Annotated in this window: 76 protein-coding genes (2 of these 76 cut by a window edge); 25 read left to right on the forward strand and 51 right to left on the reverse strand. The window is 40.4% G+C overall.

All coding sequences use genetic code 11. The annotated features are described in order from the left end of the window. From R2S08_RS22770 to R2S08_RS22785, 4 genes are all read left to right on the forward strand, one after another. Window positions 1–1,894: the 3' portion of a SusC/RagA family TonB-linked outer membrane protein gene (locus R2S08_RS22770; protein ID WP_316837305.1), read on the forward strand. It extends 1,376 nt beyond the left edge of the window; the window shows 1,894 of its 3,270 coding nt (coding positions 1,377–3,270); the start codon falls outside the window, past its left edge; it ends in the stop codon at window positions 1,892–1,894. 46 nt (window positions 1,895–1,940) lie between these two features. After that, window positions 1,941–3,842, forward strand: a complete 1,902-nt coding sequence (locus tag R2S08_RS22775) for a RagB/SusD family nutrient uptake outer membrane protein (protein WP_316837306.1) — start codon at window positions 1,941–1,943, stop codon at window positions 3,840–3,842. 26 nt (window positions 3,843–3,868) lie between these two features. Beyond that, window positions 3,869–4,306 carry a DUF5018-related domain-containing protein gene (locus tag R2S08_RS22780; protein WP_316837307.1) on the forward strand — a complete coding sequence of 146 codons (438 nt, stop codon included), beginning with the start codon at window positions 3,869–3,871 and terminating at the stop codon, window positions 4,304–4,306. A gap of 111 nt (window positions 4,307–4,417) precedes the next feature. Next, window positions 4,418–5,896 (forward strand): glycosyl hydrolase family 18 protein, encoded by a 1,479-nt coding sequence (locus R2S08_RS22785; protein ID WP_316837308.1) that lies wholly within the window; start codon window positions 4,418–4,420, stop codon window positions 5,894–5,896. 145 nt (window positions 5,897–6,041) lie between these two features. Here the strand turns inward: R2S08_RS22785 and R2S08_RS22790 are convergent, their stop codons facing one another. Continuing rightward, complete coding sequence (locus tag R2S08_RS22790) at window positions 6,042–8,321, reverse strand: FAD-dependent oxidoreductase (RefSeq protein WP_316837309.1); 2,280 nt, start codon at window positions 8,319–8,321, stop codon at window positions 6,042–6,044. Window positions 8,322–8,345: 24 nt separating this feature from the next. Continuing rightward, window positions 8,346–10,307: a hypothetical protein gene (locus R2S08_RS22795; RefSeq protein WP_316837310.1), complete on the reverse strand. Its 1,962-nt coding sequence runs from the start codon at window positions 10,305–10,307 to the stop codon at window positions 8,346–8,348. Between the two features lie 251 nt (window positions 10,308–10,558). Between R2S08_RS22795 and R2S08_RS22800 the strand changes: the two genes are divergently transcribed. Together R2S08_RS22800 and R2S08_RS22805 are read left to right on the forward strand one after the other, a co-directional pair. After that, window positions 10,559–11,659: a glycoside hydrolase family protein gene (locus R2S08_RS22800; RefSeq protein WP_316837311.1), complete on the forward strand. Its 1,101-nt coding sequence runs from the start codon at window positions 10,559–10,561 to the stop codon at window positions 11,657–11,659. Window positions 11,660–11,713: 54 nt separating this feature from the next. Then, complete coding sequence (locus R2S08_RS22805; protein WP_316837312.1) at window positions 11,714–12,727, forward strand: LacI family DNA-binding transcriptional regulator; 1,014 nt, start codon at window positions 11,714–11,716, stop codon at window positions 12,725–12,727. A gap of 46 nt (window positions 12,728–12,773) precedes the next feature. Here R2S08_RS22805 and R2S08_RS22810 read toward each other — a convergent pair whose 3' ends face one another. The 5 genes from R2S08_RS22810 to R2S08_RS22830 are packed head-to-tail and all read right to left on the reverse strand — an operon-like array spanning window position 12,774 to window position 18,304. After that, window positions 12,774–13,790, reverse strand: coding sequence for a zinc-binding alcohol dehydrogenase family protein (locus tag R2S08_RS22810; RefSeq protein WP_316837313.1), 1,017 nt, complete (start codon window positions 13,788–13,790; stop codon window positions 12,774–12,776). A gap of 18 nt (window positions 13,791–13,808) precedes the next feature. Then, entirely contained in the window at window positions 13,809–14,570 is a 762-nt protein-coding gene (locus tag R2S08_RS22815) for an SDR family NAD(P)-dependent oxidoreductase (RefSeq protein ID WP_316837314.1), read from the reverse strand. Window positions 14,571–14,586: 16 nt separating this feature from the next. Continuing rightward, window positions 14,587–15,675 (reverse strand): mandelate racemase/muconate lactonizing enzyme family protein, encoded by a 1,089-nt coding sequence (locus R2S08_RS22820; protein WP_316837315.1) that lies wholly within the window; start codon window positions 15,673–15,675, stop codon window positions 14,587–14,589. A 25-nt stretch (window positions 15,676–15,700) separates the two neighbouring features. Beyond that, window positions 15,701–17,149 carry an alpha-L-fucosidase gene (locus R2S08_RS22825; protein ID WP_316837316.1) on the reverse strand — a complete coding sequence of 483 codons (1,449 nt, stop codon included), beginning with the start codon at window positions 17,147–17,149 and terminating at the stop codon, window positions 15,701–15,703. A 9-nt stretch (window positions 17,150–17,158) separates the two neighbouring features. Then, window positions 17,159–18,304, reverse strand: coding sequence for a glycoside hydrolase family protein (locus R2S08_RS22830; protein ID WP_316837317.1), 1,146 nt, complete (start codon window positions 18,302–18,304; stop codon window positions 17,159–17,161). Between the two features lie 372 nt (window positions 18,305–18,676). On the opposite strand from R2S08_RS22830, the gene R2S08_RS22835 reads away from it, so the two are divergent. Beyond that, a complete protein-coding gene (locus tag R2S08_RS22835; RefSeq protein ID WP_316837318.1) occupies window positions 18,677–19,324 on the forward strand; it encodes a GIN domain-containing protein in 648 nt (215 codons plus the stop codon). A gap of 76 nt (window positions 19,325–19,400) precedes the next feature. Here R2S08_RS22835 and R2S08_RS22840 read toward each other — a convergent pair whose 3' ends face one another. From R2S08_RS22840 to R2S08_RS22870, 7 genes are all read right to left on the reverse strand, one after another. After that, on the reverse strand, window positions 19,401–19,826 hold the full coding sequence (locus R2S08_RS22840) for a DUF2846 domain-containing protein (RefSeq protein WP_316837319.1): 426 nt from the start codon (window positions 19,824–19,826) through the stop codon (window positions 19,401–19,403). Window positions 19,827–19,905: 79 nt separating this feature from the next. Then, a complete protein-coding gene (locus R2S08_RS22845) occupies window positions 19,906–21,729 on the reverse strand; it encodes a right-handed parallel beta-helix repeat-containing protein (protein WP_316837320.1) in 1,824 nt (607 codons plus the stop codon). A 1-nt stretch (window position 21,730) separates the two neighbouring features. Next, complete coding sequence (locus R2S08_RS22850) at window positions 21,731–23,872, reverse strand: beta-galactosidase (RefSeq protein ID WP_316837321.1); 2,142 nt, start codon at window positions 23,870–23,872, stop codon at window positions 21,731–21,733. Between the two features lie 226 nt (window positions 23,873–24,098). Continuing rightward, window positions 24,099–24,575, reverse strand: coding sequence for a DUF5018-related domain-containing protein (locus tag R2S08_RS22855; protein ID WP_316837322.1), 477 nt, complete (start codon window positions 24,573–24,575; stop codon window positions 24,099–24,101). Window positions 24,576–24,592: 17 nt separating this feature from the next. After that, window positions 24,593–26,491 (reverse strand): RagB/SusD family nutrient uptake outer membrane protein, encoded by a 1,899-nt coding sequence (locus R2S08_RS22860; protein ID WP_316837323.1) that lies wholly within the window; start codon window positions 26,489–26,491, stop codon window positions 24,593–24,595. Between the two features lie 20 nt (window positions 26,492–26,511). Continuing rightward, window positions 26,512–29,787 carry a TonB-dependent receptor gene (locus R2S08_RS22865; protein ID WP_316837324.1) on the reverse strand — a complete coding sequence of 1,092 codons (3,276 nt, stop codon included), beginning with the start codon at window positions 29,785–29,787 and terminating at the stop codon, window positions 26,512–26,514. Window positions 29,788–29,961: 174 nt separating this feature from the next. Then, entirely contained in the window at window positions 29,962–30,975 is a 1,014-nt protein-coding gene (locus R2S08_RS22870) for a FecR family protein (protein WP_316837325.1), read from the reverse strand. A 137-nt stretch (window positions 30,976–31,112) separates the two neighbouring features. On the opposite strand from R2S08_RS22870, the gene R2S08_RS22875 reads away from it, so the two are divergent. The 9 genes from R2S08_RS22875 to R2S08_RS22915 all read left to right on the forward strand — a co-directional run bounded on the left by R2S08_RS22875 (window position 31,113) and on the right by R2S08_RS22915 (window position 42,610). Next, window positions 31,113–31,694: an RNA polymerase sigma-70 factor gene (locus tag R2S08_RS22875; RefSeq protein WP_316837326.1), complete on the forward strand. Its 582-nt coding sequence runs from the start codon at window positions 31,113–31,115 to the stop codon at window positions 31,692–31,694. A gap of 138 nt (window positions 31,695–31,832) precedes the next feature. Next, on the forward strand, window positions 31,833–32,516 hold the full coding sequence (locus R2S08_RS22880) for a phosphonatase-like hydrolase (RefSeq protein WP_316837327.1): 684 nt from the start codon (window positions 31,833–31,835) through the stop codon (window positions 32,514–32,516). 31 nt (window positions 32,517–32,547) lie between these two features. Further along, on the forward strand, window positions 32,548–33,636 hold the full coding sequence (locus R2S08_RS22885; RefSeq protein ID WP_316837328.1) for a zinc-binding dehydrogenase: 1,089 nt from the start codon (window positions 32,548–32,550) through the stop codon (window positions 33,634–33,636). Further along, window positions 33,629–34,864 carry an MFS transporter gene (locus R2S08_RS22890; protein WP_316837329.1) on the forward strand — a complete coding sequence of 412 codons (1,236 nt, stop codon included), beginning with the start codon at window positions 33,629–33,631 and terminating at the stop codon, window positions 34,862–34,864. The genes R2S08_RS22885 and R2S08_RS22890 overlap by 8 nt, the downstream gene beginning before the upstream one ends. A gap of 42 nt (window positions 34,865–34,906) precedes the next feature. Continuing rightward, window positions 34,907–35,470 (forward strand): sigma-70 family RNA polymerase sigma factor, encoded by a 564-nt coding sequence (locus tag R2S08_RS22895; protein ID WP_316837330.1) that lies wholly within the window; start codon window positions 34,907–34,909, stop codon window positions 35,468–35,470. A 43-nt stretch (window positions 35,471–35,513) separates the two neighbouring features. Next, window positions 35,514–36,533, forward strand: coding sequence for a FecR family protein (locus tag R2S08_RS22900; protein ID WP_316837331.1), 1,020 nt, complete (start codon window positions 35,514–35,516; stop codon window positions 36,531–36,533). A 23-nt stretch (window positions 36,534–36,556) separates the two neighbouring features. Continuing rightward, window positions 36,557–40,090, forward strand: a complete 3,534-nt coding sequence (locus R2S08_RS22905; RefSeq protein ID WP_316837332.1) for a SusC/RagA family TonB-linked outer membrane protein — start codon at window positions 36,557–36,559, stop codon at window positions 40,088–40,090. 25 nt (window positions 40,091–40,115) lie between these two features. Next, a complete protein-coding gene (locus tag R2S08_RS22910) occupies window positions 40,116–41,501 on the forward strand; it encodes a RagB/SusD family nutrient uptake outer membrane protein (protein WP_316837333.1) in 1,386 nt (461 codons plus the stop codon). Next, a complete protein-coding gene (locus tag R2S08_RS22915; RefSeq protein ID WP_316837334.1) occupies window positions 41,501–42,610 on the forward strand; it encodes a TlpA disulfide reductase family protein in 1,110 nt (369 codons plus the stop codon). Before R2S08_RS22910 ends, R2S08_RS22915 begins: the two co-directional genes overlap by 1 nt. A 98-nt stretch (window positions 42,611–42,708) precedes the next feature. Here R2S08_RS22915 and R2S08_RS22920 read toward each other — a convergent pair whose 3' ends face one another. Beyond that, window positions 42,709–45,030, reverse strand: a complete 2,322-nt coding sequence (locus tag R2S08_RS22920; protein ID WP_316837335.1) for a beta-galactosidase — start codon at window positions 45,028–45,030, stop codon at window positions 42,709–42,711. 254 nt (window positions 45,031–45,284) lie between these two features. On the opposite strand from R2S08_RS22920, the gene R2S08_RS22925 reads away from it, so the two are divergent. Beyond that, window positions 45,285–48,155: a sugar-binding domain-containing protein gene (locus R2S08_RS22925; protein WP_316837336.1), complete on the forward strand. Its 2,871-nt coding sequence runs from the start codon at window positions 45,285–45,287 to the stop codon at window positions 48,153–48,155. Between the two features lie 44 nt (window positions 48,156–48,199). Here R2S08_RS22925 and R2S08_RS22930 read toward each other — a convergent pair whose 3' ends face one another. From R2S08_RS22930 to R2S08_RS23085, 32 genes are all read right to left on the reverse strand, one after another. Then, window positions 48,200–48,991: a carbonic anhydrase family protein gene (locus R2S08_RS22930; RefSeq protein ID WP_316837337.1), complete on the reverse strand. Its 792-nt coding sequence runs from the start codon at window positions 48,989–48,991 to the stop codon at window positions 48,200–48,202. An 18-nt stretch (window positions 48,992–49,009) separates the two neighbouring features. Further along, on the reverse strand, window positions 49,010–49,852 hold the full coding sequence (locus R2S08_RS22935; protein ID WP_316837338.1) for a hypothetical protein: 843 nt from the start codon (window positions 49,850–49,852) through the stop codon (window positions 49,010–49,012). A gap of 87 nt (window positions 49,853–49,939) precedes the next feature. Next, window positions 49,940–50,905, reverse strand: coding sequence for a prolyl oligopeptidase family serine peptidase (locus R2S08_RS22940; protein WP_316837339.1), 966 nt, complete (start codon window positions 50,903–50,905; stop codon window positions 49,940–49,942). Window positions 50,906–50,947: 42 nt separating this feature from the next. Continuing rightward, a complete protein-coding gene (locus R2S08_RS22945) occupies window positions 50,948–52,516 on the reverse strand; it encodes an arylsulfatase (protein WP_316837340.1) in 1,569 nt (522 codons plus the stop codon). Window positions 52,517–52,549: 33 nt separating this feature from the next. Then, a complete protein-coding gene (locus tag R2S08_RS22950; RefSeq protein ID WP_316837341.1) occupies window positions 52,550–54,412 on the reverse strand; it encodes a PAS domain S-box protein in 1,863 nt (620 codons plus the stop codon). Window positions 54,413–54,540: 128 nt separating this feature from the next. After that, window positions 54,541–56,379, reverse strand: a complete 1,839-nt coding sequence (locus R2S08_RS22955) for a RagB/SusD family nutrient uptake outer membrane protein (RefSeq protein ID WP_316837342.1) — start codon at window positions 56,377–56,379, stop codon at window positions 54,541–54,543. Window positions 56,380–56,399: 20 nt separating this feature from the next. Further along, window positions 56,400–59,657 (reverse strand): TonB-dependent receptor, encoded by a 3,258-nt coding sequence (locus R2S08_RS22960; protein WP_316837343.1) that lies wholly within the window; start codon window positions 59,655–59,657, stop codon window positions 56,400–56,402. 1,177 nt (window positions 59,658–60,834) lie between these two features. Next, entirely contained in the window at window positions 60,835–61,371 is a 537-nt protein-coding gene (locus R2S08_RS22965) for an SRPBCC family protein (protein WP_316837344.1), read from the reverse strand. A gap of 58 nt (window positions 61,372–61,429) precedes the next feature. Then, window positions 61,430–62,587 carry a TlpA disulfide reductase family protein gene (locus tag R2S08_RS22970; RefSeq protein ID WP_316837345.1) on the reverse strand — a complete coding sequence of 386 codons (1,158 nt, stop codon included), beginning with the start codon at window positions 62,585–62,587 and terminating at the stop codon, window positions 61,430–61,432. A gap of 24 nt (window positions 62,588–62,611) precedes the next feature. Then, complete coding sequence (locus R2S08_RS22975; RefSeq protein ID WP_316837346.1) at window positions 62,612–63,811, reverse strand: thioredoxin family protein; 1,200 nt, start codon at window positions 63,809–63,811, stop codon at window positions 62,612–62,614. A gap of 4 nt (window positions 63,812–63,815) precedes the next feature. Further along, window positions 63,816–65,342: a RagB/SusD family nutrient uptake outer membrane protein gene (locus tag R2S08_RS22980; protein ID WP_316837347.1), complete on the reverse strand. Its 1,527-nt coding sequence runs from the start codon at window positions 65,340–65,342 to the stop codon at window positions 63,816–63,818. Window positions 65,343–65,353: 11 nt separating this feature from the next. Next, on the reverse strand, window positions 65,354–68,731 hold the full coding sequence (locus tag R2S08_RS22985; RefSeq protein ID WP_316837348.1) for a SusC/RagA family TonB-linked outer membrane protein: 3,378 nt from the start codon (window positions 68,729–68,731) through the stop codon (window positions 65,354–65,356). A gap of 176 nt (window positions 68,732–68,907) precedes the next feature. After that, complete coding sequence (locus tag R2S08_RS22990) at window positions 68,908–70,113, reverse strand: FecR family protein (RefSeq protein WP_316837349.1); 1,206 nt, start codon at window positions 70,111–70,113, stop codon at window positions 68,908–68,910. 78 nt (window positions 70,114–70,191) lie between these two features. After that, window positions 70,192–70,806 carry an RNA polymerase sigma-70 factor gene (locus R2S08_RS22995; RefSeq protein ID WP_316837350.1) on the reverse strand — a complete coding sequence of 205 codons (615 nt, stop codon included), beginning with the start codon at window positions 70,804–70,806 and terminating at the stop codon, window positions 70,192–70,194. Window positions 70,807–70,915: 109 nt separating this feature from the next. Continuing rightward, complete coding sequence (locus R2S08_RS23000; RefSeq protein ID WP_316837351.1) at window positions 70,916–72,322, reverse strand: sialate O-acetylesterase; 1,407 nt, start codon at window positions 72,320–72,322, stop codon at window positions 70,916–70,918. Window positions 72,323–72,328: 6 nt separating this feature from the next. After that, a complete protein-coding gene (locus R2S08_RS23005; protein WP_316837352.1) occupies window positions 72,329–74,515 on the reverse strand; it encodes an alpha-L-fucosidase in 2,187 nt (728 codons plus the stop codon). A gap of 151 nt (window positions 74,516–74,666) precedes the next feature. After that, window positions 74,667–76,121, reverse strand: coding sequence for a glycoside hydrolase family 18 protein (locus R2S08_RS23010; protein WP_316837353.1), 1,455 nt, complete (start codon window positions 76,119–76,121; stop codon window positions 74,667–74,669). A 79-nt stretch (window positions 76,122–76,200) separates the two neighbouring features. Continuing rightward, a complete protein-coding gene (locus R2S08_RS23015; protein WP_316837354.1) occupies window positions 76,201–77,823 on the reverse strand; it encodes a RagB/SusD family nutrient uptake outer membrane protein in 1,623 nt (540 codons plus the stop codon). Window positions 77,824–77,846: 23 nt separating this feature from the next. After that, the gene (locus R2S08_RS23020) at window positions 77,847–81,014 is read right to left on the reverse strand and encodes a TonB-dependent receptor (protein WP_316837355.1); all 3,168 of its coding nucleotides are present in this window, start codon (window positions 81,012–81,014) and stop codon (window positions 77,847–77,849) included. Between the two features lie 286 nt (window positions 81,015–81,300). Then, window positions 81,301–82,401 carry a FecR family protein gene (locus R2S08_RS23025; protein WP_316837356.1) on the reverse strand — a complete coding sequence of 367 codons (1,101 nt, stop codon included), beginning with the start codon at window positions 82,399–82,401 and terminating at the stop codon, window positions 81,301–81,303. 108 nt (window positions 82,402–82,509) lie between these two features. After that, entirely contained in the window at window positions 82,510–83,085 is a 576-nt protein-coding gene (locus R2S08_RS23030; protein WP_316837357.1) for an RNA polymerase sigma-70 factor, read from the reverse strand. A gap of 13 nt (window positions 83,086–83,098) precedes the next feature. After that, window positions 83,099–84,685: an alpha-L-fucosidase gene (locus tag R2S08_RS23035; protein ID WP_316837358.1), complete on the reverse strand. Its 1,587-nt coding sequence runs from the start codon at window positions 84,683–84,685 to the stop codon at window positions 83,099–83,101. An 11-nt stretch (window positions 84,686–84,696) separates the two neighbouring features. Further along, complete coding sequence (locus R2S08_RS23040; RefSeq protein WP_316837359.1) at window positions 84,697–85,809, reverse strand: SGNH/GDSL hydrolase family protein; 1,113 nt, start codon at window positions 85,807–85,809, stop codon at window positions 84,697–84,699. Continuing rightward, complete coding sequence (locus R2S08_RS23045; protein ID WP_316837360.1) at window positions 85,806–87,929, reverse strand: GDSL-type esterase/lipase family protein; 2,124 nt, start codon at window positions 87,927–87,929, stop codon at window positions 85,806–85,808. The genes R2S08_RS23040 and R2S08_RS23045 overlap by 4 nt, the downstream gene beginning before the upstream one ends. Before the next feature lie 24 nt (window positions 87,930–87,953). Further along, window positions 87,954–90,782: a sulfatase-like hydrolase/transferase gene (locus R2S08_RS23050; RefSeq protein WP_316837361.1), complete on the reverse strand. Its 2,829-nt coding sequence runs from the start codon at window positions 90,780–90,782 to the stop codon at window positions 87,954–87,956. Window positions 90,783–90,794: 12 nt separating this feature from the next. Further along, complete coding sequence (locus R2S08_RS23055) at window positions 90,795–92,831, reverse strand: glycoside hydrolase family 2 protein (RefSeq protein WP_316837362.1); 2,037 nt, start codon at window positions 92,829–92,831, stop codon at window positions 90,795–90,797. A gap of 14 nt (window positions 92,832–92,845) precedes the next feature. Then, entirely contained in the window at window positions 92,846–94,327 is a 1,482-nt protein-coding gene (locus tag R2S08_RS23060) for an RICIN domain-containing protein (RefSeq protein ID WP_316837363.1), read from the reverse strand. Between the two features lie 172 nt (window positions 94,328–94,499). Next, a complete protein-coding gene (locus R2S08_RS23065; protein WP_316837364.1) occupies window positions 94,500–94,913 on the reverse strand; it encodes a hypothetical protein in 414 nt (137 codons plus the stop codon). Between the two features lie 35 nt (window positions 94,914–94,948). Beyond that, window positions 94,949–96,535 carry a SusD/RagB family nutrient-binding outer membrane lipoprotein gene (locus tag R2S08_RS23070; protein WP_316837365.1) on the reverse strand — a complete coding sequence of 529 codons (1,587 nt, stop codon included), beginning with the start codon at window positions 96,533–96,535 and terminating at the stop codon, window positions 94,949–94,951. 10 nt (window positions 96,536–96,545) lie between these two features. Further along, entirely contained in the window at window positions 96,546–99,884 is a 3,339-nt protein-coding gene (locus R2S08_RS23075) for a SusC/RagA family TonB-linked outer membrane protein (protein ID WP_316837366.1), read from the reverse strand. A 205-nt stretch (window positions 99,885–100,089) separates the two neighbouring features. Then, on the reverse strand, window positions 100,090–101,238 hold the full coding sequence (locus tag R2S08_RS23080; RefSeq protein ID WP_316837367.1) for a FecR family protein: 1,149 nt from the start codon (window positions 101,236–101,238) through the stop codon (window positions 100,090–100,092). A gap of 182 nt (window positions 101,239–101,420) precedes the next feature. Continuing rightward, window positions 101,421–101,993 carry an RNA polymerase sigma-70 factor gene (locus R2S08_RS23085; protein WP_316837368.1) on the reverse strand — a complete coding sequence of 191 codons (573 nt, stop codon included), beginning with the start codon at window positions 101,991–101,993 and terminating at the stop codon, window positions 101,421–101,423. Window positions 101,994–102,340: 347 nt separating this feature from the next. On the opposite strand from R2S08_RS23085, the gene R2S08_RS23090 reads away from it, so the two are divergent. The 3 genes from R2S08_RS23090 (at window position 102,341) to R2S08_RS23100 (ending at window position 106,323) form a co-directional block, all read left to right on the forward strand. Beyond that, window positions 102,341–103,213 carry an AraC family transcriptional regulator gene (locus R2S08_RS23090; RefSeq protein WP_316837369.1) on the forward strand — a complete coding sequence of 291 codons (873 nt, stop codon included), beginning with the start codon at window positions 102,341–102,343 and terminating at the stop codon, window positions 103,211–103,213. A gap of 85 nt (window positions 103,214–103,298) precedes the next feature. Then, window positions 103,299–105,338 (forward strand): ATP-binding protein, encoded by a 2,040-nt coding sequence (locus tag R2S08_RS23095; protein WP_316837370.1) that lies wholly within the window; start codon window positions 103,299–103,301, stop codon window positions 105,336–105,338. Window positions 105,339–105,438: 100 nt separating this feature from the next. Continuing rightward, window positions 105,439–106,323 carry a hypothetical protein gene (locus R2S08_RS23100; protein ID WP_316837371.1) on the forward strand — a complete coding sequence of 295 codons (885 nt, stop codon included), beginning with the start codon at window positions 105,439–105,441 and terminating at the stop codon, window positions 106,321–106,323. On the opposite strand, the gene R2S08_RS23105 is transcribed toward R2S08_RS23100, so the two are convergent. The 4 genes from R2S08_RS23105 to R2S08_RS23120 all read right to left on the reverse strand — a co-directional run bounded on the left by R2S08_RS23105 (window position 106,320) and on the right by R2S08_RS23120 (window position 110,889). After that, window positions 106,320–106,802 (reverse strand): hypothetical protein, encoded by a 483-nt coding sequence (locus tag R2S08_RS23105; RefSeq protein ID WP_316837372.1) that lies wholly within the window; start codon window positions 106,800–106,802, stop codon window positions 106,320–106,322. The genes R2S08_RS23100 and R2S08_RS23105 overlap by 4 nt on opposite strands. A gap of 119 nt (window positions 106,803–106,921) precedes the next feature. Continuing rightward, a complete protein-coding gene (locus tag R2S08_RS23110) occupies window positions 106,922–107,506 on the reverse strand; it encodes a hypothetical protein (RefSeq protein ID WP_133778645.1) in 585 nt (194 codons plus the stop codon). Window positions 107,507–107,642: 136 nt separating this feature from the next. Beyond that, a complete protein-coding gene (locus tag R2S08_RS23115; protein ID WP_316837373.1) occupies window positions 107,643–110,066 on the reverse strand; it encodes a hypothetical protein in 2,424 nt (807 codons plus the stop codon). Further along, on the reverse strand, window positions 110,032–110,889 hold the full coding sequence (locus R2S08_RS23120; protein ID WP_316837374.1) for a hypothetical protein: 858 nt from the start codon (window positions 110,887–110,889) through the stop codon (window positions 110,032–110,034). Before R2S08_RS23120 ends, R2S08_RS23115 begins: the two co-directional genes overlap by 35 nt. A gap of 329 nt (window positions 110,890–111,218) precedes the next feature. Here R2S08_RS23120 and R2S08_RS23125 point away from each other — a divergent pair, with 329 nt between their 5' ends. From R2S08_RS23125 to R2S08_RS23145, 5 genes are all read left to right on the forward strand, one after another. Continuing rightward, window positions 111,219–111,683 carry a hypothetical protein gene (locus R2S08_RS23125; RefSeq protein WP_316837375.1) on the forward strand — a complete coding sequence of 155 codons (465 nt, stop codon included), beginning with the start codon at window positions 111,219–111,221 and terminating at the stop codon, window positions 111,681–111,683. Window positions 111,684–111,781: 98 nt separating this feature from the next. Further along, entirely contained in the window at window positions 111,782–113,239 is a 1,458-nt protein-coding gene (locus tag R2S08_RS23130; protein ID WP_316837376.1) for an aminoacyl-histidine dipeptidase, read from the forward strand. Between the two features lie 40 nt (window positions 113,240–113,279). Further along, a complete protein-coding gene (locus tag R2S08_RS23135) occupies window positions 113,280–114,215 on the forward strand; it encodes a 2-dehydropantoate 2-reductase (RefSeq protein WP_316837377.1) in 936 nt (311 codons plus the stop codon). Between the two features lie 47 nt (window positions 114,216–114,262). Then, window positions 114,263–115,105, forward strand: a complete 843-nt coding sequence (locus R2S08_RS23140; protein ID WP_316837378.1) for a hypothetical protein — start codon at window positions 114,263–114,265, stop codon at window positions 115,103–115,105. Between the two features lie 144 nt (window positions 115,106–115,249). Next, a protein-coding gene (locus tag R2S08_RS23145; RefSeq protein ID WP_316837379.1) for an efflux RND transporter periplasmic adaptor subunit crosses the window boundary here: on the forward strand, window positions 115,250–115,343 show its start. Its footprint extends 1,154 nt past the window's final position; the window shows 94 of its 1,248 coding nt (coding positions 1–94); it begins with the start codon at window positions 115,250–115,252; its stop codon lies off the right edge, out of view.

Consider the following 115,343-nt stretch of genomic DNA (forward strand, 5'->3'; position numbering starts at 1 on the left):
CTCCTATCTTGGCAGGGAATACCTCACCAATCCCCTCCGAAATCCAGACAATCCAGATTACTACAGTTCGCCTGTTTTTCTTTCCTCTATTACCGGGGGAGAGGTGGGATCAACGTTGAATGACTTAACTGTTTCGGGAGGATTTAACCTTCATCCAATACCTGGATTAACCATTAACGGAAGTTATAACTTCAGAAACCGGACTTACTTGAATGAAACTACGCAGCGGATTGTATACTCTTATAATCCTAGTGGCACCGTAACACCAGGGTTCAGAACTGCATCCACTAATGGGGCAAGTAAAAGTTTTGGGAGTACAGATTATAGCTTTGGTAAACTTTCTGCAGAATATAACAAAACACTGTCTAATGCGCATCATTTCTTTGTACAGGTAGGTGTACAGGCAGAAAACAACCAGGATAAAGTATTAAACGGTTCCGGTCAGGGACTATTTGCCCAGAATGTTATCGCCGCAATTAGTGCTTCTGCAGGGCCTTTCACTGCTAGTGACGCTTTGAGTCATTGGAGCACTTTAGGATATTATGGCGTTATTACCTACGATTTTAAAGAAAGATATTTATTGAAGTTAGCGGCCCGTGCCGATGCCAGTTCCAGGTTTGCGCCACAGTCGAGATGGGGTTACTTTCCATCTATCTCTGCTGGCTGGAATGCAGCGAACGAAAAATTCTGGATCTTTAAAGATTATATATCGCAGTTTAAACCAAGAGTTTCATGGTCTAAATCAGGTGACCAGTCATCGCAAGGCAGTCTTTATGCTTATTTACCCACTATGTCTTCGGGATTAAGTACCCAAACCTTATTAGGAGGCAGCCTGATGAATTATTTGAATCCGTCAGGTCTTGTGAGTAACACGTTAACCTGGACCAAACCCGCAGTGCTGGATTTTGGTATAGATGTAACGGCTTTAAAGAACAGATTGACGATAACATACGACTGGTATCAGCGCACTGTGTATGATCAGGCAGATCAACCCCGCATATTACCTCAAAGTTTAGGCACAAGTGCCCCGGCAGAAAATACTGCCGTATCAGAAACCCGCGGTTGGGAATTAAATATAGGCTGGAATGACAAATTTAGTCTGGCTGGTAAAACAGCGAACTACGGCCTGTCATTTATGATAAGTGATTACATAGGATATGTGGTGAAATATGCGTTTAACCAATCCGGATCCAGAAATGTGCTTACACCAGGGGTGTTGTTTGGGCAAAACCTTGTTTACACAAGCCAGGGAATTGTACAAAATACTGAAGGGCTAAATGGAAAAGTGCTCAATGGAAGCTATGGCTATCCGGGCTATATTACGTATGCAGATACCAATGGAGATGGATTTATTAACGGCGGAAGTGCTGGCGGGTGGTATAGTACAGGAGATTTAAAGAAGGATGGGTTTAATTATCCGCGCAAAAGCTATTCCATAATGCCATCCTTCTCCTGGAGTAATTTTTCTGTTTCAGCAATTTTCGAAGGTGTTATGCAATGGAAACAGTATGTATCCAACGAGGTTGTTTTTGGTCAGGCAGGGGAATTTTTCTCCCCATTTTATCAGCAAACCTTGGATAAAGGATTTTGGAATACAGATAATAAGGGTGCATTTTTTCCTGCTGTAGGTCAGGTACCGTCAATTAATGACCAGTATATATTAAACCTGGCCCATCTGCGGATAAGAAATGTAACCTTGGGTTACAACTTGCCGGAGAGCTGGTTGCGAAAAATTAAACTGCAAAAAGTTAATGTATATGTTAGTGGTGAAAACCTAGGATTTATCTATAACAAAGCCTTCTTAAAATACGATCCTGCGTTACTTTCTGCGTCAAATGGTATGGGTTATCCACCGATGAGAACTTATTCATTTGGATTAAATATCTCTTTATAAGATGCTTAACAATAGAACTATTTTGTCAATTCATAAAGATATCATCATGAAACATACATATATAACAAGAAGTATAGGCATTTTTGGCCTGTTTTGCATGACCATGTTTTTGGCCTGCAAGAAAGATTTTTTAGATAAGCTCCCTCAGGATAAAATTGCGCCGGAAGTTTTTTTTAATACCGCATCAGACATTAAAATTTATGTAAATGCTATGTACGAAACCCGTACGCCATTCTATATCTTCAATGTAAACGGAGATAATGCCGGGTTAGATCTGGGTTCGGATATATTGATTAGTGGTACCACGGTTACCGCGTCTTTAAACCAGGTCAGTGCCACCGGTGTAGCCGGAATTGAATCGGGGGGATGGTCTACCGGATATAGCCGTATCCGGCAAGACAATTACCTCTTTAAATATGCTCTGGGGAAAGTAGAGAAAACGCCTGCAGCAGATCACTTCCTTGGTGAAGGTTATTTTTTCAGGGCTTTTGATTACTTTTCTATGCTTAAACAATATGGTGATTTACCGATCATTACCGATCTTGTTACCGAGAAAGATGTTGCAAATTTATATAAACCCCGTCAGTCGCGTAATGAGGTGGCAAAGCAGATCATTAAAGACCTGGATTCGGCCATTAAAAAGTTATACTGGAAAGGTCAGGGTGAGGCAGTTGCAGGGCGTATTAACAAAGAAGCTGCGATTGTATTCAAAAGCAGAGTAGCTTTATACGAAGGGACATGGGAATATTATCATGGTTTACGAAGTACTCCTTTTGCAGTACCTGGTAAAGACGGCAAGGAGTTTTTAGAACTGATAGAGCCAGCGATGCTACAACTGATTACTTATCAGGGTGCCCGCATCTTTAAGTCGGGCGCTGAGCCTTATAATAGATTATTCGCTCAAAATGATATGTCTGCAGTAGACGGTGTTTTTTGGTACAGGGCTTATGATGGAACAAAATTACCGCAAAGCAATAATTTCTACCTCAAAACAAATGACGGGGGGCCATCTATTACAGATCATTTGGTAGATTTGTACCTTAATAAGGATGGTTCGCCACAAAGCCTCACGACTCCGTATAGTCAACTGAATACACTTTCTGTTCAATTAGATCCAAGGTTCAGACAAACCATCTGGACACCAGACCGTGGACCATATGGAAAAATTCCAGGTAGAGAACTGGCTTCGCCAAATCTCAGATACCCTATAGTTGCACCTATATTATCGGCAGCAGCAGGGTTTAACTCTACCGGATACCGTACGTATAAAGGTATTGTTCTTAATTCGGCAGAACAATTTAAGGGAGAAACTGACGATATTTTTATTCGGTATGAAGAAGGTTTGCTGGCACTTGCTGAAGCCAAAGCAATTTTAGGTACCATCGGCCAGATGGATATTGACAAAACCATTAATGTAATTCGTGGAAGAGTAGGCATGGCACCAATGAATTTAAGTGCCGTACAGGCAATTCCTTCTTCAGTTTATCGTGAAGATTTGGGTTTTACATCTGGTGCACCTAATATTGTAAATGAGGTGAGGCGCGAACGTACTATAGAGTTTGCACTGGAGGGCTATCGTTTAGACGATATTAAACGTTGGGCTGTATTTGATAAGGTGGTCAACGGATATATACCTAAGGGCGCGCAATTACAAGAATTTTTAGATTACTTCAATACGCCGGGTGCATTAACTGCAGATGGTTTTGATATCAGCGGCGTTTCTTTCCCGTTATTAAAGGTGAGCGGTACAGCCGTAAATGTAAATGCTTTTATCGGAAGCGGGCGGATTAATCCTTATTTTAAATCGCCGCAATTCCAAACCGCTGCATCAGTTGGCTTTTATATCAACCCAGGTAGAGACTATCTCACGTTTGTTCCTTTGTCTCAGATTCAAATTTATCAGGCACAAGCCAATGTCAAGCTTACGCAAAATCCGGGGTGGAATTAATTTATATGCATTTAATTAGAAGAAAGATGAAAAACAGCAAAATTCAATTTATAGCTTTTTTAATGATCATAAGTTTGGGTGCCTGTACTAAAGCAAGGATAGAACCGGACTTTTCAATATACGGGGATAAAGCTTTTATTACCGGAATTACAACGTTTGACTATATTACGATTACGCGTAAACTCAATTATAATGAAGAAGTAACGGGTTACCAGGTACGGGGACTAGCCAATGCTTCAACTATCGACAAAGTAAACTTTAAAATTAGTGTTCTGGTGACCAACCCGGCGGCTGATCTTAGTAAAATGGGTATCCGGATATCGAATGATGCCACTAAAATTGAGCCATTGAATGGCGCGCCGGCCGCCGGAACCATCGGTGATTATTCTAAAGGCCCCTATGTTTATCGGGTTTATTCCGCCGATGGCACCATCCATGACTGGACCATTAGTTTTACCAAGTAGAAATAAAAAAGGTGTTCGGATGATCTGAACACCTTTTTTATTATAAATGAGGTAAATATGATCAATTAAGACTACATCAACTCTAAATAAAATCAACCTAAAACTTAAAGTATGAAAAAGCAAAAATTATTAGTTATGATTACATTCGTGTTGTTCATCTGTGGGGTTTTGTCTTGCAAAAAATCGTTAGACATTGTGGATGCGACGAATGCCGCCGGGAAATTTAAAATCAAAAATGCTACCAGCGTAATTGGACACCCGGCAGGTTTGCAAACTAGTTTGCGCATGTACGGCTACTATTCTATTTGGGGCGGCTCCTGGGAACAACAAATGGATTCGGTAAATATTAACCAACTCACCGATGTATGTATATCTTTTATCAACCCCAATTCAAGTGGTGTATTTACCATTAGTAGCGACGTCGCACAGGCTGTAATAAAAGGTCATAACCAGGAAGTTAAAATGCATTTTTCCTTTGGCGGTGGGGGAGGTCCGGCTTATTGGGATAACCTGATTAAGCCTGTTAACCGGGCACAGGTAATTTCAAATATTCGAAAAGTACTAACCGATTATAACTTTGACGGTGTAGATGTTGATCTGGAAAATGAGCGCATTACAACAGATTACAATGGCTTTGTTATCCAGCTTTCAGATACATTAAGGCGATATAGCAAAGAACTGTCTGCTGCTTTATCTCCTTATCAGAGAAATCAATTATCGGACACCGTATATAGCCGCTTAGATTTTTTAAACGTGATGAGTTACGACTATACCAAAAGTACACCTCAGTCACATTCCTCATTTGCACAGTTTCAAACAGATTTTAACAATTTAAAGACCAAACTTCCTGCTTCTAAAATTAATATGGGTGTACCCGGTTACGCATGGGAGTATAATGGGAATACTCCAACTACGCAAGTGTCTTATAAAAACATCGCAAATCAATTTCCAACGGCAGGCGTATTAAACTATAAATACGCCACTTCTACCAAAACATGGTGGTTTGATGGTTTTCCTGTTTTAAGGCAGAAAGTAGCTTATTGTTTGCAACAGGGAGCTGGAGGCATGATGATGTGGCAAATCATGCATGATCCTAAAGATTCACGTTCATTGCTGAAATTGATGAACTATTGCGCAGGTAATCCTATAGCTGCTGGTTTTGATCCTACATTAACTTATTCTCTCAGGGCGTTGAATAGTTATTATGCAATGGAAGTAGCCAATGGCTCATTAAATGATTGGATAGGTATACAACAGAATCCATGGATAGCGGATAATAAACAAAGATGGTCACTTACTGCAACTAATAATGAATTTAAAATTACCAATATAAATAGCGGGAAAGTGTTGGATGAGGTTGACGAAACTTCTAGTGGGAATGGTTTACAATTTGCACAAAACTCCTGGCATGGTGGCGGTAACCAGCGGTATAAGCTGGTACCAAACGAGTTGGGTTATTACAAGATCGTTAATGTAGCGAGCAACAGGCTGGCTACGGTGTACCAGGGCTCAACGGCAGCGGGAACTAAAATTGTACAAGCTAATGATGTAAATGGTACCAATCAACAATGGCTGATCATTAATCAATAAGGGCTTGACAGGAGGATGTCAGAGGCTGCTTCGCCCTGACATCCTGTTTTATTTAAACCTGAGTAAAAAAGCCTTCCCGGCAAGGTTCAAAAAAGCCATGAGGTGCCAGTTTAAAGAATTGAACTACGTTAGTTACCAATAGCTTTTAAGCATAAACCCTAATACCAAATAAAGAAGCCGGGCTCAGGGTAGAAGGATGTGTTAAATATATGGTGATTTTTTTCGTTTCAATTGTTGCTGGCAGTTCAATGATATTCCTGGTTTGGTAGTTGCCTTTCTTACGATACAATATCTCACCATTTTCATCCTCTATACGATAATCTGAAACACAAAACGGCATAGAATTTTCTGGGTGTCCCATCAATACTGTTTCCATCGGATGATCAAAATCGGTATCAAATGCCAGATGTAAGGTCCGGATCTGCTGAGGTTTCAACCAGTTTAATTCCACAAAAGGTTCGGGATCTTCAATTGCCGATACCCAGGCATTAGGTTGCAGAGTTGGTCTGTCAATGCCATTTTTTAGGTTGTCAACCTTAAAGGCGGAGAGGGGTGGATCAAAGGCCAAGGCCATATTTAGCCCTTTAGGACGACGCTGCGGACACCAGAATTCAAATTCTTCTACACCTATATCTTCGGTGGGGGTTTGTTTTCCGAAATTTGAAACTGCTTTATTGACCAAATTGAATACCGATAGCATACCTGTAATCCGCAGCGATGAAAATTTAAGTTTAACCAGCGGATTCTTATCAATAACAAAGAAGAGATAACAGCATTCATCTGCATTGTAATCAAAATCTGCAGTGAGTACCTGAGAACCTTTTGATAATGGATAGGTTCTGCTCTTCAAAAAAAGGTCGGGTGTATAATTGCCGGTCTTTATACTTTTACGCAAGGTAACGCTGATTTCGGTAGGTTCTTCTGCTATTACTTCAAAACTAATTTTTGGAAAAACTCCAGGCTTTATAGGAATCAATTGTGCCGACGAAATTTCAAGCGGTAAGAAGCAACTGTCGTTATTCAAACTGCTAATTTCCAAATAACTTGAAGCCGTTATTGCAGCAGTCTGTGCCAGATCAGCCGGTTCTTTAAGGTTCAACCCGGGTATATACTGACCGGCAGCCTGAAGTTCAGCCTGTAATTGAACAATTTTTTCCTGTAGGATGATATCTGCAGGGAAGATCTCATACTGTTTGCAAATTTTGGCCGCAATGGCAACGGCCTGAGCTACATATGCACCTGTTGCCATTACCCGGGTAGAAGCAAAGGCCACATGTGAGGCACTGATGATACGTCCAGCCAAAAATAGATTTTTTATGTTTTTGCTGTACATTGTTCTATAGGGTATCTGGTAAATCCCTTTGCTGTGCCACTGGTTACAACCGGGCTTTTCACTGAAAACACCGTCTGCAGGGTGTAGGTCTATCGACCAGCCACCATATGCAACCGCATCATAATGTGTACGCTGTTCAACAATATCTTTTTGATGGATCATATAATCTCCCTCAAACCGTCTGCTTTCCCGTTTACCAGGAATCGTGCCTACCCATTCCAGCGTTAGATTTTCTGCCTCTGGGAAATTACCTGAATTTTTAATATAGTTCCAGGTGCCATAAATTACTTTCCAAAGTTCCCATTTGATGTTTTCAGTGTCGTGCACTGTATCCAGGCGCCCCCCATATTCCAGCCACCATAGTTTGCAACCATATTCTTTGGTGTTGAAACTGCGAAAACGGGGTATAACGGTAATATCCTGAAGTGCAAAGGCAGGAGGGGTATATTTGACCGGATAACCAACATCTTTCGAGTAAAAATACATTGAATGCCCTAAAAGTTCACCATATTCTTTAGTAGGGGCAAACTTCTCGTCAAACTCCTCCTGGCTTTCGGCACCCATTCTAAACGAGGCACCAGCCAGAAAGCCAACAATGCCATCTCCTGAGCAGTCACAGAAATAAGGTGCAAAAATGCTATATAACGTGGAATTCTGGCTGCAGAACCCTGTTATTGATCTGATCTCGTCATCGCTCTTTTTATCCATTTCGTAAACGGCGGTATTTAGCAATAACCGGATATTATTTTCGGCGATAACTTTATCCAGTAAAATGCTATCAAAGATCAGTGGGTTCCCTTCCCGGTTACGGTACATGTTTTCAACCAGCAGTTCATCTATTACGCCACCCTCACGGCTCCATCGATTATTATTGCCCAGATGAGACGTCGCGCCAAGTACCCATAAACGTACTTCACTCGAGGCATTTCCTCCTAATACGGGCCTGTCTTGTACCAAAGTTACTTTAAGACCAGCGCGTGCCGCCGTTATAGCCGCACAAACTCCAGCTAATCCACCACCAATGATGGCGAAATCTGTATCAATAGTCACCTTCTTCAGGGCACGTTGTGCCATAAATTCTTGCTTCACCATAGTTTAAATTCAGTATGTAGTGTTTTATAAAATGATTATGTTGCCCTTGTCGTCTGACTTCAGACTAATCGTTTTTTTGAAAAGTGCATAACCATAAGAAATTGTGGTGGTTCCTTTAGCCAGATTTTCTTGTTCAAGGGTACCTATGTAAACCTGGCTTCCCTGTGCCGTTTGCGTAAGCGTTATTCTTTTACCCTCATTTGTCAGAACCTCTATGGTTTTTGGCTCCCTTCCTGGGTATCCGGGAACTTGAAGCTGGAGATAGGATTTGCCTGATGGTCTATTTTTTACCTGGAACTGCGTGTCGTAGAAATGAATATAGGCCAGACTTTTATTCCATGCAGAATTAAAAGCAGTCCATCCTTCTAACCATCCAAATTTTCCGTTTGGGTTATATGGGTACATTTCCGTAGTACTAATTGAGCTGAAAGTCCCTCTAACCAGTTCTAATCTTGCACAAACATCGTCCATGTAAGATTTTGGCCAACCTTTTTCCAGGCCTGAAAAGCCTTTTTTCTGATGAAAAGCAGCGCAGGAGTTTTGAGGGTTTCGACCAAATAAATCGTCGACAGCGGCGGCGGACAATTGTAATAGTCTTGCTTTTTTTGTCTCATCGTCTATCGCTATTGAGGCACTTAATGCGACGCTGGGAAACCCGGCTATATTTCCTGTTTCACTGAATCCCGGTACAGTCCATAGATCCTGCATATTATACCTTCTGAAATCCCAAAGGTTTTCAGAACGGGAAATGGCAATATCTACCCATTTTTCTATTTTCTGCTTCAGACCTTTTGGAGACTTATCCGGATATTGTTTTAGAAAATACACAAGCGCAGGTATCAACACATGCTCGCTCATCCGCTGGCCTTTGGTGTTTTCCGGACGATTAAAGTCAAGACTGTCGATTACCCATTTGGTTTGTCTAAAAGCAGCATCAAAATATTTTTGTGCATTAGCATCACCATCTCTTTGGGCCACCTCATACATAAATAAATTTGGCATAATGGAGTGGCCAGGGGCTTCGCGTCCTTTGGCACTTCCTATGGAACTAAAAACGCCGAGCAAACCTGTATATGCCCATTGGTCCAGGACGAATTTCTTAACCTGTTTGTAGTAGCTTTCTGTGAAATACTGTTTGTAATAAGGATAACCATATAAAAAGTAGGCAAATTGTTCCAGTGTCTGCGGATGCAGGCGGCGTCCTTCATCACCGCCACTAGGGTCTTGCGTTACGGGATTAAGTAAGTAAAATCCAATACCCCAATGTATATTATTGATGATGTCGGGGACCTTACTGCCAATAGGCGCATCAATTTTAGTATAATAATCTCTGGCAGTTTGCAAGGCATGGCTGCCCTCAGGAGCCATAATGTATTTAAAATCGGATGCTAGAATTCTATTCTTGTCTGAGTTGTAGTCAATTTGCCTGGGGGCCTGCTCGTAAAATTCGGGATTTGCCAGATATTGCAACACCATTGAAGGTACTTCATAACTATAAGCAGTACCGTCTCTCCATGGTGCACCACCCCAAGCCGATGGATGCGTGCCTATTACACTCCGGTCATCTATCATAAAATCAACTGCTGGCTGTGTTAGTGATCTTTCCATCCAGAATTTCCCGATCGAGAAAGGGAAAGATTGTATAAACTGTATATTCCGGGTAACACTGATTACATATTCAACCCCTGTCACCGATGGATTAAAATCGCTGAAATCTCCTATATGGCCTGATATTTTTCCGGTAAATAGAACTTTTGTTTTGCCTGATTCGGTAATTCTGAAGAGCGTACCATCAGCAATAAGAGGTGCGGTGAATCGTTTGGTCCATCCTATGTTATAGCCGCTTTGATTTACACTTATAATGGACTCATAAGTTTTATCAGGTTGACCATCATGCAAAGATGTCTGCGCGGATAAGGGGATGCCTGGGAATAGTAAAACACAGGCAAGCAGGAGTGATATATATAGGGAATATAACTTGTTCATTTTAAAGTTGGTCATTGAAATTATTCAAGATATTAAATAAATTCATTTTGATGGGGCTAGGTTTAATCTGTTTTGGTTTCTTTAAGGTAAAATTAAACTCTTAGCGAGTTTATCATCGGATATGTTAAATTTTTCTTTCTTTGGAACCGTTCCCAAAAACGGGAGCGGTTCCAAAGCACTTTGTCTGGGTAATTTCTTAATTATCCAGATTGCGATTTTATATCTTGAGAAAAATTTTAATCGGATTCTGTATGAAATGCCTATTTACTTTATTATTAATATATGGCCTGACTAACCTAAGTTATGCGCAAAAAAAAGGATCTGCTGATGATTGGGATTTTAGCAAAATGATACAACCTGTTCCTGCACAAAATATGTTTGCAGATCCGGCATACAATATCTGGTGCGGTAGTGTAGTGAAGGGTAAAAACAATAAATATTATATGTTTTACAGCCGTTGGCCAAGAAAAAATGGCCACCAGGATTGGGTTAGGCATTCGGAAATTGCATTAGCTGTGGCTGATTTTCCAGGTGGGCCATTCAAGCATTTAAAAGTGGTGTTGCCTGCAAGAGGTGCTGCGTATTGGGATGGAGTAAATACACATAATCCCTATGTAATTACTTATAAAGGTAAATACTACCTTTATTATATTGGTATGACAGGAACGGCACAGCTTGAGGAGCCGGCAAAATTTGGCACGCGGGCATGGTGGCTGTATCGCAATACACAGCGGATAGGAGTTGCTGTGGCGGATAATCCCGAGGCTGATTTTAAAAGATCAGACAAGCCTGTGTTTACCGTAAATCCGGATACTACGGCTTTTGATGCGGTTATTGTTTCCAATCCGGCAGTCACGATCAATGACAAGGGGAAAGTACTTTTAATGTATAAAGGTGTGGAAAAGAACGGGAAGTTGGCTGGAGGGCGTGTTAAAATAGGCATTGCTTTTGCCGACAGTCCAACCGGACCTTTTAAAAGATATGGCAGGCCTATCATGGAACCAAAAGAAAAATCAGAACACTGGATGCTGGCGGAAGATCCGTATTTGTGGTTTGCCAATAAAAAATATTATGCCATAGTCCGGGATGTAGTGGGAAAGTTCACTGGTCAGGAAGGTGCATTGGCTTTGCTGAGTTCGTCGAATGCAATAGACTGGCAGGTTACGAAACATCCGCTGGTTACTCCTCCTAAAATTAAATATGCAGATGGCAGAACATCTGACGACAGGATGGAACGCCCATTTCTAATGTTTAATGACAAGGGAATGCCAATTGTGCTGTATGGGGCAATGGGGATTAACGGACGTGAACATGCTATGAATGTTGCAGTGCCTTTGAAGCAGCCACAATAGGTCTTTTCAGATCCGAAAGTTTGGGAACTTCTCAAACTTTCCTAATTTGCTGATATGAAAAAACATCAGGTAACTATTATAGATATAGCCAGGCAACTAGGTATTTCTAAATCTACCGTTTCAAGGGCTTTGTCCTGTCATCCCAATGTACACGAACAGACGAGGATTAAGGTGCTTAAGTTGGCTGAAGAATTTGAGTATCAGCGAAATATGTTTTCTGTTAACCTAACGCGTAAGGCTACACATACAATTGGTATTATAGTTCCGGAATTTAACCGGTCTTTTTTTCCGCAGGTCATTAAGAGTGCTCAGGAGGCTGCAAAGGATGCTGGCTATAACCTCATTATAGCTCAATCGGACGAGAATTACCAAACTGAAGTGACGAATGCGAAATTGATGCTTCAGTATCAGGTTGATGGGGTGCTGATCTCATTGACTAAAGAAACAAATAACTTTGACCACCTGAAACAATTTGAAAGAAGAGGGGTTCCTATAGTTTTTTTTAATCGCGTTTGTGACCAAATTATAGCACCCAAGGTAATTGTGGATGATTACGAAGGCGCATTTGCCGCGGTAGAACACCTTATAGAGACAGGCAAAAAAAAAATTGCCCATCTTACCGGTCCGGAAACGCTTAAAGTATGTAATAACCGAAAAAGGGGATATTTTGATGCTTTAAAAAAGTACGATATTCCAATTGATGAAGAGTTGGTGCTGCACTATGATTTGAATTTAGCTCAGGTTAGAATATATCTTAATCATTTCCTGGCAATGGACCCGAGGCCTGATGCCCTGTTTTGTGTTAATGATCCAACGGCAGTGGAGGTCATTAAGCTGTTAAAAGCAAAAGGGATAAAGATACCGGAAGAGATTGCCGTTGTGGGTTTTAGCAATGACCTGGTGTCTACTTTTATAGAGCCTCAGCTTACTACTGTGGAACAGCCTATTGACCAACTGGGCCGTACTGCAGTAGCACTGCTTGTTGACCAGATCAATAGAGATATTGCAAACTGGAAGGCGCATACAGTGGTTTTAAAAACGAACCTTATTATCAGAGCATCCAGTTGATCTTTTGAAAATTGAAGAGGGAGACAGAGAGAAAAGGGACACTTATCTAAAAATCAATGATGGCTTTGATTACGTTTTCTTCTGGTAAATAAAGCTTTTCGAATTCTGTGATCAGATCATCAAACTTAATGCGGTGGGTAATGTAGCCGGTTGTATCTATCAGGTTAGCTTTAAAAAGATTGATCACCTTTTTAAAATCAACGGCCCTTGCCGACCGGCTTGCTTTTAGGGTGATTTCTTTGCGGTGAAAATTGGGGTCATCAAAAGTAACTTCACCTACAAAAAGCCCAACAAAAACAACAGTGCCTCCTGCGGCTACGTAACCAAATGCATTTTGCATGGATGTTTTGTTGCCAGTGGCATCAAAAACTACTGTGGGTAAATCGCCATCTAATAATTGTTCCAAATCCTCTGTTATGGTATCATTCAGCTTAAGGGTTTCGATTTCGGGGAATTTTTGTTTGGCAAAATCGAGCCTGTTCTGATTTACATCCAAAACCACAATTTTAACACCTTCTAGTCTGGCAATAGCAATAATGCCTAAACCAATCGGGCCGGCGCCAATAACCAATAGGTTATCTGTGGGATTTAGTTGTGCCCTTTCTACGGCGTGGCTGCCAATAGCAAAGGGCTCAACCAGCGAGACCTGATCGGCTGGCAAACCATTGGTGACATGTATGTTTGCTGCTAAGTAGGTGATGTATTCTTGCATGGCGCCATCTTCATGTACACCCAAAACGGTTAATTTGCTGCCGCAATTGGTTTTTCCTTTTTTGACAGCCTGGTCTGCTATCGGGTTGCGATAAGGCTCAACGGTACAGCTGTCGCCTACTTTTAAATGCTGGACATTTTTGCCTATGGCTACAATTTCTGCTGCTATTTCGTGACCTAAGATCCGGGGATAGCTAAAAAAGGGCTGTTTGCCGTTAAATGCATGTAAATCGGTGCCGCAAATCGAAATGTTTTTGATCTTCAGCAGTACTTCTTCATCGCCCGGGGCAGTTGGTTGTGCTTTGGTAAATGCTTCGAATTGTCCAGGGTGTTTTAATACAATAGCTTTCATTATAATGAGTTTTTAATGTTAAAAATTTACAGTTGCTCCACCATCAACTGGCAGTACAACGCCAGTAATGTACCTGGCTGCTTCCGAAGCTAAAAAGACAGCGGCGTGGCCGATATCGTCAGTCTGGCCAAAACCAGGCATGGCAATGCGGTTTACAATTTTTTGTTTTCGTGCCGGGTCTGCATTCACAGCGTTTAAAAACATAGGGCTTTCTATCCATCCTGGCGCGATGGTATTTATGCGTACATTGCAGGGTGCATATTCGGTGACCAGATTGTTCATTAAACCTGTTAATGCACTTTTAGAGGTTCCATAGGCAGAAACCCTGTCAATGCCAAAAATGCCGGCCATTGATCCGATAAAAATAATGTTGCCCGATTTTCGTGCCACCATCCGGCTGGCGCAGGTTCTGGTTAAGCTAAAAACGCTGAGCAGATTGGTTTGAATAATTTGTTCGAACTCATCGTCTCCGGTCTCGAGCGATAGTTTTTTAAGGTGAATGCCCGCATTGTTCACTAAAATATCAATGGGTGCTATGGTGCTTTCTATTTTTTCGATAAGTGCTGGTATACCTGTTTTTTCCAGCAGGTCGAAAACAAAATAATGGCAGTTTGAGCCAAGTTGTTCCTGGGCACTTTTCAAATGGTCTTCTCTGCGGCCGGTAATCACCACGGTTGCACCTGCTGCTATCATAGCTTTTGCAATACCGAGTCCAATGCCCGTGCCCCCACCTGTGATCAGGGCAGTTTTATGTGATAAGGAAAATGGTGTTGTTTGCATATTTTTGAAGTAAGGGCTATTTAATTTCTTGCAAGTGTTCATCCAGAAACCTAAAGCCCCAGCCCGCATGCTGATGGGGATGGGCAAAGCCATTTTTTACAACCAATGGGTTGTCAATCAGGGGATCTATCCAATCGAAACTTTCTACCCCGACACCATTTGGTATGGAACAAACTAAAGGCACGTCGTAGTCTTTATAATAGTGTGGTAAAACAGGCAGATGGTGGGTGTTGGCCAAAGCTGCACTTTCACGCCAGGCTTCAACACCACCAATACGCAAGATATCAGGCTGCCAGATATCCAGTGCATTTCTCTTGATCAATTCTGTTAAAGGCTGGGTATCATATTCTCTTTCGCCCATGGCCAGTGAAATGCCGGTTTGTTCTTTCAGGTTTTTATAACCTTCAAAATCCTGATGGTGCAGGGGTTCTTCGAACCAGTAAATGTTTAATTCCGTTGCTTTTCGGGCAAGTTGTATAGCCTCGGGCAGTTTCATACCCTGGTTGGCATCCATCATGATGTTGAGGTCGTTGCCAATGGCTTCCCGCACTAATCTCAGGCGCTCCACATCCGTTTTCCAGTTGGGTGAGCCTACCTTTATTTTTACCGCCGTAAAACCCCGCTCTTTATAACCTGATACTTCTTCTATCAATTCGTCCAAACTGTACGAGAGCCAACCTCCGCTGCCGTAAATAGCGCATTTGTTGCGGTGAACACCCCATAGTTTCCAAACAGGCTGATTGACTGTTCTGGCCCAGGCATCCCACATTGCAATGTTTATAGCGGCGGCCGCCCATTTATTAATGCCATTTTGGCCAAAGTATTCCGTCTCGTGGTTTAGTAATGCATTTACGATACCTGTATCGTAAGCTTCGTAGCCTGTTATGGCAGGTAAAGCATCTTTTAAAGCGCCCAAAATCGCATTTGGTGAGTATTGGAACGAGAGAAGGTAACTTTCGCCAATAACTCCGTTTTCCAGCTGCAGCCTCAGTACAAGAAACGATATTTCATGTAAGGTATGGGTAGCGTCGGCAATGGGTTTTTTAAGCTTTGCTTTTGCTTTGTAAATTTTGTAGGATTTGATTTTTGTGGAGGATATGCTCATTTGATTTGTAGTTTATGCCTGCACATTAATTGCCCACGCCAACTTCACTTACTGTTGCTTCTTCAACAGCATCTAAAATTTGCAGCTTGATGTATCTGGTCTTTATGGGTGTAAATGTGGTTACTTTAAGATCGCTGGTTTTGTTCCAGCCGGCCGCTTTTATCTGTTGATAATTCTGATTATCTATTGATACAGATAATTCGTATTTGGTGATTGCACCGTTATAGCCTTTTAGTTGAGTAGGGAGATAATAGAATTTGCTAATGGTTTTTTCAGTGCCTAAATCAAGGATGAGGTAACGGTTTTTCTCTGGTGCGAATTTCCAGAAGGTTTGAAAAGCAGCAAATCCGCCACGGTCTCCTACCAGATCGCTTATTCCATCAATCATCACACCAGCCGTGCTCTGTTGGAGTAAAGCGGAAATAGGAGAACCCAGATCAGCCGGTCCTGCAGGTTCTGTGAATGCCTGGCCAGCAGAGGATGAAATAGATTTTGCAACAATGTATTCCTGAGGGATAACTGGTTGTTTGGGTAATGGAAGTCTGTTGGACAGGGGTTTCCATAATTTGCCAATGGCCTTAAGGTGTTCTACTGCCTGTTTATCGAAAAGACCGTCACGATTGGGGCCAATATTGATCAGATAATTACAATATAAGGGAACTACACGTTGCAATTTATCTAAGGTATAACTGACGTCTTTAACCTGTGCGGATGCCCCCGGATGCCAGAACCATCCATTGGTAAGTGTAAGTGCCATCTGGGACGGATAAATATTGTTACCCATTGGATAAATGCCTTTTGGCCCTTCGTAATACACGATATCCGTTTGTAACGGACTGTTTCCATTGTGTTCTGCTATTAAACAATTGGGCTGTAGTTTTTTTACGTGGTCGTAGATGCGTTGGTAAGAAATAGCGGTATGTCCCAGTTTCCAATTCCAGCCATCAAAGATAATCATGGGTATTTCTCCATAGTTTGTCAGTAATTCGGTGAGCTGGTTCATCACAAATTCTTCTTCTTTTGGGCCGCCCTTTTCTACGTCGTTGTGACGGTCCCATATGGAAAAGTACAGGCAGGGTTTTAAACCGCGGCTGCGAAAGGCCTTTACGTATTCGGCAACGACGTCTTTTTTTACAGAACTGTTTGCAACATCATAGTCGGTATATTTACTGTCCCATAAACAAAAACCATCATGATGCTTGGTGGTGAGGATCCCATAAGTCATACCGGCTGCTTTACAGGCATCAGCCCATTGGTTACAATCTAATTTTGCAGGATTAAATTCTTTTGGGTCATGGTTTGGACTGGCCCATTCCTCATCGGTAAATGTGCCCATATTGAAATGGATCATTACGCCAAACTGCAGGTTGACAAAATTGGACTGGAGGGTATAAAGTTCTGTTTTCTTATTCCTTTGTGCGAAGCCTGATGCTGACATGGCAAACATCACGGCAAATATGATAATCTTCTTCATTTTTATTAATTATTGTCCTTCATTCCAATCTATTTTAAACACATAGGTTTCGGATACCTTTCCACCGCTGATGTTAAGCCCTGCAGTAGAATAAAAATAGGCAGGCTTATCATTGAGCAACAGCACTGCCGGCCTTTCCAATTTTCCACTTTTATCATGTTCGTAATGATTGGGATCGACCAATAGTTTTTTATGGTCTTCTGGAGTTCCCCAATAATCTAACACATTCCCCATGGCAATTTTTGCATCCTTCAGTTTAAAATCGGTTCCCGTTTCCGAACTCCAGAGTATAATGTCACCGTATATGCCTGTATTTCCGCCCATATTGTCGGTGGTAAGAAGAAAGTATTTTTTATCTGCTTTAAAGGCCTGAGCATCCTCGATATAACTCACATTATCTGTGAGGGCTTTGTTTTGCAGTATATAGGGGCCTTCCAGCTTGTCTGCAACAGCATAACCGTATCTGGCGGCCATTTGTGTAGGTGTTCCGGACTTGAAATAGATGTAATATTTTTTTCCTATTTTCATAAAAGCCGGATTATCAATGCCGATCACGCTGTTATATGTCCAATGATTGGGGGCTTTGGAACTTTCTGCCACCTGACCGTTATGATTCCCTGCAAAACGCCATGGGCCTTCTAGTTGATCTGCAACCATCATCCCTATGCGCATTTTAACGTCCTTTTTTACCGTTTGAAAAATGTACAGGAGGATATATTTGCCATCTACATATTCAATACGCGGATTATGTGGTGCCCACATCTTGGTGGTGTCGGGAAACATGGAGGTTTTAAGAACCGTATTTACATACTTAAAAGGCCCCTCTGGCTTGTCGGCCACAAAATGTGCAATTTCAGCATTGGATTTCATCCATCCCTGATCGCCTTCCGCTGCGGGCCAGCGGCTTCCAAAAATATGGATTTTGCCATCTTTGCCCTGGATAGGGCTAACACACCAGTTAAACCAGTTCACATCATTAACTGCTGTCCCTACAAATTTGGCCGTTAAGGCCATTTTGGTATAAGGCAGTTTCAAAGTTTTACCTTTTGAACTTTGTAATTCTGGTGCAGGTTTTGTTGTTTGTGCAGTTATGGGGGATAGAAAACATAGAATGCATATGAGCATCAGTGTTGGATGGGGATTTTTTCTAAACATCACTTATAAATTTGTTTTATTTGAATGAATCATGCAGAAGGTCCATTATCATGACGGAATTTCGCCAGTCCAGGCGGGGTATATTGGCATCAAGTCCGTTAATCATATTTGGCTAGTGATTTGGAAGCTAATTTATTGAGGTGGTTATGAAATAACTAAATGCTGATTTGCTAATGCTGATGCTATATTAGCCATTTGGAGGATCTGTTTTTTTAGAACTTATTCCGGTTACTTACAGCTGGTCGTGAATATTTGGCTGTTCGTCGATAGTTACACTCCTGTTGGTCTAATAGCGCAAAAACTGCTGCAACGTTTTGAGGTCGGGGGCGTCTTATGTACAAAGAGAATTTAAAAAACTTAAAACATAAAGATATGAAAACCGCTATCAAAACCTTATTCGCAACAGCTTTAACAGCTATCGTTTTAACTTCATCTGCATTCACAACTTTTGCAAAAGAAGGCGACAAAAATCTTTCAGAAATCTCTGCTATTTCTGGATTTGATATGATCAAAGTTAAAGGTAATGTAACTGTTTACCTGCGCCAGGGAACTAAAGAAAGTTTCCGTGTAGAGACAGATCAGCCAGAGGCTAAAGTTTCTTTTAAAAGAGATGGCAATAAATTGCTTATTGATGCGGCCGATAACCAGGCTACAACTGTTTATCTAACCGTGAAAGATTTGAAAAGAATTGATGCTTCTGAAAATGCCATCGTAAAATCAACCGGCCGTTTTAACCTTCCGGTACTTCAGATCTTCGTTCAGGGCAATGCCAAAGTAGAGGTGAATGTTGTTGCACAGGATGTGTATACCGTGATTAAAGATGCGTCTTCATTGAAATTAAGCGGATCGGCTGATCGTCATGTATCGGTAAAAGGAGAGGCTTCCAGTTTAAATGTAACCCGCTTTGCAGTATTGAAAACCACTTCTTCTACGCCATTATTTGCTGCTGTTAATGATCTTGATGCACAACTGGCCGAGGCGACTAATCTGGTTGTAATTTCAGGCAAAAAATCTAAATAAGGGAAACCTGATCACTATAAACAAAAAGAGCCCAGCGTCTGTATAAAAGACACCGGGCTCTTTTGATATAAGGTGTTTATTTTACAGGTAAACAGTTTTTATTTTCCGTAGCCTTTGCCAAAAGAGGATCGGCAGAGTTTTTGGTAATTTCCTGGCAGGTGATTTTGTTTACATAACCCGCCTGGGTACTCACTATGCTGATATAATTTACCTCGCCCTGTTCAACGGTGAACTTTAAAGGTGTTGATTTCTTTCCATTAGATATTCCTCCGCTAGAGACACTGATGGTATGTTCGCCGGCACTGATATCATGTACAGAGAAGGATTTGTTTTTTAATTTACAAACCAACTGGCCGTCAATATATAGTTTGTAATTAACGGCCATGCCAGTATAGCCTGTAGCACGTATCAGATAAACCTGTCCTGTTTTGTCTTGCGAAAAACCGTTAAAGGAAAGGGTAAGCATAAGTGCTAAAAAAGCGAAGAACTTGATCGATTTCATTGGTGTAATTTTTAAGGTGGTTAATAAAATTTATATAAATGTATAAACATATGGCGAGGTTTAGATAACATTGGATAAATCAATTTGTTTTTGCGGCCGGTGACGGGTTGATGATTACATCAGTTTTTATATCCCCCTTATTCATGTTTTGTAATTGTATCAACGGTTCTTTTGCTTCGAACTGATTGTCTTTAATTTTTACATCCTTGCAGGCGGTTAAACTGAATTCGGCTCTTTTTTGTCCGGCAGGCATGAAATCTGAATTTTCGATCTTATTATTGATAAATGTCAATCCATCCGTACTCCTGGCAGATAGTATGGGGTAGTCGTAAACCTTAAATCTGTTATTTTCGATATGGATATTTTTATGCACGTAGTATTTAGGTACCAACTGATGGTTTTGAGGGTTGATATTGATCACGTAATTATTGGGTGATGAATTGTACCCACATTCTATAAATTGATTGTTACGGATAGTCACATCATTAACCGGCCCGGATTCATACCAGCCAGAGGCATCGTTTTCAATTAAAATGGCATGCATTCCGGTTCGGTAATAGACATTGTTTTCTATGACCACCTTGCGACGGGTTGTAATTAGATTCCCGCGGGATATCGTACCTGCAAAAAGTGAATTTTTGATGATTACCGATGGGGTCCAGGTTATATTTTCAAGCGCATCGCCGACTTTTAATTCCCGGGTAAAAGGCTTTTGCATTTCGACCACCATCTCTTTTTCAGAGATCAATCTGGCTGTTTTAACTATTGCATTCGCGTAGATTTGTAACGAAGCTGGGTGTAAGTAAGCTACTGTATCTCCGGCAACAAATGCCTCAAAACCATAAGTTTGATGATGCATGAATTTTACTTTTAGTGATGTTGGGGATAGAATCTCGCTCACGATAAGGTGTGTGCCGTGAACATTTACAGGGTCATCGTGCAAGCCATTAAACCGGCAATTGTTGATGGTGATCTGTCCTTTGCAGCCAGAGAAATGCATGCCATCGGCTGATGACGCGATTACCCGCCCGCTGTTTTTTTCGGGTTCTACGAAGACACTGTCGAAGTTTAGATTTTCGGAAAACTGTGAAACAATACCCAATCCATGAAGAGAATACATTTGCAGGTTGTGCAATTTAATGTTTTTAGATCGGTTGTTGAATGCGCAAACATAATCCCGGTAAGGGTCTCTCACGGTTAACACATCATTAGGCCGGGCTTTAAATTTTGAGAAATCGCCCGTGAATTTTACCGTAAGTGAATTTATCTTCTCAGCCTTGCTTTTTAAAAAGGGATCCCAGCTGCTGTAAAACAGAGTCCCTTCTGCAGGGCGTACTAAAACAGCATGATAATTTTGGGGCGTCCATTTTTCACCGTACCATATTAATTTTTCATCGATAACCGCAAATTTACTATCTGGATGTATACTTGCAGTAACACTCGTTGGGCTTGATTCTTTAATGGTCATTTCAGACATGCCCGGACGTTCATAATTGATCGCCAGGTTTCGGATGCTTATGTTTTCACAACTGTCCAATACCCAGGTAATCATTTTACCATGGAAAACAAACACAGAGCCATTCCCTTCTATGGTGATGTTTTTTAATCCCTTTAGAAATAAACCTACCTTTTGTTTTTTTACAGGAAATTCTTTTTCAGAAGAAGAGTTTGAAATATAATAATGTGTCTCTGTTGCATGATCCGGCCAAAAATCGTATCTCCCTTTAGGAAAATTCAACACCGATTCAGACTGTCCTCTGGTGGTGGCGATGGCTTTCTTCAGGGCTTCTGTTGCATCAGTAAAGGTGTTTGGGCTTACACCAAATCTGGTCACATCAACGACCTGAGCACTTACTTGCAGACAACAGCCTACTAGTAAAATGGCAAGATATCTTTTCATCATTTTAATTATTCCAATTTTTAAACCTAAATATTGTTTGGTATTGAGACACTGCTTTAATACTTTTAAACATAGTGCCTTTAGTTTTTATTTCTTCAACCAGATCTGCAGGTATACCTGTCGTTTTATTGTCCCAGTTCGTAATGGTAAGCTCTACATCGCTTTGCTTTGAAAACCTATTTAAAGCAATTTCCCAGACCGTACCGTTATAAAGGTTATCAGTAATGTATTTGTCGTTTTGTGTTATTTTACAGGCATTGCCCAAGTAATTAATATTTAATATCACATCGTTTACATTATTTGGTAAGGCAGGGGGTAAACTGATCACAGCCGTTTCTTTTTTAGGATAACGAACCGCTACTTTTGGTATATAGACCGGTGTTTTTTTCTCGTACGTATCAAATAAAGCACTTGCCTGAGCAGATGGTTGTATCTTTTGGGTAAACGCGTTCAAACCTTTAGGGTAAACCATCAGCTTAAAATTGGGCTGGCCAGCTTGTTGTAAGGTGATTTTATCATTTTCGGCCAACACATCAGCATCGGTAAGGAACAAGGCATTCTGATTGTTCAACTGGATACGCCAGGCATTTTCGGCTTGTTTACGGGTTAAGAACACAAGGGTGATGTGGTTGCCGTCGGTGTCTGAAAAGCTTAGATCGGATTTGTTATTGGCGGTTAACTGCAGTTCCTTATTTTTTAGCTGACTTTGCCAGCCTTTGAAACTGTTGGGGTTAACCGTACCGGACAAAGACAATTGTGGTTTTACCCCTGGCAATTGTTGAAAAAACAGGGTGATGTTTTTGCCGTTGATCAACCTTGCCAATGGTTGTGCGGTTACATATTTAATGACTGCCGAACCCACTTTTAAATTAAATGGCAATATAGCGGTCGTTTGACCTTTAAGGGTTAATTCAGGGAAATGGATGGTTTCACCAGGTAAATTTACTTGCATGCTCACCGTTTTATCAGCCATACGTACCTGCACCTGGGTATTTCCCAGAAACAGAAATCCACTGTTGCCCTTTGCCCTGGCCACATATCTTAAGTTTTTGGTGTCCATTTCATCGCGTACCGGGTTTTGCGGCTCGTATACCTGCATTGTGGTCAGATCAGAACCAAAATCATGAATAAAAGTATGCAAAACCTTCAGGTACTTATAGGATGGTCTGAGTAGACCGAATTCACTGATAGGCGATTGAAAATCGTAGCTTTCAGGCAGACCTGGCTCTTTTAATCCCGGGGTTTGGGTACCACCATGAAACATGTAATAGCCGATAAGGTTCATACCTCGTCCAATCTGGTTTTGAAGATGCGCTTCCACGACTTCGGGTTGAATCACAAAACGATTGGCAAACATCATCTGGCTTCCACAACCTTGTTCGCATAGACCTTTTGGAAACATGTTTACATCATAAAATACTTTACCCAAAGCATCGGTCATAATCCATTGGTCGTTACCGTATAAAAAATCTTTTGTTGCACTGCCACCACCTTTTTCCCAGCCTCTGTAAGGATAAGAACCCTGCAATGGAATAACTTCCATCTTTTTATCATCAAATACGGTATTCGCAGTTACCGACCAATACACTGGATTGATCTGTGCTTGCTGAGCAATTTCTTTCAGTTTAGAGATGTGCTCTGCCTGTCCGCTGGCATATTCATTTTCCAACTGAATGCCAATAATTGGCCCTCCCTGCACAAAATACAGGCCTTTGGTTTGTTCGCTGATTTGGTTAAATAGTTTGGTCGATTCTTTTAAATATGCTGGATCATTGCTTCTATGGCCTTTCATTTTTTGTATCCAATCCGGGTAACCGCCATTGAGTTGTTCGCCGTGGCTCCATGGACCAATGCGTAACCAAACGTACATATGATGTTTTTGGCAAAGGCTGATGAATTTTTTGAGGTCTTTGTTTCCCTTCCAGTCCCATACATCCTTTGCAGTTTCGTGTTCGTTCCAAAAGATATAAGTGGCCACAACAGATAAGCCTCCACTTTTCATTTTGATGATTTCTTTTTCCCATTCCTGGGGCAATACGCGGTTGTAGTGTATTTCACCCATGAGTGGAAACCAGGGTTTTCCATCTTTTTCGAAATACTGGCTGTTTGCTGAAAGTGTTGTCCCGTTTGGTGCCTTAGCAGACATTGGGATATCGTTTTTGTGTTTAACAGGGGCGTTGAAAATATCGATTTTGTAAACCTGGGCTTTTAATTGGGATAGAAAAGAAATGCACAGGGTAAAGACAATTAATCTTGTTTTAAACATATGGTGGTTTTATAGGAACAAGTTACGAATTTATTAAGGGCTGAGTTTAGCAGAAAAAAGAGCCGTTAATTTTTAACGGCTCTAATCAAATTTAGCGCTAACCAGGTTATTTATTAAATGCTGTCACATTGATCGTCCATACCCTGCTTGTACCATTTGCAGCCGTAATGATGTATTTCAGAGGCTTAGTGGCATCTGTCGGATCACCAAGTGCTGGTGTTCCACCTGTTGGTGCAATGGTGGCTGCGGTTGATATGTTCATGTAAAACCAGAGTTTGGTTTGTACCACCTTTGCACGTTCAGCGGCGGTAAACTGGCCATTCGCATCTGGCACTGTGATCGCTACATTTATAATCGAATTGGCTTTATCAATTGTTTGTACAATTCCTAGTTTTTGGTAGGCCACAACGGGCTGACCATTCATGGTCTGACTGCCGTTAAAGCGATACTCTACATTGACTAAGGTAATTTCGTTACCGTCAGACAATGGGTAATCGACCAAATCCTTTTTTAAACAGGAAGACAACGAGACAAGCAGCAATAAGGCGAGCAGATGAGATACAATTTTAGATTTTCTTTTCATGATGAGGTATTTTTTAATTACCAGCCAGGGTTTTGAGGCCCAAAGTTGGAGTTGTTATCGATAAAGCTTTGCGCAATTGGGAACAGGTATCTTCTGGCAGGTTCGAACTTTCTACTGTCATATTGCTTGCCAAAGGGTCCTGTTACGATAGAAAATGATTTATGGTCTTTGGATACATCCATTACACGAATAGACTCGGTGAGTTCTTTGATAGTTCCACCGGGAGCAATGCCGTCATTTGCATCACCGCCAAATCTGCCCCAACGCAATAAACTGTAATAGTGATCATTCTCTTGTACAAGTTCAACCCTTCTTTCTCTTTTGTAATCTTTCCAGGCATCAGCCAATGTACCGGCCATAGAGGCGGGAAGCTTGCCATGGAAAGTTCTGGTTTTATTCAAATTCAAAACGGCATTTGTTACATCTCCTTTTAGCAGATAAGCCTCTGCCAGGTTTAGATATACCCTTCCCAAACGCATGCAAACATAATGATAATCGGTACTTACGGTATTTACGTAGGAGGGTGAGATATTGGTATATAAGCCCTTGCGCCAGTACATGTTGCTTAAAGTGCATTCATATCCGCCACCGTTAATTGTTCCTAAAAACCTTCCTGAGTTCCCTTTTAAGCAGGTGGTAAATAATTCGCCATAAAAAGAGGAATTATCACTGATGATAGACGCTTTCCATCTGGCATCTCTGTTTTCATTGGTCAAGGTCAGCATGGTTTCAGTACTGCCTGGTTTAATACGGCCCATTTTTACCACAACATCATTATTCAGTTTGGCTGTTTTATCATCCGGAAAACCTGATTTAGCAAAAGGGACTATTACATTCACGCTTTCGTCGACAGCATTGAGGTATTGGGAAGTCTGGTTCCAGGGTAATACTTTAGTTGGGTCAGCCTTGTCTACAGTTAAATAATCATCCGTTAGGTTTTGCGCAGGAAAGTTTTCTGGCCAGCACTCAAAAGGAACAGGTTTGTTAAACAATGGCGAACCACCAAAATTGATGATCGTTTCGGGCTTAATATTAGGCACCATGTTTTGCATGGGCGTGCTTTGAATGGTGGTATTGATGGCCTTATTGTAAATGGCAAAAATGATCTCGTTGGAGGTACTTTTAGTTTCGTTAAACATGCCTTCGTAATCGGGTTCCAATGCATAGCCGCCACTAACCACAATTTGTGCATTGGCAATTACCTTGTCCAGCAGGGGGTCTGCGGGATTTACATTTGGTGCGGCCGGGTAGTTCTTGTAAGCCAGGGCCTGCAAACAAACCTCTGTTAAAAATGCTGCCGCTGTATATTTATTTGCCCTGCCGGTCACTTTGGTTGTCGGCATGTCGGCCACTGCATCTTCCAGGTCTTTAATAATGTAATTGTAGCTTATTGTAGGGTTTGCTGTACTGGGTAGTTTAAGATTGTCGTTTTCTGTCAAAACTTTATCTATCCAAACAATCCGGCCTGTTCTTCTGGCAATATTAAAATAAGACATTGCCCTTAAGAATTTGGCCTCTGCAACCAATGTTTTTTTATCCCCATCAGCAATACCTGCAGATTCGGTCACATTTTTGATGATGACATTGCAACGGCGTATATCTCCCCAATTGTTAAAACCATAATCGCTTTGGTTGGTTAAGGTTTCTGAAAATATCGGAAATACATTATTGCCGGTACCCCCGGAAGTTATGGTATTTGAGGTGTAAGCATCGCCCAATGTGCTTTGATCTAAGCCATTTCGATAACTGTTCATAATGCCATATGTTGCAAAAACAAAAGTTTCGGCATTGGCCTTACTGCTCCAAACTACATCGGGACTAATTAGATTTAGTGGGTCTGCATCCAGAACTTTTTTGCAAGAGCTTAGTATGAGTAAACTCGCAAAAGACCATATGATGAATATATTTTTTTTCATTTTCTTTTAAAATTTTTTAACTAAAAACCTACATTTAAACCGATTGCAAAAGTGCGCTGAATAGGATAACCGTAATTGTTGGTGTCTGATTCCGGGTCAATAAAGTATTTTGTACTGTTTGATGATTCTAACAGATTTGTGCCCGAAACAAATAAACGGAGTTTTTGGAAAGGGGATTTTTTAAGCATGCCTTGTTTAAAATCATATCCAAATTGTACATATTTTAGTCGTACATATTTTGATTTGATCAGCCAAAAGTCACTGGCGGTATAATTATTATTCCCGTTTACTGAGGTTGAACTCACGGCTCTTGGAAAAAGGGCACCTGTATTATCCGGGCGCCAGTAGTCTGTTTGAAAAGCATAAAAAAATTGATTTTGCAAATCTGAGCCCTGCACGGCATTACCAATATACCGGTCTCTATCGCCAGAACCCTGAACTACAGCACTAAAAGAAAATCCTTTATAACCGATGTCAATGGTTATTCCATAGTTGATGCGAGGAAAAGTGTTGCTTCCGATTCTTCTCTGGTCATCACCGTTGAGCTGTCCATCACCATTAAGATCCAGGTATCTAAGATCGCCTGCACCTACGTTGGTAGAACTGATGCGACGGGGGCCTGTTAGCAGCTGATCATTTGAAGTATAAAAACCGCTGTTGAAATAACCGGTTTGCAGATAGCCGCCTGTTGTATTGGTTGTTCTGGTATACGGATTTTTCAGGGTCGCTTCATCATCGCCTGGATAACGCTCCCATAGTGAATTGTAACGGGTAAAATTTAATCCGATTTTATAGGTGAAATCGCGAATGGTACTAGACCAGTTGATGTTAAAATCGTAGCCTTCGGTACGCAATGCGCCTTCTGTAAAATTGATCTGTGGCAGACCGATGCCCAACGTTTGAGAAAAGCGAGGATCGCCAGTCACGAAACCAGTTCTGCGGGTATAATAATAATCAAATGTACCGCTTAGCCTGTTGTTTAAGGTGGCGAACTCCAGAGCCATATCTCTGCTGCCTATGGTTTGCCAGGAATAGTTACTGTTCGGTAAACTACCAGGTTCTGAAGTGCCTTGTACTAAATTACCGTTAACCACATAGGCTGTTGGATTAATGCTGTAAGACGGAACATATCCAAAGGCACCAACACCTGTCTTATCACCCAAAACGCCGTAGGAGCCTCTTAATTTTAAAAAGTCCAGAATGTGCTTATCTTTCAAAGACTGCATGAATTTCTCTTCAGATACGATATAATTTCCAGAAATGGCATAGAAAGTGCCCCATTGGTGGCCGGGAACAAACAAGTAATCTCCGTCGCGTCTTATGGATCCCTCAATGGAATATCTGGATTTGTAACTATAGGTTAAGCGGCCAAGCAATGCTGCTCTTGCTGCTTCAGATTCTCCTCCGCCTACAGATTGATCAATGGCAGGGCCAGCAATCAATTGGTCATAAATGATCTGATAATTTTTTCTGTTTCCTGAAATGTTTGAAGCCTGGTCGTTTTGACGTTCGACGACGCCGGTAAAATCTATGCTGTGGTCTCCGAAGGTTTTATTGTACAGCACATAACCTTGTAAGGTTAAGGTGCTTCCCTGGCCTTGTCCTACACTTAAACTTGGTGCATTGCCATAGATTGGGGTCGTACTGTTTAGGTTATAAGCCGGAGCAAGGTAGTTCCAGTTTTTGCTTACATTATTGTAGGTGGTATAGGCACCGTTGACCTTAAACTTTAAACCATCTAAAAAATGAGCGGCATATTCTAAACCTAAATTGGCGTTTAGAATTTTGGCTAAACCCTTATTATATCCTGATTTAGGATCTAATTCCCTTACCGGATTGTCTGGCTGGGTGGTTGGTAAACCAAATTCGTTAACGGCCAACTGTGCTGAACCTCTGTTTTGAATATGGCTGTATATTGCTCCAAATCCAGGTCCGGGTGTAATATTGCTTTCTATAAACCCATCTAATCCAGCGGTTACCTTAAGATTCAGTTTCTCAAATTCACTGGTGGTATTTAAACGGTATGTAGTGCGTTTATTGTTGTTTTGATCCGTTTTTAAAATACTTCCCTGGTCATAATAAGAAAGACCGGCATAATAGGTTAACTTTTTAGTGCCTGAGGTTACTGAAAGATCGTGTCGCATTTCTGGCGCAAAATTCTTCATGGTTAAGGCTTGCCAATCGGTATTTGGAAAGTTAAACGGATCCGATCCGGTGCGTAGCTTTTCTAAATCAGCAGGAGACCTGAATGGACTTCGACCTTCATCAGCATACAACCTGTTTAAAGCGACAGCCTGGTCATACGAACTGATCTTTGTAGGGAATATTGTGGGTTGTGAAAATATCTGATTGTAGGAATAATCAATGCTTGTTATGCCTTCTTTTCCTCGCTTAGTAGTGACCAATACCACCCCATTTGCACCCTGATTGCCATATAATGCAGTTGCTCCAGCGTCTTTCAGTATGGAATAGCTTTCAATATCGTTTGGATTTAAATTAGAAAAATCGTTGGCTGAACGCACAATATTATCAATAACAAAAATGGGGCTTTGCCCGCGTATGGATATACTGCTTTTGGTTCCCGGTGCCCCGTCGCCTGCAGTAACAATGACGCCCGGCACCCTTCCTGCAACTGCGTCGTTGATCGACTGAACCGGAATAGGCGCTACGTTTGTCATATCAAGGGTAGCAATGGCACTGGTGGTTTTTCGCTTGGTTGTTGTTCCATATGCTTGTACAACGATTTCATCCAGATTGTTGCTCGCTGATTTTAAGGTGACCATCATTAATGAACTGGAAGCGGGTAGTTCTACCGTTTCAAAACCGATCAGGGAAAAAACAAGTATGGCATGATCGGGAACTTTTAAGCTAAATTTCCCGTTGGCATCCGTTGCTGTACCCTTTTTTGTTCCCTTTATAAATACCGTAACACCGGGTAAAGCGATACCGGTCGTATCCTTAACTATCCCGGAAACCGTAAGCTCATTTGTTGCTGGCTCTTGATTTGAAATCGTTATTAAACCGCTGTTTGATATGCTAAAGGTCAGCTCTGTATCTTTTAAAATCTGTTTTAATACATCTGTAACCAATAAATCTTTAGCTTCAATGGTTACCTGTTTTGTGACTGGGGCAAAAGTTGAACTGTACACAAAGCGATAATTGCTTTGCTTCTCTATTTTCCGAAGTACTTTTTCAATACTCATACTTTTCACATCAAGCGAAATCTTTTGCTGGGAGAATACACTTGCCGATACATGCAGACAAGTCAGTAATACCAGAAGAAAGGTGAGTTTCATTATTCTAATGAATTTGGAAAACGGTCTTATTCTCGGCCATTTTTGGTGGAAGTAATAATTAATCATATTTTTGTTTTTTGGTTTAGCAATTCTTTGACAGCACATTGTTTGCGCAGTAACTGTCATTTAATAAGGATCAAAAAAATTAAGGGCGGTGGCTTCAACACCGTCCTTTTATTTTGATATGGTGATGGTCTTTCCTTTTATCTCATAGTTAAATTTTCCTGTTGTTTTAAGTGAATTTAATACTTCAATTATACTTTCATTTGTGAATGTTCCTGTAAATACATAATCCTTTACTTTCTCTGATTTAAAAATGATTTGCACGTCAAACCATCTTTCCAACACGCTTTTTATATCAATAAATCTTTGATTAAATATTTCCAGGTTATTTTTTGTCCATGCAGTTTCAACAATGGCCGTATCACGAACTTTCTGATAGGTTTTAATAATGATACTCTGGGCGACGGGATTATGATCAGAATATTTTATTTGCTCATTCTTTACAAACATTACCTTTTGACTAGGCCGTATTGTAATGGTTTTTTTGTTGCCACTGGTGGGTTGCATACTAATTAAACCACGAATCAGGGTGGTTTCAGAGGTTTTGTCATTTGGATAGGCTTTCACGTTAAATGCCGTTCCCAGTACATTGATACTGAAATCTGCAGTATAAACTTTAAATGGTTTGTCTGTCTTGTGCACTACATCAAAATAGGCTTCACCAACTAGGTTTACTTCTCTGGTTTTCTTATTGAAATCTTTCCCGTAAGTGAGAGAACTCAGAGAGTTTAACCATATGACAGTACCATCGCTTAAGGTGATTTGTTTTTTCTGCCCCTTTCTCGTCTCAAACCTAACCAATAAGCCCTCCTGGTTGTTGACTTGAACACTACGGTGATAAAAGAAGGCAATGGCCAGACTTGCTATAAGCAGAACAGCGGCAGCGGATATCCAGCGAATGATTGGATGAAGTTTGCGGATAGGGCTGTTTTCAGGGAAAGTTTCCTGTTTCAGTCTGGCATATAAAATTTCGTGTATTTGGGCTTTATTACCCATTTCCGGAGTCCATTCATAATCCTCCAGTTTATAATCATCCTTAAAATTGTCTAAGAATTCCTTTTCCTCTGGTGAACAATTCCCCGACTTGTACTTTTCGAAAAGTTTTATAAACTCGTTCCTGGACATATTTTAATATTTGGTATCATATACATAGTGCCAAATATTGTGCAGCACACACATAAATATTTCTTATTTCTTTTTGCAAAACTATTGATTAACTATGCAAAGGTATTTAACAGAAATAATCTACATTTATATTCAGTATGATAAAAGATCAACCTTCCGACTCTGAATTATGGAAGCAGATACAGGTAGATAACAACAAAGCTTTTGAAGTGTTATTTAACAGGTATTGGTCTTCGGTGTATACCACATCTTTCATGTACTTGAAAGATGTGGAGACTTGCACTGAACTGGTGCATGACATTTTTGTAAGCATATGGCGCAACAGGCATTGCCTGGAAATTTCTTCTTTTAAAAATTATTTAAGCATGGCATCAAGGTACCAGGTTTACAAACTGATCAGGAAAGGAAAGGCGAATCCCATCATTCTTGTTGAGGAATATGATACGATTCCCAATTCAGGTTATGCAATGAATCATGGGGAGGAAAAAATCAGCTATCTTGAAATGGAAAACAGTATTGAGGCTGTTTTGAAAAAACTACCGAAGAAATGCAGGGAAATTTTTATGCTCAGTAGATTTGATAATTTATCCAATCAGGAAATTGCAGAAAAATTAGGGATTTCGAAACGTACTGTAGAGAATCAGATCACGATAGCTTTGAAGGCACTCAGAGTTTCAATTAAACTGGTGCTTTATTCCATTATTTTCTTCAATTTATGAGTGGCTATAACGTTGATATAACTTAACATAAATTTAACACCATAGCTTCTTTTCAAGTGTAAACAAATGTTTAGTTTTGCTAAACACTTGCCGGCGGTTACTCGTCTGTGTAATTGAGCAAATGAATTTGAATTGAATATGAAAGAAAATAAAATAGCTATGGTGGTTTTCGATATGGCGGGAACCACAGTAAATGAAGACAATCTCGTTTATAAAACACTCAGAACTGCCATTAATCATGCTGGTTTCGACTTTAGTCTGGAAGAAGTACTTGCACAAGGTGCTGGTAAGGAAAAAAAACAAGCCATCCGTTCTGTACTTTCTACTTATGGTGGAATCACAGATGAAGTAATGACCTCTAGCATATATGATAAATTTATAGTTGACCTTACCGATGCTTATGCCAAAGAAGAGATATTGCCTCAACCAAATGTTGCACACGTTTTTTCGGCACTGAAGGACAATAATATCCTGGCTGTTCTGAATACAGGTTACGACAGGGTTACAGCCAGTTCGATTATTGAAAAGCTGGGATGGAGAGAAGGGGTTGAGTTTGATGCGCTTGTTACAGCTTCTGATGTCCCGGAAAACAGACCTCATCCTGATATGATTGAGTTTGCGATGAAACAGTTTGGTATTACGGACAGCAGCAGTGTGGTTAAGGTTGGAGATTCAACCATTGATATCGAAGAAGGGCAGAATGCAGGTTGCGGACTGAGTATTGGTATCACCACAGGTGCACATACAGCCGTACAACTTCAAACTGCCAATCCAGATTACATCATCAATAACTTGTTGGAGCTCCTGCCACTGGTCTCCTAAAGGGTTCAAGAGCTGGATTAAAAAAAATAAAATGAGCAAGGCAAAACTAATGGTTTTTGAGGGGCAGGGGCAACCTATGTCGTTACAGGAACAGAATATCCCTGATTTGAAACCCGGAGAGATCCTGGTTAAAAACCGATATACTTCTATCTGCGGCAGCGATCTGCATACCTATTGTGGCTTGCGACAGGAAAAAGTACCTACGGTGCTGGGACATGAAATTGTTGGGGAGATCCTGGCATTTGCTCATGGTCATGATCAAAAAGACCATCTCGGAAATCAACTGCATGTAGGAGATCTGGTAACCTGGAGTATTTTTTCTTCTGATCCGGATTCGGAGATGTCGAGAGCAGGGATGCCTCAAAAAGGAACCGGGCTGTTTAAATATGGCCATGCACAGGTTACTGCTGATGATGCACTTCATGGTGGCTTGTCTACGCACTGTATCCTTAAGCCAGGTACCGCTGTTCTTGGAATTTCGAAAGAGGTTCCTTTGCCAGTTGCAGCCATTATTAATTGTGCTGTAGCCACTGTTGCGGGTGCGCTGAGACTTGCGGGGAACCTACAGGGAAAAACAATACTCATTACAGGAAGTGGGTTGCTGGGGATGGTTTGTGCGGCAATGTGTAAAGATGCGGGAGCAAAATTTATTCATATGGCAGATATCAATCCTCAGCGCCTTGAACAGGCAAATGATTTTGGTGCAAATGAAACCCATTTATTAACAGACCCGACTGTTCAGTTGCCTGGGGGTATTGATGTGGCCTTCGATATGAGCGGTTCTGCCGATGCAATGGAAAATAGCCTGAATGTACTTGCGATAGGGGGTATAGCCGTATGGATAGGGGCTGTATTTAATACCCGCAAGGTACAAGTTGACGCAGAATCTGTTGTTCGCAGATTGGTCACCATTAAGGGCTTGCACAATTATAACTTTGAAGATTTCGTGTATGCGGTGAACTTTATCAGCAAAAATCATCGGGTATTTCCTTTTGAAAAGGTGGTGTCAAAGGAGTTTAGTCTTGCCGACACCAATGAAGCTTTTCAGTATGCCGTAACACATAAACCACTCCGGGTGGGGATTAATTTAGACCAGCAAACAGACCAGACCAATGGATAGAAAATTCAGGGTTCAGCAGTGGACAATGCTGCTGGTGACCATGTTCTGTTACCTGTTCTTTTATACGGGCAGACATAATTTTGGCTGGGCTGTAAAGGGAATGGCTGCTGAACTGCATATTCCTTATACCACTATAGGCTGGATTAGTTTTTCGATGTTGATTGGCTATTCTATAGGCCAGTTGATCAATGGAAACCTGGCCGATCGCTTGAGTGCAAGACTGATGGTTTCTGTGGGGGCTTATTTGTCTATATTAACCAATATTGCCATTAGTTTTTCCAATAGTGCGACCATGATTATGTTGCTCTGGGCATTAAATGGTTATTTTCAGTCGATGGCCTGGGCACCCGGGGCAAAGCTAATCAATAATTGGTGGGGCGAAAAGGAGCGTGGTAAGGCCTTTGGTTTCTATACCATGGCTGCGGGGCTGTCTTCGGTGGTTACTTATCTGCTCTCTATCATTTTATTGCAGCAAGGATACGAGTGGCGTATGCTTTTCAGACTACCGGTGCTCCTGCTACTGGTATCTGCTACCGTATTTCTGATCGTAGCCCGTGATAAACCTGCTGCCAAAACAGATGCATCCGTTCGGGTAGTACCGTCTGTGAGTTGGATAGAGCGTTATCGTCTGGTATTGCGGAACAGGAAGTTTATGGTGGTTTCTCTGGGATTCGGATTTGAAAGCATGGCGCGTTATGGGCTGATCTTCTGGGTCCCTGTTCATTATCTTGGAAACAACTGGAAGGACAATCCGGGAAATCTATGGGTTACATTTTTATTGCCGGTGGGTATGGCTGCAGGTGCGCTGTCATTCGGTCTGCTCTCAGACAGTCTGTTCAAAAAGAACAGGGTCAAGGCTATTGCTTTTGGAATGTCTGTTAGTGCAGTGATCGCGGTATTGATCTATATTGCACCTGTACATAATTTGTTATTGGGTGGAAGCTTAATGCTCCTGGCTGGATTTTTTGTATATGGCCCGCAAGCCTGTTTCTGGCCCTTGAGTCCAGACTTACTGGGGAGCAGCCTTACCGGAACAGGAGTAGGCCTAATGAATATGACGGGTTATCTATTTGCTGCATTTGGAGAGCCCCTGCTGGGTTATACGATCGATGTTACGGGCAGTACAAATAGTATTTTTATTGTGATCGCTGTTCTATGTTTATTATCGGCAGTTTGCGTTGGAACTGTTAGAAGAAAGGGCTCTGAATCTGCAATTTGCAATGCTTGATTGAAATGAATATTTATATTTGTTTATAATTTAAACAAATAAATGAACAGAAGCCATACCGACGCTGAACTTTGGAAATCATTTTGCGTGGGTGATGAGGAGTCCTTTATTAAATTATATGAACAATATTACAGTACATTTTTTGTTTGGGGTTGTAAATGGCTGGGAAATGAGCACGACTTTGTAAAAGATCAGCTTCATGATTTTTTTATTTATATATGGGAGCGGAGAGACAAGCTCTCCGTTGATATCAATGTTAAGGCTTATTTATTAACGTCTTTCCGAAGGCAGCTGTTTTATCAATGGAAAAAACATAAAAAAATGGAATCTGCTTCGGAGTTTGCCGGCTTTGCTGAAACGGATGAATCGGAACTCCTGGAAGCTGAATTGGTCACAGAACAATTTTCCAAACTGGAAAAAGCCCTAACCTTACTTACACCTGCTCAAAGAGAGGTGGTGGAACTCCGGTTTTTGCAGAACAAGTCTTTACAGGAAATAGCTGATCTAAAAAACACCAGTATTCGTACCACCTATAATTTGCTCCATCGAGGGATCAGTCGGCTCCGGTTGGAAATAAATGAAAAAAAGTTTCTTTGGCTGTGGTAAATTCAATGGGGTTTGTTCTTTGTATTAAAAAGAGCAAACCAATATGGAGTTTAAATCAAGTGACGATTTTCTTAAAAATGAGTCTTTTGTTAATTATTGCCTTGGAATAGACCAGCAGGATATTGACTTCTGGAAGAACTATGCTGTTCAACATCCAGAACAACTGGAACATATGAATGAGGCTGCAGATTTGCTCAAAGATTTGCAACTGCTGCTGCTGGCGGAGAAATTAAAACCTGAGGCTGTTTCGACTTTAAGGGCGCATTTAAGACCGAAAAGAAGGAAGTCGATTTTTCCATGGAAATATGCTACGGCTGCAGCAGCCGTTCTCATTCTATTGGCAAGCGCTGTTTTCCTGTTTTATCCATCTCATCCTGTTCCAAATCCACCTGAACTGGCCAAATATTCTACACGTCAATACGTGTATGAATCTGGCGTGAATGAAAGAAAAGCCATTAATTTATGGGATGGTAGTTTTGTGATTCTGGATAAGGGTGCAAAACTGGTGATTGACTCTTCTTTTGGTCAATCCGACAGGAAAATGTATCTGTCTGGTATAGCCTATTTTAAGGTAGCTAAAGATAAACAGCATCCTTTTAAAGTTTATACGGGTAAATATGTAACAACAGCAGTAGGTACTGCATTTAAGTTACAAACTGATCAGGGCCTTAAAAAACTCAAGGTAGAACTGGAAGAAGGAAAAGTTACTGTGGAGAAAAAGAATGGAAATTCCTGGAATCTGGTGGCCACTTTACATCCTAAAGAGTCTATCAGCCTGGACGACCAGCTTCATCTGCCTGTTCATCAAAAGTTTTATGATAAAGACTTTAGCCAATGGAAAATACAAGAGGTGGTTTTCCAGAACGCCCCAATGAAAGAAGTGCTCTTGCAGCTGGAAATTTACTATAACGTTAAGATTACTGTAGAAGACAGTGTTGTCATGCGAGAAACCTTTAACGGGAAATTTAGACATGATGCATTGCCGTCTGTTATGGAAATGGTCTGTTTCTCCTTAAACAAGCAATTTAAATTTATCGACTCCAACCATATAATTATTTACTAAACCAACCAACAATCAAACATTTTATGAATCTAAAAAGATTAAAATGGACTACACTTTTTAAACCAGTATTGGTCAGACTATTCCTGCTGAGCTGTTTATTGATGATGTTTTCCAGGAACACATTTGCCCAGGAAAAAAAGCAAATTCTGTTTAACCAGGAATCTGTAACCGTAGCTTTTTCTAAGCTGGAAAAGGCATTTAACATTCGTTTTTATTACTCTTCAGAAATCGTCGATAAAAAGGAACTGATCAGCATGTCTGCCAAGCCACGTTCATTGAATGAGATCCTTGCCTACCTGGATGCCAATTATGGATTTATATTTAAATCAAATGGCAATATGATTGCGGTGAGCAAGAAATCAAGGGAGGTGTCGCCAGGCGGTAAAACACCTAAGAGTTCTGGTGAAGTGAAAGGACGCGCAGGATTGTTTGAAGGCAATGAGGTGGTGTATGTTGCCGGAATCACTGTTTACGAAAGAGGCTCAAATAACTCGGCAATTACAGATAGCAAGGGCAATTTTAGAATCAATACCACTTCTGCAAACCCTAAGCTATTGATCAGTTATGTAGGTTATCAGAGCAGCGAAATTGAAGTTAGCGGAAATACGCAGCTGAATGTCAATTTGAGGGAAGATAACAATACTTTAAAAGAAGTTACGGTAGTATCCAATGGTTATCAAACTCTGGCCAAAAAGAATGCAACTGGTAGTTACTCTACGCTTTCAACTGAAGACATTGAACGCAGGAGCAGCCAGTCGTTAGATCGTATCCTAGAAGGTTCGGTTCCGGGCCTGTCCGTTTATAATGGTTTCAGGTCTGTAAAGGGTGTAAGAACCCAGACCGGATCGGACATCCAGGTTAGGGGAGGAAGTGCGATTCAGAGTGAAAGAAATACACCTTTGATCATTGTGGACGGTTTTCCAGTGAACCAGTTGCCGGATAATTTTAATGATGTGGAGAAAATTGATGTACTGAAAGATGCTTCTGCCTCGGCAATCTGGGGGGCAAGGGCTGCAAATGGTGTGATTGTGATCACCACCAAACGAGGAAAACAAGGTTCATTTAGTATTAACTTTTCTTCTAATCTTTATTTGACCGAAAAAAATGATTTTGGTACACTCAGACGTGCAAGCTCTGCAGATATGATCAGTGTGGATAATGAGATCTATAAAAAGGGATATTTTACTTCGGCCTATTTTCAAAATGGTGTAGGTGGTTTTTCTCCTTCATTTGACTATATCCTGCAAAAAGAGCAAGGCTTAATTTCTGCTGCACAGTTAACGCGAAAACAAGATTCGCTTTCGGGCTTATCTAATCTTCAGCAGAATAAAGATCTTTTAATGCGTACAGGAATACGTCAGAACTATTATTTGTCTATGTCTGGAGGGGCAAACAAATATCGCTTCCTGTTTTCAGGTTCTTATGACAACAAGAAATCTAATTTTATTGGAGATAACGCCAGTTCTATACAGTTAAATATGCGTAACGACTATGAGATCACTCCATGGTTGCATGCGGTAGCAGATTTGAATGCCGTTTTCAACAATCAAGATGTTGGGGTTGATCTCAGGTCTCAACTCTACGGACTTGCGCCTTACCAGATGCAACTGGATGCGAGTGGTAACTATGTGTATAACTACAATGCCTTTAATAAAAATGCCAATACTACATTGATGGCAAAGGGCTATTACGACAACGGCCAGAATTTATTGCAGGATGCAAGATTAGCGGATAATCAGAACAGTATTTTCGGTTTAAGAACTAAACTGGGTCTAGAGGCTACACTAACTAAAGGTTTAACTTTTAATACTTATTTTCTTTATGATCGGATGAAAACCTCGGGTAACAACCTGGTTGATGAAAATACTTATGCGGCAAGGTCTTTATTGAACAGATACGCTAGTCTGGATGGAAATGGCAAAGCCCTGTTTAACCTTCCCAAAGGCAATTATCTCGATCTGTCAGAGACTACCAATGACAATACTTCTGTCCGCTCGCAGTTCAATTACACCAATTTATTTGCAGGCAAACATTTTGTGAGTTTTACAGGAGGTGCGGAAGTTAAACAATATTTAACCAAAGGGTTTACCAACCGTAAATACAACTACTCCGATGATCTGCAGTCCTGGTCGCCAATTAACCAGATTGTGCTTTTAAATGGTGTAATTGGCCAAAACGGGACCAATACTACTTATGATGCTACGGCATATGATACATTTAGCTATATCAATACAAGGGAAGTGTCCTATTATTCTACAGGTACCTATACTTATGATGATAAATATACTTTACAGGGAAGTTTACGCTATGATGAGTCCAACTTATTTGGAGTAGACCCTAAATACAGGCGTACGCCTTTATGGTCTGTTGGTACTTCATGGGACATCACTAAAGAAAAGTTCTTCCATGTCGATTTTATCAATTTACTGAAGTTGAGGGCGACTGTTGGATTAACCGGAAACTACGATCCTTCTACTACGCCCTTACTTGTTGCAAGCAGGGTTTTCCAGGCAACGACCAATGATTACAGGGCCAGGGTTGACGCGACCAATCCCTATAATCCGAAATTGAGATGGGAAAGGACAAAAACGTATAACTTAGGTACCGATATTGCTTTTTTAAGGAACAGGTTCCAGTTGAGTGTAGATGTATATAAAAAATATGGCTATGATCTGCTGGGTACTCAATTGCTGGACCCTACCATCGGATTTACTTCAACCAAGTTAAATGGGGCTAAGATGGTCAATACGGGATTGGAAACCGCCTTGACCGGAAGGGTTTTACAACTTGGTGATTTCAACTGGACAAGTATTTTTAATTTTGCCTACAATACGAACAAAATTACTGAGAATAAAATTGCAGAAAGTAGTCCGGTGATCGGACGTGTTACTGGAACCGTACCCTTTTATGTGGAGGGTTATCCGCGTGAAGCGCTGTGGAGTTACAAATGGGCAGGCTTAAGTAATGCAGGTGATCCTCAGGTGTATGATGGAAACGGTAACAAAGTACTGGTGCCTGTTTTGGGTTCATTAGAGTATAGTGGTTCTTACCGGCCTAAATATACTGGTGGTTTTACCAATATTTTCAACTATAAAGGTGCATTTGCCAGTGTGATATTGGTCTATAATTTTGGAGGTGTTTTCCGCAGGGAAATGCCGTCTATGAATGGCTATAACTGGAGTCCTGTGATCAATTATCAGGTGGCTAACCGGTGGAAGGTACCAGGAGACGAAGCGCATACAGATATTGCGGCATACCAGTCTTCCCCAGACTTATCGTATGATGGCCGTGACCGTGCAGAGATGTATTCCAGTAATAGCGTAGAAAGCAGCAGTTTTATCCGCTTAAGAGAGGTGCAGCTTGGTTATAAAATACCTGGTACTGCTTTGAAGAAAACACCTGTAAAGAGTATAACTATATCTGCCCAAATGAATAATATAGCCATTTGGACAAAGAATAAATACGGTATAGATCCGGAAGCTGTTGATGCGCAGACCGGGGCATATTATTTACCTACACCTAAAGTGACAACAATCAGCCTGCGTGCAGGATTCTAAGTGATAAAAATTAAATGATATTCTGATGAAGATAAAACTAATGATAATTGCAGCGCTGATCCTTATGGGTTTTGGATCCTGCAAAAAATATCTGGACGCCAATCCTGTAAAGGGAAAGGTCATTCCTAAAACACTTGCTGATTTTGAAGAATTTTTAAATGATATCATCCTTTCTCAGTCTGGTTATACTTATCCGGAGTTTATGACTGATGATATGTTGAACAGTACAGTGACTACCGCAACTGCAAACAGGCAATCACGGGCTTACACCTGGCAAAAAGATCTTTTGCTGGCTACGGATGATGACAGTGAATGGAATGCACCTTATAACTATATTTATATTTGTAACCTGGTGCTGGACAACTTACAAACGGCAACAAATGGAACCGATCAAACCCGTAACCGTTTAAAGGGAGAGGCACTTACTCAACGTGCTTATTATCTGTTTACGTTAGCCAATTTATATGGAAAAGATTATGTAGCGGCAACGGCATCAACTGATTTATCTGTACCGATTATGCTTCATGCAGATCTTGAAACCATAGCTAAACGTGCAACAGTACAGGAGGTTTACGATCAGGTTATCAATGATCTGCAAACAGCCATTTCGATAAGCGATTTTCCTGAAGCCGGTAAGAATTATATTCATCCAGGTAAACTGGCTTCTATGGCCTTATTAGCTAGAGTTTATCTTTTTAAAGGCGATTACATGAATGCACAAAAATATGCAAATGATGTTTTAGCGAAGAAAAGCACCTTGCTGGACTGGAATTCGTTGAGCTTTAGCAATCCTGCAAAACCAACGGCCGGAACAATTGTGAACAATCCTTTGCCTCAGAATAATGTAGAAAATATTTATAGTAAACTGGCTGCAAGTCCAAATTTGTTTATACGGTTTATGGCCAGCTCTGATTTATTAACCGTTTTAGATACTAAAGACCTGCGTTATGTTTTCACCTTTACCCGTTTAACTTCAACAGGAGCTCCAAGTGCAAGTGTTAATCCGGATTATCTGGGTACGACGCCGAATTTTAGTATAGGTGTACCTGAAATGATGTTGATCAAAGCAGAATGTATGGCCCGGGCAGGTGATAAAGACGGCGCTGTTTCTATTCTTAATACGCTGAGAGTAAAGCGATTTAAACCGGCAGATTATGTTGCTTTATCCGCATCATCTGCAGATGATGCGCTGGTTAAAGTATTGTCGGAGCGGAGAAGAGAACTGCTTTTTCGTGGGGTAAGATGGTTTGAACTTAAGAGATTAAACCGTGATGAACGGTTTAAGAAAACCATCAGCCGCGAAGTTGCCGGACAGACTTATACCCTGGAACCGAATAGTAATCGGTATTTGCTGCAAATCGCACCTAAAATCATCGACATCAATCCGTTAATTGTTCAGAATCCCAGATAATGAATTGTGATTTGAAAAAAACTGCAGTCGTTGTGATTAGTGTAATCACAACGACTGCTTTCGGTCTTTTAAGCGCCAAAGCTCAACAGACAAAGAAAGTAAGTATGGATATTGAATTTAAGTCTGCATTGCATCCGGCAGGGACTAAATTAAAACTCTACAGGGAGTGGCCAAAAAGAAGCCTTGTGGATACGGGGAGTCTGGATGCTTCGAATCAGTATAAGTTTCACATCGCAGATAGTCTGCCGGCTGTTTTTACATTGGAAACCAGGAAGCCGTTTTTAAATCAAACCATTATTCTGGAGAAAGGGCTTTGCCGCATTGTACTGGGGGCAGATACTCAGATATTGGTTAAAGGAGGGATTTTACAAACCAGACTGGAACAACATCTGCAGCAGATTAAACCTTTGGAAAAAGAATGGGCTGCAGCAGGCAATCAATACATGAAAGCAAAAAACCTTGAAGAGAAATTACTTGCAGAAAAAGAAAACAGGGTACAAGCAGAAAAAGTACAGTTTGCAAGAATGGCTTTCATCAAAAATAATATAGATAACCCTCTTGGTGAATGGCTTACTCACCATAACCTATATAGCATGCAACAGAAGGATCTGCAAATGCTCAAAGGCTGGTTTTCTTCAAGGGTTAAAAAGAATATCGTGTCTAAAGAAATCGAAGACAAATTGCAGACGCTGGAGCATAATTTATTGCTGGGTAAGAAGGCACCGTTGTTTAATTTGATTTCAATTACAGGAGATGCTGTTACACTCGAACAATTGATCGGGAAAAATAAATATGTTCTGATTGATTTCTGGGCATCCTGGTGTACGCCCTGCAGGGCAACAAATCGGAATATAGCGCCACTTTATAAAGAATTAAAGAGTAAGGGAATAGAAGTGGTGTCTATTTCTGTAGATGAAAACAGTGAGTTGTGGAAAAAAGCGGTTGAGTCTGACCAGATTCCATGGGTTCAGTTAATTTCACCCTCTATAAAATCCAGAACTGTTGTAGATTATCATGTGAGCACCTTACCTTCTACTTTTTTAATTGACCGGGATGGTTTTGTTGTAAAACAGAATATAGAGATTAATGATTTAAAAAAGCTGCTTTAACTAGGGCAAACTTTGCATTGATCATTTGAAATACCGGTCATCTCTCAGGCAATTGTGGAGAGATGACCGGTATTTTAGTTTACAACTTTTTTATGGCTTTATATTCCTTTAAAAGGTTTTACAGAAAAGTATAATTGGTAGTCTTTTATACGTCCGTTAGCATTGTCTTGCCTTGGAAATAACTTTAAACCGCTTACTTTGTAAACCTTACCCAGATCAATAACAATTTGGTGAGGTGGTTTAGGTGCCTTGTCTTGCCATTCTGTATGCCAGATGCTGGTGTATTGCAAGTCAAAAACATTTGCAGCGTTCCCATCATCTCCATTTAATTCTTCGCTGTCTGCATAAACAACTTTCCAGTCGCTCCTTGGTATTTCTCTGCCCTGGGGATCGAGCAAGACCAGTTCGGCTACAGATGTATAGGGCTGTCCATGCTGTTCGGATAGCGCTTCCAGGCAAAAGAATCTTGCATCAACAGGTTTAAATGAGGTGGTTTGCCAGCCGGCACTGTTTTCAAAACTTCCTGCATGATAAACCTCCTGGGCGTCTTTTATCCAATGTTGTCCGGCTTTTTTATGCACCTGGGGTTGCGTCTCGTTTACTTTGTCTAAAATCGGTTGATCAGTGAAGGTTAGCGCAGGAGCTGCATTGCCGAACAAATCAAACACTATGATTTCATTTTGACCTTTTTTGAGCCAGCTTCCCGGTACCAGCATGGTTTGTGTTGGTCCAATATTCCAGTAACGGCCCAGGCAAGTTCCATTGATCCAAACCAGTCCTTTGTTCCACTTGCTCATATCGATATAGGTATCAGACAAGTTCGAGGCCGTAAAAGTCCCTTTATAGAAGCCGGTTACAGGTTTTTGAGGTATAATGGGTTGATAACGTACCGGGATGTTGTGTTCTCCAAGCTGAATAGGGTAGTTTGTCCAGTTTTTGAGTTCAGTTTTCGCATTGCCTGTAACCAGATATACGGGGCCGTGAATCCCCTTGTGGTCATGCATCGCGTAACCATAATTTACCCGGCCCACAGCTTCTACCAGTACGCTGAGTTTAGCGTTCTTGTTGTGTTTGGGTATTTCCAGAGAGAATTTATTCTTTCTTCTGTCTAAAGTACCGATCAGGTGATCGTCGATGTAAATGAGCGCATAGTCATGTATATCACGAAATTGGAGTAGAGATCTGTCTCCGCCTGCCAATTGTGTTTGATAGAGTACGCATCCGAAATTCTGGTTAAGATCTTCCATGAGCTTAACAGTATCAGACAAAACTGATTTTGGCAGGTTTTTATTCAGTGCTGCAAATGCGGTAAATTTAACCGGGGCAAGTTTTTGAATTTTATTTGAAGCGGGAATATCGGGTAAGGTTTCTCCTTCCTGCAGATAGTTGCTGAATAACTTTCTGATCTGGTGGTATTTTTCTGTAGGGTTACCCGCTTCGTCTATTGGAGCATCGTAGTCATAGCTGGTGGTTTGCGGTAAAAAAGGTGGGGCATTAGCTCCACTATAGGTACCGAATGTGGTACCGCCATGTACCATGTAAATACTAAAGGATGCTTTGTGGTCGAGCATGTATTTTAACTCGTCAATAATTCTTTTAGTACCTCCAGTGTGGTGAGGTCTGCCCCAGCTGTCAAACCAACCTGGATAATATTCGCCGCACATCAAAGGGCCTGTTGGCTGTACCTGGCGCAATGCTTCAAAGTTTTCTTTTGGATTACTGCCAAAATTCACGACTGCAAAGAGATCATCGGGGTGATCTTCTTTTAACTGTGACGGACCGTCGCAATGGAACAAGGGTACTTTGAAACCTGCAGCTTCTACATAGGATTTAATGGTTTCCATATACTGTTTATCATTGCCGTAGCTGCCATATTCATTTTCGACCTGAACCATGATGATGTTACCGCCATTGCTGATTTGCAGTGGCGCCAGCTCGCGTCCTACCTCTAACAAATACTTCTTGGCACGGGCTAGAAAATAAGGATGCTGTGTACGGAGCTGGATGGATTTATCTTTCAGCAGCCACCATGGAAAACCTCCGAACTCCCACTCGGCACAAGAATAAGGGCCCGGACGTAAGATGACATAGAGGCCTTCTTCTTTAGCTATTTTACAAAATTCAGCAGCGTCACTCTGGCCGGTCCAGGTAAATGTATCCGGTTGTTTTTCGTGCATGTTCCAAAACAGATAGGCACAAACTGTATTTAAGCCCATGGCCTTTGCCATCTTTAAGCGGCTGCGCCATTCTGTTTTGGGTATACGGGCAAAATGCATTTCGCCGCAGCGTATTACATAGGGTTTTCCGTTGAGTTCAAAAGCTTCTTTTCCGATTTTAAAGGTTTGCGGCTGCTGTGCGTTCGCTGTATAAACGGAAAGCATGCAAAGCAACATGAACAGCATTTTTCTGTGGGATGTCATAAATTTTTTTGGTGGTAAGTTGATTTAATTCAAATAGAAACATTGCTGTCGTAAAATAAAATTTAAAGACAGCGCAAACGTTTGAAAGTTCTTTATATCGCTCGTTAATGTAATTGCCCTATAATAATCCATCTTTTTGGAAATTAATCCATTTTAACCTCCAGCCGTAAATCTGATCTTTATATTGCCAATATAAACGCATTCATTCATTTATCCCGATCATTGATTTGATTTAATCCTTAATAAACACCTGTATGAAATTCTCTTTTAAGTATGTACAATTGTCCATTCTACCCTTCTTTTTTTTTGCATGTATAGCTAAAGGCCAATCAAAAAGTGGAGGAGGTCAACAGATTGATCTTTCAGGTACCTGGGCTTTTCAGGTAGATTCACTTGATAAAGGGATTGCCGATAAATGGTACAGGCAAAAACTGGAGGAAAAAATAAAGCTGCCAGGCTCAATGACGACCAATGGAAAAGGAGACGAAGTTTCTGTAAAAACGCAATGGACTGCTCAGATTGTAGATAAATCCTGGTATACGAAAGATGAATATGCAAAATACAGGCAGCCTGGAAATATTAAAATACCCTTTTGGCTCCAGCCGGTAAAGCATTATGTTGGTGCTGCATGGTACCAAAAAACAATAAATATTCCCGCTTTCTGGAAGGATAAGCTCATACAGCTCTTTATAGAGAGAAGCCATTGGGAAACAACGGTATGGATTGATGATGTGAAAATTGGCATGGAGAACAGTCTTGGTACAGCCCAAGTATTCGATATGGGTGCTAAACTGACATCGGGAACCCACAAAATAACAATCAGAGTGGATAACAGGATAAAGGACATTAATATGGGGCCTAATGCCCATAGTGTTTCCGATCATACGCAAACCAACTGGAACGGTTTGATAGGAGATTTGAAGCTTGTGGCCAGACCTAAAGTGTATCTTTCTGATGTGCAGCTTTATCCTGATCTTAAAAATAATCAGGTATTGGTAAGGGTGCAGCTTAACAATGCAACGGGTGCCAGCAAAGAAGTGGCTTTGGATTTAACTGCTGTTGCGGATCAACCCGGTACTCCAAAATTAAAACCTTTAACGCAAAAATTGGTGATTTCTGAAAAGGAGAAAACTATTGAGTTTGTTTATCCTATGGGGAATAACCCATTGTTATGGAGTGAATTTCATCCGAATTTGTATGAAATGCAGGTAAACCTCAGATCGGCAAAAGATGCTGCACCGGATCGGAAAAATATAATTTTCGGTATGCGGGAATTTAAGGCCAAAGGCAGCCAGTTTGTTCTCAACAACAAACCGACCTTTTTGCGTGGTACACTAGATTGTGCGGTTTTTCCTAAAACAGGTTATCCGCCTACCGACGTGTCCAGCTGGAAAAAGATATTTGAAACGATAAAAGCGTATGGGCTAAATCATGTAAGATTTCATTCCTGGTGCCCTCCGGAAGCTGCTTTTACTGCTGCCGACCGATTGGGCTTATTTGTACAGGTAGAGTGTTCGGCGTGGTCAAATGGTTATGCTGATGCCTTAATTGGCGATGGTTTGCCTTTAGATAAATATATTTATGCGGAAAGTGAGAGAATGGTTAAAGCTTATGGAAACCATCCTTCCTTTGTAATGATGACTTATGGAAATGAGCCATCGGGAAAAAACAATACAGACTACCTGGTTACTTTTGTAAAGTACTGGAAAATGAAAGATTCAAGAAGGATGTATACCACAGCAGCAGGCTGGCCGCAAAATGATGCAAGCGATTACAATAATATGCCAGAGCCAAGGATTCAGGGCTGGGGGCAGGGGCTGTCGAGCATTATAAATAAAGAAGCTCCAAAATCGGATTATGATTTTACAGAGATCATCTCTAAATGGAAACAACCTACTGTTAGTCATGAGATTGGTCAGTGGTGTGTATATCCTGATTTCAAGGAGATTAAGAAATATGATGGGATATTAAAACCAAAGAACTTCGAAATATTTCGGGACAAGCTGGAACAAAATGGCCTCTCTATGTTGGCCGACAGCTTTTTTATGGCTACTGGAAAGCTACAGTCGCTTTGTTATAAAGCCGATATAGAAGCTGCATTGCGTACCCCAGGTTTTGGCGGGTTTCAGCTGTTGGGCCTAAGTGATTTTCCTGGACAGGGCACTGCACTGGTTGGTGTTTTAGATGCCTTTTGGGAACCGAAACCGTATATGTCTGCAAAAGAATTTAACCGGTTCTGCGATCCTCTGGTGCTTTTGGCCCGGCTGCCTAAAATGGTTTATACCAACAATGAAGAGCTGAATGTTCCTTTAGAGGTTTCAAATTTTGGTGATGCACCTTTAAAAAATGCAGTGATCAGTTGGAGCATGACTTCCGAAAGCGGTGCTAAACTGTTTAATGGAAGTTTTAAAACAGAAACTATTGCCTTAGGAAATGCAATTCGTTTAGGTACGATTAAGCAGGCACTGGCTGCGGTTAAAACACCGCAACGTGTGATCTTAAGCACAACAGTGGCCAACCGTACCAATACATGGGATATATTTGTGTATCCCAATGTACTGCCTGAAACACCCAAAAATGTATTGGTGACCCAAATTTTGGATGCTAAAGCTATAAAAGCGCTAAACGACGGGGGTAAGGTATTACTAACATTAAAAAAGGGTTCTGTTAAAACTGATATGGGCGGCGATGTAAAAATAGGCTTCTCTACTATATTCTGGAATACAGCATGGACCAGCAGCCAACCACCAACCACTATGGGGATTTTATGTAATCCCAAACATCCCGCATTGGCCAATTTTCCGACTCAGTACCATAGTAACTGGCAGTGGTGGGATGCAATGACCCATTCCAATGCGATCAAACTTAACGCGGTAAGTGATCATATGAACCCGATAGTAAGGGTTATTGACGACTGGGTGACTGCCCAGCCCCTGGCTTTGGTTTTTGAATGTAATGTAGGAAAAGGTAAACTGGTTGTTTCAGGTATTGACCTCTTGTCGGACCGGGATAAACGTCCTGAGGCGAGACAATTGTTATATAGTCTTGAAAATTATATGAATGGTAGCCAGTTTAATCCTGAAAAGACAATCGAGCTGGCAAAAATACAGGGATTGTATCATTAGAAAGAAAGTCCCGGCTGTTGTTTGCCGGGACTTTCTTGTTCGTCTTACAGGAAGGTGACAACGCCAGATTTTAGCTGGTAGTAGGCACCTATGATCTTAATTGTGCCCTTGGCTTCCATTTCCCTTAAAATTGGACTTTTGCTTCTGATGACCTCTATGGTATGAAGAATGTTGTTTTTTGCTACATATTCAACAAATTTCATGTTTTTTGAAGTTTTTTCTCCATTAAAATCTTGTGAACGCGCAACAGCTGGCTTTATTTTAGAGAGCATGGCGGTGATGTTTCCCATCTTCACATCGTCAATCGCTGCCTTTATCGCCCCGCAAGATTCATGTCCCATCACCAGTACAAGTTTCGCCCCTGAAACTTTGCAGCCATATTCTATACTGCCCAGCAAATCTTCGTTGACGAAATTTCCGGCAACTCTGCCCACAAAAAGATCACCTATCCCTTTGTCAAAGATGTCTGCGACGGGTACCCTGCTGTCCAGACAAGAGATGACAACAGCTTTTGGATATTGCCCTTTAAGTGCATTACGTACCATCATAGAATGGTCGCGGGCCGTTAGATTATTCGTTACGTAACGAACATTCCCAGCTTTTAAACGAGCAATAACCGTGTCGGGAGTTAAGGCCTGTTGTTCTGCTGCAGTCAATACTTTTTCTCTCAGGGGTTTTTGATGAAGCTCAATGATGGTGTCCTGGCTGTTGTTTGCCAAGGTGGATTTGCCTTTATCCGTGTTCCTGCATGCACTGCTTAAAATCAGTAATAACAACACTGTGGTCCGGAGTGAAAATTGCGACAGTACGCCTTTTTGCAGGTCTTGGTTATTCATAATGGATTCTGTAAATGATTATTTTCTGTACAACGGACATCTTTTGAGTAAATACTCTAAAGGGCTATTGTATGCTCCGTCGGTATTGCTCAGAAAAGCCTTGTGTGTCTGGTTGTAGATGCTTGCATTATTGTCCATATAGATGTGTAAACTTACGGCTACATCGTATCGCTGAACCGCATTGCTGTTTGTAGAACCATAAGAGGAAACACCTTTAACTTTTGCATTGTCATCGCGCTTTACTTTTGTGCTGGAAATGTCGCTGGTGGAACTGGTCTGGTAGCCTTTGTTCTGTGTTACAACGCCGTCTATGATGTATTCTACGCCAAGGACATCACAGATCTCTTTCATGGTGAAATTCACCATTTTGTCTCTGGTTACTCCTCCTTTGCTGAGAAGGGCATTTGTTGTTCTTGGATCCAGTATGGTATATCCGGCTGAGTGTTGTGATAAAAATCCATAAGTGTCTTCCTGGGCTTTAAAGCCAATTGCCTCAGCGCCAGGCTGGTTGTCCATAAGATAGGTGAATGGAAGAATGGCAATTTTATTGTGATGATCGACTGGTGAGCCAGACATCGTGACCGGATCTTTTTGCCGGCTTTGTTCGGGAGAACTTTGCTGGCTGATGTTTTCTACTCTGCCGCTAGCGTGGACAATTTTAGCAATTTCTGCTTTTTTAAGCACGTACTGAGCGGTTTCCCCGGCGTAAACAAAGGTAACTTCAGTGTCGGTGATCTTGATCACCTTTCCCTTCATTTGTTCGCCGTCAATTTTTTGAATAATGTCTTGTTTTACGTTGTTCTGGGCCATTATATTCATAGAAAACAGGCCTAAAATTAAAATGATACACAGTCTTTTCATCTGTTTTTTTGCGATTGGTGAGGGATTTATAGTGATGAGATTTAAAACAATAAAGATAAGGGGATAGTTTGATGTTTTATCTGAAATTTAATCCCCGATCCTTTTATAAATGTATTGTCTGTCTGCATTTACAAGGATGTGCATTTTACGTTTTTTGCCGGAGAATATGGCATCAACCGGATCGTTCTCATTGACAAAAAACTTGTCATTTGCGTAAGGTTTGAGCTCTGTAGTTCCTTTTTTGCGGGTTAGCATGACTATACCTGGGGTAACGGCTATTTTTAAAGTATCATTCATCAGGTCATTATAATAAGTGCCTTGATAGGTGTCTAATATTTTCTGATCTACAGCTATTTTGGCATATTTAAATCTTTTAATCCCCATGAGCCAGGTGTATAAACTATCGGTATTGTAGGCGGATGTCCAGCTGTCATGGCCGTCTTCGGGGAAAATTGTAAATTTAACATTCGGGTTGATGGGTTTTAAGGCATCCACCATAATCTGACTTGATTTAAGGGGAACAATATTGTCCTTTCCGCCATGAAAAACCCAGATGGGGGTATGCCTGATCTTCCAGACTTTAGAGGTATCGCCGCCACCGCAAATCGGTACAATTGCAGCAAACATCTGTGGGTATTTCATAGCCATTTCCCAGCAGCCATAACCGCCCATGCTTAAGCCTGTTAAGTATAAACGATCTTCATCGATCCGATATTTAGCTTTAATATCATTCATGAGGCGAAACAAATCGGTGGGTTCCCAGCCTTCTCCATTAGGTACCTGTGGTGATATCACGATAAAAGGGAATTTTTTGCCTTGAGCAATCATTTTAGGTAATCCGTTTATGGCTACTTTGCTGACATCATCGCCGCGTTCACCGCTTCCGTGTAAGAATAGTACAACTGGAAATTTTTGCTGTTCATCTTGTTTATAATTATCGGGCAAATAAAGGAGGTACTTTATTTCATTGACATATTTTTGCTGGGTTTGCTGCGCAGATAGGGGGTTGCACGCTGCAGTGAAAATGACGAAGAAGGTGAACAAATGTTTCATGGTGAACGTTTTAATAATCAGACTATTAATATACGGAAAATGTTACAATGCTTCGTTTTCTAAAATCGGTATTTCAAATCTGCTCAGCTCTGGTGTATGGTGTTCTTTTTTGGAAATTGCCTTCATTTTTTTAATAATTTCCGGATGTTGACCAGCCACATCATATTGTTCTGTTTGGTCTGTTGCTAAATCATATAATGACCATTTTGCATTGCCCTTCAGCATGTCTAATCTGATTCCTTTCCAGTTACCTATTCTGATGGCTTGCTGGCCACCGTATTCTGGATATTCAAAGTAAAGATAGCTACGATCAGTCTGTTTGCCTTTAGATAGAATTGTTGGCAGAATACTAATGCCATCTACATGTTTTGGGACTTTAAGGTTTAGCAGATCGCAAAAGGTTGGTACCATATCAATGGTTGCTGATATAAGATCGGAGATGCTTCCGGCCTGGACTTTTCCTGGCCAGGAAACAATAAACGGTTCTCTTATGCCACCTTCGCGAAGAAAGCCTTTTCCCCAGCCATATTCGCCGTTAAAAGGCCCGGCACTTTTGAAAAAAGCAGGGTCAACTCCAGCATTATAGGCCGGGCCATTATCTGAACAAAACATAATGATGGTGTTGTCGTAAACGCCATTATCCTTTAGTTTCTTGATGATCTGGCCCACCTGCTGATCCAATAAAGTAATCATGGCGGCGTAGGTTGCATGCGGGTAACGGCAAGGGAAATAGGAGCCACCCAGAAAGGGTTTTTCATCTCCAAATTTCTTATGATAGTAAGCCACTAAGTCTTTAGGTGCCTGTAGCGATACATGGGGCAAAGGGGAGGGGTAATACAGGAAAAAAGGTTTATCCTTACTTCGATCAATGAATTTTAAGGCCGCTTTAATCAGGTAATCAGGAGCGTAGTCTTTCTGCTGGTATTTTTCGTAGTTTTTTTCGTCCAGCGGATCAAGATCTTTAGGCAATTCAATATTGGGGTCTACAATCCTGTTGTCTAAAGGTACACGGTTGTTGTTTTCCCATAAATGCCCACTGTAATAGGTGTGGTCTTGCCGCTGGCAGATATAGCCATAAAAATAGTCGAAGCCCTGGTTATTTGGTGTGCCAGCCGTCATAGGAGCGCCTAAGCCCCATTTGCCCACTAAAGCAGTGGTGTAACCCGCCTTTTTAAGAATTTTGGCAATGGTGATGGTGGAATCTGGAATTGGGTATTGGCCTTCCAGATAGGGATTGTCTTCCATCGCTTTGAAATTCCAGACATCGCCGCGATCGCCCCATTCGTGATTACCACGGATAAAGGCTTTTCCTGAGTTTTGTCCGGTCATTAGTAAATAGCGCGATGGGGCGCAAACAGGATAGGCATAATGTTGTGTGAAACGCTTTCCGCTCTTTGCCAACAGATCCAGATTTGGGGTTTCAATTTTTTCCTGACCATAACATCCCAGTTCTCCATAGCCCATATCATCGGCAAGGATATAAACTATGTTGGGCTTTTTAGAGGAAATGTGTTTGCTTTTTATTTGTGCATTGCTGGTCAAGGTTCCAATGAAAAAAATGATCAGAAAGATAAAAGTGCTATAAAATTGAAATGTATGTTTGGTATTCATTTTTGTATGCTTGCTGGTGACCTAATTTTTACGTTACTTTTCTGGATCCTTTGACAGTGCCGTGATTTGACCAACTACTTCATCTAGTTCATGGGCAGAATTTTTTAAGAACTGTATCATTTCTCTGAATTCATCATTTAAAAGAGATTCACCTGAATCGATGATGTTGATAATGCCCAAAATTCTTGCAACCGGCGCCCTGACCATATGGGACTGGATCCATGAAATATCCCTGAGTTGCTTGTTCTGATATTCAAGTTTTTGGTTGAGTGTAGTGAGCTCCCGTTCTGAATTTTTTCTGTCCGTCATGTCTTTGCCGGCACAGAATATCAATCCGTTTTCTGTGGCCGGGGTAACGTTCCAGGCCACACAGATATAGGTGCCATCTTTTTTTCTCAATCTGTTTTCAAAATAATGGAGGGCCATACCGTCAATGACTTCTTTGAATGCGTGTGACGTATTATCCAGATCTTCAGGATGTATAAATGAAATGAAATGTTGGTTTAATAGCTCCTGCTCAGAAAAACCAAGGAGTCTTAACATTGTCGGGTTTGTTTTTTTATAAAAACCATCTGTGCCGACGGTCGCAATAATATCTGGTGCAGAATTGAAGATCTGTTCCAATTCAAGTTCCAGTTTTTTTCTGACAATTTCTGCCGCGAAATGGGTACTGACGCTTTCGACGAGTTGTATAAATTGTTGGTCGGGTACCTTACTGTTGTTCAATCCGACCATCATGACGCCTACAACAGCTCCGGTATTGTCAATTAAAGGAACACCATAAGCTGATTTAAGCCCCGCGGGCCGTACCGTATCTTTCTGCAAAAAAGGTTCATGCTGGTCAAAGTTGGTGATGAGCTGCGGTCTGCCTGTTTTCCAGATGTTCCTCACAAATCCCTCTCCATCAATTTGTATTTTGAAATTCTTATTGTTCTGGTAAAAACTTTCCGCAATATCGCTGGAAGCAAAATGCGCCATAAGTGATAAGGATTGCTTGTCTACGCTGGTGAGCCATACCTCGGCAATTAAAAAATCACCATAGGCAACCAGTTTTTCCAGTACTGTAGAAAGAACAGCTTTCAAATCTTCCCCTTTACTAAAAACAGCACTTATTTTATGGTTAAACAACTCCCTCTCATTATTGATGGCCAACTCCTGCTCCTGTAGTTTGAGGTCAGTGATGTCATAGATCAGTGTATAAAATCCCATTACGTGTCCATCTTCAACATCTGGTACATATTCGGTAATGATAATCCTGTCTTTCTTACCTTCCTCCTCTATAGTCCGTTCAAATTTTTGGGCAATCCCTTTCAGGGCTTCGACCATGAAACGCTCATACTTTGAAATCTGTTCTCTTGTATACAACTTATCTATTTTGGTATTGTACATCTCATTTTCAGTTTTACCAAAAAATGAAAGATAGGCTTTGTTGGCAAAAAGACAACGTAAATCGGCTGTCCAGTAGGCAATTATGGAAGGGATATTGTCTGTGATTGTCCGGTAAAACTGTTCTGTTCCTGGTTGCTCGTCGCTCAGATGATTGTTGTTGACATCTACCTTCATGATACAGACTATGCCTTTGACTTCGACGTCATCCAGCAAATTTGTGAGCTGACATTCATACCAGATGTCATCGGCAAAAAGAATTCTTATTGGACAGGTATCTATTTTTTTGATGATTATTTTATTTAACAACAATCCAAATTCTTTTTTGTGATGGTCTGAAATGAGTACCTGGAGTTTGTTGCCACTGATGCGAAGTGATGCCTTTGGGTTTTTATACAGTATATTTAACTTATGGTCTATTACAATGGCGATGTCGCTGGTCTTGTTCAAATACTGATAAAATCCGCTGAGAGGATTTGTTGTTGTGTCTTTAACATTCGTTGTTAACATAGGGACTGTTTTAACGGAATTCTATATCAAATATAAAGATAATGTAGTGTTGGGATAATACCTGCCAAAATTATAATCATGCATACACTTGTAAAATGGATTTTGTAAACGGCTTTAGGCCTTATTTTTTACCAGCCTGCTGACTGCTTCAGTGCAGGGTTTAATACGATCTCCTGGCTGGGTATCGGTTCAAAGTAGTATTTATCCAGCCAGCCCGGCGGAACACCGAAAAATTGGACATAGCCCGAAGTGCCACCACCTGAAATATTTAATTTATTACCAAAATCAGCATTATTGACTTTTACACCCAGTTGTTGCTTGTTCAGATATATACCTTTCTTCCAGCGCTTCAAATCATTAAACCTGAAACCATCTCCCAATAATTCTACTCTTCTTTCACGCCTGATTTCCCACAATACAGGATCTACGTCTGGATCTCTGGCGGGATCAAAAGAGGTATTGATATCTGCCACAACCATATTGGCAACATTAGCACGTTGTCTTAAATTTCTGATGGTTTGGTCTGCAACACTTTGGTTAAACATTCCCAGTTCAAACATAGCTTCGGCATAGTTTAACCAGACTTCTTCTATGCGCAGCAAAGGACAATCGGTTGTAGCATAGCTGTTTTTTGTACTTAAGGGCGAACGGTTGTATATTTTCCAATAATAATAACCCAACTCGCCAACAGATTGTGGTTGACCTGCATTAAAATTTCTAAAATGTGGCGACATACTGATGGTTGTACCGGTTTGCATGGTTTGGCTCCATTGTGCCATTGGTAACGATTTTTTAATTGGATTTGCTGATATATAACTAGCCAATAAATCAATGTATTCTGCATCAGTAGGGTTGGTTGTTTTAGACCAGGTATAATTTGGTTTGCCTACAACAACCTGATAAGGTGGAACTACGGTATAATACAAGCGTCTATCACGATTTCGAAAAGCATTATACATGGTATTATCGCCAGCATAAACCGAACTGCTGCCAATGGGGCGGCCATCGGTACACAAATAGCTCTCTACAGCATTTTTAGATACATCTACATAACTATTGGCGCTTCCTAAAATCCTTGACCCCGAAAAATGATCATTGAGGTTGTTTGCGTATTGTTTGAATAGGATAATACCAGGTTGCCCCGTCAAATCCTCCAGGTTATATACATCATCGTAATTAGACATACAAGTTGGAAAAGAAAGCATTAATTTCTCTGAATATGTTTTACAAGCCTGTAAATAAATATTGGCACTACCTAAGTTGTGGTATTTGCGCCAAGTGCCTTCAAACAAACCAAATCTTGAAATCAAAGCCCTTACACAACTTGTATTAATCGTATTTGGCCCTTCGCCAGCTGCCTTGATATGTGATTCGGCAAAAACTAGGTTTTCCAGTATGTTTTTCGCTACTAGGTCCCGGGGCGTTTTAGGCGCAAATAAAACAGCAGATGTATCTGATAGCTTATGTTCAATCCAAGGCACATCGCCAAAGGCAGCAATTAAATCGTAATAGCGCAAGGCCCTGAAGAAATAACCTACACTGCGCCAGTGATCTTTATCGGCTTGATTCATCTGCGATCTGTCAATATTATCTAACATCACATTTACACTGCGGATGTATCTGAAATCCCATTGAGCTATACTAAGTGATCCTGCTGGCGTGTTATCGGCAATACCTTTAATTACTTTTGTTTGGTAAGCATAAGGAGATTGCAAACCAGCTAGGGTAATCGCTAGATCATCAGAATTACAGTCGCTACTTTTTAAGGAAGGAGGATAATCATCTCCTCCGTTGCCATATCCTGAAAAATAGTCGTACAAACCCCATGTATAGGTTTTAAAATTATCATAGTTATTAAATGCAGTCTCTTCTGTTAGTTCTATCTGCGGCGTTTTATTTAAAAAATCTTTTTTACATCCCGCCAATAAAACCAGCAGAAATATGCATAAGTATATTAATTTTTTCATTATCAATTGTTAAGTATCATTTAAAAGGTAAGGTTAACACCAAAGGAAGTTTTTCTTAGAAAAGGATAGCCTAAACCAGAACCTAAATTGTCTACTGATGGGTCCAAGCCATTGGGTAGATGACTGAATATAAAAGGATTTTCTAAACTTGTAAATACGCGCAATGAGCTGATACTTATTTTTTTAAGCAGACTTTGAGGTAAGGTATAGCCCAAACCCAAATTACTGATTTGTAAATACGCGCCATTTAGCAGATAACGTGTTTGTATTGTTCTTTGATTAAAGGTTTGATTTCCTGATGCCTGGCTATATATCCGGGCATAAAAAGCATCGGGATTGGTTGGTGTCCAATAATCTAAGGTATGTTTAAACACAGTAGAAAAGCCGCCATAATCTGGAAAAGTAAGTCCACTGGCCAGATAATATTCTCGTTTGGCTACACCTCTTAGCACAAAGCTGAAATCGAAATTTTTGAAAGAAATCCCCCCGTTTATTCCGAATTGATAACGCGGCGTACTATTCGCAATAACCGATTTATCGCCAGGATCAGCAGTTGTTTCCCGTCCTTGGTAAATAATGCCGTCGCCATTCAAATCTTTAAAAAGAACATCGCCAGGATTTGGATTTTGTCCCTGATATTTGGGAACGCCTGGTTTGAGTGAGCCACCTGTTAAATTGCTGGTTAGGGTACCTTTTATAAAATCATCTATATTGTATAGTCTATCGGTTGTATAGCCCCATATTTCGCCTAATTGCTGGCCCACATAATAGGTGCTAAGCAAATTATTTGGGTTGCCATCAAACTTGGTGATCTTTGCTGTAAAATCATATAAGTTGGCACCAATATGATAACTTAACGAACCAATTTTATCACGCCATTCTACGCTAAATTCATACCCTGTTGAGCGTAAACTTGCTGTGTTTTGCAAAGGTGCCTGTGCGCCCAATACCCCAGGTAGGGGAGTGGCCCCAGAGGCTAAAATATTTTTAGTGTCTCTTTTAAACCAATCAAAAGATCCGTTAAGTCTATTTTTAAACAAGGAGAAATCCAATCCAAAATCTAATGTCCTTACAGTTTCCCAGGTAAAATTAGAATTGATTAAACCAGGTGCATTTAAAGAATTGAGGTACGAACCTGTACCATTTAGCCAATAAGGCTGTGCTTTGCTAAGCGTAGGAATAAATGCATAAGAATTTATACTTTGATTACCCACTTCGCCCAAAGATGCCCTAAACTTAAGTAATGATACAAAAGGAACATTGTCTTTGATGAAATCTTCTTCAGAAACTATCCAGCCAATTGATCCTGAAGGAAAAAGGCCAAAACGATGATTGGCTGGAAATTTAGATGAACCATCATACCGTTGGTTCAACTGAATTAAATATTTGTCTTTATAATCATAATTCAATCGCCAGAAAAGACCATTTAAAGCAAATGAATCATAATTGTTGCTGGCATCAATTGGGCCTGTGGCATTGGTAATGGATGGAAAATCTGCGGAGATCATCCCGTTTCTTGAAACGCTGCTACTAGCCAAAGTTCCTTCTTCCCGGTTATAGCCTGCTAATGCTGAAAAATGATGGCTCCCAAAAGATTTTGCATAATTTGCAAAAAGGTTAAGGGCATTGTAGATCTTTCCACTGTTATATAAGCCATAAGTGCCATCGCCTACTAGCTGATCCTGGAAGTTGGTTGGCCTGACAATACTAAAAGCCTTGTTGTAGTTAACCTGGTTAGTGGCTAGGTTATCATATGTATATTCACCTGTAATGGTTAATCCTGGTAAAGGTTTTAGAATACCGCGGCCGGTAATTCTAATATCGCTATTTTTTTCGGTATTTGGCGCGCCATTCAAGGTAATTCCTCTTGGAGTACCATTAATACCAATAACATCGCCAGAAGAGGCAATTCTATCTGCGGTAGGTACCAGTGGAGAAAAATCTATAGCATTGGCAAATAAACTGGCGAAATTTGCTGGCTTTGAAGTTAAAGAATAGTAATAGCCTGCATCCAACTGTGCAGTAAACCATTTGTTTACCTCAGTACTGAGAAATGATTTGATATTGTAACGCTTAAAATAATCCTGCTTTGCTTCTGGAACGATGATGCCGTTTTCCTTTACCGAACCTAACGCTAATCTATAATTTGTTTTATCTGTTCCCCCACTTATGGATAGATTATTTTGAAATTGCGGAGCGCTATTGCCCAGATATTCACCGATAATATCACCCGTAGTTACCGGATAAATAGCACTTCCTTCTTTGGCAACACCGTCTGGATACTTACCTGGATGTGCCTGTGCATCCTGATAAAGTTTGATCCAGGTATCAACATCCTGGCCAGACCAATAACCTGTAGTACCCATGTCTTTTAACGATTGTAAAAATTGTGCGGCGGTGGCTTTTACAGGCAGGTTAGTTGCATTTGCAAAAATAACGTTGTTGCTATAGTTAAGCTGCGGCTTCTGGTTCAGTTTCCCCTTTTTTGTGGTTACCAAAACCACCCCAAAAGCTGAACGGGCGCCATAAATAGCTGCAGAACCCGCATCTTTTAATACAGTTATCGTTTCAATATCATTCGGATCAAGGAGGCTTAAACTTCCGTTAAGGGGTACATTATCAACTAAAATAAGAGGGCCATCTTGATTAATGGTTTGGCCTGAAATGTTTAAGCTGGTTGCTCCACGTATATTTAACGATGTGCTTGCACCAGGCTGGCCAGACCCGATGCTGGCTTGCAGACCCGGTACTGCATTTTGTAGCAACTGGGTAACTGAACTTACCGGTCTATCTCCCAATATGTCATCCATTTTTACAGTGGCAATAGCGCCCGTTACTTTAGCTTTGCTTTGGGTTCCATAGCCAACAACTATTACATTATTTAAGATTTTTTTATCTTCAAGCAATTGAATATTAATATTCAATTTATTATTTACTGGTACTTCCTTCGTGATATAACCAACAGCTGAGAAAATCAATACGGCCTGATCATTTGCTACATTTATAACATAATAACCATCGGTATTTGTAATAATACCTAAAGTGGTTTTCTTAACATGTACAGTAACTCCTGGTAATGGCTTTCCAATACTATCTGTTACAATTCCTTGTATCTTTAAAATTTCTTCCAGTTTTATTTTCTTGATATCGGGTTGATGTTTTCGGGATATATCAATATTTTTTTCTAGAACTTTATGGGTAAGTAGTGCATTCTTCAAATAGCCCTTGCCGCTTGCATGAACAATAGAGATTGCGATTAAGATGATGGTTAACTTCATAAAAAGAAGTCTTTTTTTTAATAGCCGACCTTTGAACGGGGCTACAAAAAAGTTTAAATTCATTAGCTTTGTAGTGTTTGGGTTAATTCTATAAACAATGTGCTCAATTATTATCCTTGATAATAAGAGGGATAACTCAGATTTTTACGCAAAAGTGCCTAGGAACACTTTTGCGTTTTTTTTATCTTGTTTTTATTTATTATGGTTGGCAACGGTTTATCATATTCTTAGTTAAAAGGTTTATCAATTAAATTATTAACAGGTTATTATATTTTTTTTTGTTTTGAACTCCACTTCAGTTGCTGATAGCTGGCCGTGTATTCAATAATACTGCTATCCATATCGATTTATTTAGTCACTTTATTGAATGAATAGCCATTGCGGCAAATATATATATAAAATCTATATACTAGGTAGTCTTTAATGAGGACTGTTGGGTTAACGTCACTTGAGTATAGGAAGCTAAGTAAGGATAGAACATATATAATGGCTTGTCCAATTGGATGTTGCCACACTCCATTTTTGCCCGGTTTACATTTGGGTATGATCTCCAAATTGATTTTATTCTTTAAGGCTTATTTCCCCTATTTGATGGCGGTTTTCCGGCCTACAACAGATAGCTAACAGCTAGGTATTGGATAGGGGTTAGATTCGTATTGTATTCGATGAAATGACTATTTATCCTTAAGGAAATGCCTATAAGGGCATATTATCGCAGTAGCCTGGCTATAGAAACGCTATAAAGGCAGTTTTAAAACTAAATCTATCAGAAGGTCCCGGTCAGTTGTGTTGAGTTGTACGCTGCTGCAGGGGATTTGTTTGGAGCAATTGCTCGAGCACATTGATGCCCGGTATGTGGGGTTCTTTAACTGGGCAAAAGAGACAGTAGCCTCTTTGCCTAAATCAGAAAGCAATCCCAGAATCCGGGTGTTGTTTTCCGTGGATGCATTGGTTTACTTTTTTAAGCTAATGAATAAGGTGTATTTCACCTAATAGTTTAACGACGAAGTATAAGCAGGTGGTGCAGAGTACAGCCATGCGGGTTCGGGTGTTATTGGTCGGGTGTTGAGATTGTTGGATGAGGAGTTTGGTTACTAAAAAAACATCAGGTTTTAAAAGACAATTACTGTACTTTTAAAACCTGATGGGCTTCTTTATTTTACCTGGGATCTGTTTATTAATTCATTTTGGTAGCGGGAATTGATTTTTTCGTCATCTTATCCAAACCTGCAGCATAGCTGTCAAATTCTGCTGTTAATTGTGTAACTAAAGCTTTTTTTGCTTCTCCATCGCCTTTCACCATGCCTCTCCATGTTACATTTGTTTTGCCATCTTTGTCTTTTAAAAAGATAGCAAACTCTGCCGATTTAATTCCTTTCGGCAGGTTGGTGTCTGCAAAATCTATGGCTATAAGCTTGTTGTGTGGTTCATTCTGAGTGATATTTTCTACACGGCTGCTGCCATTTGAAAAGACAATCTTTCTGGATACCGGTGGAGTCGAATCGAGCACTTCTATGGCGCTTACATAACCATTTGAAGCTTTTTTAAGCAAGTCGTTGTTGCTGAAAACTCCCCATGTCATCTCCAGTGGCATATTGATGTCTACACTTTTTTCTACGTCCCATTTTATTTTTTGGGCAGCTTCCATTTGAGCATTAGCTTTAATTGCAGATAAACTGGTGAGGAGTAACAGGGCTAATATGATCTTTTTCATTTTTTTTAGGTATTTGATTGAAGAAATGGCCAGGAATATCAGCCTGGCCAATTAATTATTACATTCCGAATATTTTTTTCATGGATTTATCCAATGATTCCCCACGAACATTTTTCTCTACGATTTTTCCGTCTTTATCTACAACAACCAGGTATGGAATTCCGCTAAACAGATAGGAAGCCATTACAGGTTTAGATTCTACAGCATTGATTTGTGGCCAGCTCATTTTTTCTTCAGCCATTGCCTTTTTCCAGTCGGCTGGTTTTGCATCCACAGATACCGATAAGATTTCCAGGCCTTTGTCTTTGTACTTTTCATATACTTCTTTTAGGTGTGGAATTTCCTGACGGCAAGGGCCGCACCATGATGCCCAGAAATCAATGATCAGGTATTTTCCTTTGAAATCTTTAGGTCCCCATTTTTTTCCATTGATGTCAGGATAAGCAAAAGCAGGTGCTTTTTGTCCGTCGGCAATTTTTTCTTCTTGTGCAATGCCATCCAGGATTTCTTTTTTTCTGTTTTTGGCCTGGTCAAGGTTAGGGAATTTTTTGATTAGGTTGTCTAATGTAGACATCACCAGTTCGCGGTCTCTTTTAGGGTTCAGGTAGCCCAGTGCATACAATACGGTGGGTTGATTTCTGTATTTGTGAACCAGATACTTGATGCGGTAATCACGATCTTTATTGATGCGGTCAAAACCATCCTTCATATAGTTGATCCAAACGGTATCTTTAGATTTTCCTGCTCTGTATTGTTCCTGACCTACTGCAATCATTTGTTGATAGTCCAGGTAACCTACAAGGTTTACGTCATTGATCACATCATTATCAGCCGTTGTGTTCTCCATGTAGATGTATGGAGGGTTTTTGATCTTCATTTTAGCCGTGTCTATACCGCGTACATTGACATGAATATTGTCTTTATCTGCCCAAAAATCAATGCGGTCAAAGTAATACACACGTACCTGATAGAAATCGGGTTTGTCTGCCGGTACTTTGAAAGAGAAGTTATTGTTGGCATCTACTTTTGTGCTGTCTATTGCTTTAAAGGCTCTTTTAAATCCTTCACCTTCGTATTTGCCCAGATAAATTGGGTATTTGTTTTCGGTATCGGGAAATTTAACCGTACCGGTAAAAGTTACCGTCTTACCACTTTGTGCAAAGCAGTTGATCATCATAAATAATGCGACAACCGCTAAAATTACTCGTTTTTTCATGTTCTTATTTGTTCTGTTTTTTTATTAGTCTTTCATTATTGGAGGCGTCATTTGCCCTTTTTGCATGGCTTCTTTTCTCAAGTCTTGTGCTTTAGTTGCCATAACTTCTGCTTCTGCAGTTTTTCCTTGTTTTTTAAATACTCTTTTTCGCAGATCAGCCAGTTGGATGGTGGTAAACAAATCGGGATTGCCTTTCTCGATCTGATTGGCCCATTTCAGTGCATTCGGATATTGTGCTGCCGGTGCTGCGGTCACTACATCGTTGGCCGCTCCGATGATAAAGTAGTTCTTTGAAGTGAAATCATTGTCATTAGAAATAGCATCAACACGGCTGGTAAATTTGTCCCACTGTCCTGCAGCAGCATATTCGATCAGATCGAGCTGGGTAAGCATTGGTTTGGAATAATTGGTGCCTTTGGCCAGAAGTTTTCTGATCGCCCCGGCCTTTTCTTTGGCTTCTTTAAGCCCGGTTTTCTTTTCATAGGCCCTTTTTACGGAGTAGATAGCCATGCTAAACGTATTTCTGAAATAGGGGTTTACCTTCTCTGCTCCGTATTTTGATTCCAATGATCCTTTATTGGCATAGAGATAGGCGAAAGCCTGGGAGGATGGGTTGTTCAGATATTTGAGGGCCAGGTTCCAGTTGTGTTCATCCATCAATGCTGTTGCAGGAAGGTCATCAAAATATACTTTGGCTACAGCGCCCATTTTATCAGCCTCATAGGCTTTCTCCAAAGCATCCAGGTAGGCTACCGCTGTAGCTTCGGAGTGGTCGCCAGCATTAAATTTTTTGGCCAGTCCGAATGCGGTGCTTTCAGGTTTTAGGGCTTTACCGGCTTCTTGCATAAATTCGGATGCCGACATGCTGCCAACAATTTTATGTACGATTTCTCCGTCTGCGTTGATGAATAAATAGGTAGGGAAGGCGCTTACCTCATATTTATCTTTCAATGCAGGGCCTTCACCTTTTTCCATGTCGTATTTAACATTAACGAAGGTGCTGTTAAAGAGATCTGCTACACTGTCTTTAGTAAAGACTTCTTTGGCCATGATTTTACAGGGGCCACACCAGGAGGTATAGGCATCAAAAAAGATGATCTTGTTTTCTTTTTTGGCTGTGGCCAGCTGTGTTTTCCAGTCGGCTTCCTTAAATGCGATCTCCCGGTTTTGGGCGGAGGCAGATAGTGCAGCCAGGCAGCTGAGTCCGATGAATAATTTTTTCATGTCTTTATTGTGGGTTTTGTTGCAGATTTGGGTTCAATTGAAGTTCTACCAGTGGAATTGGATAAACAATGCGTTTATCATCAGGCTGAATAGTTAAAGGCGCAGAGAAAAAATAATCTATATAACTTCTTGTCAATGGTAAGCCATTACGGAAATTGTCAAATGATGAATTCCCTTCCCAGGCCAGTTCCAGTCTGCGCTCGTTAAATACGGCCTGAAATACGGTGAGACCAGCAGTGGCCAGGGTAGCAGTAGTCCATGCCGGAGCATTGGCCCTAGTCCTAACTACATTAACGGCAGTTAGTGCATCGTTGGTATTGCCTGCCTTAGCTAGAGCTTCTGCCTTGTTCAGGTACATCTCTGCTAAACGGAGGTATGAGGTTCCACTTCTGCTTTTTGCACTGAAATCAAATCCACCCAGTGGAAAAATCTGCTGATAATTGTATTTGTTTACTGTATTTCTGCTTTTATCGGTTGCAGTTATTCTTTTGTCAGTTTCAACTGTGATAAAACTCATCCTTAAATCTGATGGATTCTGATTCAATAGGACCATGTAGTCTGGAGATGCTGTATATTCACCTTGCCAAGGGTTGCCAAATACATCTCTTGGTGCTAAAAATTCATTGATGAAGTTTCCATTGGCATCGTCATGTTTGAAGTCGAAAATAAATTCTTTATTGGTTTTACTATCCGAGTTAAAAGCATTGGTATAGGCAGTTCCGCTGATCAGGGTATATTTATTTGACGAAATCACTTTATCTGCATATTCGGCTGCTTTGGTGTTGTATGTATTTTGCGGTGCTGTTGGTGTACCACCCATATAGAGATAAACACGTGACAGCAGTGCCCATGCAGCTTCTTTGCTTGCATAATAATTCGGGTTACCAGATCTTGGTAGATTCATCAAAGCTGCTGCTTTTTCCAAATCCGAAACGACTTGTGCATAGACCTCTTTAACGGTATTGCGTTTTGGCTGGAAATCTTTATTGACCAAAGAGTTTAAAGAAAGAGGAACCGCGAGGTTATCCCCATTGTTTTGGTAATATGGGCGACCATAAGCTCTGACCAGGTTAAAATAGGCCAGGGCACGAAGGAAATAATTCTCTCCTTTAATTTGATCATGTGCCGCGTCTTCACCGTCTTTTACAGCATCAATAATCTTATTGGTACCAGAAATAATGCGGTAGGATACACGCCAGAAACTGGTGGTCGCGCCCTGACTTGGGGAGTTGGCATAGGTATAGGCATCATCTCTGGTTTGCGGGAAAGCACGGGTTATGGCATAGAGGTTGTTTCCTTTTAACTCACTTAGGTTAAACCAGCTCGCATCGTAGGAGGCATCGTTGGCTGAGGAAGTAACCAATAAGGCATAATTGCCATTGGTGGCACTAGAGAGACCATCAAGGGTGCCTAATAGCTCTACGTCAGCTTTGTCGTTAAATGGACGGATATTTTCGTCGATTGTTTTTTTGCAGCCAAATAAAATCATTGCTGCAAAACCTATATAAATGGATAATATGTATTTCTTCATTGTCTGCAAGATTAAAAGGTTAACTGTATACCTAAAAGATATTTACGACTGGCACCATAGCCGGCACCTATGCCGTAATTGTTCGGATCACCTGCTAACACGCCCTCTGGATCTACGCCATAAAAGCCCTTCTTAGTGAAGATGAACAAGTTGTCGCCGCTGATGTAAATGTTTGCTCTTTTTAATTTAATTGCACTGATGAGCTGTGTTGGTAAAGCATAACTTAAACGAACATTACGTACCCGGATGTGACTGGCATCTTCCCAAAATCTGGAACTACTTCCATCAGCACCGTCTGTACGGTTGCGATAAATCATGGGTTCGGTAGCCTGATCTCCGGGTTTTTGCCAGATGACCTGTCCGGCGGCCGGTTTGATCTGATTGTACTTAATGACGTTATTTCCCTCAGACGCGAAGTAAGATGACCTGGCATTGTTGTATACCATGTAGTTTCCTGCAAAGTTTAACAATACAGATAGTTCAAAGCCTTTATATCCGAAAGTATTCTGCAAACCGCCATAAAACGTAGGTGTGCTATTTCCGATCAATTGGTTTTGCATGTTGGCATCATTGCCCGTTAATCCTTTGGTGACGTCGTCAAGCGTATTTACAATTTTTCGGGTAATGGTATTGGTCACCGGATCGCGTTCCAGGCGCTCAAATTGTGGCATCCCGGTTTGAGCATTTACGCCCAACCATTTCACAGCATGAATACTGGCAATATTGTCGCCTTCTTTGATGATGCCCGCATTGCCGTAGAGGATCTGACCACCGTATAATTTCTCAACTTTGTTTGTGTTGAAGGTGAGGTTTAAGCCTGTTTCCCAGGTAAACTTACCTTGAAGATTTTTGGAATTTAATACAATTTCTATTCCACGGTTGAGCATTGCACCGATGTTCTGATACTGGGTAGGTACGCCCAATAAAGACGAAGTAGCTACTTTTTGCAACAGATCGGTATTGCGTTTACGGTAAAAATCTGCTGAAACCGATACCCGGTTAAACAAGCCCAGATCAATACCTAAGTTGGTTACATAGGCACGTTCCCAGGTAATTTGTCTGTTTCCCAACTGGTTGATGATCGCTGCAGGATCGCCAGCGTACTGGTAGGCAAAATTATAAAAGCTTTCTGTCAGGAAGTCTTCCCCGGCAATTTTACCGCTCGTTCCGTAACTGGCCCTGAGTTTTAAATTGGTGAGGTATCTGTTTCCACGTAAAAATTGCTCATTACTGGCCAACCATGCACCACTAAAAGAATAGAAGTTTCCTGCCCTGTTGTCGATGCCAAAATTGGTCGAGTAGTCCATCCTGTAGGATGCGTTTGCAAAATAGCGCTCGTCGTAATTGTAATCTCCTTGGGTAAACAGAGAATAAGATCCTCTTACAAATTTTTCACCATTGAAAGATTTTCCTGAAAGGGTATTCCAGGCTTCGGAAGCTGCGGCCGGGACTTTAATCCCTGTTGGCATGTTTCTAACGGCGAGGGTATTGTATTCGTTGCCGCCCTTGTTGTATTCAAAGCCACCTATGCCACCTACAGAGCTCAGACCGAATTGTTTGTGTGCGGTGAGGAGGTTTGAGGTCAGGAAAGAATAAGAGTTACCTTTTCGTTGAATCAAACTACCTTTATTAGCTGCTCCGCTAATGGAAAGGCGGTCTTGATAAGTATTGGTTGTGATATAGGTCGTGTTGTAGGAGTTATTGGAGGACAGGGTTAACCAGTCGTACATTTTGTATTTTGCAGAAAACACGCCAAGGACTTGTTGGGTATTGGTAATGGTGGAATTGTAGGGCAAGTCATAAAGTGGATTTTGACTTGGAGAGCCGAGTGCGTCGGAGCCCATTATTTTTTTCGGTGTTCCATCCGGATTGTTTGGGGTATACCATGGCAGGAGTGTAGGAGAACCGGTGACCTGATTGGCATCGCCTTTATCGAAAATGGCGCCGAGGTTTGCATTGAAACTCAATTTACTGGTAATGCTGTGGTCCAGATTGAGTTTAAAGCTGTTTCTTTTTAGGTCATTATTCTTTAATGGCCCTTGTTCATCATAGTTGTTGGCACCAAAATAGTAACGTGTTTTTTCGTTTCCGCCAGACAAAGACATGTCTAAAGTTTTGGTTAAGCCGTTGCGGTAAAGCAGATCGTTCCAGTTTGTATTGGTTCCCAGTACAGATGCTGGTGGCAAATATTTAGCTAAATAAGCGTCTTGGGTTAAGTTTTCTGTTTTAATGGCAAAAGAGTTCAGGAGCATCTGGCGCTGATAATCATACAGCTCCTGGCTGCTCATAAACTGAATTTTACCCAGGTATCTTTGGCTCATTCCGATGCTGCTGTTGATGTTGAGCTGGGATTGACCGGAAACACCTTTTTTGGTGGTAATGACCAATACACCCTGACTGGCACGTGAACCAAATATAGCTGTAGATGCTGCATCTTTTAACAGGGTTACCGTTTCAATATCTGTTGATGATACAATATCACTTGGGTACATCACATCTGAATAGATAATTCCGTCTATGACAACCAAAGGATTCAGGTTATTGGTTACGCGTACGTTGGCTGCATCAATGGGTAAGGTTCCTTGTCCACGGACTACGAACGAAGCTTTGCTATTGGGATCGCCGGAGGGTTCTGTAATGTACATCCCGGCAATTTTTCCTTTGAGCTGGGAGATCAGGTTATTGGAGGTAACGCCTTCCAGCTCGCGGGAATTGAAGGTTTGGAGGGAACCAGTGATCTCGCTGGCTTTTTTTGTGGTATAGCCCATCACCACTGCTTCTTGTAATTGTGCAATAGTGGCGTTGAGTACAATATTTAACTCTTCATTGTCTCCGTTGATTACTGTTTTCTCGATCCGTTTGCTTTCAAACCCGATAGAGCTAAATACAATGCGATAGGTTCCTGGTGTCAAGTCAAGATTGAAGTTTCCGTTGCCATCGGTCATGGTGGCGATATTGGTTCCGTCAATTCTTACGGAGACTCCCGGAAGGGGTGCTTTACCATCTGTAACACGTCCCTTAACAGGTCGTTTAACTTCAGGGATTTTTTTTTCTTCATTATCGGCTTGCTTCTCCTTAATGATCACATTGCGGTTTACAATGATATAGGTAAGGGGCTGTTTGCTGAGGGTTTGCTCCAAAGCCTGATCAACGGTGGCGTTTTTTACAAGCAGGTTTATTTTTGAGGCGTTCTTTCTGAGCAGGTCAATTTTGTAAAAAAAGGAGTAACCGCTCTGCAGTTCTATCTTTTTGATCACGCTTTCCAGGCTTGCATTTCTTTCATTGAGCGTAATGCTTTGGCTAAAAGCAACAGCACTGGCCTGGAAACTGATAATGAGTAAGCATACAATTAATTTCATGACCCTTAATGTGTCTAAAATTTTATTCATATTTGTTTGGTTTAGTCGCAGCAAGCCTTATCCCCGCTTAAGGAGTTTGTGGTTTGTTTCGATTTGGTTGATAATTGATATGGTCTTTCAGGATTGATCTTTTATTTAACCTTTAAACTTATCCGGGAGTGGTCGTAACACTTCCGGTTTTTTTATTAAAGGCTAAATGAGGTTGGTTATGGTTCTACTATAAGTGTTCTCCTTTCTATTTTTAGTTTAATTCCATTGAGTTCAAATATTTTAACCATTTCGTTCAGTTCCAGGTTTCTGGAAGCTTTGAAGTGAAAAAGTTCGTCGGCTTTTTTGTTGTCTTTGAAAATGATTTCGATGTTGTACCAGCGCGATAATTGTCTCATGATACTGCCAAGATCTGATTCATTGAATTGAAAGTATCCGTTTTTCCAGGCTACAGCTTCGTCAGTATCTACCGCGCGGGTGCTCAGGTTATTGTTGTTTAAGACGGATTGCAGACCTGGAAGTAGATTTACGGTTTTCCGGGAGCCAACTTGTGAAACCCGTACTGCGCCTTCTAGTAATGTTGTTTTGGTTATCGCTTCGTCTTCATAACTGTTGATGTTAAAGTGAGTACCAAGTACTTCAACTTGTTGTTTGCTGGTTACGACAATGAAAGGCATACGTACATTTTTATGGCCTGCTTCTTTGAAGGTCATCTTAGCTACTTCAAAATAAGCCTCTCCTGATAATTCAACTTTGCGTTCATTCTTGCTGAATAGGGTTGGGTATTTTAAAGAGGAGGATGCATTAAGCCAGATTTTACTTCCATCTGGTAAATTGATCTGGTATTGTCCTCCACGAGGTGTAGTTATGGTATTGTAGGCTATTTTTGCAGATGCAGTTTTTTCTTTTTTCGCCGACTCAGTAACATTGTAGACGAGTTGCCCTTTTTCTGTTTTGGTAATGGTGATGCCGGTTTGTTCGGCAATTTCTCCATTTGTAGTGCTGTCAAGATTGATCACTTTTCCATTGGCAAGTGTTAGGGTTGCTTTATTTTGACCGGCTTTGATCGTGTTCTTAACTAGCCCTGAATTCTGAAATGAATTCAGGATGACGTGATGGCTATTATAGTAGAAAAGGGTCGCGCCGATAAGGAAAAGAACTGCTGCCGCTGCTGCGTAACGGTACCAGGAGATTTTTTTAACAACAGGTTTTTGAGGAGTGGATATTATGCTTTGCAGCACATGGTCTGCTTTCGGAAATAAAAGATCGTCTGTTTTGATTTTATTCCATGTGTCGTCCATTAAGCTTGTGATGTCGCCGTTTTCCTGATTTTCAGCGACCAGAGATAGAAATTCCTCCCGCTCCTCCTTGGTGCAGGTGTTTTCAATGTATCGCTGGTATAAACTGGCTAATCTTGAATTCATAGGTGTGTTGTTTAGGCTCCCTTTATTGTAAAGACCCCTGGCAAGGGAGACAGGAGTAATGGAATTGAAAAAAAATAATTAATGTTTTTCGGCCAACAAGGTCATCAGGATAACTACGATTGCAATATCGGTATGTGTGCTGACGTAATTTCGCAGAAAGCGCAAGGCATGCTGCATATGCGTTTTTACGGTGAGTTTAGAGATGTTTAGCTTTTCCGCAACTTCTTCATATTTCAACCCTTCCTGATGACAAAGGGTGTAAACCAGCTTTTGTTGTGCGGGTAATTTCTCTATGGCCTGATTTAAGATCTTTTCTGAATCTTTAAATATAATGTACTCCTCGGTTTCGTTATGATCTTCCTTGTAGTTCGTGGCCAACATTTTGCTGGTTCTAACTTCCAATGCCATTCTGCGCAATACTTTTAAGGTATGGTTTCTGGTCAGGACCCTCAGATAGGCATCCAGGTTTTCAATCTGGGTGAGGTGTTCTTCCTGGTTCCAGATCTTTACAAATACTTCCTGTGCGATTTCTTCGGCAAGGCTCTCTGATTTGACAATTTTTAAGGCGTAGTGGTAGACTTTGGGGCTATAACGATGAAAAATAATGCTGAAAGCCTTGGTGTCACCAGTTGAAATCTGGTGCAATAGTGCTTTTTCGTCATTAAAAATCTCTTCTAGCTTTGTTGGTATCATGTTATGATTCAGAGCCGTGCTGTCTGAATTGTGGTCTAATGTAAAGATAAAAAAATAAATGCGCTCTTCAAAAGTTGAAGAGCGCAGTATTTTTTATCCGGGGCTGGTCTTATTTTATTTTACTGGTATCCACATTCCAGTTATCCGTCCTGAAAGGAGCAACAGGTAAACCTGTGCGTCCAAAAATATTGCCTATCCCTGTATTGCTAAATTGATAACGGACAGCAACAGGTATTTTTACCTCTTTACTGGAAACAATGATGGTGTTTCCTTTTATTTTAACCAGGGCAGGATAAAAGATCTTATCTGCCCCAGCTATGAAAATTTCTTTTGGCATTTTTCCTTTAATAATTAAACCTGTCTCTGCATAATCGAAGTCAACCACCACGTCACTACCATTTACTTTGAAAGATTTTAAAAGCGGACTTTTATAACTGTCTTTTTTTAAACCATAGGTTTCGCCTAAAGCCAAATTAGCCAGCCGAAGACCTACATCCTTTTTGTTCGTGGGATGGATATCCAGGGTGTCGTTAACCAGATCGGAAATGACCACCATTCCTGTTTTTTCTGTGGCAAGACTTCTGGTTTGGGCTTCTCTTACCAAGGCAGCTACATTGTGTTTATTGTATTTGTAGGGGGCTATCTGCACATAGTAAAATGGAAAATCCTTATTCCATGCTTTACGCCAGGCGGTTATCATGGTGTTCATTAACTCCGTATAGCTTGAGGGGGTATCTCTATTACTTTCTCCCTGGTACCAGATGGCTCCTGCAATATTGTAATTAACAATAGGGTAAATCATGGCATTATAGGTAAATCCAGCATTTACCGGCCACCATGGCGTAGGTGCATTTTTTTGCGCTGCTTCTTTTAGTAATGCATTGTTTTCTACCAAATTTTCTGGTGTCCAAACTTCGGCTGGCGTACCACCCCAACTGCTGGCAATAAGACCTATGGGGACATCTAAATCTTTGTTCAGGGCTTTCCCAAAATAATAGGCCACAGCGCTGAATGCTTTGACAACATTGCTATCGCACGTTGTCCAGCTGCCACTGCAATCATCCTGGGGTGTTTTTGAAGTTATTTTAGGCATATTGAAAAGTCTGATGTTTAGCTTGCTCAACTGCTCAAATTCTTCTTTAATACTCCGAATTCCGGTGTAGTAATTTCTCTCCATATTTGACTGGCCACTACATACCCATACTTCTCCGATCAGAATGTTGTTGAGTATAATTTTATTTTGACCTTGCAGGGTGATGGTATAAGGGCCGCCTGCTTGTGGTGTTTCTATGTCAGTTTTCCAGTTGGCATTTCCATCAGCCGATGTTTCAATGGTTTTATTATTCCAGGATGTGGTAATTTTTATTTTTTCGTCAGGCGCAGCCCAACCCCATAGTTTGGTTGTTGATTTTTGTTGCAATACCATGTTACTGCCCAGTATGTTTGGCAGACGTATGTTGGCGTGTAATGATATGGCCAAAAGAGAAAGAAAAGCAAGACTAAAGTGTTTTTTCATCTGTTTTTATTTTTCAAGGAAGTCTAGTTCTGCTATGGCCAGTTGTTTTTTATTTGCTTCAATGGCAATAGCCTGTACTTGCACGTATCTGGTTGAAACTGCTTTTTTAAAGTAATGGGTTCTTGGTGTTGGATCATTGACAAGGTTTCCAAATTCAACATTTTCTACTGTTTGCCAATTTTTGCCATCGTTGCTGATTTGTATAATGCTTTTTTGCATCATACCTTCTGCAAATTGTTTAGGTGGTGTATAAATAAATCCTGTTAAATTGTGTACGTGGCCAAGATCTATAGCAATCTTGTGCTGCAGATCAGGTGCCTCAGACAGCCAGTAGCTTTGAGGATTGGCATCGAAAGCCATATTCTTTTTATGTGCATTTGTTGGGCTGTCTGCGTCTAATAATTTCCAGTCTTTCTTAACAATACCAAATGTCTCTATTGCAATGGGGCCTTTTTCTTTATTAGCGATCGATACAGCTTTTACCTCGCCATTGGTGATTTGTACCGGGCCGGTATATTTTTTAGAGGAGACTGTGGGTTCAGTGCCATTTACCGTATAATATATTTCGGTTCCTTTGTTCAGATTGGCAGTGGCATTTTCTCCATGTGGTTTCCATCCAAAATCTTCTGCTTTTGCTGATATGGTTAACAAACCATTGATATCTCTGTTAAGCGCCAGTTGAGGGGGCCTTGTACGGTAATAATAGGCTCCTATGGTAGCAATTAAAGGGGTTGCCCTGGATGATAGAATGACTAGTCTGAATTTTGAGGCTTTAACTTCTGGAAAACGTAGAATGCGTTTATAGCCAATATTTGTTGCTGAGGTAATTTTTTGCCATTTATTGTCTATCCAGGCCTCGACAACATGTTTTTCTACACGTTCACCAGTGTTGGCTATGTCTTCCTGCAACACAATTCTGTTGATAGTAACAGGTTTGCTGGTGGTAATGGTGATGTTTTTTTGATTTTGTTTGGTGGCTTTGGCAAATAAATTTTGCCCGTAGGTTTCTGAAATGCGCTTTCCTGTTTCGTTCAGCACTTTTACATCTTCGTCAGAGAATTTTCCCTGGCGGTTTGGAGGAATGTTGAGCAAAAATGTAGAGTTACCACCTACTGCTCTTTCGTAAATGTCAAAAACATCATCGGCACTGCGTACTTTTTGTTTTTCATCATCCCGGTAAAACCAGCCTTCTCTTATGGAAGTATTGGTTTCGGCCTGCTGGTAGTGCAGGTATTTCCCTTTGTATAAGTCTTCCCGGCTGCCTAAAGATTTGGCTGTTAAGTCTGGGAAATGGCTTGCTGTATCTGGATTTTCGGAGTACGGGATTACGTTCCATTCGGTTTCGCGCGTGCCGCCTGATTCGTTACCGCACCAGCGGATATCTTCTCTTCCAAAAATAACGGCTTTAGGTGCCAGGGAATGGATCAGTTTCTTCCAGGCTGCATAATTGTACTTTTGCCCGCCTTTGGATTTGGGATTTGCACCATCAAACCAAACCTCATACACTGGTCCATACTCTGTGAGTACCTCAAAGAGCTGGTTAAGGAAATATTCATTATAGTCGTCAACTTCAAATTCGAATTTAGTTTTGTTTCCAAACGGCCTTCCCGCTACTGGACGTGGGATGGTACGTTTGGAAACTTTACTTAAATTGCCGTATAAGCCAGTTGGACTTTCTACCTGGAACAAATCTGCAGGAGACAAGTAAATACCTAATTTCAATCCATACTTTTTACAGGAAGCCGAGAGGTCTTTTAATATATCACCTTTGCCATTTTCAAAGCCCGTGGACATGATTCCGTGTTTGGTATATCTGCTTTGCCAAAGTACAAAGCCGTCATGGTGTTTTACGGTTAGAAGAACCATTTTAATGCCTGCCGTTTTCATAGCCTGGCACCATTGGTCGGTGTGCAATTCTTTTAAGTCAAATACTTTGGGATCTTCGACACCATTTCCCCATTCTACCTGTGTAAAGGTATTGGGGCCAAAATGTATAAAGGCAATAAACTCGTTCTTTAAAGCATCAAGCTGATTTTTTGTAGGGACTACATGAGTCGCTTTGGCTATGATGGTAGCCTTGCTGTCGTTTGGCGCTATAGAAATGGTGTTTTGCAGCTTAATTACATTGTTTTGTGCACGTGTGTTTACACAAAACAATGTAATTAAGGCTGACAGGGCAAAGATCTTTTTCATTTATTTTATCTGAGGGGTGAAAATACAATTTGTTGGACAATACTTTTGGACTTATATTATCTGTTGCTTAAAGTATATTATCATTCTTTTTTACTTGTCCAAGTAATTTATCAATTATGGGTTTGTATTGGGAGTTGCTTTCTGTTCATCCTTAGAGTTTATAAAATGGATGACTTGTACCCAGCAAGGTTGTTTCTACCCCATTTGCTCCGTTGTAGAGCTTAAGGATATAGAGCTTACCTGATATTAAAGTTTGAACTAATGTGGATGGAATGGTAAAACTTCCGGAACTGGTATTTTGAAGGTACTGAACATAGCCCGTTGACATTCCGGTTTTTAATTCATAAACACCAACCCAATTTGTAGTCGAAACATTCAAATCGTGAAATTTGGCTTCAATATTTTGAGCAGAGCTATAGTAGTCCTGTAGTGTTACAGCTTTTAAAGGAGCGTATTTAGAAGGATTGTTATTCCAGTTTTTCAACATTCCCAGCAAAGAATATCTTGCATAGTCTGGATCAGTTGAATCTTTGGTAATATCCCATGCAAAAATCCCTTTAAATCCATTGTTTTTAACATATTCTGCTTTCCTCCGCGTTTCGTACAATCCATTGTAACGAAGGATATACCCAGGTTTTGCCAGGTCATTAAAATAAGTTGTTAAGTAAGGTACAAAAGTAGAATCGGTGGAAGCAGCACTTAATATACGTGCATAATCCCAGCCATCACCAGCAGACTGACCATCTTCGGAAACATGGGAGGACCAAAAGCCCAAACCAAAAGATAATTTACTCTTGGAGACTTTCGCAGACCAATCATTCCCTTCCCTGATCAGATCTCTGGGAGTTCCGGGTTTTAAAGCATCCATTTTTTCTTGTCCATAATCCATAACTCCTATCAAATCGACATTATCATATAGATTAGAGTTTATGTTTTTTGTGAAATCATATGCATTCAATGCAACGGTGCAAAGCTTTCTTTTTCCTCTTGCTGGCCCATTGTGCAAGGCAGCAGCTAAATCTTTGATAAAAAGGGAATAATCTGTTCCAAGAATAGCCAATGATTCGTCCTCGATATCTACATCAATACCATCAAAACCAAACTTATCTACATAGTTCTTCATCAGATATTCTACAGTTTTTGCACTGCCAGTACGACTAAATAGTGTCGTGGACTCCGTCCTGCCGTTAGCTGTTGTATGCATATCTGAAATTGATAATACCACCTTAATATTAGGATTATCAATTCTAATGTACTTTAGAATCTCTATCAAATCCGGTTGATTGTAGGCTGTTGGGGAGGAGTCGTCGTCGGCAAAAATTAACCCTTTATTGTTTTGAACAGATGCCTTTGAAATCGTCGAAATGATATATAAAGTGGTAATATTCTTGTAAGCATATTTCTGGTATGTGCTTATGCCCCAATATGGAAGGTATGCCCCTATTTCAAATGAGCTTAAAACAACGGGATCGCCGACAGGACCAGTATTTTCAATATTTTCATTTTTTCCGCCATCAACTGACATGGGTGCGCTTTTGCTTTTTTTACAGGCAAAAAGTATCACACAGGCTATAATGACTATAAATTTTGATTTAATGCTTTTCATATCTAAAAAATTAATCCCAGAATAGCTCCCGGTTAGAGTGAGACCTCTGGCCTCATCCCCAACCGGGAGCAATATTAAACTACCAGCCAGGATTTTGTACCATATTGGGGTTTGCATTCATCTCGGCCTGAGGTATTGGCCACAAATAATCTCGGTTTGTTAAAAACCTTCTGGTTTCGGTTAAAAACGGGCTTTGTGAATTGGGATCGTATGCGCCATAAACCGGACCATTTAAAGTCTGCTCTCCAATTTTCCACCTGTGGATGTCAAATATTCTTTTGCCTTCCAGTCCAAATTCTACTCGCCTTTCTCTTCTTAAGAGCGCTCTGAGTTTTTCTTGTGTGTTGTATTGGGCAGCTGTAGCATCTGGCATACCTGCGCGATTGCGGATCAAATTGATACTGGTCAAAACATCCGGATTTTGATCATCGCCGTTTTCAATCAGGGCTTCTGCGTAGTTCAAAACAATCTCTGCATATCTAATGACAAAAAAGCCCAAACCACCACTATAAGGCCTGCTGATATCACTTGGGTCGACATATTTTTTAGACAGAAACCCTGTTTGAGTGGCAAATGTCTGGCCTATTCTGTCTGAATTACTTGCGGATGGGTCAAATGGGTTAAAGTTTTTGCCTAAAAAAACTTCGTTCGGAACTAAAACGCTTGTGGTAAGCCTTGGGTCTCTATTGTTATGATAGGTGGGCTGTTTGGTATAAATAGCCAGACTATCTGCTCCAAGTTCCTGGATTGTTTTTCCTTGCCTGGTTTCAAAGGTGTTTACAAATGATCCGGTGGGTGATGTAACAGCCTGTCCACTTAAACTTCTGGATGCCTGCCTGAAAAATGCCTCTGGGTTTGCGCCTTTTCTGAATATAATGCGCTCTTTGGAGGTAATTCCATTATAGGAAAATAAATCTGCGTAGCTATTCACGCCAGCGGCAGCTGCTTTATGCAAATCGTAACCATATTGGGCCTTATTATCCATAACCATTTTTGAGTACTGTATGGCTTTCGGATAATCTTTTGCATTTAGATATAATATAGAAAGCAAAGAATAGCAGGTACCTTTGCTAAATCTGTAGTTGTCATTTTCTGTATAGCTATCGGGTAAATTGGGTATAGCTGCCAATAATTCGCTGCTTACAAATTTAATCACATCATCCTGCGTAGACCTGGGAGGGTTTGCATCGGTGGCACTAAGCGGATGATTTACAATAGGTATTGGACCATAATAAAGCCATAATATTAAATGGTAAAAGGCTCTTAACGATCTTGCCTCAGCTGCGTAACGTTCTTTTATTTTTGGGTCTTGTACATAAGCCGTACTGTAAAGTTGTAGAAACCTGGAAGCCTTTCTGATGTAGGAATAGGAAGTTCTGTAATAGTTGTCGTAAATGCCGCTGGAGCTTGTCGTTAAGCCTAAAGGTGCGGAATTTACATCGCCCAGATAATTTGCTTTAAAAACCATATTATCTGAGAGGCCTTCTAACGGCATCCAGCTAAAGTAGGGTATACCATAGTTTAATGCGCCAGATGGTAAACCTCCATAAATACCGTCCAAATTGCCTCTTAAATCGCTTTCTAGTTTCCAGAACTTATCATCTGTTGTAGCGGTAGGGCTGTCTCTTTCCAGAAATTTTTTACAGCCTGTAAGGTTCACTGAACACAATATGGCCAGAATGATGTATATTTTAAGTTTCATGTTAAATCTTTTAAGGGTTCCAATTATAAATTTATATTAACACCGAAAGTGAATACTTTCATGATGGAATAGGTAGACTGGTCACCACCACTTTCGGGGTCAATTAATTTCATATCTGAAAATGTGAATGGATTTTGTGCATTTAGATATACCCTTAAGTTTTTGGCCCATTTTTTCGTAATAGTTGATGGAAATGTATATCCTAACTGCATATAACGAACTCTGACAAAGGCGGCGTTTACAGCCCAGTAATCTGAAAATTGCCCGTTATTTCCGGCTGTGGGGCGTAATTTTGGATACTTAGCATCTAAGTTTTCTGGCGTCCAGTAATCTGTTTGGACAGAAAGCGGAGTGCCACCGGCACCTCCAAGATCAAGTGGGTATGCATATCTGCCGCTATAAAATTTGATGTTTTTGCCTACTCCGTTAATCTGAATTTCGAAATCGAATTTTTTATAAGTAACCGAAATATTTCCGAAATAATTATTTAACGGATCACCACTTCCAAGGCTTGTCCAGTCGTCAGTTGTTATTTTACCGTCCTTGTTTACGTCAACGTATTTGATATCACCTGCTTCTTGCCCATTCATTGTAGGTATTTTATTGGCAATATCTTGGGCGGTTAATAAACCTGCAGTTTTATAACCCCAAAATTCACTAAACGGTCCGCCGGCAATTTTTCTTGTTCCGCCAGATATAATTGGTATATCGGTGGCCAGCTTGATAATTTTGGTTTTGTTACGTGAATAGCCCAAGCTGGTATTAAATTTCAGTTCATTATTCACAACCGTATTATAACCAATTTTCAATTCAATACCCCGGTTATTCAATTCTCCAATATTGGTTGGCGTATTTCCTCTCCCGGATGTTAGACTTGGCAGTGGCACCAGAATCAAATCTTTGGTCGTTTTGTTATACCATTCAAATGTAAAATCTATTTTATTATTGAAAAGGCTGATATCTGTACCTGCATTTAAAATCTTCATTTTCTCCCAGGTAATGTTCGGGTTTCCAAATACTGACTCATCGCCGCTGGTGTTTATAGTGGTTTGATAAGCATATGGGCTAATGTTATTGTTACCTAAGGCGCCATATGATGTTCTTAATTTCATAGAGCTCAGAAAAGTTAGGTTTTTCAAAAAGTCTTCATTGCCTATGTTCCAGCCAGCAGCTACAGATGGGAAATATCCCCAGCGTTTTCCTGGTGCAAATAAGGACGATCCATCCCGGCGTAATCCTAATTCCAAGAGGTACTTGCTATCATAACTATAATAAACTTTTCCTAAATAAGACGTTAAAGTTTTTATATCCCACAGGTTTGGGTTGTCGTATTCCTGCGAATACAGTAAGATGGCATTCACATTGTGTTTTCCAAAGTTCTTGTTGTAATCCAGGTTTCCTCCGATGTAATAATAGCTTTGTCTATCGGAAGTTGCTGCCGAACGTACGGATTCGAAATCCCTGCCTACTTTTTGGTTGGTGAAATAATCGAAAAACAGGTATTGGTCTCTTGTCGAAGTTCTTGCTCCGGATAATATGCGGTAACTGAATTGTCCTTTGAGGTTAAGGCCTGGTATAATGGTCCATTTTGGCCTTAAATTAAGTAGAATATCATCTTTAATAAGATTGGTTGTGCCGCCCTGCTCTATTTGGGCAACAGCATTATAGTTTTCGCCAAAAATTCCATAATAAGTATAATTAGGGCGGTCATCCCGGTTGGGGTATTTGGCAATGATCGTTGGAGGAACGTTATAGATATAAGATAATATAGCACCCATGCCAAAGCCACTTACATAGGTTTCTTTTGTACTTTCTCTTGAGGCTACAAAATCCAGAAAGGTAACTACGTTTTTGGAGAGGTTTACACTGGTATTACCTCTTATGGTTGCTCTGTTAAAGCCACCTACGCCCAACATATTGCCCTGATCTAAATAGGTAGCTGTTATTGCAAATCTTGCAGTGCTGTTACCACCTGATACATTCAGAGAATGTTGTTGCATCGGTGTCCATTGTTTAACGACCGATTTATACCAGTTTGTATTAGGATATAGTACTGGATTTAAGCCCAGCCGTGTAGAGTCTATTGCGCTTTGTTTGTAGGTAGCTGTAGCACCAACATTGGCTTGAGCAACATTCACCATATTCATATAGGTTGGTGCATCAACAAAGTTTGGATGGCCAACGGTGGGCTGCTGAAAACCATAAAAGGAATTGTAACCCAATTCAATCACGTCGGGTCTACCCCTTTTTGTGGTGATGACGATTACGCCATTACCCGCCCTTGCACCATAAATTGCAGCAGCAGCAGCATCTTTTAAAATGGATACACTCTCGATTGTATTTGGATCAATTTTATCAATACCGTAAGGCACACCGTCAACAACAACCAATGGCGCTGAGCCCAGGTTGGATGCGATACCACGTATCTTTATTGCGGCAGCATCGCCGCCAGGTAAACCTGATGATTGGGTAACATTTATGCCCGTAGCACCGCCTTGTAAGGCCTGGGATAATTGGGTAATGGGTTTATCCTGAACATTTCCCATATTGACTACGGCAACAGAACTGGCGATGTTTTTAACTTGCTGGCTTCCGATACCGGTTACCACCACCTGATCTAATGCCCCAACATTTTCTGTTAAGGAGATAGTGATTGAAGTACGATTGGCCGGAACAGGTATTTCTCTCGTGGTGTATCCTGTTATAGAAAAGATTAAGACATCGGTTTTGGACACCCGAATTTGGAAACTTCCATCTGCTTCTGTTATGGTTTTACGTTCGGTACCTTTTACACGCACTGTAACAGATTGGAGCGGAAGGGGAGGTTCCTGGGTAGTATAAACATTTCCCTTTAATAAAAAGAGATCGTCTTTGGTGCTGCTGTTAACGGGATCTACTGGTTTTCGCTTAATTGCGATGTTGTTCTCATTAATTTTAAAGGTAAGTGTCTGGTCGTCCAGAACTTGTGTTAAGGCAGTTTCCAGTGGAACGTCTTTAAAGTTGACATCGCGTTTTTGGGTATCATTTATAATCTGATTTGAATAGGATATATTACAGCCTGTTTGGATTTTTATGATACGGAAAAACTCCTTTAGTGTAATATTTTGTTGAGAGACACTGATTTTCTGAGCACTGCTTTTAGCGCTTACCTGCATAATGGCTATTAACAATAAAAATGCGGTGATTTTCATGGTTTGTAAAAATTTTCGCATGCGGGAACTGTGCACGCATTGAGTGTTAGTACAAATTTTCATACTTTTGTTTAGTTTGGGTAAGTCATAATTAATTGCTAATAATTTGTTAGTGAGGATACCTGAATATTCCCAGGGGTGTTTGCGGCACTCCTGGTTTTTTTATATAGCGGATCTGCTATCTGGCTTCCAAATTCAATAGGGCATGGTTCGGTGTCGCTTTTTCATTTTTTGGTTGTTTGGTTTATTATTTGGTTAATTAGAATTGGTTAAATTCCTGGTCAAATCACTTTGAAACAAATATGGTTCTATCTTTTATGCTAAATCTATAATCGGTGGTTGCAGTTATTGATTGCAGAACTTTATTTATATCTGATGATCTTGAAATAGTTCCTGTATAAGTATCCTTGTTATTTTCTGTTCCCTGATAAATTACCTGTACATCGTACCAGCGTGAAATTTTCCGCATGATAGCGGATAGGCTTTCATTTTCAAAATTGAAATCGCCTTGCTTCCAATCAATAAAGGCATCGGCTATTACCGGGATTACTTTTGTATCTTGAGGGGAAACGATGGCCTGTTGGTTTGGTTTTAGTATAATATTATCGTTTATTTTAACCGAACCTTCCAATAAGGTGGTCTTTATTGCCCATTCATCATTATAGGCGTTTATGTTAAAATGTGTTCCTAGTACTTGTACCTGCTGATTTCTGCTTTGAACGATAAAAGGGCGGCGAGGATCTTTGGAAACTTCAAAATAAGCTTCTCCTTCAAGCTTGACTAAACGAACGCCATGCTGATCCAAATTTGTGGTATAGGTTAAACTTGAGGCGGCGTTCATCCATACTTTTGTTTTATCTGGCAATAGGAGGGTATAGACTTCACCTTTTGCTGTTGTTAAGGTGTTTGTTTTATTGGCGCCGTCTTCAACTTCTTTTATTTCATAAACGATTTCGCCTGCTTTTGTTTTAGCTATACGGATTCCGGCTTCGTTAGCAAGTTCTCCGTTGGCCGCATCTTCTAAGGTGATTTTTTTGCCATTAGATAACGTAAGCGTTGCACCTATCTTTCCGGGAGTAATTTTTGCAGTGTAATTTTTGTGGCTTGGTTTATCACGTAATTGATAGAATACGGTGCCAAAAAATGCCAATGCGATCGCAGCTGCAGTACACAGCCATTGAATTTTTATCTTTTTGGACTTGGATCGATCTGAGGTGATCTTGCTCCAGATTCTATCCTGAATTGTTTGATAGGATAAGTTTTGCTGGATGGGAGGTGATTTCAGACCTTGGTCTATATACCAGCTTTCAATGAGCGCATCTTCGGCAGCAGTTGTTTCTCTGTTAAGATATTTGTTAAATAATTCTTCGGCCGCTTTATTCTTCATCTTGATGTTTTCCCGTATTCTTAATATAGGTAAAGACGGGTAAGTCGAGGCGGACTCTCAATAAATTCAATTTATTTTTTGGTAATATTTTAATTATCTGTTTTTCAGCTATTTAAAATAAAAACAAATGACGACCAGCAAGCCAAATTTGGTTCTTAAGATGGTAAGTGCCCGGCTAATTTGATTTCTGACTGCGCTTTCAGTGATGTTCAAATGATCTGCAATTTCCTGATAGGCCATGCCTGAATTTCGGCTCAGCTTAAAGATTTCGCGCATTTTTTCGGGAAGGGAGTCAACCTCTTGCTGTATCAGTTCAAAAAGTTGTTTTTCCCGGATTAGAAAATCCGTTTCACAATTTTCGTGTTCGATGAATTTTTGAAGAGAGGCCATGTATTTCTCTTTCACCTTGCTATGGTCAAAATGATCAAAAATTCTGTTACGAACCACAGTATAGAGATAATTTGATAAAGAGGTTTTCAACTCTAAAGTATGGGCCTTACTCCAAAGATTAAGGAAAACCTCTTGTACTACGTCTTCAGCCTCTTCTCCATCAGAAAGCATCCGACTTGCATGCCTGTAGAGCACGGCCCAAAATCGGTTATAAATTTCTTTATATGCTTTCTCGTCCCTGGCTTTCAATTGTAAAACCAGTTGATGGTCGTTAAGGCTGGTGTATTTTATCATTCATTTTTATTGGTTATAATGCCCCATCTATCTTATAAACCTGAGTATAAAGAGGTTTGTTTTTAGCCGTTATTATAAGTGTTGTCTTTTCTTGATCCTGCTTAAAATTAATTTTTGATGAGCTCCCCAGTAAATTTACACTTTTTATTGCTTTTGTGAAATGCAAACCCAAACTTGGAATGTCAATGCTTCCTGCAATTGGGTTTAACACAAAAACATACAGCGAATTTCCTTTTGTAGTAAAGCGAACTTCATTATGTGGATACAAAGGGCTGGCAATTGTTCTTTCGTTAAAGTCTTCGCTTTTGGTTTGCTTTTTGGCTGCATCAAGATCAGCTTCACTAATGCCCTTTACAGATTTATGAGCGGATGCCAGGTTATCGCCATATATTTTCCATGGTTTACTAGCGTAAATTGCTTCCTGGTTGGTGTTTATCCATTTGCCAATGGTATCCAATATTAATTTATGATCGGGAGGGATGGTGCCATCGGGTAGCAGTTCTACGTTTAGCAACAGATTTCCATTTTTGCTAATGATATCTGTAAGTGTTTCAATGACTGTTCTGGCATTGTGTCGGATCGGTTTGTCCTTTTTGTAGAACCAGCTGCCAAAGGTGAGTGTGCCTTGCCATGGATAGGGCAATATTTCGGCAGCACCACCACGCTCAATGTCTTTTACTGTGGAGGGTTCATTGCTAAATTTGCCAGCTATTACTGCAGTTACTTTGCCATGCTCCTGCAGGCTACGGTTGTAATAATAAGTACAGGCTTCTTTACCGTAATCGCCATATGGAAAGCCATAACCATCAAACCAGAGCATATCAACATCATATTTGCTAACCAGTTCTTCAATGCGTTTTACATAGGTTTCTTTAACACCTTTGATCCACTCTGGTGTGCGTTTTTCTGGTGGCAGTCCATAAAGATCTGCCGGATCTAGTCCGTACCACCATTTGCCTTTTCCATCTGCTTTTGTCATATGTCCATCGTATGGGATACCCTTTTTAGATCCGGAGGTATCGGCACCAAATGCAGTTTTCCACCAGTCCAGAAACCGGTCATCGTGTGAGCTTACACCAAATGGAATACCGTATTTTACTGCTGATTTTTTAAACAGGCCAATTAAGTCTTTTTTAGGGCCTACATTTACGGAATTCCAGGGTTGGTAAGTGGAGTCAAAATTATCAAAGTGATCGTGGTGGTTGGCCAATGCTACGAAATATTTGGCGCCGATGCTTTTAAAATACTTGAGTAAATCGTCGGTGTTGAGCTTATCTGCTTTCCATTCGTGTATAACATCTTTAAAGCCTTTTTCGGATGGGTGTCCGTATGTTTTAACCTGATAAGGATAGGCATTTTCTCCCCAGGTTTCTTTTCCAACATTTTGCTGATACATGTGTTTGGCGTACCAGCCGCCGCCGTATTCCGGCTGGGTTTGTGCACCCCAATGTACCCAAATACCAAACCTGGCTTCGGTGTACCATTTTGGGAACTGATAATCTTTTCGCAGTTCTTCCCAGGTTAGTTTTTTCTGTTGTGCGAATACATTTATTACACATAGCAACAATGTAAACAGGGTAAAAAGTTGTTTTGGTTTCATGATTACCTGTATTATTTTTTCTTTAAAATTTCTTTGATTATTTTCTCATAGGCATTGGCGTATTGCATCATGCCGATGTCATTTGGATGGGTTCCGTCAATCGTACTTTCGTAAGTAAAGCCTATTTCTTTTGCCTTTAGCAGATAAATGTTTTTGACACCCTCTTTTTGTAGTTTATGAAATGTGTTGGAGAGTAATTGGCTAATGTTTCTGTAGTTGTTTGAAATTGAACTATCTAAGGTGATATCGGGCAGGGAGCTGGCATGCTCTGTAAGTAAAATCGGAGTGAGGGGATGTTTTTGTTGCAAATTTTTTATGGAATTAATGATCCGCTTTTCAACTTCTTCGTTAGAAAACTTATTTCTATCATAGAGATTTGGTAAACAATCCAGTACATACAGGGACGCTTCAAATTGACCGATTAAATCAATTAGGGCAGGCTCCAGTTGTCCATTGCCGGAAAACCCCAGATTGATGATCTTTGTGTTTAGTTTTCTTCCTAATATATTGCTCCAGGCCAAACCAGGCCTGGAGGCACTTGCTCCTTGTAAAATGGATGTTCCATAGATCACAAGAGGTTTTTCTTGATCATTTACTTTTTGGAATTGAAATGATGCAGTCATCGGTACACCTATTTTAAGCCATGAAAGGGTTTTATACAAGGGGAGATAAAGCCTGTATTCTTTTATGGGTAGTGGAGCGCTAATATTATTGAACTGAAAACTGATGGTATCGCTAAAATTGGATTTGCAACTGATCCAGTGCCAGTTATTTTTTATGTCCTTCGCGTACAAATCAACGCCACTCATATTTATAGCGGTATTATTGGGATGAATATATTTACCATTGACTTGAAACTGGACTTTTATTTCCCTGGAATCGGTGATAAAGGTGATGTATTCTCCGGCTGAGTTTTGCGATAAATCCCATAGTTCTTTTCTTACGTTTTCTTCGGCGTTAGGGGGCAAGCGGTCATAGGTGTTTTTTAATCCGGTTTGCCAAAGTCTTCCGTCAATTACCGGGTATTTGGCATTGACGGGGTTATTCCATTGGAAAGACTGGGAATATCCGGAAAGGTGAAGAAGTACAGTAGAAATGAACAGGGTACAGAATTTTAGTTTCATTTTTTGGAAAGTATTTGGTCAATAGTTGGCTTTAGAGAAGCAGCCCAGGTTTTATATCCTTCAGATGTTAAATGAATGCCGTCTGGCCCATATTTCGTTAAATCCAGATCGCCGTTAGGCAACAGGAATGGCTTGCTTAATGGTAGGTATATAAGTCCCTTATGTGATGCTTTTGCCAATAGGACTTGGATCTGGTCGTATTTCTTTCTTCTTTCTTCGTCTCTTTTTATACCAGTGGGCAGCAGTCCGGTTAAAACCAGTTGAGTTGCTGGCATATTGGTTTTTGCCCAATTTACAATCGTCAGGATTCCGGTTGCAATTTCATCGGCGCTATCATTGTCAATAAAGTTATTTACACCAATGCTAATCACCATGACTTTGGGTTTGGCTTTAGCATAAGCGCCATGTTGTAAGCGCCATAAAACATTTTGGGTCCTGTCTCCGGCTATCCCGGCGCATTCCCACTCATATTTTCCGAAGGCCTGGTTAAAAGCATCAAATCCTGGTTTATAGCTGAGCTTTGTCCGGTGTCCACCGGTGCCCTGTGTGATCGAATTTCCTAAAAAAAGTACATCAAGCTGGCTATGGGATAGTAGCACGCTGTCAATATTATCGAACTGGCCCCACCAGCCGTCGCTGCCTGTCCATCCTGCTCCCGATCTATATTCTGCACCGGCTGCCGCAATTCTGGCAAAATTAACTTTATGCCCCGTGGAAGCTAGTATAAAATTGGTAATTGGAGTAGGATTTTGCAGACTATGGGGATGATGGTTTACACCTGGTTTGTGTATCACTTGAATGTTTCCTCCTGCGGCCAGAACGCGTTGTTCAAAGGGGGTGGTATTTTCGGCAATGGGTACTACATCGTCTGCATCACCTACAACATGTAGCATTGGGAAACCCAGTTTTGCAATTTTTTCTGCGTGGTCTAAGGGAGTATCATGGAAAGCCAAGGCCTGGTCTTCTGTAAGGTTATAATCCTTCTTAAAATCCTCCCAGGGTTCACGCCCACCTGCATTTCTTTTGCCACCAGGCCAGCTTTTCAGATCTAATACTGGCGCATCGGCGTAAATACAAGCTACCTTATCGGGGTTGGCTAGTGCCCAGTTGTATACATAAACTCCTCCACGGCTCATACCTTCTAGTGCTGCTTTTTTAGATAACCCATTTCTTTGCATCAGCACGTGAAATTTATTCCATAAACCAACGGCTTGCTCATTGCCAAAAAGTTCGGCCACATCGCAGTACACCACATGGAAACCTCTTTCTAATAAGGAGATATCTGTTTGAGGTTCATGGCCCCAAAAACGTGCTCTCCATATCCATGGATTGCCTTTTGCTGCTGCTTTAGGTTTAACTACTTTACAGTTGCGTCCATTAAACGTGAAATCGGCACATTCGTAACCATAAAAATTACTGATTTTTTTTTCTTCTTTAAGGGTAGAAAAGATATCAAATCCTTTATTTTTTTGTTCTGTAATGGTCTCGTATAACCTTGAAGCCATAATGGTTGCCCCAATTGATGAAGGATGTATTTTGTCTGGAAACAGGTCAGGTTTATCTACAAATAAGGGGAATAAATTAACAACCTCCAGCTTTTTTTCAAAAGCGACTTTTTGTTCCATTGGAATAATATTTTTTAACAATACGGTATTGGAAATGCTGTTGCTGTCGGTTAAAAACGTGGGTAAAGGGAGCAATAAGATGATACGCGGTTTTGTAGGTAAATTTTTAAATGACTCAATCAGTTCGGCATAATTGTTTTCATATTCGTTATAGAAGGGTCTGTTAACGGCTTTGCTGTCGTTGGTTCCAAGCTTTATCAACACGATGTTAGGCTTGCTGGCAAGGGCGTCGGCATATTCCTGAGTTTTCCAATAGGGATTATCACCCTTTTTGAGTAGCGTAGCGCCGCTATGACCAAAATTCATAACTTCGTATCCATTGCCAAGCATGTTTTGCAATTGTGCTGGATAAGCATTTTTTTCGCGGTTAGCAATACCTGCACCGTAGGTAATGCTGTTCCCTATACAGGCAATCCGAATTTTACTTTGCCCTAAGGCTGAAGAGCCTATTGCAAGGAATGGCAATAGGAGCCAGGCTAAAATTGTTTTTTTCATTTTGTGTGATCAGATATTTATGCATTAATTAAATACTTGTTTGAAAAATTGATAGGCACTTTCTGTTATGGCCATGTTCATATAAAATACATGTCCTTCGCCTTCTCTAATTTCCAGCTTGGTTAAAATGCCGTTTTTTTGATAAAGTTTATACATGTCTACTGCTTCTTCAACAGAGACCAGACCATCTGCACTACCATGAATGAACATCATTGGAGCATCGTCAGGCGTAACGTGTTTGTATGGAGAAATCTTTTCAAACCAATCAGGTAAAGTGCCGTTACCTTTAACAGGCCAGGTCTTTCTGCCTGTTAATGTAGGGGTGGCAAAACCGGCTGCCGCCTGTATCTTGTCAGAAAACTTAATATTGTTGCCATCGCCCTTCAATTCAGCATCGTTGCCAGTAGTGGCCAAGATAGCTGCCAACTGTGCACCTGCCGATGCACCGCAAGCTCCAATTTTGTTCGTGTCTATATTAAATTTATAAGCATTGGCTTTTACCCACCTTACGGCGGCTTTCGCATCATAAACACATTGTAGTGGCGTAACGGCATCAAGCATACGGTAATCTATGTTCGCGGTCACATAACCCTTAGCAGCCATATATCTGGCATGGGCTTCAAACCAGGCACGTTTATGTACGGCCCATGCGCCGTCGTGTATAAATACAATACAGGGAACAGATTTTGCAGAGGTGACCTTGGGTAAAAACAAATCCAGTTTCTGGCTATAACCGTTATAGGATGTATATGGAATGTCCCGATAGGCGGTAGAGCCGGAAAGCATAGACTCCATATTTACCGGACTTGCGTCTGTAATGAGTTCAAAACCCAGTGTACGGGCTGCTTTTTTAAATAGCTCGTCCTTCCCGTTTAGTAAGTCGTTGTCTTTGCAATACTTTAAAAATTCTGCTAAGGCTTTATCTGGACTTTGTACGTGGGGGTGGTCAAGATAGAGATCTTTTATAAAAGACTGCCGTGTCGTGTAGTAGGCTGCTGTTAATTTAACAATTGCTTGTTTTTCGGCTTGTAAAAAATGAGCATAGGGCTCAATCTCTTTTATCTTCCTTATTAGTAATTTGCTGAGGTACAACGAATCTGGAGCCAATACAGCGTTGATCGTTTGCTGGCCGCTAACAGCTATGGTTTGTTGCTTATGGCCTTTGGCCGAAATTTGAAGCGTTGCATCCTGATCGACCGTTATGTCATACCTGCCATCGGCGTCTGTGGTAACTTGTTTACCCGTTTGCTTAACTTTAATTTGGGCGTATTGCAGAACTTCTCTGCTGTTTTTAATAGTACCAGATACTTTTATTGTTTGGCCTGGTAGGGGATATGGCAGAACTTGGTTGTCTGTTTTGAGAACAGGCATTGGTGCCTTCCAGATTTTTAGCTGAGTGCCTAACAGCTGAGCCAGTTCATTGACTTTTTCGGGATTTGATGTAGCAAGATCATGATTTTCACTGATGTCATTTTTGAGGTTATATAGTTCTTTTTTGCCGGTACGTTGATTGTATACCAGTTTCCAGTCGCCCTTACGAATAGCACTAAAATAATTGATACCTATTTCTTTGGCGTTGTTCCATTTGTTGGGGTAATGCCAGATCAAGGTCCGGTTATCATCTTTAATTGTTGGGTCTTTAAGTAGGGGTACAAAGCTTTTTCCATCAATTTGCTGCACGGTTTTATAGTTTTGAATTCCTGCAAGCTCCAAAAGGGTTGGAAAAAAGTCTTCAATGATTACATATTGATCAGTTATTGTTGCTGGTTTTACCAGCAGCGGATATTTTACGATCATAGGTTCGCGTATGCCGCCTTCGTAAACGGATCCTTTGCCTGCTTTAAGCGGTAGGTTCTGTGTATTTTCTTGACCTCCTCTTTCGGTTGCCTGACTTAGTCCCCCATTATCACTCATAAAAATAATGACGGTGTTTTTTTCGATGCCTTTCTTTTTTACAAAGTCCATGATATCACCCAGGCTTTTGTCCATACCTTCTAACAGGCTGGCATATCTCGCTTCTGTGCTGTCTATACCTGTATCCAGATATTTCTGCAAAAATCTTTTATCACCCTGTATGGGTACGTGTACTGCATAGTGCGCCATGTTCAAGAAAAATGGTTGATGATTCCTGATGGGCGCGTCAAGAGCTTTTATCGCTTCTCTGGTGAGAGCTTCGGTTAAAAAAACATCAGTCCCAAAATATTCTTCCATATCGGGTACCGCCCTGGGCGTAGCCTTTCCGGTAATATTGCCATAATTCTCTTCGGGAAGATAACTCTGTGGATTGCCTGCAGCATGGCCTGCGATATTGACCATAAAGCCCATATTGTAAGGGTTTGCACCCGGAGTACCTGCGGCCGCCCAATGGGCTTTACCCACATGGATAGTAAAATATCCGGCATCCTTTAACAACTGAGGAAATGCTGTGGCATAAGCCGTCTTTTCGATGCCTGGATTAGGGCTTAAACCATTGTAATTCCAGTTTGCTGGTGCAAACTGATGATCAGTGGCATCTGTATTCTCATTTTTTTTGGTACTGGTCCAGTTCGTAATGCCACTATGGGCGGGGTTTAGCCCCGAAAGCATGGCTGTGCGGCTAGGCGTACAAACAGGTGCGGCATAGGCATTGGTGAATTTCATCCCTTCTTTAGCCATACGTTCCATATTTGGAGTATGGTATCGCTGGTTTAAAGGCGTTTTTTTATCCCAAAAAGGCAGAGATGTATCTTGCCAGCCCATATCATCTACTAAAAATACGATGATATTTGGCCGTTGATTTTGAGCGTTTACAATGGTTGAGGTTATTGTTATCAGTACTGCCAGAAACAAGGGGATTTTTACTTTTTTCGTCATATGATCAGTTTTTTAGAGCTCTTGTTGAGTAGCTATGTAGCCATTTGGTCTTACTACTGTTATTACCGCTTTTCCCTGGTAGTCCTTTTCGAGTTTCATTTTAATCTCCTGTCCTGGACTAAGGATCGGCAAATCTTGTGGTTTCTGACTGATCCAATTATCTGTTCGGCTAGATACGTAAATTTTATATCCTTTAACTACGTGTTGTGGCAAACCGACGCTGCCAAAAATAGTTACGGAGATAGGTGCTTTGTTTTCTGGTGATAATACGTTGGCTACCTGTACTTCAACCGGAGAAGATAGTTCTCTAAGGACCTTCATGGAAGGCTTTGGATTTCCATACATATCATACACACCATGAATCCTTCTTTTGAGTTTGGTGGTATCGCTTGTACCGGGATAATGGGTTCTATAATCAGTAAGATCGAAATATATAGCTCCTTGTATAAAAGGTTTGCTTTCGAAAATTGCCATGTGGTACACCAGGTCGTTAATGCGACGCTCGTCGCCTCCTTTAAAATTGGGCTCGCACAGGCCGAATTCTGATATAATCAAAGCCTTATTGGGATAGCTGGTGTGTATGCTGTCTAGATAATTGCCGATTTTGGCTACGGGTACTTGCCACCAGCTCCCTCCGTATTCGTTCATCATTAAATAGTCGCCCTGACTGGCACCGTCGGGTACGAAATTTTTGTGGTTGGAAAAGCTGCTGGTTAAGGTATTGCTTACATAGGAATTCATCCGTGTTTTATCGAGATCGGCAGCCCTTTTCATTAAACCAGCTATCATATTCTTCACATCGGCATCTCTGCCTCTTAACTCGTTACCAACCGCCCAGGAAAATATGCTGGTGTGGTTGTAAAAGTTGTTGATCATACGCTCGAGTTGTTGCACGGCAATACTGCTTACCGCTTCGCTGGCGGGTGTTTCCGGACCCCAAAGTGGGATTTCCTGCTGCACTAGAATACCATTCCGGTCACAGAAATCGTAAAAAAGCTCATCCTGCTGAAAATGCATGCGGGTAAAAATGGTATTTACAGCTTTCAACATTTTACAATGTTTAATGATGATGGAATCTGGCTCTGCAAAACCATAATTGGGATCTGATCCGGCAGTCCATTCAGTACCCATTAGTTTTATTGGTTCGCCGTTTAAGAAGATCTGACCATTTTGCATTTTTAGATCTTTGAAGCCTATGCAGGTTGTAATTTCATCAACAGCTTTATTGCCGGCCATTACTTTTACTTGTACCTTATAGAGGTTGGGGAAATCGAAGTGCCAGGGATTTACTTTTGCTAAATCAAGTTCGGCTATGGCCTCGTTGCCGCTCCAGTTTGGTTGAACAGTTTTTGAATATACTGTGTTGTGTGTAGATTGGTTTTCTTCTGTGATCTGAATGGCGTATTTTAGTGTTTTTAATGGTTGATCGAAGCCCAGTTTTATTTTTAAATGGCCGTTATTGTTTGCCAGATCTAATTTGGGCTCTATGTGGATGTATTTGGCAGTGGGTTTCCCGCTTATAATTAACGCAGCTTTTCTAATCATGCCACCATCGTTGGGCCAGTCGAAAGAAGTGCTAAAGGGGACTTTGTTTTCGGTGTAGGCGTTGTTGACGGCTATAGTGATTCTATTTTCTGCGCCATACTTAAGCTTATCATTAAGATTGATGCTAAATTTGTTGAATCCGTCACCTGTATTTTTAAATGTGCTTTTTCCATTGATATATATGATAGAAGTATGATTTATGGCGCCAAATTGTACAACAACATTTTTGTTTTTCCAATGAGCTGGTACTTTTATGGTATAGCTGTACCAGGCCCAGCCGTAATGGTTTTGGGTGGTTTCATCTACATTCCAGGTGTGGGGTAGGGTTACGGTTCTGGCATTAGGTAGTTCTTTGTTAAACCAAAGTTTGGTTATCCCTTCTCCTTTTTTATCTATTGCAAACTTCCAGTTATTATTTATCTGAACGGTATCGCGTTGAGCAAAAAGGATGTTGCTAAATGTTAAGGAGAAAAATAGGAAAAGGCAATAGGTTTTTAGGTTCATTATGAATATAATTTTTATCTCCAAATCATCCATTTCTGGTTGTAACTTCCATCGGCATTAGCTTGTACTACCTGGGCGCCATCGGCAGATGAAGCTCCGGCAATTTGAATAGGTAAATTGCTGTTAACCGAGGTAATGGTGTAATAACCCAGGTCATTTGGTACTAGTTTAAACAATTGATTTTGGGCTTGGTTCCACCAGGGCCATTGTGCTAATGGTGCACCGTTAGCAGTAGAAGCGCCAGTTACATCCATTGCTTTGTTGCTGTAATTATTAAGAATGCCGTAATTGCCATTGCTCACAAAATTGATTTGCCAAAGATTACTACCCTGGCTATCTCCTATACCTTGTATAATTGCTGCACCATCGGCATTAGAGCCTCCTGCTATTTGCAGGGTTTTGCCACTATTTGTGTTGTTAAATCTGTACGTGCCAGGATAAAAGCCTGCAGGGTTTGCTTCGCAATAGTTAATGAACTTAATGATACTGGTTGCATTATCTTTACTATCGGCCAAAACATGCCAGATCATAATACCACCGATACCCTGCTGTAGTACATAAGGGATTTTTTGTCTTATGGCGGGATGTCCATCGTAAAATAACTTTCTTGTACTTGTGGGTGATACCGAATTTAAACAATAGCCATATGGAACCTCCTGTAGTACATTATTGAATCCTATCTGAGTGGTGGCGGTACCATTTTCATATACCCAGGCGTAGGCGGGGATGCCCATGTTTATTTTAGAAGCATCGCCCATTTTTGCTTTGAATGCAGTAAAATCAGCTACAAAGTCAGTGAACGATGATTGTGGTGAAGGGGTATTCATATTGTTGTGGTCGTAGCTCATTACGTTAAGGAAATTAATCCGGCTATAGGCAAGGTTAGAGATTGCATTCTTTTGATAAGCGGCAATAGCGACACTGATTTTTTTGTTATATGGCTGTAAACTATCTGCTAATTGTATTGCAAAGGCGCTAAAGTTAGTTGTTAAGCCTGCACCTTCGAAGTCGAGATCTACCCCGTCAAAATTATTGACTGTGAGAAATTGCCTGAGATTGGAGATGAAGCCCGCTCTGTTTTGATTAATTTGGGTATTCTCGTTCCCGTTGGCAGAGTTGGTTGCAATACCGAAGTACATTTTTAAATTCTTATCATGTCCTTTTTGAAGGGCTAGTGTTATGCTTGGGGTAATGGCAAAATTTCCAGATACGTCTGGATTTATAAAGGAGATGATAATATCTGTGTATTGAGAGGTTACAAAATCATCCATATAGGCTGCGTAATCTGTTGAACCAACTGCATGCAAAGTAAGGTAGCCAACCTTTCTAAGGTTACCACCTGCCGAGAGCATTTGGGCATTTTTAAGATCTTTTACTGCTGCTGATTTTGTTACGTCGCCTGCAGAGATTGTGTTTTTTTTACATGAGGTAAATAATATGACTGTTGTGAGAATAGCAAAACTGTTTATAATTGATTTAAATATTATTGTTTTCATACTAAAAATTTCTTGGTTAGATTTTACAAAGCTTTTTTGTTAGAAGTTTTAATCAGGTAAATATTTAAAAACAAGAATGTTTAGTTAAACATGAGCGGTGCGAACACCACTCATGAATTAAATTACAGAAGATTCTTTATCAGTAAATAGCTGGTTTCTCTTTACCAAAACCTTAATTGGAATTTAATGTTAATGTATAAGGTTGAGTAAAATCAACGTTCAAAATATGTTCTAAAACAATTTCGTTTCCAGTGTTACCCTGACTATCATAGTAGGTACCTTTTGCTAAAGGCGAGGCATTATAATTAAATCCAAATGTTATTATTCCGGTATTAGTGGGATTAACAGGAATACTGCCGGAAAAAGTTCCCGGATTTACAACAAAATTATAGGATGTAGTATAATCACTAAACTGAATCCAAATGGGTTGTCCAGTGTTATTATTGATGGTTACATTTATCCCGGTTACCTGCAAAATATTTGTTGATTTTGCAGGTAATTTAGAAGGGAGTAATGATGCGGGATTCGCATTAGCAGTCAATATTCCAAAGACTACAAACAGGCATAATAAAATCGATTTTTTCATTTTGTTTAAATTAATAGTTTAAGATATTCGGTATATTAAAAATTAGCTCCAGGTTTGTCCCACCATACTCGGGTACCTCCATTATCAGGTCCACCTAAAACAGCCAAACCTGTTTTCACACCTTCTGGATTACCCAATAGTTCTGATTGTGCAAAAGGCAATCTTCTGATTTGTATTTGTGTATCAATAGTGCCATTGCTAAAATTACGTGCAACAGGAAACAATTTAGGATACCCAGTACGGCGATACTCTGCCCAAGCTTCATATCCATCAGGAAAAATAGCCAGCCATTTCTGCGTAATGATGCGTTCTAATTTCTGCTCCTGGCTAGCTGCATCGTCCCATTTGATCGTAATTGATGAAAGTGCAAGGATATTATTGTCTGGATTAATAGGATCTACATAATTTTCTTGTTTAGAGGTGGCGTCATTTAAATAATTACCAATTGGAACACCCCATTGATCCATTGAGGTTTTTATTCCCATTTCATAATTGGTTTTAGCATCTCCGGCATTTGCCCAACCACGTAGCGCAGCTTCAGCTTTTAAAAACCACATTTCCGCCGCGTTCATTTCCATATGTGGTGCAAAATGGGTATACGTATCAACATAGTTATAAGCGGTAAACGTTTTATAATCCCCTTTGGCAACATCGGCGCCTATGCGAATACCGGTATATTTACCTGCAATACCAGTCTGTGTAGCTGGCAGAGCCATTTTAGAAGCTCTTGGATCATTATAGCCATTTAAATAGGTGCCAAACGAGGCGTTTAGCATATTGTCTCGACTATACAAAAAGGTAACCAGCCAATAATCGTTCTCTTTTCCACTGGTCAATACCGCATTGTCGGCATTGCTGGTCAATACGCCTTCGGGCGCACTGAGCGCAATTTCGCCTTGTATTTTTGCGGTAGCTGGATCTATCTTAGCCAGGCGCATTGCCAAACGTAAGCGTAAAGAATTACCAAACTTTATCCATTTAGTCAAGTCTCCTCTATATAGGAAATCATTATTGCCTATTCTATTCCTTTGAACAGGGTTGCTGGCCAGATAAGTACGAATATTCCCTACTGCGGTATCTATTTGCTTGAAAAATGCCGTATACACTGTTTTTTGGTCGTCGTAAGGGATAACGCGGAAAGACGTACCCGTTTTGGTATAGGGTATTGGTCCAAACTTATCGGTTACCCTATGCATGGCTTGTACTTGTATCAATAGTGCTACACCCCAAACATCAGGTAAATTAGTTCTACCTCCCGCCTGGGCTATTTTATTTATTGGAGCCATTACCTGATTATATTGCTCGGTAAAAGGCCTGTCGTTCCAACCAGGAATTAAAGAATAATTTAAATTGTTAAACCCGCCACCAAAAGTTGGATTTGGTGACATCATGTAACCCCCATAAGCATCCGCGCTTAAATTTTGAGTAACTTGAAAACTAGAAAGAAGTCCCTTTTCTATAGGACCTATAGCACTAGGAATAAGCTTTAAAGATTGTTCATTGCTTAATGCATTTGGAGGGCTATTAAAATCTTCGAATTTTTTAGTGCAGCCAAATATTAAACTTAATGCACAGCATAGGGTAATACTTGTTAATATGTTTTTTGTTGAATTATTTTTCATCTCCGTATCTTTAAAATGTTACATTCAAGTTTAAACCGATATCGCGTGTGGCAGGCATATTAAAAGCGTCTACGCCTGATAATCCATTGCCTGTAGACATGGTCAATTCCGGGTCGTAAGGTGCTTTTTTATAGAAATAGAATAAATTTCTGCCGGTTAACGTTAAACGTATGGTTTTGAAAGTGTTATTTTTTATGGGTAAGTTATAACCTAAAGCAGCTTCACGCAGGCGTACCACTGTAGCGCTATACATATAAGCCCCTGCCATTGCCCCTCTGGAACCAATAGTTGCATAATAGGTTTTGGGGTCTAACGTGGTTACGGGTTGGCCAGTAGCATTTACTGCATTTACTGCAACCCCTCCATTATCTCTTGCCTGGCCGCTTTGTTCAGAAACCCCCATAAAATCCATATACGATTGGGTAATAGACATTACTTTACCACCGAACTTACCATCAACCAACAAGCTTAAGCTGAAATTTTTGTAATTAATGGTATTGCTCCAGCCTGCCTGAAATTTGGGATTGGGATTACCTACATATACAGGTTCAGATGTTTTTGCAGGTCTGTAAGGACTAGCAGCTGTACCTGTTCCTTCTAATTTCATTCTGCCTTGATCATCATATGCAAACGTTTGGGCATAAATATCACCATAAGACCCGCCTTTTCTAACTACAGAACTATAACCATAAGTATCACCAGTTAATAGGAACTTGGTATTATCGTTAGGGTCTCTTACTTCTAATATTTTATTTTTGTTAGATGATCCGTTGAAAGAAGTATTCCAACTAAATTCTTTGTTTTTTATTGCATCATAACCTAAAATAAACTGATAGCCTGTATTCTGTATTTTACCCGCATTGTAATAGGCAACCCCTACAAGTGATGAGGCCGGAGGAGAATAAGCAAAATATTGATTAACGGTATTCGTTTTATAATAGGTAAAACTCAGGCTCAATCTGTCTTTTAAAAACCGGAGATCTGCACCTGTTTCAAAAGTTTTAGTGCGTTCGGGTTTTAATGCAAATTCTGCACTGTTGGTGTTAAATACAAGTGAACCCTGACCATTTTGGCTGTTTAAAATTCGGGTAAGATAGGATGGTAACGTATTTCCTACTTCTGTATATGAGCTTCTTACCTTTGCAAAGGAAATAAAATCGGGTAATTTAGTCATTTGTGAAAGGACAAGAGATAAGCCAACAGAAGGATAGTTGTAATATTGTTTTGAGGTAAAAGCAAGGGTAGATGACCAATCTTGCCTAAAAGTGGCCGTTACAAAGGCCCAATCTTTATAGGCTAAATCTAAATTAGCAAATGCGGCCTGTAATTGGGTATGGCTTTTTGAAGCACTGCCAGGATTAAGCACTGGAAGTGTACTTGTGGCACCTGCTGCGATGGTTTGTGATGGCTGTGCTACGATATTACTTGCTACAAAGTAATCTGGGGTTAATAAATTTCCCCCCATGGATAGTCCTGTACTCGAATTATCGGTGATACTCGTTCCTATTAAACCTCCAATTTTAAAATCTTCTGAATTTAAGGGTATTTTAAAATTAGCGATCGCATCGGCGTATTTTTGAATCTGTGTACTGTTACCGATGCTATAAGTACCATTGCCTAATAAATTAAGGTTACCATCGGTACCTTGGTATTTTTTGCTCTCATTATCGTCTGTAGTCCTATCTAAGTTACCGCGGACCTGGATATTTAACCATTGTGAGAATGTGTATTTTACACTTCCTGTAAGTAAATAGCGGTTGCGCTTGGTTACATTGGGCTCATTATTCAGTATCCACCAAGGGTTTTCCTGATGAAAATCCCCGTTTTTGGTTAACCAGAACTGACGATCATAACCTAGCAATTGTGTATTATAATAATTATCCTTATAAGGTGTAATATCTATGCCGCGTGGAAATAAATACAGAGATAGTAATGGACTTGGATAAACACCAATTGGAGGTTTATTGTTAATGATTTGGTTGATGTAGTTTAAACTTGCATCCACTGTTAATTTACCATCTAAAAAGTTGGCGGTTTCTCGCAAGTTTAAATTATGACGACTCAATTTATTAGTTGGTGTAATTCCGCTTGCATTGGTATTGGCATAAGATAGATAGGTTTGCGCAAGTTGATTACCGGCAGAAAAGTTAATGGCATTGTTGAAATTATTTCCATTCCGAAAATATTGGTCCAAATTATCATAACTCGTCGTAATAGGTGCTCCCCAACTTTGCAAATCTGCTTTATTTACTACATTCGAAGCTCCATACGTATTTTGGAATTTAGGTCTATAAGCAGTTTGACTTGATTGATAAGAAGAATTAAAATTAATCTCAGCCTTACCTACCTTTCCTTTTTTTGTCGTAATTAAAATCACACCATTTTGTGCCTGGCTTCCGTATAATGCCGATGCAGATGCACCTTCCAGTATAGATATACTGGCAATATCTTCAGGGTTCAGATTAGAAATACCATCTCCACCGTCACTTACCCCACTGCCATAAATATCAGTTGGCTGGCTACCGTTGGCATTAAGCATAGGCACACCGTCAATTACATACAGAGGCTGGTTATTGCCATTTACAGAGCGGTTACCTCGCAAGGTAACTTTAGCTGAGCCGCCAACGCCGGAACTGCTTGATGAAATAGTTACCCCTGCAGCCTTGCCACTTAGAGAATTGATAAAGTTAGTTTGTTTAACAGTAGTTAATTCATCAGATTTTATAGTCTGAACATTATATGAAAGTGATTTAGAGGTTTTTTCTACGCCCAAAGCAGTGACCACCACTTCGTTTAAGTCTTGGGTTGATGCTTGTAAAGTTACATTTATATTCTTTTCTGTACCTACCATTTTTTCTACGGTAGTAAAGCCTATCATGTTAAAAACCAATACATCAGTTTCCCTGGCTTCAATTGTAAAATTACCATTGGCGTCAGTTTGGGTGGCAACTTTTGTACCCTTTATGATTACGGTAACTCCAGGCATTGGCAAACCCTTATCATCTAGAACTTTTCCTTTTATCGGAGCTTTTTGCACCGTACTGGTGCTGATCTCTGTTATACTTTTGGTATTAAGTTTAACGATGACGGTGCGATCTTTAATAGCATATGTAAAAGGTTGGTCTTGAAAACAAATCTTTAAAACGTCATTTATACTCCCATCTTTTATGTTAAGGGATACGGGCTTAGCTTGTTCAACGAGTTTAAAATTATAAAAGAAATCATAGCCTGTTTGCGTGCTGATCTGATCAAATATTTTATCAAGCCGGACCTTTTTTTCATTTAGGGTTATTCTTTGGGAGTATCCGGCCGCACTTACATGCAGTATGGCTGTGGTTAGGATAATCATGACAATTTTCATTATACGCAAGAATTTGGGTATGCAGCGTTGAGCGCTGCACAAAATTTTTTCATAAAATTTCATATATTTGGTTGTTTAGGAGGTAATCAATTGCTAGTTGGTTTATCTGTATTTACAGTTGTTCCTGAACGTAATTCAGGGTTCTGATTGGCGTCAGAATCCTGCTTTTTGTTACAGGTGTCTGTGGGTAGTATTATTTCATAACGATAACTCTCCTTCCTTCTATTTTAAAATGAACATTTCCTGTTTCTTCCATAATTCGTAGTATTGCCGATAGATTTTTTGTTTGGGATATTTTACCCCCAAATACGACTGAGGGATCTATTTCTGTTTGAAATACAACTTCAACATTATACCAGCGGGATAGCTTTCGCATGATGCTTTGAATATTTTCCTGATTGAATTTGAAGTATCCCTTCTGCCACGCTATTACATCATCTGAATTCACATATTTTACCAACAATTTATTGTCTATGGACGATTGCTGGCCTGGTTTAAGAACTATTGATTGTTGCACAATTTCTTTGGTAGCATGTGTCTTTATTTTTACGCTGCCTTCCAGCAATGTAGTTTTTGTTGCATTTTCATCGGCATAGGCATTAATATTAAAGTGTGTGCCTAATACTTCTATTTCTTGTTTAGTGGTTACGACTTTAAATGGTTTTGTTTTATTATGGGCAACCTCGAAATAACCTTCTCCGGTTAATTCTACGCGGCGTTCCTTAGTGGAGAATTGTATAGGGTATTTTAGCGATGAAGTAGCGTTGAGCCAAACTTTGGTGCCGTCTGGCAGGTATACCTGATATTGCCCACCATTTGGTGTTTCAATGGTGTTATAGTTTAGTCCGCCCTGAGTTGGGGCATATCCATTGTCTGCAACTTTGTATACTAATTGACCTTCTTTAGTTTTAGTAATTGTTAAACCAGCTTGTTTGACAATTTGACCATTTGAGGCGTTGTTTAAATTGATTCGTGTCCCGTTAGCTAAAATCAGGGTTGCTTTATTTCCGCCTGGGACGATTTTTTGTCTAGAAGGAATATTTGTATAAATATCTGATTGCGAATGATGGTTATTATAGAGTATTATTCCTGTTGAAAAGATGATGAGGGCAGCCGCCACCTTAAACCAGGTTTTTTTATTCCATAATTTTCTCACATTATGGTGTACCGGCAAGTTAGTCCATATGCTCTCAAGTTGATTTTGCATATCTTCTGGGTTTGTTGGGCCGCTTTTTGATTTTGCTTCCTGGAGATACCAACTATCCAGCAGTGCTTGTTCTTCTTCAGAAAGCGTTCCTGACTTATATTTTTCTAATAATGATTTAGCTTCTTTATTTTTCATTAAGATGTAATTGTTATTAATGGTAAAGAAATGATCATGTGCGGCCTGGTTCTGTCGTGTCTGTTATTATTGCGCATAATAGCTTCATAAACGAAAGTTTTTTTCTCTGTTTCTATTAAGACGGTTGAATTGTAGCTGGGTAGTAGGTGATGAATAAATATATTCAGGGATTTGAATATATTTTATAAAAAAGGGAATAAGATTATAATGGAGTCCAGTTTTAACCGGAGTGTTTTTATCGCATTATTTATTTGCTTTTTAACTGTTTTATCGGAAATATTTAGTTGCTCTGCTATTTGTTTATAGGACATATATTCCTTCCTGCTTAATTCAAATATTTCACGCATTTTAGATGGTAACAAGGATATTTCTTTCTCAATTACTATACGTAGTTCTTTTTCTCTGAGGCTTTGATCTGTTAAGCATTCGCCGCATATGAGAAAATTCTGTAAAGAATCTTCATACTTTGCCCGGTTTTTTTTTATTGCGATCAGGTCGAGAACACGATTCTTTATTGCGCTATATAGATATGCGGACAGAGGTCCTTTTAGGTTAATATGTTCCCGTTTATTCCACAATACTGTGAAAAGATCTTGAACGGCATCTTTAGCATCTTCTTCATCCTGCAATATCTTAAAAGCGTGGATGTAAAGGATGGTCTTATAACGATCATATATGTTTTTGTAAGCGACCTTATCGCCTTCTTTTAAAAGAAGGAATAATTGGTTGTCGGTTTGTTTATCATTAGAATACATTATATCTGGTTAATTAATCTTATGATGAAACTTATTTTATAGCATTAGTAGTTGAGTGTTTATTTTTTGGGATAAAATGGGCATGATCAATACTTTTTAGAAAAAAGAGGTCTGTTGGTTATTTCAAATCTAACCATGGTCTGGTGGTTTTACTAACTCAAAAATGACAACTTTTGCCAGTATTGTAGCATGTTTAATGAATTGTTAATTCCTTAACGAGAAAGAAAACCTATGTTTGAATTGCTAATTTGCTTCTTTATTTTAGCAATATTGAATGATGTTAGCTAATATAGAATCAGTATAACGTGAGCGGGTAAGTGATATAGTCCATTAATAGTAGTGTTTATATGAAACCGGTTTTTGCAAAAATTTTAAATAACTCACAGGAAGAAGTCTTCGTGACAAGATTGATTGAACGACCTTTTTTTTCTACTGAATTTCATTTTCATAAGGAATGCCAAATGAACTATGTATTGAAAAGCTCAGGATATAAAGTTATTGGTGATTGTATTGATAATTTTGAGACGGGTGAACTGACATTATTGGGTTCTGACATACCACATGTATGGCATAACGATGATCTGGATGATGGCTCTTTTGACGAAACCGAAGAACATGCCCGTTCTTTTACTTTGTTTTTTAATCCGGATAAGTTAACTGGATTATTAGCTAATTTCTATAATACGAATAAGCTGGAACAAGTTCTGCAAAAATCGAAAAGAGGAATGAAATTTTATGGAAAGACAAAGGAAGAATTAAAGGATTTGCTTTTCAAAATGTCTGATGAGGAAGGTGCGGCAAAACTGATACTCTTGTTACAATTGCTGCAGATTTTGTGCAACACGAATGAATATACTTTATTGGCTAGTGCTGGTTATGTAAATACCTATCAAACCCGTGATAATGAAAGAATTGATAAAGTGTTTAAATATTTATTTTCGAATTTTTCTAGTGAAATTAAGTTAAAAGATGTTGCGGCAATTGCTAATATGAATAAGCAGGCATTCTGCCGGTTTTTTAAGGCAAGGACACAAAAAACGCTTGTTGAGTTTATTAATGAGATTCGTATAGCACATGCTATAAAACTGATGAATGCGGATGATTCAAGTATAGCGAGTATAGCTTATAAATGTGGTTATAACAGTATTTCCAATTTTAATAAATTCTTTAGACTGGTTACTAAAAAAACACCATCGGAATTCAAAAAACAGTTTGCCTAGCTCTAAAGTACACGAGAAGGAATAATTAATTTTGTTTTACTAATATTTTTAGTATTTTGGCTGTTCAATAGATATGGCCCCGGGTATGGAAAATAAAGTCGGAATAAATAACAACAGCGTAGACTCAGCGGGTATCACCAAAGAGTATAAAGAAGCTATTGCTGAGCTGATCTGGAATGGGTTTGATGCTAAAGCTACCAGTGTTGACCTGGTTTTTAATGCGAATGAGCTGGACCATATTGATGATCTGGTGATCAGGGATAATGGAACCGGAATTGACTTGTCTACACTGGGCGAAACCTTCGGCTCTTTTTTGGACTCTCTGAAGCGTAAGTCTGTACAAAAGACTTCTTCGGTTAGAGGAAAGAAAGGAAAGGGTAGGTTCTCCTTTATTGCATTTGCAGAAACTGCGGTTTGGCAGACGGTTTATAAAGATCAGCAAAGCGGACAATTTCTGGAATACGATATTACCATACATGCTGGAAATAAACATGTATATAAGAATGAAAATAACCGGATTTCTACCGTAGAGAAAACGGGAACGAGTTTAAGGTTGTCTAATCTGTACGGAATTACAGGATATTCTTTGACCAGTACAGAGTTTATGGATTATTTGAAGGCAGAATTTGGGTGGTTCCTGTTGTTGAATGAACAAAGACATTTCAGCCTGAGTTTAAATGGTACAGCTATAGAATTCAGGGATATTATTGCCGAAGATGAGGTGTTCAAAAGTGTGGTTTCAGATCATGGCGGAAATGAGTTTGAATTTAAAATCACCTATGTGCGATGGAAAAAGAAGATAGGAGACAAATTCTACTATTATTTTTTGAATGAGCATAAAAAGGAGTTGTATAAAGAGTTGACTTCTTTTAATCACAATGCTATCAATTTTTACCACAGCATGTATGTGGAGTCGAGCTTTTTTAATGAGTTTATTTCTTCAGATAAAGAAGGTTCTGGAAGGCTTTTCGGGGTAAACAGGAACAATCTGGTTTTCAAGAGGCTATTGAAGGAACTCCGAAACATTATCAATACCAAACAGAAGGCTTTTGTGAGGATCAATGCGGCAGATGAGCTGATTTCCAAGTATGAACGTTTGGGGGTATTTCCAAAATTCAGAAACAATAAGTATGAGCAGGAGAAAAAGAAAGATCTGGTTGAGGTGGTGCGGGAGATTTACTGTATACAACCAAAGATTTTTAAGGGTTTAAGTGAAACTCAGGAAAAAACGAGTGTAGGTTTTATTAATCTTTTACTGGATACTGATGAAAGGGGACATATTTTAAACATTCTGGATGGAATTGTGCAAATAACTGCCGAAGAAAGGGAAAACTTATCTAACCTGTTAAAGAAAACATCGTTCAGTCATATTCTGCGAACGATTAATCTGATTGAAAGCCGCGCTAAAACAATAGAACTTTTAAAGACACTGGTATTTGACTTGAAATCTTTCACGAATGAGAGAGATCATATTCAGCATGCAATTGCAGAGAATTATTGGCTGTTCGGAGAGCAGTTCCATTTGGTTACAGCGAATGAGGCTTTTGAAAAGGTATTGTCGAAGTATTTGTATATCATAGATGATTTACCTGCACCTGCAAAAGTTAAATTGCAGGATGCGGAGAAGGTTAGAAGGCCTGATCTTTTTATCTGCAGGCAGCGGAGCGTGCCGGATCCCTCCAGCCATGATGATGATCTGGAAGAGAATATTATGGTGGAATTGAAGCGTCCGGATGTGGTGATTGGCAAAGTGCAGCTTCGCCAGATAGAAGATTATATGGATTTTGTGACCCGCCAGCCGGAATTTAATGCGCAAACGCGTCAATGGAAGTTTTTTGTGATCAGTAATGAAACCGATACTTATATTAAAAAACAGTACGATGAATTTAGGGATAAAGGCAAGCGTTTTCTAGTCAAATCATGGGGCAACCTGGAGATCTTTGCCATGACCTGGGATGATGTGTTCAGAAGTTTTGCGGTGAAACACAAGTATCTGCTGGATAAGCTTGATTTTGATAAAAGGGCCATTGCTGCCGAACTTAAAGCTAAAGGAATTGATTTGAATGTGGAAAGCTCTTCTGCTGTTACAAAGGAAGTGAGGGCTGCGGCTGTGACTAATTTTTAAGTGCCGTGGTTATATAAGTTAAAATATGTTAATTTACTAAAGATCAATTGTTAATCGAATAGATTTGTTGTGCAGATCTTTTGCAACCTGCACTTCAAAAATGAACAGAAAAGTTTTATCTATTTTATTTTTTACCGGATTGGCTGGGCTTTCCGGTACTGCGGCTTATGCACAAAAGCCAGATCCGGACGTTGATGTAAATATGTGGATGCAGCACCCGGTTGTGGTGGACGGAAATTCTGAGGAATGGCATGAGCCACTGAATAATTTTAATTCGGAAACCAAACTGGCTTTTGCTCTTGGGAATGACGAGCAAAACCTTTACCTGGTGATTGAATCTCTGGACGAAATGACAACAGGCCGTTTGATTCGTGGCGGGTTGACTTTAAACATCAATACCGCGGGTAAAAAGAAGGATGGTATTAAACTGAACTTTCTAGGCATGCAACAAGCTCCTCCTCCACATGGGGAATTGAGAGATAGTACTATGCATCAGGGGGAGCATGAACATGATCCGGGTGTAAGATCCATTTCAGTATCTGGTTTTAAAAGTATTCCGGATGGTAGTCTAGCTATTCCAAATGATGCAGGGATACAGGTTGCGGCTGCGTTTAATCAGCGCAGAGATTATATTTGTGAATTGGCTATCCCACTGGCCCAGTTGAATTTAACGGGAAAAGAAGCAAAAGGAATTGCCTATCAGATCAAGATCAACAGTAGTGCTGGAAATCCTGAACATCATCATCAGGGAGGACAAGGTGGTGCTGAAGGCAGTGGCGGTGGAATGTCCAGGGGCGGTGGAATGGGTGGCGGCATGCGCGGCGGTGGCGGTCATGGTGGTGGAATGGGCGGTGGCGGTGGCCGAAGAGGTGGTGGTATGAGCCAAAGAGGAGGAACTGAAGGTAGTGGCAACAGCTCTAAATCTTCTGATTTTTGGATCAAATATGAGCTGGCTAAACCAGGAGAATCTTTTAAAATGAATTAATTTTTCTTTCTTAATAATTGTGCAGCGAGGGCTTTGTCTTTTAGTATTCCTTTATTTTTGGGATCTAGACTCAGCCCTTCGTTGTATTGCATAACGGCGTTTTTATAGTCTTTGAAGCTGAAGTAAACGGAGCCGAATCCCCAATAGATTTCTGGGTTTTTTGGGTTTAACAACCAAGCCTGATTGAAACGGTACATGGCGGTCTGAGGATCTCCGTTGTTCAGGTATTTAAAACCGAGTTGCACCAGCGCTTCTGATGCTTTTTCCGGGCTTTCTTTTTGAGTAGCTGTTTTTATAAAAGCACTGTCTGCTTTCAGTTGTTGTTTTGTCTTTGCTGCATGCCCATATTCAGGCAGGAGTCTGATATTGGTTTTTGACTGTTCTTTCCAAACTGTATAGCTATCTTTCTTTTGGGTACAGGAAAGAAGTGACAGTATCAGAAAGAGATTCAGAGGAAGAAGTTTTATACAATGGTTCATAGATACAGGGATGGATCCAAGCTGCAAATCTAAACAAAGATCTTAGTTCCTCTTGTAAATGGGATTAAAAAATAAAGCCCGCTGTTTTTTGCAGCGGGCTTTATAAATTAAATTTTAATTTATTTTACATCACTTCTAACCTTGTTGGCTGTTCCCTGACCTGGTAGATAGATCTGGAACCCGAAAGATAAATGCAGGTTGCCTTGATATCCATTATTTCCAAATCCGGTTAAGCCCTGGTATTTCAACAATGTTTCAAGCCCGATATTAGGAGTAATGAAATAAGCAAAACCTGGGCCTACGCCAAAGTCTAAACCATTCGTTGTACCGCCGCCTTTACTTGTATTTGTTCCGCCAAAACCAATGTTTGCTTCTCCGAAGAAACGGCCGTGTTTTAGAACTTCTACATCTTTACCGGTATAATAACGACCAAGGGCACCAATTCCATAGTCCGTAGTGGTTGCGGCGTTCTTTGCGGTAACTAAACCGATATGTGCATATCCCCCCAAAGCAATATTGTCTTGAATAAACCATGCCGCTTTTGGAGTAATGTCCATTTTGAATACTTTCGATCCGCTTAAACCTAAATCGAAATTGGCCAAATCTGCACCAATTAATACATTACCCTTTTGAATCTGGGCGCTTGCCGAGAGGCCTACTCCGAGTAGTACAACAGTTAGCAAACTTAAAGTAAATTTTTTCATAAGATGTTTTTTAAAAATGTTAATAGATGAGCTATATACTACAAGCTTAATGCCATAATAACTTTTTACATCTTAGAATTGTTTTTATTTTCTGCGTTTAGATGTTAAAAACGCAATAAAATGTAATCGATTCGGTTTAATTGCGGTTTATAAATTCCCTGAAATAACTGCATTCACCTTGTGCAATTTGGTAAAATGGTGTCTTTGCATATTTAGCAGAAAACTCCTTGTAATATGGATTGGCAAGGTTGGCATCCAGGTAGTCTTTATAGGTTGTTTTACCATTTACGTAAGTATAGAGGTAATCTGGATATTTACCGGGTATGATCATCTTTTGAGCACATTTGGCCAGCATGAAGGTACATTTGGCTTTGAGGTTTTGATCGGTAGTCAGTAGTCTGGCCTTTAGATATAACCGCCTTGCAGTTAGGGCCTGTTTATAATCTTTTTCATAATCGTATTTTGGAGGAACTACATTGTCGTAGGAGCTCCAGCTGTAACTGATCAGTCCCCAGGAATTTCCAAAATAACCAGTTTGATACAGCGCGTTTGCCATTTTATAATAGTTTGCCGCCGCATTTTTTGGATCTGAAGTAACGAGCTTTTGCAGTCGTAGCATTTCCATTGCAAAGGTTTTCTTGTTTAAACCTCCTGTTTTACTGCCGTTTTGTTTAGGGTAATCCCGGATGGTCTCTATAAATGCATTCGGATAAAGTCTTCCTTCATCGCCTTCATACCAGTTAGATGCGCTGAAGTATTGATGTTTAGGATTAATTTTTTGAAACCAGATCAGGGCATTTTTATAGTGATGTGTTCTGAGGTAACTGGTACCCAGAAGTTCATAGAAATCATCCTGGTTGAGTTGCTTGATGCTTCCAGCCAGAAGCCCGTCGAGGTTATCCTGAGGCGGGGTTGTTCTGTATTTTTCAATGCTCAGTAAGGTTGTTGGACTTAGAGCTTCCTGCCAGTATTCAATGGTAGCGGAGCTCATATTGCTGAACAAATCCTTACTCTTTAAGTTTAAAGACCTGATGTCACCTTTGACCATGGCCATGGCGGCACGGGTAGTATCGCCCATTTTCAGGTAGGCTGGTGCCAGGACATCCTGATAGAGATTTCTTGCGCTTAAGCTGAAAGCTTTATTATAGCCGCCCCAATCGTCATAGGTTTGACCAGGTTTTGGTTTATTCTCTTCAAAGCGTTTTTGATCGAGCCATTTAAGACCTGGTAAAAGATCATTGGGGTTAAATGAACTTCCCTTTTTAATCTGATCTGCTTTAATCAGCAGATCGGTGATGCGGTATTGATCTTTTAAACGTTCCGGGAGTTTAGGGAAATCAAGTTTCGACAGATAAGATGAAGCTTCTGCACCTTTGTTTTCCATCCAGGAAAGGTAGGCGGCTGTAAGAGTGCCTAATTCAGGTTGACTGTATTTCTTTTCCCCGGCAAGTTTAAGTGCGAAATTTTTCACCAGGGCCAGGTGTTTAAGGTTGACCTTCTTTAAGCTGTCGGCATTGTTTGGACTGTTGTAATAGTAATAATTGCTGGAGCCGTTTAGTATATTTCCTTCCAGTTTATTGATCTCCCGTACCAACAGGGCACCGTTAATTGGGCTTTTGGGGTCGTTTTTATATACCTCTTCCAGACTTTTTAAATCTTTTGTCGGGTTTCCAAACCCTTCTATAGCCCAGATGGTGGCTCTTTCTGTATTATTTTTAGCAAAACGGAGTACGGAATCTGTGGATGGGCTGATGTTGTAATAGTTTCTATAAGCAAGTATTCTGCGTTCAGGATTGCTTTCAAATACTTTGGAAAACAAATATGCGGATTCGCTCCTCATACCTAGTCTTCGTGTAGCTCCGGCATACAGCGCCATGGACCAGCCTTTAACGGCACTGGCGGTTTTATTGGTTCTGATCAATTTGTCATAGATGTTTCTGCATTCCTGGTACTGACCAGCATAATGATACATTCTTGCAGACTGGTAGGCGTAACGGAGTTTAATGAAGGCATCAGCCCGGGAGGAACTGACCAGATCAAGCGCTTGTTTGGCAGCCGAAATCATTCCGGTAGTGTCACGTGGTGTAGGATTCCAGTAATCTGAGCTTGAATTGGCAAGAGGTTCGCAGCTTTTAGCAAAAGAGAAGTACTGCGCAGCTTTTTTATTTTTGCCCAGGGCTTGTATAAATGTATTTTGCTGCAGGCTGTCTGGCAGACTGGAAATTGGCTGCTGATCCAGTTTGCTGAGTACCAGATTGGTGGCATCATTACTTCTATACATGGCCTTTTCAACATCTTCTTTTTTTACCTGAAGGTATTTAGCCCATTCTTCGCTGTTGATGTCCGATTCACTATGGGTGTCTTTATCTCCGTAGAGGAAGCTAAGCTGCGTAAAAAAGAATGGGGAATATTCATCGCCGGATACATCACTATGGAAATAGTTTATATAATAGTCATAAGGGTCTACTTCGCCCCCGCAGGCTAGGTTGATGGCGATTTCGGCAAAAAAAACAGTAAAGAAAGTACTAAAACCTATGAATAACTTTTTGTAGGTCGTCATATTTAAAATCATTTAATAATTGTTCGTCTAAGTGGTAGAATGTGAGGTTAAATTCTGTTGAGGGCAAATATGCGGATAAAAAATCGGCTGTTTGCAGAAGTTGTTTTGTTGTAATATGTTCCCATCGCACAATGTCATTTTTCTTTAGTCCGGCCTGAGGGAGGTCAACCAAAAGCTGGTAAAGTAAGGGTTGTTCCAGTTTTTTAAAGATGTTCTTGTCTTGCAGCTGATTTGGCTGCAATCGTTTGGAGATACCTGCGTATTGCTGGTTGCGGAAAATAACCGCCCATTTAAATAAGGGGAGCGCTACGTCAAGGGTCAGGGGATAGTCTTTTAAATGGTCTTTCAGGTAGAGGTCCATTTCGGCCTGATCCAGTATAGAGTTTTGTGGGCCATACTTCCTTAAATTGCCCATATTGTAACACATCAGCATAACTTTCTTTACCGGGGGAATGCCTGAGCTCTCTATATTTTTAACCTGATGGAGCCTTAACGTGGCTGTAATCTCTTTGTTCCGGAGTTGGGGCAATTTTTTGAGCTGTTCAAGAAAATAGAAATAACGGTCTTTAGTTGTCTTGGTCCAGTCGCAGTCTATCTGCAGTTCCTGGTAGTCTTTCTTTCCGGCTTGCTGTACTTTTGCCTGGACAAAGACTGCAATTTTACTGGCAAGTGTTTTCAGTGCAGTACTGTCTGCTACGTTTAAAATGTTGTTGACGATATAAACTACAGGGATGATGTTTACTTGCCGAGGTATGCTTTCTTTAAAAGTGATTGGAGAGATGGGGATGGCTTGCTGTCCGTCAGGGCTTAAGTCGATATCCATAATCCGTACATACAAAGACCTGGATTGCATTTTTTCGAGGTACTGTTGCTCTGTTTTGTTCTGGCTGTAAACTGTTTTCCAATAGTAAAAGGTAGTATGTGGTTTTTTTTCAGTTTTACAACCGGAAAAGAGAGCACAAATCAGAGTCAGAAGTATAGGTAGGCGCATGAATGCAAATGTCAGCAAAAATAAAACCAAATATTAAATTTTACATTTAGGGAAATGTATTTTATGTTTGATCATGAAGCGCTCAGTTAAACCTATAACCAATATATAAACCTTTTTGCATGGCCGCTTTTTTAGCTATGTATTTAAAAACGAACGACATTATGAACAAATTAAAATGGCTGCTGCTGCCCGTGCTCCTGGAGTTCGTGGCTTGTAGCGGAGGATCAGAATCTAAAAAGGAAAATGCAGGAGCTGATCTTAACGGAACCTGGAAACTGGTTTCTGCTAAAACCATTACTGGAAAGGATACACTAATTACTTTTCCGGTGAAAGGCCAGGAGATGATTAAAATGTTTAATGGAACTCACTTCTCTTTTTTTAAACATGATCTGAAAAAAGGTAAGACGCCTGCAGCTGTGTTTGATTGTGGTGCCGGAACTTATAAACTTTCGGGAGAGGATTATACAGAACATCTGGCTTATTGCAGTTACCGGGATTGGGAAAATCTGGATTTTAAGTTCAAACTGCAGGTGAAAAATGATACCCTGATTCAGCGGGGTATAGAAAAAATTGACAGCCTGCATGTTAATCATGAGATTATAGAGATCTATGCAAGATCGAAATAAAAACCTTTGATCTTACACAGAGCCGGTCTATAAAACCATCTTTTTATTGGTTTATCAGGGCAATATTAGCTAATTTGGCCGCTCTTAACTAAGATCTAATGGAAGTAAGAAATTTAGAGCCTAAGGCTCTTTGGAATAATTTTGCTGACCTGAATGCAGTACCCAGAGCTTCTAAGAAAGAAGAAAGGGTGATTGCTTTTATGGTTGCATTTGGTGAAAAACTGGGATTGAAAACGGTTCAGGATGCAACAGGTAACGTCATGATCAGTAAGCCTGCAACGCCTGGTATGGAAAACCGGAAAACTGTGGTAATGCAGTCTCACCTGGATATGGTCCACCAAAAAAATAACGATACTGTTTTTGATTTTGACAGCCAGGGCATTCAGATGTTTGTAGATGGTGATTGGGTTAAAGCTAAAGGAACTACGCTAGGTGCAGATAATGGTATTGGTGTTGCCTCTATTATGACTTTACTGGCTTCAACAACTATAGAACATCCTCCTCTGGAAGCCATGTTTACTATCGATGAGGAAACTGGAATGACCGGCGCGAAGGAAATTGATCCTTCCAATTTTACGGGTTCTATTTTGTTAAATCTGGATACTGAGGAGGATGATGAGCTAACGATTGGTTGTGCAGGAGGTATCGATACCAATTCTGAATATACTTATACTCTGGAGAAGAGCAATGAAAATAGTACAGCCTATCAGATTACGATTAAAGGTTTATCCGGCGGACATTCTGGTATGGATATCCATAAGGGCCGGGGCAATGCCAATAAGTTGATGAACCGCTTGTTCTATGGGGCTTTGAAATCGGCAAAGATCAGTCTGGCTGTTGTTGACGGTGGCAGTTTAAGGAATGCGATACCGAGAGAATCGCGGGCGGTATTGGTTGTTCCCAACGGAGAGAAGACAGCATTTCTGGCCTTTGTTGAAACATTTTCTGCTGTTTTGAAAGAAGAGTACCACAGCATTGAACCTTCTCTGGTTGTTGTGGCTGAAGAAACGGACTTACCTAAAGAAGTGATGGGACAGGCGGACTTTGTAAAAATAGTAAATGCGTTATATGCTATGCCTAATGGCGTATTTAGAATGAGCCCGGATATAGAGGACCTCGTGGAAGCCTCAACTAACCTTGCCCGTGTAATTGTAAAGGACGGAAAATTCATTACACAGTCTTTGCAGCGGAGCAGTGTGGAAAGTACAAAAGATGATGTTGCTAACTCGGTTCGTGCAAGTCTGGAAGGGATGGGGTGTTCTGTTAGCCAAAGCGGAGATTATCCTGGCTGGAAACCTAATCCGGATTCTGATATTTTAAGGCTCATGGTGAAGTTATACCAGGATGTTTTTAACAAGGAACCGAAGGTAGAAGCTTGTCATGCGGGTTTAGAATGTGGTATTTTAGGTGCGCATTTCCCTGGTATGGATATGATTTCTTTTGGTCCAACGATCAGAGGAGCGCATTCTCCGGATGAAAGGGTTCAGGTTTCTTCTGTTCAAAAATTCTGGTCGTATCTTTTGGCTGTGTTAAAAGAAATTCCTTCAGTGAAATAGCGAGCCTATGATGGTTTTATTGTCGTAAAAACAAATTATCATGAAGATAACTGTAATCGGATTAGGCGGGGTAGGTGGATATTTTGGATTTAAGCTGGCCGACGCCTTTAAGAAATCAATTGATGTTCAGGTTGATTTTATAGCAAGGGAAGCGACTTATAGTATCGTGAAGGCGCAGGGACTAACCTTGATCTCTCCGGAACATCTGCACCCTGTGGCTTATCCGGAAGGTCTGTTTCGGGAAATTGCAGATGCGCCTGTGGCTGATCTATGGCTGGTTTGTGTAAAGGAATATGATCTGGAGAACATTTGCCGGCAGTTAAGGGATAAAATAAGGCCTGGTGCTGTCATTCTGCCCTTAATGAACGGAGTAGATATCTATGAAAGAATTAGAAAATTGATTCCTGACGGCGTGGTATTGCCTGCTTGTGTTTATGTGGCTTCGCATATTAAAGAAAAAGGAGTTGTTGAACATAAAGGTGCGGCAGGAAGGATTATCCTCGGTCGGGATCCTGAACATTTACAATATGATCCTTCCGTGCTTGTAGGTTTGTTGAAGCAAGCGGGAATAGATATTATATATAAAGAAGACGCCCTGATTGATATTTGGACAAAATTTTTCTTTATTGCGAGCTTCGGGCTGGTTTCGGCCAGGTATAACAAACCGATCGGCGTAGTGAACAAAGACCCTGAACTGCATTCCAGGGCGAACAGGATTATAGAGGAACTAAAATTAATTGCTGATCAGAAAGGGGTAGCTGTACCTCCGGATATTATAGAACTCACTTTTAAAAAGGCTGCAACTTTTCCTTATACGACCCCAACCTCGCTTCAGCTGGATGTGCAATCCGGAAAGACTCATACAGAGCTGGAATTATTTGCGGGTGCAATGATCAGTTATGGAAATTCGTTAGATATCCCGGTTGTGGAAACAAACAGAATTTATGACGAAATAAAAGCAGGATTATTGAGCTGATTTTAAATAGCGTATCTTATTTTTGAAAAAGGAATGCATTCTGTGCTATGAAGAAAAAAATATTATTATTCCTGGGTATGATTTGCCTGGGGCCACTGGTAAAAGCGCAGAGCGTTTATGACGGCTGCTTTTCCGGAAAGGACGAAGAGGGAACGACAACTACGGTATTCTTTGATAAGCTATCGGGTTATTTTTCTACCTATGTAGAGTCAAAGGATAAAGAAAAATTATTTTTTGCCTCTGGAAATTTTAAGGTAAAGAACAACAAGGCATTGCTAACCACTGCTCCGGAGTATGATGCAGTGAAGGTATATGGACGGTATAATCAGTCCTTGAGCAAAGATTCAGTAAGTCTGTTGATTGCCAGCAAAAAGGGTAAAGATGTTCTGGCACCGGTTTCTGTTGCCATTGGATCTGGTCCTGGTAAGAAACAGCTTATACCGGTAACAGATGGACAGCTGGAGGAAAGCGGAGGGTATCGTATAAATTTTAAGGCTGGAGACAGTTTAAAAGTGGATTATTCTGTGTTTGATCATCTGGTTTATGGCTTTAAAATCTCTGATGAAAGCAATTATAACGAGTTTTTTATCGATGTAGATGATTATCTCAGTTCACTGATGGTGGTGGAGGAAGGCGTTACCCGTGCAAAGAACGACAACCTGGTTGCCAGTCCTATGGATAAAAAGACTTATGCCAGACATCCCCCTCATGTGGTTATTTTGCACATGACCGGCTTATGGCTAAGAAAAGGAACAGCTCCGATGGCTGCTGAGCCGGTAACGAAGGCAAAGATGACTTTTGATGGGAAAGCTTATACACTTTTGGAGAGGACTGCACTTAATAAGGCAAGAAATAGAGTTGCTCCGCCCCCCGTGGCTAAAAAGCCCTAAGGTCAAAATATTTAAAAAATGCCCGATATTAAACATCTTGTTCGATATCGGGCATTTTTTATGCGCTTATAAATTGTAATCTATTGTTTTTTAGTGTTTTAGCTGTGGCATTTGCCTTGTAATGCCTTGTGCAAAACAAATAGAATGGATAAGAGCATTGCGAATGAGGTTTCCGGACAAAAGAAGAGAAAGACGATTTTAATCATTTTTTTTGCGGTGGCTGTGCTTGCATTGTGTA

The sequence above is a fragment of the Pedobacter nutrimenti genome, from assembly GCF_032678445.1.
Taxonomy (GTDB): Bacteria; Bacteroidota; Bacteroidia; order Sphingobacteriales; family Sphingobacteriaceae; genus Pedobacter; species Pedobacter nutrimenti_A.

Excerpts from the sequence above, each read along its gene's own strand:
- R2S08_RS22775 (WP_316837306.1), top strand. The coding sequence starts at position 1,941 with ATGAAACATACATATATAACAAGAAGTATAGGCATTTTTGGCCTGTTT.
- R2S08_RS22780 (WP_316837307.1), top strand. The coding sequence starts at position 3,869 with ATGAAAAACAGCAAAATTCAATTTATAGCTTTTTTAATGATCATAAGT.
- R2S08_RS22785 (WP_316837308.1), top strand. The coding sequence starts at position 4,418 with ATGAAAAAGCAAAAATTATTAGTTATGATTACATTCGTGTTGTTCATC.
- R2S08_RS22790 (WP_316837309.1), bottom strand. The coding sequence starts at position 8,321 with ATGGTGAAGCAAGAATTTATGGCACAACGTGCCCTGAAGAAGGTGACT.
- R2S08_RS22795 (WP_316837310.1), bottom strand. The coding sequence starts at position 10,307 with ATGAACAAGTTATATTCCCTATATATATCACTCCTGCTTGCCTGTGTT.
- R2S08_RS22800 (WP_316837311.1), top strand. The coding sequence starts at position 10,559 with ATGAAATGCCTATTTACTTTATTATTAATATATGGCCTGACTAACCTA.
- R2S08_RS22805 (WP_316837312.1), top strand. The coding sequence starts at position 11,714 with ATGAAAAAACATCAGGTAACTATTATAGATATAGCCAGGCAACTAGGT.
- R2S08_RS22810 (WP_316837313.1), bottom strand. The coding sequence starts at position 13,790 with ATGAAAGCTATTGTATTAAAACACCCTGGACAATTCGAAGCATTTACC.
- R2S08_RS22815 (WP_316837314.1), bottom strand. The coding sequence starts at position 14,570 with ATGCAAACAACACCATTTTCCTTATCACATAAAACTGCCCTGATCACA.
- R2S08_RS22820 (WP_316837315.1), bottom strand. The coding sequence starts at position 15,675 with ATGAGCATATCCTCCACAAAAATCAAATCCTACAAAATTTACAAAGCA.
- R2S08_RS22825 (WP_316837316.1), bottom strand. The coding sequence starts at position 17,149 with ATGAAGAAGATTATCATATTTGCCGTGATGTTTGCCATGTCAGCATCA.
- R2S08_RS22830 (WP_316837317.1), bottom strand. The coding sequence starts at position 18,304 with ATGTTTAGAAAAAATCCCCATCCAACACTGATGCTCATATGCATTCTA.
- R2S08_RS22835 (WP_316837318.1), top strand. The coding sequence starts at position 18,677 with ATGAAAACCGCTATCAAAACCTTATTCGCAACAGCTTTAACAGCTATC.
- R2S08_RS22840 (WP_316837319.1), bottom strand. The coding sequence starts at position 19,826 with ATGAAATCGATCAAGTTCTTCGCTTTTTTAGCACTTATGCTTACCCTT.
- R2S08_RS22845 (WP_316837320.1), bottom strand. The coding sequence starts at position 21,729 with ATGATGAAAAGATATCTTGCCATTTTACTAGTAGGCTGTTGTCTGCAA.
- R2S08_RS22850 (WP_316837321.1), bottom strand. The coding sequence starts at position 23,872 with ATGTCTGCTAAGGCACCAAACGGGACAACACTTTCAGCAAACAGCCAG.
- R2S08_RS22855 (WP_316837322.1), bottom strand. The coding sequence starts at position 24,575 with ATGAAAAGAAAATCTAAAATTGTATCTCATCTGCTCGCCTTATTGCTG.
- R2S08_RS22860 (WP_316837323.1), bottom strand. The coding sequence starts at position 26,491 with ATGAAAAAAAATATATTCATCATATGGTCTTTTGCGAGTTTACTCATA.
- R2S08_RS22865 (WP_316837324.1), bottom strand. The coding sequence starts at position 29,787 with ATGAAACTCACCTTTCTTCTGGTATTACTGACTTGTCTGCATGTATCG.
- R2S08_RS22870 (WP_316837325.1), bottom strand. The coding sequence starts at position 30,975 with ATGTCCAGGAACGAGTTTATAAAACTTTTCGAAAAGTACAAGTCGGGG.
- R2S08_RS22875 (WP_316837326.1), top strand. The coding sequence starts at position 31,113 with ATGATAAAAGATCAACCTTCCGACTCTGAATTATGGAAGCAGATACAG.
- R2S08_RS22880 (WP_316837327.1), top strand. The coding sequence starts at position 31,833 with ATGAAAGAAAATAAAATAGCTATGGTGGTTTTCGATATGGCGGGAACC.
- R2S08_RS22885 (WP_316837328.1), top strand. The coding sequence starts at position 32,548 with ATGAGCAAGGCAAAACTAATGGTTTTTGAGGGGCAGGGGCAACCTATG.
- R2S08_RS22890 (WP_316837329.1), top strand. The coding sequence starts at position 33,629 with ATGGATAGAAAATTCAGGGTTCAGCAGTGGACAATGCTGCTGGTGACC.
- R2S08_RS22895 (WP_316837330.1), top strand. The coding sequence starts at position 34,907 with ATGAACAGAAGCCATACCGACGCTGAACTTTGGAAATCATTTTGCGTG.
- R2S08_RS22900 (WP_316837331.1), top strand. The coding sequence starts at position 35,514 with ATGGAGTTTAAATCAAGTGACGATTTTCTTAAAAATGAGTCTTTTGTT.
- R2S08_RS22905 (WP_316837332.1), top strand. The coding sequence starts at position 36,557 with ATGAATCTAAAAAGATTAAAATGGACTACACTTTTTAAACCAGTATTG.
- R2S08_RS22910 (WP_316837333.1), top strand. The coding sequence starts at position 40,116 with ATGAAGATAAAACTAATGATAATTGCAGCGCTGATCCTTATGGGTTTT.
- R2S08_RS22915 (WP_316837334.1), top strand. The coding sequence starts at position 41,501 with ATGAATTGTGATTTGAAAAAAACTGCAGTCGTTGTGATTAGTGTAATC.
- R2S08_RS22920 (WP_316837335.1), bottom strand. The coding sequence starts at position 45,030 with ATGACATCCCACAGAAAAATGCTGTTCATGTTGCTTTGCATGCTTTCC.
- R2S08_RS22925 (WP_316837336.1), top strand. The coding sequence starts at position 45,285 with ATGAAATTCTCTTTTAAGTATGTACAATTGTCCATTCTACCCTTCTTT.
- R2S08_RS22930 (WP_316837337.1), bottom strand. The coding sequence starts at position 48,991 with ATGAATAACCAAGACCTGCAAAAAGGCGTACTGTCGCAATTTTCACTC.
- R2S08_RS22935 (WP_316837338.1), bottom strand. The coding sequence starts at position 49,852 with ATGAAAAGACTGTGTATCATTTTAATTTTAGGCCTGTTTTCTATGAAT.
- R2S08_RS22940 (WP_316837339.1), bottom strand. The coding sequence starts at position 50,905 with ATGAAACATTTGTTCACCTTCTTCGTCATTTTCACTGCAGCGTGCAAC.
- R2S08_RS22945 (WP_316837340.1), bottom strand. The coding sequence starts at position 52,516 with ATGAATACCAAACATACATTTCAATTTTATAGCACTTTTATCTTTCTG.
- R2S08_RS22950 (WP_316837341.1), bottom strand. The coding sequence starts at position 54,412 with ATGTTAACAACGAATGTTAAAGACACAACAACAAATCCTCTCAGCGGA.
- R2S08_RS22955 (WP_316837342.1), bottom strand. The coding sequence starts at position 56,379 with ATGAAAAAATTAATATACTTATGCATATTTCTGCTGGTTTTATTGGCG.
- R2S08_RS22960 (WP_316837343.1), bottom strand. The coding sequence starts at position 59,657 with ATGAAGTTAACCATCATCTTAATCGCAATCTCTATTGTTCATGCAAGC.
- R2S08_RS22965 (WP_316837344.1), bottom strand. The coding sequence starts at position 61,371 with ATGAAAAAGATCATATTAGCCCTGTTACTCCTCACCAGTTTATCTGCA.
- R2S08_RS22970 (WP_316837345.1), bottom strand. The coding sequence starts at position 62,587 with ATGAAAAAACGAGTAATTTTAGCGGTTGTCGCATTATTTATGATGATC.
- R2S08_RS22975 (WP_316837346.1), bottom strand. The coding sequence starts at position 63,811 with ATGAAAAAATTATTCATCGGACTCAGCTGCCTGGCTGCACTATCTGCC.
- R2S08_RS22980 (WP_316837347.1), bottom strand. The coding sequence starts at position 65,342 with ATGAAGAAATACATATTATCCATTTATATAGGTTTTGCAGCAATGATT.
- R2S08_RS22985 (WP_316837348.1), bottom strand. The coding sequence starts at position 68,731 with ATGAATAAAATTTTAGACACATTAAGGGTCATGAAATTAATTGTATGC.
- R2S08_RS22990 (WP_316837349.1), bottom strand. The coding sequence starts at position 70,113 with ATGAATTCAAGATTAGCCAGTTTATACCAGCGATACATTGAAAACACC.
- R2S08_RS22995 (WP_316837350.1), bottom strand. The coding sequence starts at position 70,806 with ATGATACCAACAAAGCTAGAAGAGATTTTTAATGACGAAAAAGCACTA.
- R2S08_RS23000 (WP_316837351.1), bottom strand. The coding sequence starts at position 72,322 with ATGAAAAAACACTTTAGTCTTGCTTTTCTTTCTCTTTTGGCCATATCA.
- R2S08_RS23005 (WP_316837352.1), bottom strand. The coding sequence starts at position 74,515 with ATGAAAAAGATCTTTGCCCTGTCAGCCTTAATTACATTGTTTTGTGTA.
- R2S08_RS23010 (WP_316837353.1), bottom strand. The coding sequence starts at position 76,121 with ATGAAAAGCATTAAATCAAAATTTATAGTCATTATAGCCTGTGTGATA.
- R2S08_RS23015 (WP_316837354.1), bottom strand. The coding sequence starts at position 77,823 with ATGAAACTTAAAATATACATCATTCTGGCCATATTGTGTTCAGTGAAC.
- R2S08_RS23020 (WP_316837355.1), bottom strand. The coding sequence starts at position 81,014 with ATGAAAATCACCGCATTTTTATTGTTAATAGCCATTATGCAGGTAAGC.
- R2S08_RS23025 (WP_316837356.1), bottom strand. The coding sequence starts at position 82,401 with ATGAAGAATAAAGCGGCCGAAGAATTATTTAACAAATATCTTAACAGA.
- R2S08_RS23030 (WP_316837357.1), bottom strand. The coding sequence starts at position 83,085 with ATGATAAAATACACCAGCCTTAACGACCATCAACTGGTTTTACAATTG.
- R2S08_RS23035 (WP_316837358.1), bottom strand. The coding sequence starts at position 84,685 with ATGAAACCAAAACAACTTTTTACCCTGTTTACATTGTTGCTATGTGTA.
- R2S08_RS23040 (WP_316837359.1), bottom strand. The coding sequence starts at position 85,809 with ATGAAACTAAAATTCTGTACCCTGTTCATTTCTACTGTACTTCTTCAC.
- R2S08_RS23045 (WP_316837360.1), bottom strand. The coding sequence starts at position 87,929 with ATGAAAAAAACAATTTTAGCCTGGCTCCTATTGCCATTCCTTGCAATA.
- R2S08_RS23050 (WP_316837361.1), bottom strand. The coding sequence starts at position 90,782 with ATGACGAAAAAAGTAAAAATCCCCTTGTTTCTGGCAGTACTGATAACA.
- R2S08_RS23055 (WP_316837362.1), bottom strand. The coding sequence starts at position 92,831 with ATGAACCTAAAAACCTATTGCCTTTTCCTATTTTTCTCCTTAACATTT.
- R2S08_RS23060 (WP_316837363.1), bottom strand. The coding sequence starts at position 94,327 with ATGAAAACAATAATATTTAAATCAATTATAAACAGTTTTGCTATTCTC.
- R2S08_RS23065 (WP_316837364.1), bottom strand. The coding sequence starts at position 94,913 with ATGAAAAAATCGATTTTATTATGCCTGTTTGTAGTCTTTGGAATATTG.
- R2S08_RS23070 (WP_316837365.1), bottom strand. The coding sequence starts at position 96,535 with ATGAAAAATAATTCAACAAAAAACATATTAACAAGTATTACCCTATGC.
- R2S08_RS23075 (WP_316837366.1), bottom strand. The coding sequence starts at position 99,884 with ATGATTATCCTAACCACAGCCATACTGCATGTAAGTGCGGCCGGATAC.
- R2S08_RS23080 (WP_316837367.1), bottom strand. The coding sequence starts at position 101,238 with ATGAAAAATAAAGAAGCTAAATCATTATTAGAAAAATATAAGTCAGGA.
- R2S08_RS23085 (WP_316837368.1), bottom strand. The coding sequence starts at position 101,993 with ATGTATTCTAATGATAAACAAACCGACAACCAATTATTCCTTCTTTTA.
- R2S08_RS23090 (WP_316837369.1), top strand. The coding sequence starts at position 102,341 with ATGAAACCGGTTTTTGCAAAAATTTTAAATAACTCACAGGAAGAAGTC.
- R2S08_RS23095 (WP_316837370.1), top strand. The coding sequence starts at position 103,299 with ATGGAAAATAAAGTCGGAATAAATAACAACAGCGTAGACTCAGCGGGT.
- R2S08_RS23100 (WP_316837371.1), top strand. The coding sequence starts at position 105,439 with ATGAACAGAAAAGTTTTATCTATTTTATTTTTTACCGGATTGGCTGGG.
- R2S08_RS23105 (WP_316837372.1), bottom strand. The coding sequence starts at position 106,802 with ATGAACCATTGTATAAAACTTCTTCCTCTGAATCTCTTTCTGATACTG.
- R2S08_RS23110 (WP_133778645.1), bottom strand. The coding sequence starts at position 107,506 with ATGAAAAAATTTACTTTAAGTTTGCTAACTGTTGTACTACTCGGAGTA.
- R2S08_RS23115 (WP_316837373.1), bottom strand. The coding sequence starts at position 110,066 with ATGACGACCTACAAAAAGTTATTCATAGGTTTTAGTACTTTCTTTACT.
- R2S08_RS23120 (WP_316837374.1), bottom strand. The coding sequence starts at position 110,889 with ATGGATATCGACTTAAGCCCTGACGGACAGCAAGCCATCCCCATCTCT.
- R2S08_RS23125 (WP_316837375.1), top strand. The coding sequence starts at position 111,219 with ATGAACAAATTAAAATGGCTGCTGCTGCCCGTGCTCCTGGAGTTCGTG.
- R2S08_RS23130 (WP_316837376.1), top strand. The coding sequence starts at position 111,782 with ATGGAAGTAAGAAATTTAGAGCCTAAGGCTCTTTGGAATAATTTTGCT.
- R2S08_RS23135 (WP_316837377.1), top strand. The coding sequence starts at position 113,280 with ATGAAGATAACTGTAATCGGATTAGGCGGGGTAGGTGGATATTTTGGA.
- R2S08_RS23140 (WP_316837378.1), top strand. The coding sequence starts at position 114,263 with ATGAAGAAAAAAATATTATTATTCCTGGGTATGATTTGCCTGGGGCCA.